Annotated in this window: 107 protein-coding genes, 6 pseudogenes and 1 riboswitch (1 of these 114 running past the window's edge); of the genes and pseudogenes, 45 read left to right on the forward strand and 68 right to left on the reverse strand. The window is 71.8% G+C overall.

Translation table 11 applies throughout. The annotated features are described in order from the left end of the window. Positions 1-470: pseudogene (locus AB0E62_RS24400) on the forward strand (2-oxoacid:ferredoxin oxidoreductase subunit beta); the annotation flags it as partial. 23 nt (positions 471-493) lie between these two features. Here the strand turns inward: AB0E62_RS24400 and AB0E62_RS24405 are convergent. Then, a complete protein-coding gene (locus tag AB0E62_RS24405) occupies positions 494-898 on the reverse strand; it encodes a helix-turn-helix domain-containing protein (RefSeq protein ID WP_362197558.1) in 405 nt (134 codons plus the stop codon). A 98-nt stretch (positions 899-996) separates the two neighbouring features. Here AB0E62_RS24405 and AB0E62_RS24410 point away from each other — a divergent pair, with 98 nt between their 5' ends. Both AB0E62_RS24410 and rarD read left to right on the forward strand, forming a co-directional pair. Continuing rightward, positions 997-1,851 carry an SDR family oxidoreductase gene (locus AB0E62_RS24410; RefSeq protein WP_362197561.1) on the forward strand — a complete coding sequence of 285 codons (855 nt, stop codon included), beginning with the start codon at positions 997-999 and terminating at the stop codon, positions 1,849-1,851. A gap of 141 nt (positions 1,852-1,992) precedes the next feature. Next, positions 1,993-2,949: an EamA family transporter RarD gene (rarD, locus tag AB0E62_RS24415; protein ID WP_362197564.1), complete on the forward strand. Its 957-nt coding sequence runs from the start codon at positions 1,993-1,995 to the stop codon at positions 2,947-2,949. Between the two features lie 166 nt (positions 2,950-3,115). On the opposite strand, the gene AB0E62_RS24420 is transcribed toward rarD, so the two are convergent. Continuing rightward, positions 3,116-4,171, reverse strand: coding sequence for a hypothetical protein (locus AB0E62_RS24420; RefSeq protein ID WP_362197567.1), 1,056 nt, complete (start codon positions 4,169-4,171; stop codon positions 3,116-3,118). Between the two features lie 211 nt (positions 4,172-4,382). On the opposite strand from AB0E62_RS24420, the gene AB0E62_RS24425 reads away from it, so the two are divergent. Then, positions 4,383-4,979, forward strand: coding sequence for an NAD(P)H-dependent oxidoreductase (locus AB0E62_RS24425; RefSeq protein ID WP_362197570.1), 597 nt, complete (start codon positions 4,383-4,385; stop codon positions 4,977-4,979). Between the two features lie 23 nt (positions 4,980-5,002). On the opposite strand, the gene AB0E62_RS24430 is transcribed toward AB0E62_RS24425, so the two are convergent. The 4 genes from AB0E62_RS24430 to AB0E62_RS24445 form a co-directional block, all read right to left on the reverse strand. Next, positions 5,003-5,890 (reverse strand): ABC transporter permease, encoded by an 888-nt coding sequence (locus AB0E62_RS24430; protein ID WP_362197573.1) that lies wholly within the window; start codon positions 5,888-5,890, stop codon positions 5,003-5,005. Beyond that, positions 5,877-6,992 (reverse strand): ABC transporter ATP-binding protein, encoded by a 1,116-nt coding sequence (locus AB0E62_RS24435; protein WP_362197576.1) that lies wholly within the window; start codon positions 6,990-6,992, stop codon positions 5,877-5,879. Before AB0E62_RS24435 ends, AB0E62_RS24430 begins: the two co-directional genes overlap by 14 nt. Positions 6,993-7,024: 32 nt before the next feature. After that, positions 7,025-8,251, reverse strand: a complete 1,227-nt coding sequence (locus AB0E62_RS24440) for a DUF2092 domain-containing protein (protein WP_362197579.1) — start codon at positions 8,249-8,251, stop codon at positions 7,025-7,027. A gap of 314 nt (positions 8,252-8,565) precedes the next feature. Beyond that, entirely contained in the window at positions 8,566-9,576 is a 1,011-nt protein-coding gene (locus AB0E62_RS24445) for a polyprenyl synthetase family protein (RefSeq protein ID WP_362197582.1), read from the reverse strand. A 528-nt stretch (positions 9,577-10,104) separates the two neighbouring features. Next, a riboswitch (cyclic di-AMP (ydaO/yuaA leader) is annotated at positions 10,105-10,281 on the forward strand. Positions 10,282-10,283: 2 nt separating this feature from the next. Between AB0E62_RS24445 and AB0E62_RS24450 the strand changes: the two genes are divergently transcribed. Further along, positions 10,284-10,772 carry a transglycosylase SLT domain-containing protein gene (locus AB0E62_RS24450; protein WP_362197585.1) on the forward strand — a complete coding sequence of 163 codons (489 nt, stop codon included), beginning with the start codon at positions 10,284-10,286 and terminating at the stop codon, positions 10,770-10,772. Between the two features lie 66 nt (positions 10,773-10,838). Here AB0E62_RS24450 and AB0E62_RS24455 read toward each other — a convergent pair whose 3' ends face one another. Then, positions 10,839-11,651, reverse strand: coding sequence for an HAD family hydrolase (locus AB0E62_RS24455; protein WP_362197588.1), 813 nt, complete (start codon positions 11,649-11,651; stop codon positions 10,839-10,841). Between the two features lie 262 nt (positions 11,652-11,913). Between AB0E62_RS24455 and fahA the strand changes: the two genes are divergently transcribed. Further along, positions 11,914-13,131, forward strand: coding sequence for a fumarylacetoacetase (gene fahA / locus AB0E62_RS24460; RefSeq protein ID WP_362197591.1), 1,218 nt, complete (start codon positions 11,914-11,916; stop codon positions 13,129-13,131). 372 nt (positions 13,132-13,503) lie between these two features. Then, a complete protein-coding gene (locus tag AB0E62_RS24465; protein ID WP_362197594.1) occupies positions 13,504-14,442 on the forward strand; it encodes a M56 family metallopeptidase in 939 nt (312 codons plus the stop codon). A 31-nt stretch (positions 14,443-14,473) separates the two neighbouring features. Here AB0E62_RS24465 and recQ read toward each other — a convergent pair whose 3' ends face one another. Continuing rightward, positions 14,474-16,465 (reverse strand): DNA helicase RecQ, encoded by a 1,992-nt coding sequence (gene recQ / locus AB0E62_RS24470; protein ID WP_362197597.1) that lies wholly within the window; start codon positions 16,463-16,465, stop codon positions 14,474-14,476. Between the two features lie 220 nt (positions 16,466-16,685). Here recQ and AB0E62_RS24475 point away from each other — a divergent pair. Then, positions 16,686-17,179 (forward strand): annotated as a pseudogene (locus AB0E62_RS24475) (Uma2 family endonuclease). Between the two features lie 77 nt (positions 17,180-17,256). Here AB0E62_RS24475 and nuoN read toward each other — a convergent pair. Genes nuoN through AB0E62_RS24545 form a run of 14 tightly spaced genes read right to left on the reverse strand, consistent with a single transcriptional unit; the run spans position 17,257 to position 33,277 of the window. Further along, positions 17,257-18,906, reverse strand: a complete 1,650-nt coding sequence (gene nuoN, locus AB0E62_RS24480; protein ID WP_362197600.1) for an NADH-quinone oxidoreductase subunit NuoN — start codon at positions 18,904-18,906, stop codon at positions 17,257-17,259. Beyond that, entirely contained in the window at positions 18,903-20,474 is a 1,572-nt protein-coding gene (locus tag AB0E62_RS24485; protein ID WP_362197603.1) for an NADH-quinone oxidoreductase subunit M, read from the reverse strand. The genes nuoN and AB0E62_RS24485 overlap by 4 nt, the downstream gene beginning before the upstream one ends. A gap of 5 nt (positions 20,475-20,479) precedes the next feature. Next, a complete protein-coding gene (gene nuoL / locus AB0E62_RS24490) occupies positions 20,480-22,444 on the reverse strand; it encodes an NADH-quinone oxidoreductase subunit L (RefSeq protein WP_362197606.1) in 1,965 nt (654 codons plus the stop codon). Positions 22,445-22,459: 15 nt separating this feature from the next. After that, on the reverse strand, positions 22,460-22,759 hold the full coding sequence (gene nuoK / locus AB0E62_RS24495) for an NADH-quinone oxidoreductase subunit NuoK (protein ID WP_362197609.1): 300 nt from the start codon (positions 22,757-22,759) through the stop codon (positions 22,460-22,462). Continuing rightward, the gene (locus AB0E62_RS24500; protein WP_362197612.1) at positions 22,756-23,601 is read right to left on the reverse strand and encodes an NADH-quinone oxidoreductase subunit J; all 846 of its coding nucleotides are present in this window, start codon (positions 23,599-23,601) and stop codon (positions 22,756-22,758) included. The genes nuoK and AB0E62_RS24500 overlap by 4 nt, the downstream gene beginning before the upstream one ends. Next, positions 23,598-24,248 carry an NADH-quinone oxidoreductase subunit NuoI gene (gene nuoI / locus AB0E62_RS24505; RefSeq protein ID WP_362197615.1) on the reverse strand — a complete coding sequence of 217 codons (651 nt, stop codon included), beginning with the start codon at positions 24,246-24,248 and terminating at the stop codon, positions 23,598-23,600. Before nuoI ends, AB0E62_RS24500 begins: the two co-directional genes overlap by 4 nt. Continuing rightward, entirely contained in the window at positions 24,241-25,605 is a 1,365-nt protein-coding gene (gene nuoH / locus AB0E62_RS24510; RefSeq protein ID WP_362197618.1) for an NADH-quinone oxidoreductase subunit NuoH, read from the reverse strand. The genes nuoI and nuoH overlap by 8 nt, the downstream gene beginning before the upstream one ends. After that, positions 25,602-28,106 (reverse strand): NADH-quinone oxidoreductase subunit G, encoded by a 2,505-nt coding sequence (locus AB0E62_RS24515; protein WP_362197621.1) that lies wholly within the window; start codon positions 28,104-28,106, stop codon positions 25,602-25,604. Before AB0E62_RS24515 ends, nuoH begins: the two co-directional genes overlap by 4 nt. Further along, positions 28,103-29,452 (reverse strand): NADH-quinone oxidoreductase subunit NuoF, encoded by a 1,350-nt coding sequence (gene nuoF / locus AB0E62_RS24520; RefSeq protein WP_362197624.1) that lies wholly within the window; start codon positions 29,450-29,452, stop codon positions 28,103-28,105. Before nuoF ends, AB0E62_RS24515 begins: the two co-directional genes overlap by 4 nt. Next, entirely contained in the window at positions 29,449-30,231 is a 783-nt protein-coding gene (gene nuoE, locus AB0E62_RS24525; protein ID WP_362197627.1) for an NADH-quinone oxidoreductase subunit NuoE, read from the reverse strand. The genes nuoF and nuoE overlap by 4 nt, the downstream gene beginning before the upstream one ends. Then, a complete protein-coding gene (locus AB0E62_RS24530) occupies positions 30,228-31,553 on the reverse strand; it encodes an NADH-quinone oxidoreductase subunit D (protein ID WP_362197630.1) in 1,326 nt (441 codons plus the stop codon). The genes nuoE and AB0E62_RS24530 overlap by 4 nt, the downstream gene beginning before the upstream one ends. Next, positions 31,550-32,353, reverse strand: a complete 804-nt coding sequence (locus AB0E62_RS24535) for an NADH-quinone oxidoreductase subunit C (protein WP_362197633.1) — start codon at positions 32,351-32,353, stop codon at positions 31,550-31,552. Before AB0E62_RS24535 ends, AB0E62_RS24530 begins: the two co-directional genes overlap by 4 nt. After that, positions 32,350-32,904: an NADH-quinone oxidoreductase subunit B gene (locus AB0E62_RS24540; protein WP_007383964.1), complete on the reverse strand. Its 555-nt coding sequence runs from the start codon at positions 32,902-32,904 to the stop codon at positions 32,350-32,352. The genes AB0E62_RS24535 and AB0E62_RS24540 overlap by 4 nt, the downstream gene beginning before the upstream one ends. A gap of 13 nt (positions 32,905-32,917) precedes the next feature. Continuing rightward, the gene (locus tag AB0E62_RS24545; protein WP_003992243.1) at positions 32,918-33,277 is read right to left on the reverse strand and encodes an NADH-quinone oxidoreductase subunit A; all 360 of its coding nucleotides are present in this window, start codon (positions 33,275-33,277) and stop codon (positions 32,918-32,920) included. 743 nt (positions 33,278-34,020) lie between these two features. Between AB0E62_RS24545 and AB0E62_RS24550 the strand changes: the two genes are divergently transcribed. Both AB0E62_RS24550 and def read left to right on the forward strand, forming a co-directional pair. Then, on the forward strand, positions 34,021-34,908 hold the full coding sequence (locus AB0E62_RS24550) for a C40 family peptidase (protein ID WP_362197636.1): 888 nt from the start codon (positions 34,021-34,023) through the stop codon (positions 34,906-34,908). A 128-nt stretch (positions 34,909-35,036) separates the two neighbouring features. Continuing rightward, on the forward strand, positions 35,037-35,660 hold the full coding sequence (gene def, locus AB0E62_RS24555; RefSeq protein ID WP_362197639.1) for a peptide deformylase: 624 nt from the start codon (positions 35,037-35,039) through the stop codon (positions 35,658-35,660). Between the two features lie 109 nt (positions 35,661-35,769). Here the strand turns inward: def and AB0E62_RS24560 are convergent, their stop codons facing one another. Beyond that, on the reverse strand, positions 35,770-37,062 hold the full coding sequence (locus AB0E62_RS24560; protein ID WP_362197642.1) for a geranylgeranyl reductase family protein: 1,293 nt from the start codon (positions 37,060-37,062) through the stop codon (positions 35,770-35,772). Positions 37,063-37,290: 228 nt separating this feature from the next. Here AB0E62_RS24560 and AB0E62_RS24565 point away from each other — a divergent pair, with 228 nt between their 5' ends. Then, positions 37,291-37,608, forward strand: coding sequence for a PASTA domain-containing protein (locus AB0E62_RS24565; RefSeq protein ID WP_362197645.1), 318 nt, complete (start codon positions 37,291-37,293; stop codon positions 37,606-37,608). Here the strand turns inward: AB0E62_RS24565 and AB0E62_RS24570 are convergent. The 5 genes from AB0E62_RS24570 to AB0E62_RS24590 all read right to left on the reverse strand — a co-directional run bounded on the left by AB0E62_RS24570 (position 37,595) and on the right by AB0E62_RS24590 (position 41,916). After that, the gene (locus tag AB0E62_RS24570; protein WP_362197648.1) at positions 37,595-38,308 is read right to left on the reverse strand and encodes a demethylmenaquinone methyltransferase; all 714 of its coding nucleotides are present in this window, start codon (positions 38,306-38,308) and stop codon (positions 37,595-37,597) included. The genes AB0E62_RS24565 and AB0E62_RS24570 overlap by 14 nt on opposite strands. Before the next feature lie 59 nt (positions 38,309-38,367). Beyond that, positions 38,368-38,967, reverse strand: a complete 600-nt coding sequence (locus tag AB0E62_RS24575; RefSeq protein ID WP_362197651.1) for a hypothetical protein — start codon at positions 38,965-38,967, stop codon at positions 38,368-38,370. A gap of 13 nt (positions 38,968-38,980) precedes the next feature. Continuing rightward, on the reverse strand, positions 38,981-40,180 hold the full coding sequence (gene mqnC / locus AB0E62_RS24580; protein ID WP_362197654.1) for a cyclic dehypoxanthinyl futalosine synthase: 1,200 nt from the start codon (positions 40,178-40,180) through the stop codon (positions 38,981-38,983). Between the two features lie 81 nt (positions 40,181-40,261). Further along, positions 40,262-41,032, reverse strand: a complete 771-nt coding sequence (locus AB0E62_RS24585; protein WP_362197657.1) for an A24 family peptidase — start codon at positions 41,030-41,032, stop codon at positions 40,262-40,264. A 35-nt stretch (positions 41,033-41,067) separates the two neighbouring features. After that, entirely contained in the window at positions 41,068-41,916 is an 849-nt protein-coding gene (locus tag AB0E62_RS24590) for a menaquinone biosynthesis protein (protein WP_362197660.1), read from the reverse strand. Positions 41,917-42,201: 285 nt separating this feature from the next. Here AB0E62_RS24590 and AB0E62_RS24595 point away from each other — a divergent pair, with 285 nt between their 5' ends. After that, positions 42,202-42,405 carry a cold-shock protein gene (locus AB0E62_RS24595; protein ID WP_030778293.1) on the forward strand — a complete coding sequence of 68 codons (204 nt, stop codon included), beginning with the start codon at positions 42,202-42,204 and terminating at the stop codon, positions 42,403-42,405. 116 nt (positions 42,406-42,521) lie between these two features. Here the strand turns inward: AB0E62_RS24595 and AB0E62_RS24600 are convergent, their stop codons facing one another. Beyond that, the gene (locus AB0E62_RS24600) at positions 42,522-43,088 is read right to left on the reverse strand and encodes an XRE family transcriptional regulator (protein ID WP_362197664.1); all 567 of its coding nucleotides are present in this window, start codon (positions 43,086-43,088) and stop codon (positions 42,522-42,524) included. A gap of 67 nt (positions 43,089-43,155) precedes the next feature. On the opposite strand from AB0E62_RS24600, the gene AB0E62_RS24605 reads away from it, so the two are divergent. From AB0E62_RS24605 to AB0E62_RS24615, 3 genes are all read left to right on the forward strand, one after another. Further along, on the forward strand, positions 43,156-43,875 hold the full coding sequence (locus AB0E62_RS24605) for an AzlC family ABC transporter permease (RefSeq protein WP_362197667.1): 720 nt from the start codon (positions 43,156-43,158) through the stop codon (positions 43,873-43,875). Continuing rightward, complete coding sequence (locus tag AB0E62_RS24610) at positions 43,872-44,186, forward strand: AzlD domain-containing protein (protein WP_362197670.1); 315 nt, start codon at positions 43,872-43,874, stop codon at positions 44,184-44,186. The genes AB0E62_RS24605 and AB0E62_RS24610 overlap by 4 nt, the downstream gene beginning before the upstream one ends. Before the next feature lie 130 nt (positions 44,187-44,316). Further along, positions 44,317-44,946: a methyltransferase domain-containing protein gene (locus tag AB0E62_RS24615; RefSeq protein WP_362197673.1), complete on the forward strand. Its 630-nt coding sequence runs from the start codon at positions 44,317-44,319 to the stop codon at positions 44,944-44,946. Positions 44,947-45,008: 62 nt separating this feature from the next. Here the strand turns inward: AB0E62_RS24615 and AB0E62_RS24620 are convergent, their stop codons facing one another. The 4 genes from AB0E62_RS24620 to AB0E62_RS24635 all read right to left on the reverse strand — a co-directional run bounded on the left by AB0E62_RS24620 (position 45,009) and on the right by AB0E62_RS24635 (position 48,883). Further along, on the reverse strand, positions 45,009-45,890 hold the full coding sequence (locus AB0E62_RS24620) for a LysR family transcriptional regulator (RefSeq protein WP_362197676.1): 882 nt from the start codon (positions 45,888-45,890) through the stop codon (positions 45,009-45,011). Positions 45,891-46,061: 171 nt separating this feature from the next. Beyond that, a complete protein-coding gene (locus AB0E62_RS24625; RefSeq protein WP_362197679.1) occupies positions 46,062-46,409 on the reverse strand; it encodes a hypothetical protein in 348 nt (115 codons plus the stop codon). Then, positions 46,406-46,978, reverse strand: coding sequence for a DUF6232 family protein (locus AB0E62_RS24630; RefSeq protein WP_362197682.1), 573 nt, complete (start codon positions 46,976-46,978; stop codon positions 46,406-46,408). Before AB0E62_RS24630 ends, AB0E62_RS24625 begins: the two co-directional genes overlap by 4 nt. 39 nt (positions 46,979-47,017) lie before the next feature. Beyond that, positions 47,018-48,883, reverse strand: coding sequence for an AMP-dependent synthetase/ligase (locus AB0E62_RS24635; protein ID WP_362197903.1), 1,866 nt, complete (start codon positions 48,881-48,883; stop codon positions 47,018-47,020). A gap of 318 nt (positions 48,884-49,201) precedes the next feature. Here AB0E62_RS24635 and AB0E62_RS24640 point away from each other — a divergent pair. Both AB0E62_RS24640 and AB0E62_RS24645 read left to right on the forward strand, forming a co-directional pair. Continuing rightward, positions 49,202-49,675: pseudogene (locus tag AB0E62_RS24640) on the forward strand (hypothetical protein); the annotation flags it as partial. 663 nt (positions 49,676-50,338) lie between these two features. Beyond that, a pseudogene (locus tag AB0E62_RS24645) lies at positions 50,339-50,674 on the forward strand (MaoC/PaaZ C-terminal domain-containing protein); the annotation flags it as partial. On the opposite strand, the gene AB0E62_RS24650 reads toward AB0E62_RS24645, so the two are convergent. The 4 genes from AB0E62_RS24650 to AB0E62_RS24665 form a co-directional block, all read right to left on the reverse strand. Continuing rightward, positions 50,671-51,321, reverse strand: coding sequence for a TetR/AcrR family transcriptional regulator (locus AB0E62_RS24650; RefSeq protein ID WP_362197685.1), 651 nt, complete (start codon positions 51,319-51,321; stop codon positions 50,671-50,673). The pseudogene AB0E62_RS24645 and the gene AB0E62_RS24650 sit on opposite strands and share 4 nt — an antisense overlap. 80 nt (positions 51,322-51,401) lie before the next feature. Further along, positions 51,402-51,710: a DUF4229 domain-containing protein gene (locus AB0E62_RS24655; protein ID WP_362197906.1), complete on the reverse strand. Its 309-nt coding sequence runs from the start codon at positions 51,708-51,710 to the stop codon at positions 51,402-51,404. A gap of 111 nt (positions 51,711-51,821) precedes the next feature. Further along, positions 51,822-52,346: a GNAT family N-acetyltransferase gene (locus AB0E62_RS24660; protein ID WP_362197688.1), complete on the reverse strand. Its 525-nt coding sequence runs from the start codon at positions 52,344-52,346 to the stop codon at positions 51,822-51,824. 37 nt (positions 52,347-52,383) lie between these two features. After that, positions 52,384-53,040: a UdgX family uracil-DNA binding protein gene (locus AB0E62_RS24665; RefSeq protein ID WP_362197691.1), complete on the reverse strand. Its 657-nt coding sequence runs from the start codon at positions 53,038-53,040 to the stop codon at positions 52,384-52,386. A 308-nt stretch (positions 53,041-53,348) separates the two neighbouring features. Here AB0E62_RS24665 and AB0E62_RS24670 point away from each other — a divergent pair, with 308 nt between their 5' ends. Further along, positions 53,349-54,074: a dienelactone hydrolase family protein gene (locus AB0E62_RS24670; RefSeq protein WP_362197694.1), complete on the forward strand. Its 726-nt coding sequence runs from the start codon at positions 53,349-53,351 to the stop codon at positions 54,072-54,074. Between the two features lie 36 nt (positions 54,075-54,110). Here AB0E62_RS24670 and mqnE read toward each other — a convergent pair whose 3' ends face one another. From mqnE to AB0E62_RS24695, 5 genes are all read right to left on the reverse strand, one after another. Further along, entirely contained in the window at positions 54,111-55,274 is a 1,164-nt protein-coding gene (mqnE, locus tag AB0E62_RS24675; RefSeq protein WP_362197697.1) for an aminofutalosine synthase MqnE, read from the reverse strand. Between the two features lie 38 nt (positions 55,275-55,312). Then, positions 55,313-55,768 (reverse strand): Lrp/AsnC family transcriptional regulator, encoded by a 456-nt coding sequence (locus AB0E62_RS24680; protein WP_362197700.1) that lies wholly within the window; start codon positions 55,766-55,768, stop codon positions 55,313-55,315. A 56-nt stretch (positions 55,769-55,824) separates the two neighbouring features. Further along, entirely contained in the window at positions 55,825-56,490 is a 666-nt protein-coding gene (locus AB0E62_RS24685) for a UbiX family flavin prenyltransferase (RefSeq protein WP_362197703.1), read from the reverse strand. Positions 56,491-56,604: 114 nt separating this feature from the next. Further along, positions 56,605-57,507 carry a menaquinone biosynthesis prenyltransferase MqnP gene (gene mqnP / locus AB0E62_RS24690; RefSeq protein WP_362197706.1) on the reverse strand — a complete coding sequence of 301 codons (903 nt, stop codon included), beginning with the start codon at positions 57,505-57,507 and terminating at the stop codon, positions 56,605-56,607. 79 nt (positions 57,508-57,586) lie between these two features. Next, positions 57,587-59,038, reverse strand: a complete 1,452-nt coding sequence (locus AB0E62_RS24695) for a menaquinone biosynthesis decarboxylase (protein ID WP_362197709.1) — start codon at positions 59,036-59,038, stop codon at positions 57,587-57,589. 310 nt (positions 59,039-59,348) lie between these two features. Between AB0E62_RS24695 and AB0E62_RS24700 the strand changes: the two genes are divergently transcribed. Further along, positions 59,349-60,749 carry a condensation domain-containing protein gene (locus tag AB0E62_RS24700; protein ID WP_362197712.1) on the forward strand — a complete coding sequence of 467 codons (1,401 nt, stop codon included), beginning with the start codon at positions 59,349-59,351 and terminating at the stop codon, positions 60,747-60,749. A gap of 1 nt (position 60,750) precedes the next feature. Here the strand turns inward: AB0E62_RS24700 and AB0E62_RS24705 are convergent, their stop codons facing one another. The 8 genes from AB0E62_RS24705 to hemL form a co-directional block, all read right to left on the reverse strand. Beyond that, on the reverse strand, positions 60,751-61,179 hold the full coding sequence (locus AB0E62_RS24705; protein WP_362197715.1) for an SRPBCC domain-containing protein: 429 nt from the start codon (positions 61,177-61,179) through the stop codon (positions 60,751-60,753). Between the two features lie 58 nt (positions 61,180-61,237). Further along, on the reverse strand, positions 61,238-62,320 hold the full coding sequence (gene ccsB, locus AB0E62_RS24710) for a c-type cytochrome biogenesis protein CcsB (RefSeq protein WP_362197718.1): 1,083 nt from the start codon (positions 62,318-62,320) through the stop codon (positions 61,238-61,240). Beyond that, positions 62,317-64,029 carry a cytochrome c biogenesis protein ResB gene (locus tag AB0E62_RS24715; protein WP_362197721.1) on the reverse strand — a complete coding sequence of 571 codons (1,713 nt, stop codon included), beginning with the start codon at positions 64,027-64,029 and terminating at the stop codon, positions 62,317-62,319. The genes ccsB and AB0E62_RS24715 overlap by 4 nt, the downstream gene beginning before the upstream one ends. A 3-nt stretch (positions 64,030-64,032) precedes the next feature. After that, positions 64,033-64,809 carry a cytochrome c biogenesis protein CcdA gene (locus tag AB0E62_RS24720; protein ID WP_362197724.1) on the reverse strand — a complete coding sequence of 259 codons (777 nt, stop codon included), beginning with the start codon at positions 64,807-64,809 and terminating at the stop codon, positions 64,033-64,035. A gap of 1 nt (position 64,810) precedes the next feature. Further along, positions 64,811-65,401 carry a TlpA disulfide reductase family protein gene (locus tag AB0E62_RS24725; RefSeq protein ID WP_362197727.1) on the reverse strand — a complete coding sequence of 197 codons (591 nt, stop codon included), beginning with the start codon at positions 65,399-65,401 and terminating at the stop codon, positions 64,811-64,813. Between the two features lie 98 nt (positions 65,402-65,499). Next, positions 65,500-66,780 (reverse strand): hypothetical protein, encoded by a 1,281-nt coding sequence (locus AB0E62_RS24730; protein ID WP_362197730.1) that lies wholly within the window; start codon positions 66,778-66,780, stop codon positions 65,500-65,502. A gap of 163 nt (positions 66,781-66,943) precedes the next feature. Further along, positions 66,944-67,675: a histidine phosphatase family protein gene (locus AB0E62_RS24735; protein ID WP_362197733.1), complete on the reverse strand. Its 732-nt coding sequence runs from the start codon at positions 67,673-67,675 to the stop codon at positions 66,944-66,946. Further along, positions 67,672-68,991: a glutamate-1-semialdehyde 2,1-aminomutase gene (gene hemL / locus AB0E62_RS24740; protein ID WP_362197909.1), complete on the reverse strand. Its 1,320-nt coding sequence runs from the start codon at positions 68,989-68,991 to the stop codon at positions 67,672-67,674. The genes AB0E62_RS24735 and hemL overlap by 4 nt, the downstream gene beginning before the upstream one ends. Before the next feature lie 305 nt (positions 68,992-69,296). Between hemL and AB0E62_RS24745 the strand changes: the two genes are divergently transcribed. Continuing rightward, positions 69,297-69,917, forward strand: coding sequence for a hypothetical protein (locus AB0E62_RS24745; protein WP_362197736.1), 621 nt, complete (start codon positions 69,297-69,299; stop codon positions 69,915-69,917). A 27-nt stretch (positions 69,918-69,944) separates the two neighbouring features. Here the strand turns inward: AB0E62_RS24745 and AB0E62_RS24750 are convergent. Beyond that, positions 69,945-70,043, reverse strand: a pseudogene (locus AB0E62_RS24750) (integrase); the annotation flags it as partial. A 533-nt stretch (positions 70,044-70,576) separates the two neighbouring features. Here AB0E62_RS24750 and AB0E62_RS24755 point away from each other — a divergent pair. From AB0E62_RS24755 to AB0E62_RS24770, 4 genes are all read left to right on the forward strand, one after another. After that, positions 70,577-71,320: an NUDIX domain-containing protein gene (locus AB0E62_RS24755; RefSeq protein ID WP_362197739.1), complete on the forward strand. Its 744-nt coding sequence runs from the start codon at positions 70,577-70,579 to the stop codon at positions 71,318-71,320. Then, positions 71,321-72,481, forward strand: a complete 1,161-nt coding sequence (locus AB0E62_RS24760; RefSeq protein WP_362197742.1) for a 5'-methylthioadenosine/S-adenosylhomocysteine nucleosidase — start codon at positions 71,321-71,323, stop codon at positions 72,479-72,481. After that, positions 72,478-74,460 (forward strand): hypothetical protein, encoded by a 1,983-nt coding sequence (locus tag AB0E62_RS24765; RefSeq protein WP_362197745.1) that lies wholly within the window; start codon positions 72,478-72,480, stop codon positions 74,458-74,460. Before AB0E62_RS24760 ends, AB0E62_RS24765 begins: the two co-directional genes overlap by 4 nt. An 85-nt stretch (positions 74,461-74,545) precedes the next feature. After that, positions 74,546-75,085, forward strand: a complete 540-nt coding sequence (locus AB0E62_RS24770; protein WP_362197748.1) for a hypothetical protein — start codon at positions 74,546-74,548, stop codon at positions 75,083-75,085. 30 nt (positions 75,086-75,115) lie between these two features. Here AB0E62_RS24770 and AB0E62_RS24775 read toward each other — a convergent pair whose 3' ends face one another. The 3 genes and pseudogenes from AB0E62_RS24775 to AB0E62_RS24785 all read right to left on the reverse strand — a co-directional run. Continuing rightward, positions 75,116-75,718 (reverse strand): sugar O-acetyltransferase, encoded by a 603-nt coding sequence (locus AB0E62_RS24775; RefSeq protein ID WP_362197751.1) that lies wholly within the window; start codon positions 75,716-75,718, stop codon positions 75,116-75,118. A gap of 107 nt (positions 75,719-75,825) precedes the next feature. Further along, a complete protein-coding gene (locus tag AB0E62_RS24780; protein WP_362197912.1) occupies positions 75,826-76,476 on the reverse strand; it encodes an NAD(P)H-binding protein in 651 nt (216 codons plus the stop codon). A gap of 24 nt (positions 76,477-76,500) precedes the next feature. After that, positions 76,501-77,355 (reverse strand): annotated as a pseudogene (locus AB0E62_RS24785) (EamA family transporter); the annotation flags it as partial. A gap of 79 nt (positions 77,356-77,434) precedes the next feature. Between AB0E62_RS24785 and AB0E62_RS24790 the strand changes: the two are divergent. Beyond that, complete coding sequence (locus tag AB0E62_RS24790) at positions 77,435-78,325, forward strand: LysR family transcriptional regulator (RefSeq protein WP_362197915.1); 891 nt, start codon at positions 77,435-77,437, stop codon at positions 78,323-78,325. A 142-nt stretch (positions 78,326-78,467) separates the two neighbouring features. Here AB0E62_RS24790 and AB0E62_RS24795 read toward each other — a convergent pair whose 3' ends face one another. Next, positions 78,468-79,355: a helix-turn-helix transcriptional regulator gene (locus AB0E62_RS24795; RefSeq protein ID WP_362197754.1), complete on the reverse strand. Its 888-nt coding sequence runs from the start codon at positions 79,353-79,355 to the stop codon at positions 78,468-78,470. A 321-nt stretch (positions 79,356-79,676) separates the two neighbouring features. Between AB0E62_RS24795 and AB0E62_RS24800 the strand changes: the two genes are divergently transcribed. Then, entirely contained in the window at positions 79,677-81,095 is a 1,419-nt protein-coding gene (locus AB0E62_RS24800; protein ID WP_362197757.1) for an MFS transporter, read from the forward strand. Positions 81,096-81,289: 194 nt separating this feature from the next. On the opposite strand, the gene AB0E62_RS24805 is transcribed toward AB0E62_RS24800, so the two are convergent. Beyond that, positions 81,290-82,120 carry a M55 family metallopeptidase gene (locus AB0E62_RS24805; RefSeq protein ID WP_362197760.1) on the reverse strand — a complete coding sequence of 277 codons (831 nt, stop codon included), beginning with the start codon at positions 82,118-82,120 and terminating at the stop codon, positions 81,290-81,292. An 89-nt stretch (positions 82,121-82,209) separates the two neighbouring features. Between AB0E62_RS24805 and AB0E62_RS24810 the strand changes: the two genes are divergently transcribed. After that, positions 82,210-82,497 (forward strand): hypothetical protein, encoded by a 288-nt coding sequence (locus AB0E62_RS24810; RefSeq protein ID WP_362197763.1) that lies wholly within the window; start codon positions 82,210-82,212, stop codon positions 82,495-82,497. 3 nt (positions 82,498-82,500) lie between these two features. Here the strand turns inward: AB0E62_RS24810 and AB0E62_RS24815 are convergent, their stop codons facing one another. The 6 genes from AB0E62_RS24815 to AB0E62_RS24840 form a co-directional block, all read right to left on the reverse strand. After that, positions 82,501-83,238: a hypothetical protein gene (locus tag AB0E62_RS24815; RefSeq protein WP_362197766.1), complete on the reverse strand. Its 738-nt coding sequence runs from the start codon at positions 83,236-83,238 to the stop codon at positions 82,501-82,503. Positions 83,239-83,349: 111 nt separating this feature from the next. Beyond that, positions 83,350-84,783 (reverse strand): HAMP domain-containing sensor histidine kinase, encoded by a 1,434-nt coding sequence (locus tag AB0E62_RS24820; RefSeq protein WP_362197769.1) that lies wholly within the window; start codon positions 84,781-84,783, stop codon positions 83,350-83,352. Beyond that, positions 84,784-85,509 carry a response regulator transcription factor gene (locus AB0E62_RS24825; protein WP_362197918.1) on the reverse strand — a complete coding sequence of 242 codons (726 nt, stop codon included), beginning with the start codon at positions 85,507-85,509 and terminating at the stop codon, positions 84,784-84,786. A gap of 759 nt (positions 85,510-86,268) precedes the next feature. Next, a complete protein-coding gene (locus AB0E62_RS24830) occupies positions 86,269-86,844 on the reverse strand; it encodes a CE1759 family FMN reductase (RefSeq protein WP_362197772.1) in 576 nt (191 codons plus the stop codon). Continuing rightward, positions 86,841-87,929: an LLM class flavin-dependent oxidoreductase gene (locus AB0E62_RS24835; protein ID WP_362197775.1), complete on the reverse strand. Its 1,089-nt coding sequence runs from the start codon at positions 87,927-87,929 to the stop codon at positions 86,841-86,843. The genes AB0E62_RS24830 and AB0E62_RS24835 overlap by 4 nt, the downstream gene beginning before the upstream one ends. Positions 87,930-88,024: 95 nt before the next feature. Further along, complete coding sequence (locus AB0E62_RS24840; RefSeq protein ID WP_362197778.1) at positions 88,025-88,915, reverse strand: NADP-dependent oxidoreductase; 891 nt, start codon at positions 88,913-88,915, stop codon at positions 88,025-88,027. 134 nt (positions 88,916-89,049) lie between these two features. Between AB0E62_RS24840 and AB0E62_RS24845 the strand changes: the two genes are divergently transcribed. Next, positions 89,050-89,454, forward strand: a complete 405-nt coding sequence (locus AB0E62_RS24845) for a helix-turn-helix domain-containing protein (protein ID WP_362197781.1) — start codon at positions 89,050-89,052, stop codon at positions 89,452-89,454. Between the two features lie 54 nt (positions 89,455-89,508). Here AB0E62_RS24845 and AB0E62_RS24850 read toward each other — a convergent pair whose 3' ends face one another. Further along, positions 89,509-89,958, reverse strand: coding sequence for a hypothetical protein (locus AB0E62_RS24850; protein ID WP_362197921.1), 450 nt, complete (start codon positions 89,956-89,958; stop codon positions 89,509-89,511). Between the two features lie 129 nt (positions 89,959-90,087). Here AB0E62_RS24850 and AB0E62_RS24855 point away from each other — a divergent pair, with 129 nt between their 5' ends. From AB0E62_RS24855 to AB0E62_RS24870, 4 genes are read left to right on the forward strand one after another with little or no spacing between them, the layout of a single operon-like run. Then, on the forward strand, positions 90,088-90,426 hold the full coding sequence (locus AB0E62_RS24855) for a YnfA family protein (RefSeq protein WP_362197784.1): 339 nt from the start codon (positions 90,088-90,090) through the stop codon (positions 90,424-90,426). A gap of 51 nt (positions 90,427-90,477) precedes the next feature. After that, the gene (locus AB0E62_RS24860; protein WP_362197787.1) at positions 90,478-91,257 is read left to right on the forward strand and encodes an SDR family NAD(P)-dependent oxidoreductase; all 780 of its coding nucleotides are present in this window, start codon (positions 90,478-90,480) and stop codon (positions 91,255-91,257) included. Continuing rightward, entirely contained in the window at positions 91,254-91,424 is a 171-nt protein-coding gene (locus AB0E62_RS24865) for a hypothetical protein (RefSeq protein ID WP_362197790.1), read from the forward strand. The genes AB0E62_RS24860 and AB0E62_RS24865 overlap by 4 nt, the downstream gene beginning before the upstream one ends. A gap of 32 nt (positions 91,425-91,456) precedes the next feature. Next, positions 91,457-92,062: a TetR/AcrR family transcriptional regulator gene (locus AB0E62_RS24870; protein WP_362197793.1), complete on the forward strand. Its 606-nt coding sequence runs from the start codon at positions 91,457-91,459 to the stop codon at positions 92,060-92,062. On the opposite strand, the gene AB0E62_RS24875 is transcribed toward AB0E62_RS24870, so the two are convergent. Next, the gene (locus AB0E62_RS24875; RefSeq protein ID WP_362197796.1) at positions 92,052-93,245 is read right to left on the reverse strand and encodes an RtcB family protein; all 1,194 of its coding nucleotides are present in this window, start codon (positions 93,243-93,245) and stop codon (positions 92,052-92,054) included. The genes AB0E62_RS24870 and AB0E62_RS24875 overlap by 11 nt on opposite strands. A gap of 213 nt (positions 93,246-93,458) precedes the next feature. Here AB0E62_RS24875 and AB0E62_RS24880 point away from each other — a divergent pair, with 213 nt between their 5' ends. The 3 genes from AB0E62_RS24880 (at position 93,459) to AB0E62_RS24890 (ending at position 96,660) form a co-directional block, all read left to right on the forward strand. Further along, entirely contained in the window at positions 93,459-94,325 is an 867-nt protein-coding gene (locus AB0E62_RS24880) for a DUF3558 domain-containing protein (RefSeq protein WP_362197799.1), read from the forward strand. A 115-nt stretch (positions 94,326-94,440) separates the two neighbouring features. Beyond that, positions 94,441-95,313, forward strand: coding sequence for a DUF3558 family protein (locus AB0E62_RS24885; RefSeq protein ID WP_362197802.1), 873 nt, complete (start codon positions 94,441-94,443; stop codon positions 95,311-95,313). Positions 95,314-95,433: 120 nt separating this feature from the next. After that, positions 95,434-96,660 (forward strand): DUF2637 domain-containing protein, encoded by a 1,227-nt coding sequence (locus AB0E62_RS24890; protein WP_362197805.1) that lies wholly within the window; start codon positions 95,434-95,436, stop codon positions 96,658-96,660. Between the two features lie 148 nt (positions 96,661-96,808). On the opposite strand, the gene lysS is transcribed toward AB0E62_RS24890, so the two are convergent. After that, entirely contained in the window at positions 96,809-98,548 is a 1,740-nt protein-coding gene (lysS, locus tag AB0E62_RS24895) for a lysine--tRNA ligase (protein WP_362197808.1), read from the reverse strand. A 126-nt stretch (positions 98,549-98,674) separates the two neighbouring features. Here lysS and argS point away from each other — a divergent pair, with 126 nt between their 5' ends. From argS to AB0E62_RS24920, 5 genes are all read left to right on the forward strand, one after another. Further along, entirely contained in the window at positions 98,675-100,438 is a 1,764-nt protein-coding gene (gene argS / locus AB0E62_RS24900; protein WP_362197811.1) for an arginine--tRNA ligase, read from the forward strand. A gap of 73 nt (positions 100,439-100,511) precedes the next feature. Beyond that, positions 100,512-101,387 carry an SUKH-4 family immunity protein gene (locus AB0E62_RS24905; protein WP_362197814.1) on the forward strand — a complete coding sequence of 292 codons (876 nt, stop codon included), beginning with the start codon at positions 100,512-100,514 and terminating at the stop codon, positions 101,385-101,387. Further along, positions 101,384-103,054: a hypothetical protein gene (locus tag AB0E62_RS24910; RefSeq protein WP_362197817.1), complete on the forward strand. Its 1,671-nt coding sequence runs from the start codon at positions 101,384-101,386 to the stop codon at positions 103,052-103,054. The genes AB0E62_RS24905 and AB0E62_RS24910 overlap by 4 nt, the downstream gene beginning before the upstream one ends. A gap of 93 nt (positions 103,055-103,147) precedes the next feature. Continuing rightward, on the forward strand, positions 103,148-104,863 hold the full coding sequence (locus tag AB0E62_RS24915) for a nucleic acid/nucleotide deaminase domain-containing protein (protein ID WP_362197820.1): 1,716 nt from the start codon (positions 103,148-103,150) through the stop codon (positions 104,861-104,863). A gap of 2 nt (positions 104,864-104,865) precedes the next feature. After that, complete coding sequence (locus tag AB0E62_RS24920; RefSeq protein WP_362197823.1) at positions 104,866-105,450, forward strand: SUKH-4 family immunity protein; 585 nt, start codon at positions 104,866-104,868, stop codon at positions 105,448-105,450. Between the two features lie 4 nt (positions 105,451-105,454). Here the strand turns inward: AB0E62_RS24920 and AB0E62_RS24925 are convergent, their stop codons facing one another. Continuing rightward, positions 105,455-106,417, reverse strand: coding sequence for a YafY family protein (locus AB0E62_RS24925; RefSeq protein WP_362197826.1), 963 nt, complete (start codon positions 106,415-106,417; stop codon positions 105,455-105,457). A gap of 73 nt (positions 106,418-106,490) precedes the next feature. On the opposite strand from AB0E62_RS24925, the gene AB0E62_RS24930 reads away from it, so the two are divergent. Further along, the gene (locus AB0E62_RS24930) at positions 106,491-106,880 is read left to right on the forward strand and encodes a VOC family protein (RefSeq protein WP_362197829.1); all 390 of its coding nucleotides are present in this window, start codon (positions 106,491-106,493) and stop codon (positions 106,878-106,880) included. 12 nt (positions 106,881-106,892) lie between these two features. Here the strand turns inward: AB0E62_RS24930 and AB0E62_RS24935 are convergent, their stop codons facing one another. After that, complete coding sequence (locus tag AB0E62_RS24935) at positions 106,893-107,306, reverse strand: ATP-binding protein (protein ID WP_362197832.1); 414 nt, start codon at positions 107,304-107,306, stop codon at positions 106,893-106,895. A gap of 146 nt (positions 107,307-107,452) precedes the next feature. Here AB0E62_RS24935 and AB0E62_RS24940 point away from each other — a divergent pair, with 146 nt between their 5' ends. The 4 genes from AB0E62_RS24940 to AB0E62_RS24955 all read left to right on the forward strand — a co-directional run bounded on the left by AB0E62_RS24940 (position 107,453) and on the right by AB0E62_RS24955 (position 110,247). Further along, entirely contained in the window at positions 107,453-108,238 is a 786-nt protein-coding gene (locus AB0E62_RS24940) for a helix-turn-helix transcriptional regulator (protein ID WP_362197835.1), read from the forward strand. Continuing rightward, positions 108,235-108,477 (forward strand): DUF397 domain-containing protein, encoded by a 243-nt coding sequence (locus tag AB0E62_RS24945; RefSeq protein WP_030621047.1) that lies wholly within the window; start codon positions 108,235-108,237, stop codon positions 108,475-108,477. The genes AB0E62_RS24940 and AB0E62_RS24945 overlap by 4 nt, the downstream gene beginning before the upstream one ends. 21 nt (positions 108,478-108,498) lie before the next feature. Continuing rightward, positions 108,499-108,744, forward strand: a complete 246-nt coding sequence (locus AB0E62_RS24950; RefSeq protein WP_362197838.1) for a DUF397 domain-containing protein — start codon at positions 108,499-108,501, stop codon at positions 108,742-108,744. A gap of 678 nt (positions 108,745-109,422) precedes the next feature. Next, on the forward strand, positions 109,423-110,247 hold the full coding sequence (locus AB0E62_RS24955; RefSeq protein ID WP_362197841.1) for a DUF4253 domain-containing protein: 825 nt from the start codon (positions 109,423-109,425) through the stop codon (positions 110,245-110,247). Position 110,248: 1 nt separating this feature from the next. On the opposite strand, the gene AB0E62_RS24960 is transcribed toward AB0E62_RS24955, so the two are convergent. After that, positions 110,249-110,582: the 3' portion of a helix-turn-helix domain-containing protein gene (locus AB0E62_RS24960; protein WP_362197844.1), read on the reverse strand. The gene runs 1,055 nt beyond the window's last position; only the last 334 of its 1,389 coding nucleotides appear in the window; the start codon falls outside the window, past its right edge — the gene reads right to left on this strand; its stop codon occupies positions 110,249-110,251.

Genomic DNA, 110,582 nt, shown 5'->3' on the forward strand with positions numbered 1-110,582 from the left:
TGCGCCAGGCCGCGGCCCACCCCGGCACGGCCCTCGTCGAGATCTACCAGAACTGCAACATCTTCAACGACGGCGCCTTCGACGCCCTCAAGGACAAGCAGCGGGCCGAGGAGGCGCTGATCCGGCTGGAGCACGGGCAGCAGATCCGCTTCGGTGCCGACGGCGCCCGCGGCGTCGTGCGCGACCGGGCCACCGGCGACCTGAGCGTGGTGACGGTGACCCCGGAGAACGAGGCGGACATCCTGGTCCACGACGCCCATGCCGCGTCCCCGACCACCGCCTTCGCCCTGTCCCGGCTGGCCGACCCGGACACCCTGCACCACACCCCCGTCGGCGTGTTCCGCTCGGTCGAACGGCCGGTCTACGACACCCTGATGGCCGACCAGCTCGACACCGCCGTGGAACAGCGCGGGAAGGGCGACCTCGCCGCGCTGCTGGCCGGCGGGGACACCTGGACCGTCGTCGGCTGACCTCTGCCGGCCTTCCGGCCGGCTCAGGAGGCCCGGGACCGCGCGTCCCGGGCCTCGTCGTATGCCCGGCGGGCCGCCTCGACCCGGTCCATGCGGTCGCGCGTCCAGCCGGCGAGGGCGCGCACCTGCTCCGCCGCCTCGCGACCGAGGCCGGTGAGCGAGTAGTCGACACGGGGCGGGATGACCGGCTTGGCGTCCCGGTGCACCAGGCCGTCCCGCTCCAGGGTCTGGAGGGTCTGGGCGAGCATCTTCTCGCTGACGGGCCGGCCGCCCGCGTCGCCGACCGCCCGGCGCAGCGCGCTGAACCGGTGCGGCCGCTCCAGCAGCTCGATCAGGACGAGGACGCCCCAGCGGCTGGTGACGTGCTCCAGGACGAGGCGGTGCGGGCACAGCGCCTCGGCATCCGCCCCGCTCTTGCTTACCGTCATGCCAGTACCTTACTTCAAAGTGGGTACTTTCCCATCCACAGCGCCTGACTTACGGTGAGTGTCATCAGGACATCGTTCCCCCCAGGAGGCGCAGAACCATGAGCATCGTCGTCACCGGAGCCACCGGACACCTCGGCCGTCATGTCGTGGAGCAGTTGCTGGAGAAGGTCCCGGCGGAGGGGATCACCGCCGTCGTCCGGGACGCGGCGAAGGCCGCCGGTCTGGCCGCCCGGGGCGTGCGGCTGGCCGTCGCCGACTACAACGCCCCCGAGACCCTGGACGGCGTGTTCGCGGCCGGCGACAAGGTCCTGCTGATCTCCGGCAACGAGGTCCACAAGGACCGGGTGCGCCAGCACACGGCCGTCATCGACGCGGCGAAGGCGGCCGGCGTGGCGCTGTTCGCGTACACCAGCGCCCCCGGCACCCTGACGGCCGCGCTGGCGGACGACCACCGGGCGACCGAGCGGGTGCTGCTCGCCTCCGGCCTGCCCTACAGCCTGCTGCGCAACGGCTGGTACCACGAGAACTACACCGAGCACCTGGCCCCGGTGCTGGAGCACGGCGCGGTCGTGCAGGCCGCCGGTGACGGCCGGGTCTCCTCGGCCGCCCGCGCCGACTACGCCGGCGCCGCGGTCGCGGTGCTGACCGGCGAGGGCCACGAGAACACCACGTACGAGCTGGGCGGCGACGAGGCGTGGAGCTTCGCCGAGTACGCGGCCGAACTGAGCCGGCAGACCGGCCGGGAGATCGCCTACCAGCAGGTCTCGGTGGAGGCCCTCACCGACATCCTGGTCGGCGCCGGGCTGCCGGCGCCGGTGGCCGGGATCCTCGCCGCCGTGGACGCCTCGATCGCCGAGGGCGAGCTGGTCGTCTCCTCCGGCGACCTGTCCCGGCTGATCGGCCGTCCCACCACCCCGCTGGCCCAGGCCGTCACGGCCGCGCTGAAGGGCTGACCCGGCCGGAGGCCCGGCTCATCCGCCCCACCCTCCCCTGTCATGACCGTATGACGAAACGAACATGACATCGGAGGGCGTCCGGCGCTACCTTCGTCCTCGCGCGTCCGCACCGGGCGCGCGAGCGCGAGGGAGGTGCCGGTGGCCGGGAAAACCGAGGGTGAGCACCGCATAGGCCTGCTGAACGGTTTCGCCGCCTACGGGATGTGGGGCCTGGTGCCCCTCTTCTGGCCCCTGCTGAAACCGGCCGGGGCCATGGAGATCCTGGCCCACCGCATGGTGTGGTCCCTGGTGGTGGTCGCCGTCGCGCTGCTCCTCGTGCGCCGCTGGGCCTGGGCCGGGGAGCTGCTGCGGCAGCCCCGGCGGCTGGGCCTGGTCGCCGTGGCCGCCGCCGTGATCACCGTCAACTGGGGCGTGTACATCTGGGCGGTCAACGCGGGCCATGTCGTGGAAGCCTCGCTCGGCTACTTCATCAACCCGCTGGTCACCATCGCGATGGGCGTGCTGATCCTCAAGGAACGGCTGCGGCCCGTGCAGTGGGCCGCGGTCGCGGTCGGCCTCGCCGCCGTCGTCGTCCTCACCGTCGGCTACGGCCGTCCACCGTGGATCTCCCTCTGCCTCGCCTTCTCCTTCGCCACCTACGGCCTGGTGAAGAAGAAGGTCGACCTCGGCGGGGTGGAGTCGCTGGCCGCCGAGACCGCGATCCAGTTCCTGCCCGCGCTGGGCTACCTGGTCTGGCTGGCCGCGCACGGCGACGCCACGTTCGCGACCGAGGGCGCCGGGCACTCCGCCCTGCTCGCCTCCACCGGCCTCGTCACCGCCCTGCCGCTGGTCTGCTTCGGCGCGGCGGCGATCCGGGTGCCCCTGTCCACGCTGGGCCTGCTCCAGTACCTGGCCCCGGTCTTCCAGTTCCTGCTCGGCATCCTCTACTTCCACGAGGCCATGCCGGCCGAGCGGTGGGCCGGGTTCGCGCTGGTCTGGCTGGCGCTGGTGCTGCTCACGGGCGACGCGCTGCGCTTCTCCCGACGCCCGCGCCGGCTGCCAGAACCGACGCCCCGCACCACCGAGTCCCCCACGGCGACGCCCGCCGACGCCTGAGCGGACCGAGCCGCGCCGGACGGCCATCCGCGCCCTACGGGTCGTACGGCACCCGTACGCCCCCTACGGCGCCCGTACAACCCCTACGGCGCCCTTGTGACCCGTACGACCCTGACGTCGGCATCCGCTGTACGTGCGGACGGCGGCGGGTGCACAGGCGGCGCGGTCAGGAGCGGGCCGCCTTGGCCGCGCGGTCGCTGAGCCGGACCATGCGGTTGCGGGCGGCCTCCAGCGGGCGGGGATCGTCCGCCGCGGGACCCGGTTCGGCGCAGAGGTCCGTCCACAGGTCGATGAGGTCGCGGCCCAGCCGCAGGCCCTCCTCGGGATCGCGCACCGCACGCCAGGCGGTCGCCGCGCTCTGGACGTTGCCGTAGGCGGCCTCGCCGTCGCGGTTCTGGTGGCGCAGCCGGGCCAGCTCCAGCGACAGCCGGCAGGCGCGCACCGGGTCGTCGGCCAGGTAGGCGATGTAGGCGGACAGTTCGCGCACGTGCAGCACCTCGGCGTGGCGCGGGCCGAACACGGCGGAGGCCTCGGCGAGCGTCCGTTCGGCCAGCTCCGCCGCCGCGTCGACACGGCCCGCCCGCACGGCCTCGTTGATCCGGCTCATCGGCTCGGCGAGCAGCTCCGCGCCCTCGGCGGTCTCGGTCAGCGGCCCGTCCCCGAGCACCTCCTCGGCGACCGCGTCGAACCCACGGGCCGGGGTCTGCGCGGGGGCGGGCTCGTCGAAGGGCAGGCCCAGACCCGGAGCCGGGACCGCGCCCGAGGCCCTACCCGCGCCCGAGTGCGAGGGCGTATCCGGGGCCGGCGGCGTTGACGAGGTGCCCGGCACGGTCTCCGCGACGCCCGGACCCGGGGTCCCCGGCACGGTCGGACGGACCGTTCCACCCGCCGGAGAGACCGTTCCACCGGGCGGCCGTACCGTTTCTCCGGTCAGCCGGACCGGTTCGCCGGTCACCCGGCTGGAGCCGTCGGCCGAGACCTCCAGGGGGACGACACAGCCCGCGAGGTCGTCGTGGACGGTGGCGTGCACGGGCGCGCCGACGCTGATGGCCAGGCTCTGCAGGCGGTTCAGGACGGCCTGCTGGATCCCCTCGCCCGGCGCCGCGACGACCGGCACCCCGTCCACCGAGGCGCTCTCCTCGCCGTACACCCGGACGGGCACCGCCGCCGGATACCCCACGGTCCGCGGCGCCCGCTTCTTCTCGAAGCTGAGTCCAGCCATCGGTGTCCCTCCACTCCCCCGGCGTCGCGATCCGGTCCCGCACATCCTGACCACCAGTGTGTCGGTTCCCCACGGCCGCCGGGTCACCGCGACGTCACAGCCTCGCACCAGCCGCCCCTGGCGCGAAAAGCCCCTGGCACTATTTAGATGCGTATGCATAAAATGCATACGCCTTGTTCATTGGTACGACCTGACGCACATGGGGGACCTCATGAGCCGCCGCTTTCTCTTCGTCCTGGGCAGTGCCCGCGCCGAGGGCAACACCGAGCTGCTGGCCCGCCGGGCCGCCGAACAGCTCCCCGCCGACGTCGAACAGCACTGGATCGACCTCACCGAGCAGCCGCTGCCCGACTTCGAGGACCTGCGGCACGACAGCGACCACGTGCGGCCGGCGTCGGACACCCCGGCCGGACTGCTGCTGGACGCCACGCTCGCGGCCACGGACATCGTGATCGCCTCGCCGGTGTACTGGTACTCGGTCTCCGCCCAGACCAAGCGCTACCTGGACCACTGGGCCGGCTGGCTGCGCACCCCGGGCCTCGACTTCAAGGCGAGGCTGGCCGGCCGCACCCTCTGGGGCATCGCCGCGCTCGCGGACGAGGAGCCGTCCGTGGCCGATCCGTACGCGGGCACCCTGCGCAACTCGGCCGCGTACATGGGGATGCGGTTCGGCGGGGTGCTGCTGGGCAACGGCAGCAAGCCCGGCGACGTACTGAACGACACCGGCGCCCTCGCGCGCGCCAAGACCTTCTTCGCCCAGGAGGCGCCCCTCGCGCGCTACCCGCACGAGACCTCCGGCGCCGCCTGAGTCCCGCATGCCGGCCTCCGGCCTCAGGCGCTGATGTCCTTCGCCGTGAACCGTGCCCAGGCCGCCGAGCCGAACACGGTCGCGTACAGCGCCTGGAGGCCGAGGTTGCGCAGCACGTCGTCCCAGTACACGGGGTCGCGCATCAGATCGGCGAACGACAGCCAGTAGTGCGGGAAGAGGTACGGCTGCACCGCGTGCAACTGGGGTATCTGGTCCACGATCTGCACGGTGATGAGGAGGCCGACCGTGGTCGCCATCGCCGCGATACCGCTGTTGGTGAGGGTCGACACGAACAGGCCGAGGGCCGCCACTCCCACCAGGGAGGCCGCGACGACCAGGGCGATCAGCAGCGCGCGGGCCAGCCCCTCGCCGAGGCCGATCCGGGTGCCGGAGATCGTCGTCAGCTCGCCGAGCGGGAACAGCAGCGCGCCGACGGCCAGTGCCGAGACCGCGACGACCAGGGTGGCCAGCAGGCAGAAGGCCAGCACGGTCGCGTACTTCGTGAACAGCAGCCGGGTGCGGCCGGCCGGGGCCACCAGCAGGTAGCGCAGGGTGCCCGCGCCCGCCTCCCCGGCGATCGCGTCACCGGCCACGACGCCGACCGCCATCGGCAGGAAGAACGGCAGGGTCGCGGCCAGCGCGGTGAACACGAGGAACAGGCCGTTGTTGGTGATCTGCGCGATGAAGGCCGGGCCCTCGCCGCTCCCGCCGCCCGCCTGCCCGCCGCCCCGCGTCTCGATCCGCACCGCGAGCCCGACCAGCACCGGCACCGCGGCCAGCACCCCGAGCAGGGCCAGGGTGCGCCACCGCCGGACGGTGGTGACCAGCTCGCTGCGCAGCAGCCCGAGGGCCCACAGCGGGTTGGGCCGGCGGACGGTGACGGCCGCGGCCGGACGGTCAGCCGGCGACATCGAAGCCCTCCCCGGTCAGCGCCACGAACGCGTCCTCCAGCGAGGCGCGTTCGACGGTCAGGCCGCGGACCCGGACACCCGCGGTGACCAGGGCCGCGGTCACCTCGGCGAGATCCCGGCCGGGCGGCTCGCCGGTGACCCGGTCGCCGTCGGCGGTCACGTCCCCGACTCCCAGTTCCTTCAGCACCCGGGCCGCCTCGGCCGGGTCCGGGGTGGTCACGACCAGCCGGCCGCGCGCCCCGGCCGCCAGATCGGCCACCGCGCCCTGGATGACGAGCCGGCCCCGCGCCATGACCGCCGCGTGGGTGCACACCTGCTCGATCTCGTCCAGCAGGTGGGAGGAGAGGAAAACGGTCGTACCGTCGGCGGCCAGTTCCCTGACCAGGGCGCGGATCTCGCGCATCCCCTGCGGGTCGAGACCGTTGGTGGGCTCGTCCAGCACCAGCAGCCGGCGCGGCTGGAGCAGCGCGGCGGCCAGACCCAGGCGCTGCTTCATGCCGAGCGAGTACGCCTTCGCCTTCTTGCCGGCGGCGGCCGTCAGGCCGACCCGGTCCAGCGCGGCGGCCACGCGCGCGTGCCGGGTGCGCGGGTCGGCGGTGGGGTCGGCGGAGTCGTAGCGCACCAGGTTGTCCCGGCCGGACAGGAAGCCGTACAGAGCGGGGCCCTCGATGAGGGCCCCGACCTGCGGAAGGACCGTACGGGCCGCCCGGGGCATGGGGCGGCCGAGCAGCCGGACCGAGCCCGCGGTCGGCTCGATCAGGCCCATCAGCATGCGGATGGTGGTGGTCTTGCCGGAGCCGTTCGGGCCGAGGAAGCCGAAGACGCTGCCCGCCGGGACGGTCAGGTCGAGACCGTCCACGGCGAGCTGCCCGCCGCGGTACCGCTTGGTGAGCCCGCGCGTGTCGATCACGCTCGCCGGATCGCCGTCCGGCACGCCACCGCCGCGCCCGTCCGCCGGGGTGCCCCGCTCCGGCGCAGGCGCCGGGGACCCGTCCCACGGCTCACCCGCGGGTGCGCGGTCCGGCTCGGGCACGGCCACGCGCTCCGGAGCGTGCGCGGGCGTGCGCGGCGCGGCACGGTCCGCGGCGGGCGGCTCGTCCATCGGCTTCCCCTCGTCTCGTCGGCCCCGTGGGGTCACTTCCCCGCGTCGGCCGCCTTCACCAGCGTCTCCTTCGTCACCAGGCCGGCGTACACCTTGCCGTCGTCGGTGATCAGGGCGTTGACCAGGCGGGTGGAGAAGACGGTGCCCTTGCCGAACTTCCCGGAGACCGGGTCGCCGAGCGAGCCGAGGAAGCCGCCGAGGTCACCTTCCCCGGAAGCGGACGGCAGGCCGCCCTTGACGCCGGTGTCGGCGGTGGCGACGGACGTCCAGCCCTCGCCGAGGACATCCAGCTCCCCGCCGCGCAGGCCCCCGGCGAGGTCATCGCCGTGCTTCGGGGCCGGTCGCCCGGTCGCCGTGTCCTTCTCCTCGGTGACCTTCGCGCCCTTCGGCGGGACGAAGTCGAAGGTGGAGGCGGCCGGTCGGCCGAACGAGACCTGGGTGAAGCCCGCGTCGACCACGGCCGCCCCGCCGCTCCTCGGCGTCAGCGTGAACTTCAGCGGCAGCCAGGTCTTCGCGTCCACGGCGATGCTGATCGCGCCGACCGTGGTACCGGACTGCCGGGGCCGGATCAGCAGCTTGTAGGCGTCGCGGCCGGCGACCTGCGCGGTGCCGTCGACGGTGACGGACGTGGTGTCGTCCACCGCCTTCAGCGCCTCGTCGGCGAAGTCCCCGGGCGTGGCCGGCGGCCCGTCCCGGCGCTCCTTGCCGGAGTCGGCCGCGGTGGAGTGGTAGACCTCGTTGCTCTTGCTGTCGTAGCCCCAGACGTCCTTGCCGTCGTGGATGAGGCTGTACTCTGCGCCGCGCTCCAGCAGCGACACCTTCTGCCGGTCCGGGCCGTCGGCGGCGACCCGCAGGGTGTGCGTCCCGGACACCAGCTCGGTGAGCCGGGACCGGGGGTCGGCGGAGGAGCCGTCGCCCTTGCCGGAGCCGCCCTGTCCCGCGCCGGAGAGCAGGCCGTCCTCCAGGCCGCCGAGGTCGGGCAGGCCGAGGTCGGTGGAGATCTTCACGGTGCCGGACAGCTGCTGCACGTCCGACCTGGCCATCTTCTCGATGAGCTGCTGTGCGGTGATCTTCGGCAGGTCGGGGTCGCCGGAGTCGGCGAGCGCCGGGACGAGCCCGATCGTGGCCGCCGCCACCCCCACCACCGCGACGGGAACGGCATACCGGGCGGCCTTGCGCGGGCGGGAGCGCGCGGCCCCGTCCCGCGCGGCGTCCTGGTGCCCGGCGCCCACTGCGTCGTCGGATTCGTACGGTGCCATGTGTGCCTTACCTCCGTCGTCGGCGGCGGCTGCTCTCACGCTGGTCAACCCTGAGCCGCCATTCTCACCCGAATCGGTGAGGAGTGGTGATTTCTGCGGCTTCCATGGGACCAAATCGGCGGCGCGGAAGCGTCACCCCTCGGAGGCAACTGCGTCTACGCCTGCGGTATGACACCCGACGGCCATGTCCTCCTCCGACCCGTAGGGGTCGCAGAGCAGGGCGCAGGGGACGCTGCGTCCATCCGGGGGACGCGGGGGGACGCCGGGGTCCGGCGGGACGGGCGGGAAGCGGCCGGCGCGCGGGCCGGGCCGGGTCAGCCGGCGCGGTGGACCACCGCGTCGCACAGCTCCACCAGCACGGCCTTGGCGTCGCACTCCGGCAGCGGGGCCAGCGCGGCCCGTGCCTCCTGCGCGTACCGCACCGTGTCCCGGCGGGCCTGCTCCAGCGCGGGGTGGGCGCGCAGCGCGGCCAGCGCCCGGGCGTGCCGGTCGTCGTCGCCGAGGTCGGAGTCCAGCAGCTCGCACAGCGCGATGTCCTCGGCCAGGCCGAGCCGGGCGGCCCGTTCGCGCAGCCGGAGCACCGGCAGCGTCGGGATGCCCTCGCGCAGGTCGGTGCCCGGGGTCTTGCCGGACTCGTGGGAGTCGGAGGCGATGTCCAGGACGTCGTCCGCCAGCTGGAAGGCGACCCCGAGCCGTTCGCCGTACTGGGTGAGCACGTCCACGACCCGCTCGCCGGCGCCGGACATCATCGCGCCGAACCGGCAGGCCACCGCCACCAGGGAGCCGGTCTTGCCGGCCAGGACGTCCAGGTAGTGCTCGACCGGGTCACGGCCGTCCGAGGGACCCGCGGTCTCCAGGATCTGCCCGGTGACCAGCCGTTCGAACGCCAGGGCCTGCACCCGCACCGCCTCCGGGCCGAGGTCGGCGAGGATCTGGGAGGCACGGGCGAAGAGGAAGTCACCGGTGAGGACCGCGACGGAGTTGCCCCAGCGGGTGTTCGCGCTGTCCACCCCGCGCCGCACGGCCGCCTCGTCCATGACGTCGTCGTGGTACAGCGTCGCCAGGTGGGTCAGCTCCACGACCACGGCCGACGGCACGACCCCCGGCGCGTACGGGTCGCCGAACTGGGCGGCGAGCATCACGAGCAGTGGCCGGAATCGTTTCCCGCCGGCCCGCACGAGGTGCTGCGCGGCCTCGGTGATGAACGGGACCTCGCTCTTGGTGGCATCGAGCAAGCCTTCCTCGACAGCCGCCAATCCGGCCTGGACATCGGCTTCCAGAGCCTGGTCCCGCACGCTCAGCCCGAACGGCCCGACGACGGTCACGAGGGGTCTCCTGTCTGCTGGTGTCTGCTGGCGATTACACGGTTTGTCGATAGGTCGCTGCCATCACTCAAGTCAGCGTATCCGGTCCTGTTTCGATCACCGATAGCGCCCACCGGTCCAGCCCGGGTGGTATCGGACCATGACCGGCATCGTTTTGATCACACGGTAATAAGGGACATATATTGACTTAAAGGTAATCTGGATACCGTGTCGCGACCTCTCCACACCTTCCTCACTTCACTTCGCCCCCTTCGGCCGCTACACCCCCCATGTCTGGTTTGAAGTATTTTGCTATTTCGTGAATTGGGTCACGTGTCAGGCCGTACCGCGCCACCAACCCCTCCCCCCGCCACCCCTTGCCCCGTCGGCGAGTTGAGGATGCGCCACCGTAAAGGATCAAGCACCCCATACGATGCCGATCAAGGTCAAACAGCGCATTGCATGAATCCGGTACTTGTTCCCGACATGTGCTCTCGCATACGTTCCGGGCCGTCGGGCGGACGCCGAATCCTGCCGCCGCCCGCGTAACCCATTCACGAACCCATTCGTACGGCAGGAGCGGGGGACCCAGGTAAGTCGCCGCGCCGGACGGCATCCGCCGCGCCGGAACGGCTCGGGGTGAAGCCGTGCCTCCTTCCGGGCACGGCCGGGCACCTCCCCGCCCGAACCCGACAGCTCACCTCGCAGGCGCCGGAGAGGATCTTTCGATGTCTGCTGCCGCTCAGCACCGCCGTACCGGGAACACCCGCCTCATCCGCACCCTCGCCGCCGCCTGCACCGGCGCCGCCGCCCTCGCCCTGCCGATCGTCGGCGCGTCCGGCGCCTTCGCCGCCACCACCGCGGCCCCGGCCGTGGGCACCACCCCCGCCGGCTACCCGGACAACCTCGACGGCTGGATCCGCGAGTCGCTCGCGATCATGGCCGAGAAGAAGATCCCGGGCACCTACAACGGCATCTACCGCAACGTCGTCCGCGAGTCCTCCGGCAACCCCGCGGCCATCAACCTCTGGGACTCCAACGCGGCCAAGGGCATCCCGTCCAAGGGCCTGCTCCAGGTCATCGACCCGACCTTCAACGCGTACCACGTCGCCGGGACGTCCTTCGACATCTACGACCCGGTCGCGAACATCACCGCCGCCTGCAACTACGCGGCGGCCCGCTACGGCTCGATCGACAACGTGTTCGGCGCCTACTGACGCACCCGCCGCCCGCCGCGGTCCGTCCGCCCGCCCGGTCGCCCCGCCGCCGGGCCCCCGCCGCGGTCAGGCGGCCGGGAAGAGTCTTTCGAGGACGACGGCGACGCCGTCGTCCTCGTTCGACACCGTCACCTCGTCGGCCACCGCCTTCAGCTCCGGATGCGCGCCGGCCATGGCGACCCCGCGCGCCGCCCAGCGGAACATCGGGATGTCGTTGGGCATGTCACCGAAGGCGAGGGCCCGTTCGGCACCGGTCCCCAGCCGCTCGGCGGCCAGCGCCAGCCCGGTCGCCTTCGTCACCCCGCTCGGCTGGAGCTCCACGGTGCCCGGCCCCGACATGGTGACGTTCGCCAGCGAGCCCACCGCCGCGCGCGCCACGGCCGCCAGCTCGTCGTCGGACAGCTCGGCGTGCCGCAGCAGCACCTTGCTGATCGGCCGGGCCCACAGTTCGGCGCGCCGGGCGACCCGCACCGCGGGCAGCGTCGGGTGCGGCATCCGGTAGCCGGGCTCGATGAGCGTCAGCCCGTCCTCGCCGTCCTGGTCGACCGCCGCGTACACCTGCCCCACCTCCGCCTCGACCTTGCCGAGCGCGGTCTCCGCCAGCTCCCGGTCCAGCCGCACCGACCACAGCAGCCGGCCGGCCCCGGCGTCGTAGACCTGCGCGCCCTGCCCGCACACCGCCAGACCGGTGCAGCCGAGGCGCGTGAGCAGGGGCCGTACCCGCGGCGCCGGGCGGCCGGTGACCACCAGATGCCGGGCCCCGGCCCGCGCCACCCGCGCGAGCGCGGCGCGCGACCGGTCGGAGACGGTGTCGTCGCCGCGCAGCAGCGTTCCGTCCAGGTCAGTGGCGATGAGGGCATATGCCGGGGTGGGTGCCATGCCCAGAGAATACGGACCCCGGGCCCCGCCGACCCCTCCCTCGTGGCCCGCACCCGCCGTACCGCGCGCCCCCAAGTGCCGCCCGGGGACGACTTCCTGACACACGCGCGCCGGACCGCCGTGGGCCCGCGCGAGCACCCTTTCGGGCAAGCACCAAGGCACCGGGACCACTGCCCATGACACGCGTGTCGGCCGTAACGTGTGGCCCGACCACATGGAACGCTTCGCCATGCATGGCACGGATGAGAGTGAGGCAGCACCCATGCCCCCCTTCGACGTCCCCGAGGGCGACCCCTTCGGCCCGCACAACCTCCCCTATGGCGTGTTCTCGCCCACCGGCAGCACGGAGCGGAGGATCGGCGTCCGGCTCGGGAACCACGTCCTCGACGCGGGCGCCGCGGCGGCGGCGGCCGGCTCGCCCCACCAGGCGCTGCTCGCCGCCCCCACCCTCAACCCGCTGCTGGCCGCCGGCCGCGCCACCTGGTCCCGGGTACGGCGCGACGTCACGTCCTGGGTCACCGACCCGGCGCACCGCCCGACGGTCGAGCCCCTGTTCCGTCCCCTGTCCGAGGTGACCCTGCACCTGCCCTTCGAGGTCGCGGACTACGTCGACTTCTACGCCTCGGAACACCACGCCCGCAACGTCGGCCGGATCTTCCGCCCGGACGCCGAGGACAGCCTCACCCCCAACTGGAAGCACCTGCCGATCGGTTACCACGGCCGCGCCGGCACGGTCGTCGTCTCCGGCACGGACGTCGTACGGCCGTCCGGGCAGCGCAAGGGCCCGGCCGACCCGGCGCCCGTCTTCGGCCCGTCGGTCCGCCTCGACATCGAGGCCGAGGTCGGCTTCGTCGTGGGCGTGCCCTCGCGGCAGGGCCGTCCGGTGGCGCTCGGCGACTTCCGCGAGCACGTCTTCGGGCTGTGCCTGCTCAACGACTGGTCCGCGCGGGACGTCCAGGCCTGGGAGTACGTCCCGCTCGGCCCGTTCCTCGGCAAGTCCTTCGCGACCTCGGTGTCGGCGTGGATCACCCCGCTGGAGGCGCTGGAGCACGCGCGCGTGGCACCGCCGGAGCGCACCCACCCGCTGCTGCCCTACCTGGACGACACGGACCCCGGCGTGGAACCCGGCGGCTACGACCTCCGCATCTCCGTCGCCGTCAACGGCCATGTGGTCTCCGAACCGCCGTTCTCCACCATGTACTGGACCGCCGCCCAGCAGCTCGCCCACCTGACGGTGAACGGCGCCTCGCTGCGCACCGGTGACCTGTACGGCTCGGGCACGGTGAGCGGACCGGCCGAGAACCAGCGCGGGTCGCTGCTGGAGCTGACCTGGAACGGCCGCGACCCGCTCGAACTGCCGGACGGCAAGCGGGCGTTCCTGGAGGACGGGGACGTGGTGACCCTGTCGGCCTGGGCACCCGGCCCGGACGGCCTGCGGGTGGGGCTCGGCGAGGTCACCGGCCGGGTCGTGGCGGACTGAACCACGGCACGACGGGCGGCTCGCGGCGTTCCGTGACCGGGCCCCCAAGGGTCCGGGCGGTTCCGTGACCGGGCCCCCAAGGGTCCGGGCGGTTCCGTGACCGGGCCCGCAAGGGTCCGGGCGGTTCCGTGACCGGGTCCGCCCCCTCCTGCCGGGCGAGCCGGGTCCCTCCCTCCGGCCCCGCCGAACTCCCCTCACCCACCTGGACTTTCGCAGCCCTGTCCGGTCGGATCGTCACCGACACCTGACTCGCACCGTCCTTCTTCGCCATACTGACAGGAACACGCATCCGCACCCCGCGCGGCCGTGTGATGCGTGCCCCGCACCACCCCGCACCCGCACACCTCTCCGACCAGGAACCGGAGCCCCGGCATGACCGTCTGCCTGCTCCTGCTGAGCGTCGTCGCCCTGACGGCCGCCGTACCGGCACCGCGCGCGCTGACCCGGGCGTCCTGGCCCGAGCGGGAACCCGTGGTCGCCCTGTGGGTGTGGCAGTGCCTGGTCGCCACCGTCCTGCTGTGCTGCCTGACCGCACTGGTCCTGGGCGCGGCGGCCGTCTTCCACACCGTCCGCGACCGCGTGTTCGCCCCGGCGCCGCCCGCCGTCACCGCCGCCTACGACCTGTCCGCCACCCCGGTGTGGGCCACCGCGCTCACGCTGCTGCTGGCCTGCGGGGCCGCCTGGACGACGGCGATGCTCGGCCGGGAACTGGTCGAGGCCCGCCGCAGCCGGGGTCACGCCCGGGCGCAGCTCCGCGAACGCGCCCCCGAACTGCCGCCCGGCCTGCGGGCACCCCGCGGGCCGATGCTGGTGCTGGAGGACGAGTACCCGGACGCCTGGTGGATGCCGGGGCATCCACCGCAGCTTGTCGTCACCACGGGGGCGCTGCACCGCCTCACCGACCTCCAGCTGGACGCCGTCCTCACCCACGAGCGCGGCCACGCCCGCGCCCACCACGACTGGCTGCTGCACCTGTCCACCGCGCTCGCCACGGGCTTCCCGCGGGTCCCGCTCTTCGCCCACTTCTGCGACCAGACGCACCGCCTGGTCGAGCTGGCCGCCGACGACACGGCCTCCCGGCGCTGCGGGCACCTCACCACGGCCCTCGCCCTGATCGAGCTGAACCAGCACCGGGGCGTGCTCTCCTGCGCCTCCAGCCGCCGGCTGCTGGGCGAGCGCGTGGACCGGCTGCTGGAGCCGCCGCCGCGGCTGCTGCGCCGGCACCGGGCGCTGACCACGACGGTGGCCGCGCTCGTACCGCTGCTGCCGCTGCTGATCACCTTCGCCCCCGGGCTGACGGCGCTGTCCTGAGGCTCCCGGCGGGCGGGCCGTACCGGCTCGGCTACGTCCAGTCCGGCTCGGGCTCCGGCTCCGGCTCGTCGGACCACCCGGGCCAGTCCGGGTCCGGTGCGTCGGTGGCGGCGGCCGGTGCGGCGCCGTCCAGGGAGGCCAGCACCTTGAGCACGCCTTCGCCGTACGTCGCCAGCTTCTTCTCGCCGACGCCGTTCACCGTGCCCAGCTCCCGCACCGAGCCGGGACGGCGGGTCACGATCTCCCGGAGGGTGGCGTCGTGGAAGATGACGTACGCCGGGACGCCCTGTTCCCGGGCCTGCTCGGCACGCCAGGCCCGCAGGGCCTCGAAGGCGGGGAGCAGCGCGTCGGGCAGCTCGGCCGCGACGGCCTTGGCCTTGGCGCCGCCGGAGGCACCCGAACCCCCGGCGGACCGGGACCGGGCGGCGGCCGGCTTCTTGGGCTCCTTGCGCAGCGGCACCTCCCGCTCCCTGCGCAGCACCGCGCCGCTCGCCTCGGTGAGCACCAGAGTGCCGTACTCCCCCTCGACCGCGAGGAGTCCCTGGGCCAGCAGCTGCCGGATGACGCCCCGCCACTCGCCCTCGGTGAGGTCCTGGCCGATGCCGAAGACGGACAGCTGGTCGTGGTCGAACTGGATCACCTTGCCGGTGCGCTTGCCGAGCAGGATGTCCACGATCTGCACCGCGCCGAACTTCTGCCCGCGCTCCCGCTGCAACCGCACCACCGTGGACAGCGCCTTCTGCGCGGCGACCGTGCCGTCCCAGGTCTCCGGCGGGGTGAGACAGGTGTCGCAGTTGCCGCACGCCTCGGCGTCGGCGTCCTGGCCGAAGTAGGCGAGCAGCTGGCCGCGGCGGCACCGGGCGGTCTCGCACAGCGCGAGCATGGCGTCGAGGTGGGCGGCGGCCCGGCGGCGGAACGCCTCGTCGCCCTCGCCGGACTGGATCAGCTTGCGCTGCTGTATGACGTCGTTCAGGCCGTACGCCATCCACGCCGTGGACGGCAGGCCGTCGCGGCCCGCCCGGCCGGTCTCCTGGTAGTAGCCCTCGATCGACTTGGGCAGGTCCAGGTGGGCGACGAAGCGCACGTCGGGCTTGTCGATGCCCATGCCGAAGGCGATGGTCGCGACCACGACCAGGCCGTCCTCGCGCAGGAACCGGGACTGGTGCGCCGCGCGGGTGGCCGCGTCCAGGCCCGCGTGATACGGCACCGCCTGGATGCCGTTGGCGGTGAGGAACTCCGCCGTGCGCTCGACCGAGTTCCGCGAGAGGCAGTAGACGATGCCGGCGTCGCCCGGGTGCTCCTCCCGCAGGAAGGCGAGGAGCTGCTTCTTGGGATCGGCCTTGGGCACGATCCGGTACTGGATGTTGGGGCGGTCGAAGCTGGCGACGAAGTGCCGGGCCGTCGGCAGGTTCAGCCGCTGGGTGATCTCCTCGTGCGTGGCGCGGGTCGCCGTGGCGGTGAGGGCGATCCGCGGGACGTCCGGCCAGCGCTCGCCGAGCAGGGACAGGGCGAGATAGTCGGGGCGGAAGTCGTGGCCCCACTGGGCGACGCAGTGCGCCTCGTCGATCGCGAAGACGGAGATCTTGCCGCGGGAGAGGAGGTCCAGCGTGGCGTCCAGACGCAGCCGCTCCGGTGCCAGATACAGCAGGTCCAGTTCGCCCGCCAGGAACTCGGCCTCGACCGTGCGCCGCTCGTCGAAGTCCTGCGTGGAGTTCATGAAGCCGGCCCGGACGCCGAGGGCGCGCAGGGCGTCGACCTGGTCCTGCATCAGCGCGATCAGCGGGGAGACCACCACGCCCGTACCCGGTCTGACCAGGGCGGGGATCTGGTAGCACAGCGACTTTCCGCCGCCGGTCGGCATGAGCACGACGGCGTCGCCGCCCGCCACCACATGCTCGATGATCGCCTGCTGTTCGCCCCGGAAGGCGTCGTATCCGAAGACCCGGTGCAGCGTGGCCAACGCCTCGCTGTCGGCCGCGCCCGGCGCCTCGGTCACCTGTGCCATCTCGCTGATACCGCCCATCACGCCCCTCGTCCTGTCCCCCGTCGGTCCCCCGTGTGCCGTCCCTCGACCGCTCCCTCAACGATAGGGGTCCACACCGACAGCCCCGGAGTTATCCACAGGTCGACCGATGTATCTCACGTCAAGCACGCGAGTGTCGTTCACACGTTCGCGGAGCACCTGCCCGTTTCCCGCCGATAGTCTGAATGCACCGGCGAGACTCCGTCCCATGGGAGCACTGATGAGCGTCGCACCGAAGGCGTCCGCGTCCAGCTGGCCGATCCCGCCGAAGGGCGGCTGGAGCGCCGACGACCTGGACCGCCTCCCGAATCTTCCTCCGCATACGGAATTGATCGACGGGAGCCTGGTCTTCGTGAGTCCGCAGACCGCCTTTCACGAGCGAGTTGTCGACTTCTTCAAGTGGCAGCTGCAGTGTCTGGCACCATCCGGTCTGGAGGTGTTCCGCGAGTTCACCATCGACATCGATCGGCAGAACCGGCCTGAGCCGGATGTCATCGTGCTGCGAGCTTGAAGTACGCCCGGGCAGGGATTCCCCACTACTGGAGGGTTGAGGGCGAAAAGGGTCGCGCCGCCGTGCATGTCTTCGAGCTGGAGCCTGCCACCGGCGCATACACCAGCGTGGGGATCTTCCGCGAGGAGATGAAGGTGGATGTCCCGTTCCCGATCGCCCTGGACCTCACCATGATCAAGGCGCGGCCCGCGAAGGATCGATAACAGGCCGCAAACGACGACACCGCTGCCCGGCACCCCGCCGAAGGGGATGCCGGGCAGCGGCATGTGTGACGTGGACGTCAGCGCACGAACACCCCCGCCTGGCCGGCCAGGTCCAGGAAGTACTGGGGCGCGATGCCGAGGACCAGGGTCGTGGCCACGCCCATGCCGATGGCCAGCATGGTCAGGGGGGACGGGACGGCCACGGTCGGGCCCTCCGGTTTCGGCTCGCTGAAGAACATCAGGACGATCACCCGGATGTAGAAGAACGCGGCGATCGCCGAGGAGATCACACCCACGATGACCAGGGGGACCGCGCCGCCGTCCGCCGCCGCCTTGAACACGGCGAACTTCCCCGAGAAACCGGAGGTCAGCGGGATGCCGGCGAAGGCCAGCAGGAACACCGCGAACACGGCCGCGACCAGCGGCGAGCGCCGGCCCAGGCCCGCCCACTTGGACAGGTGGGTCGCCTCGCCGCCCGCGTCCCGCACCAGTGTGACCACGGCGAACGCGCCGATCGTCACGAAGGAGTAGCCCGCCAGGTAGAAGAGGACCGACGACACGCCGTCCTTCGACGTGGCGATGACACCCGCGAGGATGAATCCCGCGTGCGCGATGGACGAGTACGCCAGCAGGCGCTTGATGTCGGTCTGGGTGATGGCGACGACCGCGCCGCCCAGCATGGTGATGATCGCCACCGCCCACATGACCGGCCGCCAGTCCCAGCGCAGCCCGGGCAGGACGACGTAGAGCAGACGCAGCAGCGCGCCGAACGCGGCCACCTTCGTCGCCGCCGCCATGAACCCGGTCACGGGGGTGGGGGCGCCCTGGTAGACGTCCGGCGTCCACATGTGGAACGGCACCGCGCCCACCTTGAACAGCAGGCCCATGACGAGCAGGGCGCCGCCGATCAGCAGCAGCGCGTCGTTGCCCATGGTGCCGGCGAGCGCCGGGTCGACGTCGGTGACGGTGCCGTCGACGACCTGGGCGATGCGGGCGTACGACACCGAGCCCGCGTAGCCGTACAGCAGCGCGATGCCGAACAGGGTGAACGCCGAGGCGAACGCGCCCAGCAGGAAGTACTTGACCGCGGCCTCCTGCGACATCAGCCGCTTGCGCCGGGCCAGCGCGCACAGCAGGTACAGCGGCAGGGAGAGGACCTCCAGGGCGACGAACAGGGTCAGCAGGTCATTGGCCGCCGGGAAGACCAGCATGCCGCCGATCGCGAAGAGGAGGAGCGGGAAGACCTCCGTGGTGGCGAAGCCCGCCTTCACCGCGGCCTTCTCGCTGTCGCTGCCGGGCACGGACGCGGCCTGCGCGGCGAAGGAGTCGACCCGGTTGCCGTGCGCCGCCGGGTCCAGGCGCCGTTCGGCGAAGGTGAACAGGCCGACCAGGCCTGCCAGCAGGATGGTGCCCTGGAGGAAGAGGGCCGGACCGTCGACCGCGATCGCGCCCATGGCCGCGATGTGCGCCTTCGTGGTGCCGAATCCGTCGGCCGCGAGCGCGACGACCGCCGCGAACGCGGCGCACAGGGCGACGACGGACACGAACACCTGCGCGTAGTAGCGGGACCTGCGGGGCACGAACGCCTCGATCAGCACCCCGACCAGCGCCGCGCCGATGACGATCAGCGTCGGCGACAATTGTCCGTACTCGATCTTCGGCGCGTCGATCTTCGAGATCGGTTCGGCCGCGTTTGTCCACAGGCTGTGGACGGCTGTTGCGCTCACTTGGCCGCCTCCACCTCGGGCTGGGGGTCCTTCTTGTGTACGTCGGACAGGGTCTGTTTGACGGCCGGGTCGATGATGTTCGTCACCGGCTTCGGGTAGACGCCCAGGAAGATCAGCAGCACGATCAGCGGGGCCACGACCAGCACCTCACGCACGCGCAGGTCGGGCATCGCCGAGACCTCCGGCTTCACCGGGCCCGTCATCGTCCGCTGGTAGAGCACCAGGGTGTACAGGGCGGCGAGGACGATGCCGAAGGTGGCGATGATCCCGATCACCGGGTACCTCGCGAACGTGCCGACCAGCACCAGGAACTCGCTCACGAACGGGGCGAGGCCGGGCAGCGACAGCGTGGCGAGGCCGCCGATCAGGAAGGTGCCGGCGAGTACCGGGGCGACCTTCTGCACGCCTCCGTAGTCGGCGATGAGCCGCGAGCCGCGCCGGGAGATGAGGAAGCCGGCGACGAGCATCAGCGCGGCGGTGGAGATGCCGTGGTTGACCATGTAGAGCGTGGCGCCGGACTGGCCCTGGCTGGTCATCGCGAAGACGCCCATGATGATGAAGCCGAAGTGCGAGATCGACGCGTACGCCACCAGGCGCTTGATGTCCCGCTGGCCGACGGCGAGCAGCGCGCCGTAGACGATGCTGATCAGGGCCAGGACGAGGACGACCGGCGTCGCCCACTTGCTGGCCTCCGGGAACAGCTGGAGGCAGAAGCGGAGCATCGCGAACGTGCCCACCTTGTCGACCACCGCCGTGATGAGGACGGCCACGGGTGCCGTGGCCTCCTGCATGGCGTTGGGCAGCCAGGTGTGCAGCGGCCACAGCGGCGCCTTCACCGCGAAGGCGAAGAAGAAGCCGAGGAACAGCCAGCGTTCGGTGTTCGTCGCCATGTCCAGCGTGCCGTTGGCGCGGGCGTCGGCGATCTCCGTCAGGGAGAAGTTCCCGGCGACCACGTAGAGGCCGATCACCGCGGCCAGCATGATCAGGCCGCCGGCCAGGTTGTAGAGGAGGAACTTGACCGCCGCGTACGACCGCTGGGTGGCGGCCGTCTCCTCGCCGTGCGCGTGCGCCCGGTCCCCGAAGCCGCCGATGAGGAAGTACATCGGGATGAGCATGGCCTCGAAGAAGATGTAGAAGAGGAAGACGTCGGTGGCCTCGAAGGAGATGACCACCATCGCCTCCACCGCCAGGATCAGCGCGAAGAAGCCCTGGGTGGGCCGCCAGCGGCGGCTGCCGGTCTCCAGCGGGTCGGCGTCGTGCCAGCCGGCGAGGATGATGAACGGGATCAGCAGGGCGGTCAGCGCGATCAGCGCCACCGCGATGCCGTCGACGCCCAGTTCGTACCGGACCCCGAAGTCCTTGATCCAGGCATGGTTCTCGGCGAGCTGGTAGCGCTCTCCGTCCGGGTCGAAGCGGACCAGGACGGTGACGGCCAGGGCGAGGGTGGCGAGCGAGACGAGCAACGCCAGCCACTTGGCGGCGGTGCGCTGGGCGGCCGGTACGGCGGCCGTGGCGACCGCCCCGAGGGCCGGGAGCGCCGCCGTCGCTGTCAGCAGAGGAAAGGACATCGGTATCAGACCGCCCTCATCAGCAGGGTCGCGGCGACCAGGAGGGCCGCGCCGCCGAACATCGAGACCGCGTAGGAGCGGGCGAAGCCGTTCTGGAGCCGGCGCAGCCGTCCGGACAAGCCGCCGAAGCCGGCCGCCGTGCCGTTGACGACGCCGTCCACCAGGGAGTGGTCGAGGTACACCAGGGAGCGCGTCAGGTGCTCGCCGCCGCGCACCAGGACCACGTGGTTGAAGTCGTCCTGGAGCAGGTCGCGGCGGGCCGCGCGGGTGAGCAGCGAACCGCGCGGCGCGACCGCCGGGACGGGCCTGCGGCCGTACTGCGCCCAGGCGAGGGCGACCCCGACGACCAGGCACACCATGGTGGCCCCGGTGATCACCCCGGCGCTGAGCGGGGAGTCGCCGTGGTCGTGCCCGGTGACCGGCTCCAGCCAGTTCAGGAAGCGGTCGCCGATGCTGAAGAAGGCACCGCCGAAGACCGAGCCGACGGCGAGGACGATCATCGGGACCGTCATGACCTTCGGGGACTCGTGCGGGTGCGGCACGGCGTGCTCGCCCCCGGTCCCGGCGGCGGGCTCCACGCTGGGCTCGGCCGGTGACGGGGCCGGGGCGTCGCGCCACCGCTCCTCCCCGAAGAACGTCATCAGCATCACGCGCGTCATGTAGAAGGCGGTGATGGCCGCGCCCAACAGGGCCGCGCCGCCGAGGATCCAGCCCTCGGTGCCGCCCTTGGCGAACGCCGCCTCGATGATCTTGTCCTTGGAGAAGAAGCCGGACAGGCCCGGGAAGCCGATGATGGCGAGGTAGCCGAGGCCGAAGGTGATGAAAGTGACCGGCATGTACTTCCGCAGGCCGCCGTAGCGGCGCATGTCGACCTCGTCGTTCATGCCGTGCATCACCGAACCGGCGCCGAGGAACAGCCCGGCCTTGAAGAAGCCGTGCGTCACCAGGTGCATGATCGCGAAGACGTAGCCGACGGGGCCGAGGCCCGCCGCCAGGACCATGTAGCCGATCTGCGACATGGTCGAGCCGGCCAGCGCCTTCTTGATGTCGTCCTTGGCGCAACCGACGATCGCACCGAACAGCAGCGTGACCGCGCCGACGACGGTGACGGCCAGCTGGGCGTCGGGCGCCGCGTTGAAGATCGCGCCGGAGCGGACGATGAGATAGACGCCCGCGGTCACCATGGTCGCCGCGTGGATGAGGGCGGAGACCGGGGTCGGACCCTCCATGGCGTCCCCGAGCCAGGACTGGAGCGGCACCTGGGCGGACTTGCCGCAGGCGGCGAGCAGCAGCATCAGGCCGATCGCGGTGAGCCTGCCCTCGGACGTGTCGCCGACGAGCCCCGGCTCGCCGTGCGTGCCGAGGACCGGGCCGAAGGCGAAGCTGCCGAAGGTGGTGAACATCAGCATGATCGCGATCGACAGGCCCATGTCGCCGACCCGGTTGACCAGGAACGCCTTCTTCGCGGCCGTGGCGGCGCTGGGCTTGTGCTGCCAGAAGCCGATCAGCAGGTACGAGGCGAGGCCGACGCCCTCCCAGCCGACGTACAGCAGCAGGTAGTTGTCGGCGAGGACGAGCAGCAGCATCGCCGCGAGGAACAGGTTCAGGTAGCCGAAGAAGCGGCGGCGCCGCTCGTCGTGCGCCATGTACCCGACCGAGTACAGGTGGATCAGCGAGCCGACGCCCGTGATGAGCAGGACGAACGTCATCGACAGCTGGTCCAGCCGGAATGTGACGTCCGCCTGGAAACCGGCCACCGGGATCCAGCTGAACAGGTGCTGGGTCAGGGTGCGGTGTTCGGCGCCCTTGCCGAGCAGGCCGGCGAAGAGGACGAGTCCGAGGGCGAAGGAGACGAACGACAGCAGGACGCCGAGCCAGTGGCCGCCGCGGTCCAGGCGCCGGCCGCCGGCCAGGAGGACGGCCGCTCCGAGCAGGGGCGCCGCGATGAGCGGCGCGATCAGGTTCTCCACGATTCTTCCGACCCCTTACAGCTTCATCAGGCTGGCGTCGTCGACCGAGGCCGAGTGGCGGGTACGGAACAGCGACACGATGATCGCGAGGCCCACCACGACCTCCGCGGCGGCGACGACCATCGTGAAGAAGGCGATGATCTGGCCGTCGAGGTTGCCGTGCATCCGGGAGAAGGCGACGAACGCGAGGTTGCAGGCGTTCAGCATCAGCTCGACGCACATGAAGACCACGATGGCGTTGCGCCGGACGAGGACGCCGGTCGCGCCGATCGTGAACAGCAGGGCGGCGAGGTAGAGGTAGTTGACCGGGTTCACTTCGACGCCTCCTCGGACCGCTTGAACGTCTCCGGCTCGACCGCCCGGCGCTCCAGGCGTTCCTGCGCGCGCTGTTCCAGCGCCCGCAGGTCATTGAGCGCCTCCGTGGACACGTCCCGGATCTGGCCGCGGGCGCGCAGCGTCTTGCTGACGGTCAGCTCGGAGGGGGTGCCGTCGGGCAGCAGGCCCGCGATGTCGACCGCGTTGTGCCGGGCGTAGACACCGGGGGCGGGCAGCGGCGGGATGTACGTGCCCTCGCGGATGCGCTGTTCGGACAGCTCGCGCTGGGTCCTGGCGCGCTCCGTGCGCTCCCGGTGGGTGAGCACCATGGCGCCGACGGCGGCCGTGATGAGCAGCGCGCCGGTGATCTCGAAGGCGAAGACGTACTTGGTGAAGATGAGGGACGCGAGGCCCTCGACGTTGCCGTTGGCGTTGGCCCGGCCGGTGCCGTTGAACTCCTTCAGGGAGGCGTTGCCGATGCCGGCGAGCAGCAGGACGCCGAAGCCGGTCCCGCACAGCAGGGCCAGCCAGCGCTGGCCCTTGATGGTCTCCTTCAGGGAGTCCGCGGCCGTGACACCGACGAGCATCACCACGAACAGGAACAGCATCATGATCGCGCCCGTGTAGACGACGATCTGCACGATGCCGAGGAAATAGGCGCCGTTGGCGAGGTAGAACACCGCCAGGACGATCATCGTGCCGGCCAGGCAGAGCGCGCTGTGCACGGCCTTCTTCATGAAGACGGTGCACAGGGCGCCGATCACGGCGACGGTGCCGAGGACCCAGAACTGGAAGGCCTCACCGGTGGAGGTGGTGTAGGCGGCGAGCTGCTGCGCGCTCATCGGCCGGTCACCTCCTGCGCGGCCGGCTCGTCCTCGCCGAAGGTGGCGGCGGCCTCCTGCGGGGCCTCCCCCTTGGAGACGGCGGTCTGCCGGACGGTGCCGGGCGCGGCGTGGGTGACCTGGCCGCGGTAGTAGTCCTGCTCGTCGGTCCCCGGGAAGATGGCGTGCGGGGTGTCGACCATGCCCTCTTCGAGGCCGGCGAGCAACTGCTCCTTGGTGTAGATGAGGTTGGCGCGGCTGGAGTCGGCCAGTTCGAACTCGTTGGTCATCGTGAGCGCGCGCGTGGGGCACGCCTCGATGCACAGGCCGCACAGGATGCAGCGGGCGTAGTTGATCTGGTAGACGCGGCCGTAGCGCTCCCCCGGCGAGTAGCGCTCCTCGTCGGTGTTGTCGGCGCCCTCCACATAGATGGCGTCGGCGGGGCAGGCCCAGGCGCACAGCTCGCAGCCGACGCACTTCTCCAGGCCGTCCGGATGGCGGTTGAGCTGGTGCCGTCCGTGGAACCGCGGAGCCGTGGTCTTCTTCTGCTCCGGGTACTGCTCGGTCAGCCGCTTCTTGAACATGGCCTTGAAGGTCACGCCGAAGCCGGCCACCGGGTTCTGGAAGCCGGGCTTGATCTGCCCGGACTCCTGAGGCTCCTCAGCCATCGGACGCCTCCTTTCCATCCGTAGTTCCGTCACTGACAGTGTCCGGCCCACCACTGACAATCAGCTCCCGCTCCCGGCGCGGGCGGCGCCTGGGCACCGGCGGCAACTGCTGTCCGGGCAGCGGCGGCACGGGGAAGCCGCCCGCCATGGGGTCGAAGGCCGGCTGCTCGGCGGCGGGCCGCCCGGCCGTCCCGCCCTTCTCGCGGAACATGTCGGCGACGAAGGAGACGAGCAGCAGGGCGAGAACACCCCCGCCGACGTAGAGTGCGATGTCGGCGAAGTCGTAGTTCTCGTTGCGCAGCGCGCGGACGGTCGCGACGAGCATCAGCCAGGTCACCGAGACGGGGATCAGGACCTTCCAGCCGAGCTTCATCAGCTGGTCGTAGCGCACGCGCGGGAGGGTGCCGCGCAGCCAGATGAAGAAGAACAGCAGCAGCTGGACCTTGACGACGAACCAGAGCAGCGGCCACCAGCCGTGGTTGGCGCCCTCCCAGAAGGTGCTGATCGGCCAGGGTGCGCGCCAGCCACCGAGGAAGAGGGTGGCGGAGACGGCCGAGACCGTCACCATGTTGACGTACTCGGCGAGCATGAACATCGCGAACTTGATCGACGAGTACTCGGTGTTGAAGCCGCCGACCAGGTCGCCCTCGGACTCCGGCATGTCGAAGGGGGCGCGGTTGGTCTCGCCGACCATCGTGACGATGTACAGGATGAAGGAGACCGGCAGCAGCAGGATGTACCAGCGGTCGCCCTGCGCCTCCACGATCCTGGACGTCGACATCGAGCCCGAGTAGAGGAACACGGAGGCGAACGCGGCGCCCATGGCGATCTCGTAGGAGATCATCTGCGCGCACGAGCGCAGGCCGCCCAGCAGCGGATAGGTGGACCCGGAGCTCCAGCCCGCCAGCACGATGCCGTAGATGCCGACGGAGGCGACCGCGAGGATGTAGAGCATCGCGATCGGCAGGTCCGTGAGCTGCATCGTGGTGCGGTGGCCGAAGACCGAGATCTCGTTGCCGGCCGGGCCGAAGGGGATCACCGCGATCGCCATGAAGGCGGGGATGGCCGCGACGATCGGCGCGAGGACGTAGACCACCTTGTCCGCGCGTTTGACGACGAGGTCCTCCTTGAGCATCAGCTTGATGCCGTCGGCGAGCGACTGGAGCATGCCCCAGGGGCCGTGCCGGTTGGGGCCGATGCGCAACTGCATCCAGGCGACGACCTTGCGCTCCCAGACGATGGAGAACAGTACGGTCACCATGAGGAAGGCGAAGCAGAAGACGGCCTTGACGAGGACCAGCCACCAGGGGTCGCGGCCGAACATCGAGAGGTCTTCCGCGGCGAGGTACGCGCTCATGCCTCCACCTCCTGGGGGGCCGTCTCGGCGGGGACCGCCGGGCCGATGCGGACGAGGGAGCCGGGCCGCGCCCCGGTGTCGGAGGCGACGCCGCCGCCGGTGGAGTTCAGCGGGAGCCAGACCACCCGGTCCGGCATCTCGGTGATCCGGAGCGGCAGTTCCACCGTGCCGGCGGGTCCGGTGACGGCCAGGGTGCCGCCGTCCCCGACGCCCGCCTCGGCGGCCGTGGCCGCGGACAGGCGGGCGTGCGCGGCGTGCCGGGTCCCGGCGAGCGCCTCGTCGCCCTCCTGGAGGACGCCCTGGTCGAGCAGGAGCCGGTGCCCGGCCAGGACGGCCTCGCCGGCCGCCGGGCGGGGCAGGGCGCCCGCGGACTCCATGGGGGCCAGGGCGCGCGGGCCGTCCCAGAGGCCGAGCCGGTCGATCTCCGCGCGCGTGGTGCGCAGGTCCGGCAGGCCCAGGTGGGTGTCCATGGCGTCGGCGAGCATGTGCAGCACGCGGGTGTCGGCCGGGGCGAGCCGGCGGGTCATCTGGTCGGGCTTGAGCGCGGCTTCGAAGGAGCGCACCCGGCCTTCCCAGTTGAGGAACGAGCCGGCCTTCTCGGCGACCGCGGCGACCGGCAGGACGACGTCGGCGTGCGCGGTGACCTCGCTGGGCCGCAGCTCCAGCGACACGAGGAAGCCCACGTTCTCCAGCGCCTCACGCGCGCGAGCCGGGTCGGGCAGGTCGGCGACCTCCACCCCGGCGACCAGCAGCGCGGAAAGTTCGCCGGTCGCGGCGGCCTCGACGATCTGGTGGGTGTCGCGGCCGTAGCCCGCGGGGAGTTCGGCGAGCCCCCAGACCGCGGCGACCTCCTCCCGCGCCCGCGGATCGGTCGCGGGACGGCCGCCCGGCAGCAGCGACGGCAGCGCGCCCGCCTCCACGGCGCCGCGCTCACCGGCCCGGCGGGGGATCCACACCAGCTCGGCGCCGGTCGCGGTGGCGGCGCGCACGGCGGCGGTCAGGCCGCCCGCGACCCCGGCCAGCCGCTCCCCCACGACGATGACGGCACCGTCGGCGCGCAGGGCCTCGGCGGCCCGGGTGCCGGGCTCCTCCAGGCCGACACCGCTCGCGAGGGCGTCCAGCCACTCGGTCTCGGTGCCGGGAGCGGCCGGCAGCAGCGTGCCGCCGGTCTTCTCCAGGCCCCGGGTGGCGTGCGTGGCCAGCGCGAACACCTGCTGCCTGTGCTTGCGCCAGGCCTTGCGCAGCCGCAGGAAGACGCCGGGGGCCTCCTCCTCCGACTCGAAGCCGACCAGCAGCACTGCGGGCGCCTTCTCCAGGGAGGTGTACGTGACGCCCGTACCGTCCAGGTCACGGCCGTGGCCGGCGACCCGGGCGGCGAGGAAGTCGGCCTCCTCGCCGCTGTGCACGCGCGCGCGGAAGTCGATGTCGTTGGTGTCGAGCGCCACCCGCGCGAACTTGCTGTACGCGTAGGCGTCCTCGACGGTCAGCCGGCCGCCGAGCAGGACACCGGCCCGGGAGCGGGCGGAGAGAAGGCCCTCGGCCGCCGCCTGGAGCGCCTCGGGCCAGGAGGCGGGCGCCAGCACGCCGTCGGCGCCCCGCACCAGCGGGGTCTCGAGGCGGTCGCGCTGCTGCGCGTAGCGGAACGCGAAGCGTCCCTTGTCGCAGATCCACTCCTCGTTGACCTCGGGGTCGTTGGCGGCGAGCCGCCGCATGACCTTGCCGCGCCGGTGGTCGGTGCGGGTGGCGCAGCCGCCGGAGCAGTGCTCGCACACCGACGGCGAGGAGACGAGGTCGAAGGGGCGGGAGCGGAAGCGGTACGCGGCCGAGGTGAGCGCGCCGACCGGGCAGATCTGGATGGTGTTGCCGGAGAAGTACGACTCGAAGGGGTCGCCCTCGCCGGTGCCGACCTGCTGGAGCGCGCCCCGCTCGATCAGCTCGATCATGGGGTCGCCCGCGATCTGGTGGGAGAAGCGGGTGCAGCGGGCGCACAGCACGCACCGCTCGCGGTCGAGCAGCACCTGGGCGGAGATCGCGACGGGCTTCTCGTAGGTCCGCTTGCGGCCCTCGAAGCGGGACTCGGCGTTGCCGTGCGAGACGGCCTGGTTCTGGAGCGGGCACTCGCCGCCCTTGTCGCAGACCGGGCAGTCCAGCGGGTGGTTGATGAGCAGCAGCTCCATCACGCCGTGCTGGGCCTTCTCGGCGACCGGGGAGGTGAGGTGGGTCTTGACGACCATGCCGTCCGTGCAGGTGATCGTGCAGGACGCCATCGGCTTGCGCTGGCCCTCGACCTCGACGATGCACTGGCGGCAGGCGCCGGCCGGGTCCAGGAGGGGGTGGTCGCAGAACCGGGGGATCTCGATGCCGAGCTGTTCGGCGGCCCGGATGACCAGGGTGCCCTTGGGCACGCTGATCTCGATGCCGTCGATGGTCAGCGTGACGAGGTCCTCCGGCGGGAGGGCCGCCTCGCCCCCGCCGGCGGGGGCGCTCGTGGTCACGGTCATGCGTTCACCTCCGGGCGGTCCGCCCAGGCCGTGGACTTGGCCGGGTCGAAGGGGCAGCCCCGGCCCGTGATGTGCTGTTCGTACTCCTCGCGGAAGTACTTCAGCGAGGAGAAGATCGGGGACGCGGCGCCGTCTCCGAGGGCGCAGAAGGACTTGCCGTTGATGTTGTCGGCGATGTCGGCGAGCTTGTCGAGGTCGCCCATGGCGCCCTTGCCGGCCTCGATGTCCCGCAGCAGCTGCACCAGCCAGTACGTCCCCTCGCGGCAGGGGGTGCACTTGCCGCAGGACTCGTGGGCGTAGAACTCGGTCCAGCGGGTGACGGCCCGCACCACGCAGGTCGTCTCGTCGAAGCACTGGAGGGCCTTGGTGCCGAGCATGGAGCCGGCGGCGCCCACGCCCTCGTAGTCGAGCGGGACGTCGAGGTGTTCGTCGGTGAACATCGGCGTGGAGGAACCGCCCGGGGTCCAGAACTTCAGCCGGTGGCCGGGCCGCATGCCGCCGCTCATGTCGAGGAGCTGGCGCAGGGTGATGCCGAGCGGGGCCTCGTACTGTCCGGGGCTGGCGACGTGGCCGCTGAGCGAGTAGAGCGTGAAGCCCGGGGACTTCTCGCTGCCCATCGACCTGAACCATTCCTTGCCGTTTTTCAGGATCGCGGGAACCGAGGCGATCGACTCGACGTTGTTCACGACAGTGGGACAGGCGTACAGGCCTTCCACGGCCGGGAAGGGGGGACGCAGCCGCGGTTGACCACGGCGGCCTTCGAGCGAGTCGAGCAGCGCGGTCTCCTCACCGCAGATGTACGCGCCGGCGCCGGCGTGCACGGTGAGCGTGACGTCGAGCCCGCTGCCCAGGATGTTCTCGCCGAGGTAGCCCGCCGCGCAGGCCTCGCGCACGGCCTCGTGCAACCGTCGCAGTACGGGGACGACCTCGCCCCGCAGATAGATGAAGGCGTGCGACGACCTGATGGCGTAGCACGCGATCACGATGCCCTCGATGAGGCTGTGCGGGTTCGCGAAGAGGAGCGGGATGTCCTTGCACGTCCCGGGCTCCGACTCGTCGGCGTTGACAACGAGATAGTGCGGCTTTCCGTCTCCCTGGGGAATGAACTGCCACTTCATCCCGGTGGGGAACCCCGCGCCGCCGCGGCCGCGCAGCCCGGATTCCTTGACGTAGGCGATCAGGTCGTCCGGTGACATGGCGAGGGCCTTGCGGAGCCCCTCGTACCCTTCGTGCCTCCGGTAGACGTCCAGAGACCAGGACCGGTCCTCGTCCCAGAAGGCCGACAGCACGGGTGCGAGCAGCTTCTCGGGGCTCGGGTCCTTGACCTCGGATACCACGGTCATCACTCCCCCTCCTCTTCGGCCAGGCCCGCCGACGGGGCGTCCGGGGACTCCTGGACCCGCGGGTGGACCACGCGCGCGGGCGCGGCCTCGCCCTTGGCCAGGCGCAGGCCCACGAGCGACGCGGGTCCCGCGCTGCCGCCCTCCTCGACGGCCCCGGGCCGCTCGTCGGGGAAGCCGGCCAGGATCCGCGCGGTCTCCTTGAAGGTGCACAGACGCGCCCCGCGCGTGGGCTGCACGGGGCGCCCGGCGCGCAGGTCGTCGACCAGGCGCGTGGCGCTCGCCGGGGTCTGGTTGTCGAAGAACTCCCAGTTGACCATCACCACCGGCGCGTAGTCGCAGGCCGCGTTGCACTCGATGTGCTCCAGGGTGACCTTGCCGTCGTCGGTGGTCCCGCCGTTGCCGACGCCCAGGTGCTCCTGGAGGGTCTCGAAGATGGCGTCGCCGCCCATCACCGCGCACAGCGTGTTGGTGCACACGCCGACCTGGTAGTCACCGGAGGGCCGGCGCCGGTACATGGTGTAGAAGGTGGCGACCGCGGTGACCTCGGCCGTGGTCAGGCCCAGCATGTCCGCGCAGAACCGCATCCCGGTGCGGGTGACGTGGCCCTCCTCCGACTGCACGAGGTGCAGCAGCGGCAGCAGGGCGGAGCGGGAGTCGGGGTAGCGCGCGATCACTTCGCGGGCGTCCGCCTCCAGCCGGGCCCGGACGTCGTCCGGGTAGGCCGGTGCGGGCAGTTCGGGCATGCCCAGGCTGATGCCCCGCTCCGAAGAAGAGGTGGTCACCGGTCGACGCCTCCCATCACGGGGTCGATGGAGGCCACGGCGACGATGACGTCGGCGACCTGGCCGCCCTCGCACATCGCCGCCATGGCCTGAAGGTTGGTGAAGGACGGGTCGCGGAAGTGGACCCGGTAGGGGCGGGTGCCGCCGTCGGAGACGGCGTGCACCCCGAGTTCGCCCTTGGGCGACTCGACGGCCGCGTACGCCTGTCCCGGCGGGACCCGGAAGCCCTCGGTGACCAGCTTGAAGTGGTGGATCAGGGCCTCCATGGAGGTGCCCATGATCTTCTTGATGTGGTCGAGGGAGTTGCCGAGGCCGTCCGGTCCCAGGGCGAGCTGGGCGGGCCAGGCGATCTTCTTGTCGGCGACCATGACCGGTCCGGGCTGGAGCCGGTCCAGGCACTGCTCGATGATCCTGAGCGACTGGCGCATCTCCTCCAGGCGGATGAGGAAGCGGCCGTAGGCGTCGCAGGAGTCGGCGGTCGGGACGTCGAAGTCGTAGTTCTCGTAGCCGCAGTACGGCTGGGTCTTGCGCAAGTCGTGCGGGAGGCCGGTGGAGCGCAGGATCGGCCCGGTGGCGCCGAGGGCCATGCAGCCGGCCAGGTCCAGATAGCCGACGTCCTGCATGCGGGCCTTGAAGATCGGGTTCCCGGTGGCGAGCTTGTCGTACTCCGGGAGGTTCTTCTTCATCTTCTTCACGAACTCGCGGATCTGGTCCACCGCGCCGGGCGGCAGGTCCTGGGCGAGTCCGCCGGGCCGGATGTACGCGTGGTTCATGCGCAGGCCCGTGATGAGTTCGTAGAGGTCGAGAATCATTTCACGATCACGGAATCCGTAGATCATGATCGTGGTGGCGCCGAGCTCCATGCCGCCGGTGGCGATGCACACCAGGTGGGAGGAGAGCCGGTTCAGCTCCATCAGGAGCACCCGGATGATCGTGGCGCGCTCGGTGACCTGGTCCTCGATGCCGAGGAGTTTCTCGACGGCGAGACAGTAGGCGGTCTCGTTGAAGAAGGACGTCAGGTAGTCCATGCGCGTGACGAAGGTGGTGCCCTGCGTCCACGTGCGGTACTCGAGGTTCTTCTCGATGCCGGTGTGGAGGTAGCCGATGCCGCAGCGGGCCTCGGTGACCGTCTCGCCCTCGATCTCCAGGATGAGGCGGAGCACTCCGTGGGTGGACGGGTGCTGGGGACCCATGTTGACGACGATGCGCTCGTCGTCGGCGCGGGCCGCGGACTGGACGACCTCGTCCCAGTCGCCACCGGTGACCGTGTAGACGGTGCCCTCGGTGGTTTCCCGGGCTGCTGCTGACTGGGTGCTGCTCACGAGTACGACCTCCGCTGGTCCGGAGCCGGGATCTGGGCGCCCTTGTACTCGACGGGGATGCCGCCGAGGGGGTAGTCCTTGCGCTGCGGGTGGCCCTGCCAGTCGTCCGGCATCATGATCCGCGTCAGGGCCGGGTGGCCGTCGAAGACGATCCCGAAGAAGTCGTACGTCTCGCGCTCGTGCCAGTCGTTGGTCGGGTAGACGGAGACCAGGGACGGGATGCGCGGGTCGCTGTCGGGGGCGCTGACTTCGAGGCGGATCAGCCGGTTGTGGGTGATCGAGCGCAGGTGGTAGACGGCGTGCAGTTCGCGGCCCTTGTCGTTCGGGTAGTGGACGCCGCTGACGCCGGTGCACAGCTCGAAGCGCAAGGCCGGGTCGTCGCGCAGGACGCGGGCGACACGGACCAGATGCTCGCGTTCGATGTGGAAGGTCAGCTCGTCCCGGTCGACGACCGTCTTCTCGATGGCGTTCTCGGGCAGGAGCCCCTGTTCCTCCAGCGCGCCCTCGAGTTCGTCGGCGACCTCGTCGAACCAGCCGCCGTAGGGCCGGGTCGCCGGTCCCGGGAGGCGGACCGAGCGGACCAGGCCGCCGTAGCCGGAGGTGTCGCCGCCGTTGTCGGCGCCGAACATGCCGCGCTGGACGCGGATCTCCTCGCCGCCCTGGCCGCGCATCCCGGGGAGGTTGGCCGCGGCGAGGTCCTTCTCCGGGTTCGTCCCGTTGGCGGATCCGCTCGCGGAACCGTTGGCGGATCCGTTCGCCGGCCCGTTCGCCCCGTGGGTGCCGTTCTTCGCGTCGCTCACCGCAGCAGCCCCTTCATCTCGATCGTGGGCAGGGCCTTCAGCGCCGCTTCCTCCGCCTCCCGGGCCGCTTCCTCCGCGTTCACGCCGAGCTTGGAAGACTGGATCTTCTGGTGGAGCTTGAGGATCGCGTCCATGAGCATCTCGGGCCGGGGCGGGCAGCCGGGGAGATAGATGTCGACCGGGACGATGTGGTCGACGCCCTGGACGATCGCGTAGTTGTTGAACATGCCGCCCGAGGAGGCGCAGACGCCCATGGAGATCACCCACTTGGGGTTCGGCATCTGGTCGTAGACCTGCCGCAGGACGGGCGCCATCTTCTGGCTGACCCGGCCGGCGACGATCATCAGGTCGGCCTGGCGCGGTGAGCCGCGGAAGACCTCCATGCCGAAGCGGGCGAGGTCGTAGCGGCCGGCGCCGGTGGTCATCATCTCGATGGCACAGCAGGCCAGGCCGAAGGTGGCCGGGAAGACGGACGCCTTGCGCACCCAGCCCGCGGCCTGCTCGACGGTGGTGAGCAGGAAGCCGCTCGGCAGCTTTTCTTCGAGTCCCATGTCTAAAGGCCCCTCAGTCCCATTCCAGGCCGCCGCGCCGCCATACGTACGCGTACGCGACGAAGACGGTGAGCACGAAGAGCAGCATCTCCACGAGCCCGAAGATCCCCAGGGCGTCGAAGGTGACGGCCCAGGGGTAGAGGAAGACGATCTCGATGTCGAAGACGATGAAGAGCATCGCCGTCAGGTAGTACTTGATGGGGAAGCGCCCGCCGCCGGCCGGCGTGGGGGTCGGCTCGATGCCGCACTCGTAGGCTTCGAGTTTGGCGCGGTTGTACCGCTTCGGACCGATCAGCGTGGCCATGACCACGGAGAAGATCGCAAAGCCTGCCCCGAGGGCTCCCAGTACGAGGATGGGCGCATACGCGTTCACCGCTCCTCGCTCCTCTCAGTCGGCACTGACTGCTGGCGGAACACTGGGCTCACATCCGCCCCACCGGTCCCACGAACCCCGCTCGTCCCGGGCGAAGATCGAGAACATGTGAAGCAGGTCACAAGCCCGACTGCCTCGCATCTTATGCCTGTCACTCTGTGATCTGCGACACGGGGTATTGCACAAGCTTTGTGATCTCCACCACCTGACGAAGGATCATGAAGTCGGATGATGGGTGATCTTCACACCGGAAGCGTTCAGTTGATCACCAGAAGTGACATTCCCACTTGTCAGCGCAGGCCGGAAGGGTCGCCTCAATATCAAGAAGGTTCGCCTGCATGCAAATTGGTGTCGGACGCATGCATCTGATAGAGGAGCGCGTTCACACCCCGAGAGGGAGACCGCGGCGGGTGTGAACGCGCATCCCGGCGCGTGCGCGCGTTCACGAAGTCCGCACGCGCCGGACGCCGGAGTTCCGGCGCCCGTTCCGTGACGTCCGTCACATCCATGAGAGGGCGATGAGAACCGGGCTTGGCCAACGACCTCAACCAGTGGTAAGCGCGGGGCAATTCGGACGTAATGATCAAAGACCGTGATCAAGGGCTTGATCACGACGGCCCGCAATGTCCGTTACGGCGTCAATAAAGGGCGACACGCCCGGGTTTCCAGGTATCGATTGAGCAACTGTGGCGGACGACACGTTTCTTGAAGATATGAAGGAGCCCCTGGTACCGGTTGTTCCCATGTCCCACACCGCTCACATACGCAGCCACCGGAAGCCCCGCCGCAGCGCGTCGACCCTCGCCGTGCGGGCCGGAGTTGCCGGTGGCGTCCTCAGCACCCTGGCAGTCGCCGGGGCGTCCGGGTCGGCGAACGCTGCCGAGCCGGTGACGCAGACCCTCGAACTGCCCACCCTGACGGCCGACCTGGCCGCTCAGGCGGCCCAGTCCGCGGACGCGACCGAGCAGGCCGCCGCGAACTACCAGCTGCAGGCGGAGCGTGACGCGGCTGCCGCCAAGGCCGCGAAGCAGGCGAAGGCGGACCTCGCCGAGGCCAAGAAGAAGGCGGCCGAGGCCAAGAAGAAGGCCCAGGAGGAGGCCCGCAAGGAGGCCGCGGCCCGCGCGTCGCGCGCCGCGGAGCGGACCGTGCTCACCGCCTCGGCGGACACCGGCACCACCACCCTCGGCGACAACGGCAGCGGCAGCGGCAGCGGCAGCAGCACGGACGCGGGTACCGGCACCGGCACCAGCACCGACACCGGCACGTCCACGGCCACCGGTTCGGCCGCGACGATCGTCAACTTCGTCAAGTCCCAGGTCGGCAAGGCGTACGTCCCCGGCGCCACCGGCCCGTCCGCCTACGACTGCTCCGGCCTGGTGCAGACGGCCTTCAGGCAGATCAACGTCAGCCTGCCGCGCGTGTCGCAGGACCAGTCGACCGCCGGCACCCAGGTCTCGCTGAGCAACCTCCAGCCGGGCGACATCCTGTACTGGGGCAGCGCGGGCAGCGCGTACCACGTGGCGGTGTACGTCGGCGGCGGCATGTTCGTCGGCGCGCAGAACTCCTCCACCGGCGTGGTGGAGCGCCCGCTGTCCTACGACCCGCCCACCGGCGCCGTACGGGTGCTCTGAGCGCGCTCGGCACCCCTCGCACGCACAACAGGGCCGCTGCCCCCGGGCAGCGGCCCTCGCGCGTTCCCTGACATGCTCTGCTCGGGCCGCCGGCCGGTGGTCCGCGTCCGAGTGAAGGAGTCCACGCGATGCCACGCGTGTTCGTACAGGGAAGTCCTGCCGACTACTACCCGCGCTACGCCCCCGAGGCCGGGCGTGGCGTGGTGCGGCGCATCACCGAGGCCGGTGAGGAGGTGCTGCACAAGCCGTGCCGGGACGTCACGGAGTTCGGGCCCGACCTCGCCGCGCTCATCGACGACATGTTCCGCACGATGTACGTCGCCGAGGGCGCGGGGCTGGCGGCGAATCAGGTCGGCGTCGGTCTGCGGCTGTTCGTGTACGACTGCCCCGACGACGACGGAGTCCGGCATGTCGGACACATCGTCAACCCGGTGCTCGAAACGCCCACCGGTGAGCGACGGCTGCTGGACGAGAACGAGGGCTGCCTGTCGGTGCCCGGCGCCGTGATCGCCGTGCCGCGGCCGGACCGTGCCGTGGTGCGCGGGCAGGACAAGGACGGCCGGCCGGTCGTCATCGAGGGCACGGGGTACTTCGCCCGCTGCCTCGCCCACGAGACCGACCACACCGACGGCCGGCTCTACCTGGACCGGCTGTCCAGGCGGGAGCGGAAGGACGCGCTGCGGCAGATGACGGAGCGCCGGGACGAGGTGTACGCCCGCCGGTCCGCCCGGGAGACCGCCTTCGAGGCGTAACCCCTCGGGTCCGCGTCGGCGCCGGCCGCCCCCTCGGCGGATCCGGCGCCGCACGGCCCCGCGGCGCCCCGGCAGCGCTTCCGGAGGACGGGACCCGCCCGCCGCGGGGTCAGGCCTTCGGGGCCACCTTGGTCAGGCCGTTGATGATGCGGTCCATCGCGTCGCCGCCCGTGGGGTCGGTGAGGTTGGCGAGGAGCTTGAGGGTGAACTTCATCAGCATCGGGTGGGTCAGACCGCGCTGGGCGGCGATCTGCATGACCTTCGGGTTGCCGATGAGCTTCACGAAGGCGCGGCCCAGGGTGTAGTAGCCGCCGTAGGTGTCCTTGAGGACGCGCGGGTAGCGCTGGAGGGCGGTCTCGCGCTGGGCGGGCGTGGCGCGCGCGTGGGCCTGCACGATGACGTCGGCGGCGATCTGGCCGGACTCCATGGCGTAGGCGATGCCCTCGCCGTTGAAGGGGTTCACCAGGCCGCCGGCGTCGCCGACGAGCAGCAGTCCGCGCGTGTAGTGCGGCTGGCGGTTGAAGGCCATGGGGAGGGCGGCACCGCGGATCGGGCCGGTCATGTTCTCGGGGGTGTAGCCCCAGTCCTCCGGCATGGAGGCGCACCACGCCTTGAGGATCTCCCGCCAGTCCAGCTCCTTGAAGGCGGCGGAGGTGTTCAGCACGCCGAGGCCCACGTTCGAGGTGCCGTCGCCCATGCCGAAGATCCAGCCGTAGCCGGGCAGCAGCCGGTCCTGGGGGCCGCGGCGGTCCCACAGTTCCAGCCAGGACTCCAGGTAGTCGTCGTCGTGGCGGGGGCTCTCGAAGTAGGTCCGGACCGCGACGCCCATCGGGCGGTCCTCGCGGCGGTGCAGCCCCATGGCGAGGGACAGCCGGGTGGAGTTGCCGTCGGCCGCGACGACGAGCGGCGCGTGGAAGGCCACCTCGCGCTTGTCCTCGCCGAGCCGGGCGGTGACGCCGGTGATGCGGCCGGTGCGGTCGTCCACGATCGGGCCGCTCACGTTGCACCGCTCGTACAGCCGCGCCCCCGCCTTCTGGGCGGCCCGGGCGAGCTGCTCGTCGAAGTCGTCGCGCTTGCGGACCAGACCGTAGTCCGGGAAGGAGGCGAGGTCCGGCCAGTCGAGCTGGAGGCGGACGCCGCCGCCGATGATGCGCAGCCCCTTGTTGCGCAGCCAGCCGGCCTCCTCGGAGATGTCGATCCCCATGGCGACGAGCTGCTTGACCGCGCGCGGGGTCAGTCCGTCGCCGCACACCTTCTCGCGCGGGAACTCGGTCTTCTCCAGGAGCAGCACGTCGAGTCCGGCCTTGGCGAGGTGGTACGCGGTCGTGGAGCCGGCCGGCCCCGCGCCCACGACGATCACGTCGGCGGTGTTCTCGGAGAGCGGCTCGGTCACGACGGTCACGGCGGGATCTCCCCAAGGTCGAAAGGTGTGTGCCGGCCGGCACGGGACACAGGCAGTCTATTCAGCCCAGTTGACCGTCCGGCCGAAGGGCCGCCCTCAGCGGTAGTCACTCTACGTGTCCGTCTGTTACGGAACGGCACCGGAGCCTTCCGGGCGGGACGGGCCGGAGTTACCCTGCCAGTACCGCTGGGGGTGACATCTGTGCACATACCACCCAAGACACCCGAAGTGCGCGTTCCCCGTCTGGTCGGTCTGATGGCCGTGGACGCGCACGAGACGGCCCGGGCGCGGGGCCTGTCCCTGAGCGCGCCGGACCGCCCGGACCTCCGCCCCGCCGCCGTGGAGTACGTCGTACGCCAGCATCCGCGGCCCGGGACCGAGGTGCCGCGGGACTCGGTGGTGTACGTGTGGTTCGACTTCCCGGAGGGCGAGGGCGGCGGAGGCGTACGGGAGCCGCGCGTGCCGGGGCCGCCGCGCGGGGGGATGCGGCGGGAACTGGACCCGCCGCACGATCCCTGCGAGGTGGCCGGGATCAGCTCTCCGTGAGGCCCGGGTCCTCCTTGAAGCCCCGGTGCAGGGCGACCACGCCCCCGGTCAGGTCGCGCCAGGCGACCTTCGACCAGCCCGCCTTGCGCAGCCGCTCGGCGAGGCCGGGCTGGTCGGGCCAGGCCCGGATGGACTCGGCCAGGTAGACGTACGCGTCCGGGTTCGAGGAGACCGCGCGGGCGACCGACGGCAGCGCGCGCATCAGGTACTCGGTGTAGACGGTCCGGAACGGCGTCCAGGTCGGGTGGGAGAACTCGCAGATCACCACGCGTCCGCCGGGCCGGGTGACGCGGTACATCTCGCGCAGCGCCGCGTCCGTGTCCTGGACGTTGCGCAGGCCGAAGGAGATCGTCACCGCGTCGAAGGTGTCGTCCTTGAAGGGCAGCCGCGTCGCGTCGCCCGCGGTGAACGGCAGCCAGGTGTGCTTCTTCTTGCCGACCTGGAGCATGCCCAGCGAGAAGTCGCAGGGGACCACGTACGCGCCGGTCCGGGTGAAGGGGAGGGAGGAGGTGGCCGTGCCGGCGGCGAGGTCCAGGACCTTCTGCGCGGGGCGGGCGTCGACGGCCTTCGCCACCTCCTTGCGCCAGCGGCGGTCCTGGCCGAGCGACAGCACGTCGTTCGTCAGGTCGTACCGTTCCGCCACGTCGTCGAACATCGTGGCGACTTCGTGCGGCTGCTTGTTCAGGGAAGCGCGGGTCACCCGCCCATTGTTGCAGCCGGGCCGCACGGCCGGGGCGGCGGCTTGCTGCGTGTGGGTGGCTAGCGGCGGCGGAAGACGAGGCGGCCGGACAGTACCGTCGCCACGCACGTCGCCACGCCTCCCGCGCGCAGTTCCGCGGGGTCGGTGACGTCGAAGACGGCGAAGTGGGCGGCGGAGCCCGGCCGGCGGGGCGGGGCCGTCCGGGGCTCGTGGGCGAAGGGGTCCAGGGACGGGGTGCCGTCGGCGGGGGCCGTGCGGGGTACGACGGCGATGCCGGTGCGGCGCACCGCGTCCTGGACCGCGCGGACGCGCAGCGGCTCGCAGGCCACGGCGACCGTGCCGTACGCCAGCATGCGCTGCACACCGCGCCGGGCGCTCGCGCCCCGGCGGGCGTCGTCCAGGGCGAGCGCGGCGAGCGCGGCCCCGGTCAGCGGCTCGGTGCCGAGGGTGCCGGCCTCGCGCGGGTCCGGGTGGTACGCCCCTTCCAGCAGCTCGTTGCCGTGGGGGTTGACGAACCCGGGCGTGAGGATGCCCGGCCAGGCGCGCACCCGCGCGTGCGGGTGCGCGGCGGCGAGGTCCTCCAGGGGCCCCACGGCCTCGATCCGTTCGCCCTGGACGAGGTAGGCGTGTCCCTGGGAGTCCGCGTGGAGCGTCAGCACGGCGGCCCGGTCCCTAGTTCGGCGCGAGCAGCTTCAGCTCGGGGTGGGCGGTGCCGCCCTCGATGGCCGTGGAGGAGATGTGGGAGGCCACGCGGTCGTCCACGGGGTCGTTCGCCGGGTCGTCGTGCACGACGAGGTGCTCGTACGTGGTCGAGCGCTGTGCCGGGACGCGGTCCGCCTTGCGGATCAGGTCGATGATCTCCAGGCGGTTGGAGCGGTGCTTCGCGCCGGCCGAGGAGACGACGTTCTCCTCCAGCATGATCGAGCCGAGGTCGTCCGCGCCGTAGTGCAGGGAGAGCTGGCCGATCTCCTTGCCGGTGGTGAGCCACGAGCCCTGGATGTGCTGGACGTTGTCGAGGAAGACGCGGGCGATCGCGATCATCCGCAGGTACTCGAACAGGGTCGCCTGGGTGCGGCCCTTCAGGTGGTTGTTCTCGGGCTGGTAGGTGTACGGGATGAAGGCGCGGAAGCCGCCCGTGCGGTCCTGTACGTCCCGGATCATCCGCAGGTGCTCGATGCGCTCGGCGTTGGTCTCGCCGGTGCCCATGAGCATGGTGGAGGTGGACTCCACGCCCAGCCGGTGCGCGGTCTCCATGATCTCCAGCCAGCGCTCGCCGCTCTCCTTCAGCGGGGCGATGGCCTTGCGCGGCCGCTCCGGCAGCAGCTCCGCGCCGGCGCCCGCGAAGGAGTCCAGGCCCGCCTCGTGGATCCGGGTGATGGCCTCCTCGACGGAGACGCCGCTGATCCGGGCCATGTGCTCGACCTCGGACGCGCCGAGGGAGTGGATCACGAGCTGCGGGAAGGCCTCCTTGATGGCCCGGAAGTGCTTCTCGTAGTACTCGACGCCGTAGTCCGGGTGGTGGCCGCCCTGGAACATGATCTGGGTGCCGCCGAGTTCGACGGTCTCCGCGCAGCGGCGCAGGATGTCGTCGAGGTCGCGGGTCCAGCCCTTCCCGGTGTCCTTGGGGGCCGCGTAGAAGGCGCAGAACTTGCACGCCGTGACACACACGTTCGTGTAGTTGATGTTCCGCTCGATGATGTACGTGGCGATGTGCTCGGTGCCCGCGTACTTGCGGCGGCGCACGGCGTCGGCGGCGGAGCCGAGGGCGTGCAGGGGGGCGTCACGGTAGAGGGCGAGCGCTTCCTCGGGGGTGATGCGTCCGCCCGCCGCGGCGCGGTCGAGGACGGACTGGAGGTCGGCCTTCTCGGTCACCGGCGTCCCTTTCGCAAGGTTTCGTAAGGGGTTGTGGACGGACGGACGCCAGCCTACGCCAGGCGGTTCGGGCGGCCGACGTCAGGCCGCGAAGGCCCCGGTCAGGAGGCCGGCGAGGGTGCCGGCGAGCAGGAACGGGCCGAAGGGCACGCCCGTCTTGCGGTCCGCGCGCCGGGCGAGGACGAGGGCGCCGCCGTAGAGGGCGCCGAGCAGGAACGCGGCGAAGGTGCCGAGCAGCACGGCGGACCAGCCGTACCAGCCGAGTACGGCGCCCGTCCCGGCGGCCAATTTCACGTCGCCGAAGCCCATGCCGTCCGGGTTGAGGAGGTGCAGCACCAGGTGACCGGCGGCGAGGGCCCCGGCGGCGCAGAGGGCGGTGGGCCAGTGGCCGGTGTGCTCGGGGAGCAGGGCGGCGAGGCCCAGCAGGGCGAGGGCGGCGGCGGCGAACGGAAGGGTCAGCGGGTCGGGCAGCCGGCGCACCCGCAGGTCCACGGCGGCGAGCAGGACGCCGGCGGGCGCGAGCAGCAGCCAGACCCCCACCTCGGGCCGGGCGCCGGTGGCGGCGGCCAGGGCGGCGCAGACGAGCGCCGTGACGAGGGTGAGGACGGCGGCGGAGGGGGTGCCCCGGGGGGACCCCTCGCGGGCCCCCGTCCGTGCCCCCCTGCGGCACTCCCCGCACCCGTCGCCCCCCAGCCACCCCCGGACCGGATGGGCCCCGGCCGGGCAGCGGTCGCGCCACGGCTCGCCGTGGGGGGCGGAGAAGCGGTACGCGGCCCGGGGCAGCAGCGCGCCCGTCAGCGCGCCCCACACGCCGGCCGCGAGCACCAGTGCCTCCGTGGTCGGTCCTCCCACGCGCCGTCCCCCTTCTCCCGGTGCCCCGCGGACGGTTACCGCTGGAGCAGCTCCACCCGTACGTCGGCCGGGAACCCGGTCGTCGGCCCCACCCGGCGGGCGAACTCGGCGACCGCCTCCAGCTGGGGGGCGCCGAAGCTGAAGTCGAGGGTGGTGAAGTACCGCTCCAGGGTGGCCTCGTCGAACGCCTCCCATCGGGCGGCCTGTTCGGCGACCTTGGTGACCTCCTCCAGGGAGAGGTTGCGGGAGGCGAGGAACGCCTCGTGGACGCGCCGCGTGATGTCCGGCTCGCGCGCGGCGTAGTCCCGGCGGGCGGCCCAGACCGCGAAGACGAACGGCAGCCCGGTCCACTCCTTCCAGAGCGCGCCGAGGTCGTGCACCTGGAGGCCGTAGCGGGGCCCGTCCACGAGGTTGGCGCGCAGGGCCGCGTCGCCGATGAGGACGGCGGCCTCGGCCTCCCGCATCATCAGGCCGAGGTCGGGCGGGCAGGTGTAGTAGTCGGGCCGGACGCCGTACCGCTCGGCGAGCAGGAGCTGGGCGAGCCGGACCGAGGTGCGGGAGGTCGAGCCGAGGGCGACCCGGGCGCCGTCCAGCCGGTCCAGCGGCAGCTGGGAGACGATCACGCAGGACATCACCGGCCCGTCGCAGCCGACGGCGATGTCCGGGAAGGCGACGAGGTCGTCGGCGTTGCGGAGGAACTCGACGAGGGTGACGGGCCCGATGTCCAGTTCGCCGCGCACCAGCCGCTCGCTGAGCTTCTCCGGGGTGTCCTTGGTCAGCTCGAAGTCGAGAAGCGTGCCGGTTCTCGCGAGCCCCCAGTACAGGGGCAGGCAGTTCAGGAACTGGATGTGGCCGACACGCGGCCGGGGGCGAGAATTGTCCACATCGCGAGACTAGCCCCCGCCCCGTACGGCACCTGGACCACCCCGACCCCGAACGGCCCAGCGGACGTTCAAACATTCGGGTGAAGTGATCTTTACCTCTATTGCTTTCCGGTGCCTCCGTGCTAGGCTCGCCGCAAGTTGCAGTTTGGTTTCCCTTGCAGTACAGAGCCTGCGGAGCATGTGACCGCGGGCTCTCGTCGTTTTCAGAAGTATGCAGTGTTGCGGCACCGTTTCACACTTGCAGGTTCTGGAGCAGGGCAACCCTTTTGAGCCCAAGGAGGGCTTATGGCTACCGGAACCGTTAAGTGGTTCAACGCCGAAAAGGGCTTTGGCTTCATCGCCCAGGAGGGCGGCGGCCCCGACGTCTTCGTTCACTACTCCGCGATCAACGCCACCGGCTTCCGCTCCCTCGAGGAGAACCAGGCGGTGACCTTCGACGTCACGCAGGGCCCGAAGGGCCCGCAGGCGGAGAACGTCACCCCCGCCTGATTCCTGCCTGATCGCAGAACCTGAGAGCAGTACCCAAGGAGCCCCACGCCATCCGGCGACGGGGCTCCTGCCTTTTCCCGTTCATTTCCCGTTCACGAACGCGGGTCCACGGCGTCTCACCTGTGCTGGACGAGGAGCACGAACTTCGCCCCGGCCGCGAGCGCCTCGTACGCGTGGGGCACATCCGCCCGGTAGGACATGTAGTCCCCCGGCCCCAGTTCCACGGCCTCCCCGCGCGGCCCCGCTTTCACCGTGCCCTCGGTCACCACGAGGTGTTCCTCGGTACCCGGAATATGGGATTCCGATTCCCGTACGGCGCCCGGTTCCAGCCAGACGAAATACAGGTCCCGGCGGGCGCCCGGCGGGCAGGCGGAGAGCAGCGAGGCCAGGTGGCCGGGTCCCTCGGAGCGGACCGCGGGCCCCTGGCCGGCCCGGACCACCCGCACCGGCCGCACGGGCGGCTCGACCAGCGCGCTGAGGGGCACGCCGAGCGCCACCGCGAGCGCCCAGACGGTCTCCAGGCTCGGGTTCCCGCTCGCCGCCTCCAACTGGGACAGGGTCGATTTGGCGACCCCCGCCCGCCTGGCCACTTCGGACAGGGACAGCCCGGCGCGGCCGCGCTCCCGCTTCAGGGCGGCGGCGATCCATTCCAGGGGGAGTCGGGCGGGGGTGAACTCGGACATGTCGTTCGCTCCATCACACGATCGTGTGCCTTGACGGACTATGTGCTCAGCGTTCATCGTAGAAAACATGCGTTCGGCACAACGAACGGGCCCCGCCGGGCCCACCGACAGCGCCGACGACCGTGCCCTCGTCCGGGACAGCGCGTGCGTCTGGCTGGCCAGCGGCATCGTGGGCCTGTCCTTCGGCGCCGTGGCCGTCGGCGGCGGGCTGCCGCTGTGGATGCCGGTGCTGATGTCCCTGGTGGTGTACGCGGGAGCGGCCCAGTTCAGCGCGCTGGGCGTGCTGTTCGCCGGGGGCGGCCCGGCCGCCGCCGTGGCCGCCGGGCTGGCGCTCAACACCCGGAACGCCGCGTTCAGTCTGGCCGTGGCCGAGATCATCGGTTCCGGCCGGTGGGTGAGCCGGTTCCTCGGCGCCCATCTGGTCACGGACGAGACGGTCGCCTTCGCCCTCGCCCAGCCGGACCCGGCCCGGCGGCGCCGGGCGTTCTGGTTCGTCGGGCTCGGCCTGTTCGCGGTGTGGAACCTCGGGGTCCTGGCCGGCGCCCTCGCGGGCGGCGCGCTCGGCGACACCCGGCGCTACGGCCTCGACACCGCCTTCCCCGCCGTCCTCACCGCCCTGGTGCTGCCCGCCCTGCGCGCGGACCCGGCGGTACGGCGGTGCGCCCTGCTCGGCGCCGGGTTCGCCCTGGCGGCCGCGCCCGCCGTCCCGGCCGGGGTCCCGCTGCTGCTCGCGCTGGCCGGCCTGTTCGCGCACCGGCGCCCCGCGGTCTCCGGGGCCGCCGTATGAACGAGGTCGTCACCGTGACCCTCGCCCTGGCCGTCGGCACCTACGCCTTCCGGCTGGTCGGCCCGGCCCTGCACGGCCGGGTCACCGTGCCGCCCCGGGTGCAGGAGCTGGCGTCGGCGGGCGCGGTGGTGCTGCTGGTCGCCCTGCTGGCCACGGGCACGCTGACCGAGTCCGGGGGCTTCGCGGGCTGGGCCCGCCCGGCCGGGGTCCTGGTCGCCGCCGCGCTGGCCTGGCGCCGGGCCCCGTTCGCCACGGTGGTGCTGGCCGCCGCCGCGACGACGGCGCTGCTGCGGCTGACGGGGACCCGTTAGACCGCGTCCCGCCAGACGGTCAGGTCGCCCTCCAGGAAGGCGGAGTCGGGCGTCCCCGGACAGCGTCCGACTGCGCTTCGTGACGTCCTTCAGGCGGGGGTCCGGGTACGGCCCGCTAGGGTCCCTGCCCATGAGCGACACCCGGGCCTTCTACGACGCCATCGCCGAGGACTACGCCGTCCACTTCCGCGACCAGCTCGCGCACCGGCCCCTGGAGCGGGCCCTCCTCGCCGCGTACGCCGAACAGGTCGGGTCCACGGGCCCGGTCGCCGACCTCGGCTGCGGTCCCGGCGAGATCACGGCACACCTCGACGGGCTCGGTCTGTCCGTGTCCGGCCTCGATCTGTCCGAGTCGATGATCGCGGTCGCCCGCCGCAGGTACCCCGGGCTGCGGTTCGAGCAGGGCTCGATGCGGGAGCTGCCCCTGGCCGGCGGTTCGCTGGGCGGGGTGGTCTCCTGGTACTCCAGCATCCACACGCCCGTGGACGAACTCCCGCACCTGTTCGCCGAGTTCCACCGGGTCCTGGCCCCCGGCGGCCGGCTCCTCCTCGCCTTCCAGACCGGCGACGAACCCCTCCGCCTCGACCGGCCCTGGGGCCACCCCGTCTCCCTGGACTTCCACCGGCGCCGCCCCGAGCGGATGGCCGGGCTGCTGAGGGGCGCCGGTTTCGCCGTGCACTCCAGCACGGTGCGGGAGCGGGCGGAGGAGCACGGGGAGTCGGCCCCGCAGGCGTTCCTCCTCGCCCGGAAGGACGGCTGACCGGGGCGAGGGGGCGCTCGGAGCGGGGGACGCCGGCCGGACGGTGCGGGCCGGGCCGTCGCTCAGCGCACGGACGCGACCGTGTCCGCGAAGGCGCGGGCCGGCGGGCTGAGCGCGTCCCAGCGGCGTACGGCCCAGCCGACGGGGAGGGGGCGCAGGCCGGGCAGCGGAATCAGCCGGAGCGGGCCGTCGCCGGGGACGGGCAGGCCTGGGACGGCGGGGACGACCGCCCTGCCGACGCCCAGCTCGGCGAGGAGCAGGGCGGTGTCCCAGTCGGCGACGCTCGGCTCGTGGGCGAGCCGCACCCCCCGTTCCGCGCAGGCCGCTTCCAGGTGGGCGGCGGAGGCGGAGTTGGGCGGGAGCCTGATGAGCCGGGTGTCGGCCAGTTCGGCGGGGTCGAGGTGGGGGCGGCCGGACAGGGGGTCGTCCGAGCGGACGGCGAGGAGCCAGGGCAGCTCCACGACGGTGCGCTGTTCGATGCCCCGGACCGGCGGGCCGATGGTGATCCAGGCGAGGTCCAGGCTGCCGTCGGCGAGGGCGTCGAAGCTGCCCCGGCCCGAACTGACCGTGCGGAACTCCAGGTTGACCCTGGGGTGGCTGCGGCGGAAGGCCACGACCGCCCCGGACATGAAGTGCCGTACGGTCGTCGCGCCGGTGGCGACCCGGACGTGGCCGCTGTGGCCGTCGAGGAGGTCGCGGAGCTGTCGCACGGCCAGGTCGAGGCCGTTGATGCCCTCGGCCGCCGCCGTCTCCAGTATCCGGCCGGCCCGGGTCGGCACGACCCCGCGCGGCCGGCGTTCCAGCAGGGCGACGCCGGTCTCCCGCTCCAGCCGCTTCACGTGCTGGCTGACGGCGGACTGGGTGCGGCCGAGGTCCCGGGCGACCGAACTGAGGCTGCCCGCGCGGCACACGGCCACGAACACACGGAGGTCGTCCAGAGTCATGGGACCCAAGGTAATGCTTGGGTCTCGGAAGAAAACCCCAGGATTGACTGAGAGTTGGCGGCGTACGAGGATCGTGTCCGGGCCGCGACCGACCCAGGCGGCAACCCTGCTCCCCGCCCCGCCGAGTCCGGACGACGCGGGAGGCGCGGGGAGCGGGTGCCGACCGAGCGGTCAGCCCTGGCCCAGCAGCGCGAGCAGGCGCCCCACCGCGTTCGCGACGGGTTCGCCGACCGCGCCGACGGCCGCGGCGATCTGGGCGACGTGCGCGAGGAGCAGGCCGCGCTCGCGCAGGGCGGCACGGTCGGGGGTCAGCGCGGGCAGGGCCTCCGCCACGGTCCGGTCCTGCTCCGGGGTGAGATGGCGGCGCAGCTCCGCGAGGCCGCGGGTCAGTTCCGCGACGGCGGCGCGCAGTTCGGGATCTCCGGCCGCGGCGCCGACCGTGCCGTAGTTGAAGCCGACGTTGCCCTGGCCGCCGTTGACGTTGGCCACCGGACCGTAGTAGTTCGTCGTGTCGCTCACAGCTTGAACCCCGTGTTCCCCTGGCCGCCGTTGAGGTTGGCGACCGGCCCGTAGTTGTTGGTGTTGTACTGGTGCACGACCGCGGTGAACTCGGCCTCCGGGTTGTCGATCGCGTAGGCGATCCGGTCGGCGATCTGCCGTAGTTCGTCCATGTTCGGCAGGGTGACGGTCACCGTCGAGCCGCTGGCCACCTGGACGACCAGCACCGGCTTCGCGGGCTCGAACAGCGGCTTGAAGGCGACGAACAGCACCGCGATGATCAGGACGACGATGAGCGCGGGGTTGCCGTTCTCCCCGGTGCTCGCCTCACCGCCGCTCATCACGTTGATCACGACGTAGAGGACGACGGCACCGAGCAGCCCTTTCAGGGCGCGGAGGAGGGCGGCACCCCAGTCGGTCCTGAGCCTGAAGGCCTCCACCATGGTGATGTTGTGCAGCGGGAAGGCCACCGTGCCGATCCACAGGATCCGGCGGCTGACCCGCAGGACGAGGGACCGTCCCGACGCCGAGGGCTGCTGCGGCGGAAAGGGTGGTGGCGGTGGCGCGCCCGCGCCGTTCGTGTCGTTCACGCACTCCCCCGAGATGTCGACGTTCCCGCAGGGTACGGGCTATTCCCGGCGCTCGTATAGGCTTTCCGCCTGCGCCGCGAAGTCCTCCAGGATGCGGTCCCGGCGGAGTTTCATCGACGGGGTGAGGTGGCCCGCCGCCTCCGTGAAGTCCGTCGGCAGGACGGCGAAGCGGCGGATGGACTCGGGGCGGGAGACCAGCTTGTTCGCCTCGTCCACCGCGCGCTGGAGGACCTCCCTCAACTCCTCGTCGTCGGTCAGCAGTTCCGGCGGGACGGGGTGCTTGCCGAGCATCTGGCGCCAGTGGGTGATGCCGTCGGGGTCGAGGGTGATGAGCGCGCCGACGTACGGGCGGCCGTCGCCCACCAGGAGCACCTGGGAGATCAGCGGGTGCTGGCGCAGCCAGTTCTCCAGCGGGGCCGGGGCCACCGACTTGCCGCCCGCCGTGATCAGCAGTTCCTTCTTGCGGCCGGTGATGGTCAGGTACCCCTCGTCGTCCAGTGCGCCGAGGTCGCCGGTCGGCAGCCAGCCGTCGCGGGTCGCGGGGACCACCCCGCCCGCCTGGGCGTCCCAGTAGCCGCGCAGCACATGGTCGCCGGCGACGAGGATCTCGCCGTCCGCCGCGATCCGCACCCGGGTGCCGGGCAGCGGCCAGCCCACCGTGCCCAGCCGGGGCTGGAGCGGCGGGGTGACCGTGGACGCGCCGGTGGTCTCCGTGAGGCCGTAGCCCTCGAAGATCTCGATGCCCGCGCCCGCGTAGAACGCGGCGAGGCGCCGGCCGAGCGGGGAGCCGCCGCAGATCGCGTACCGGACGCGGCCTCCCATGGCGTTGCGGATACGGCGGTAGACCAGCGGGTCGTAGAAGGCGCGCTGGGTCTTCAGGGCGCGGCTCGGGCCGGCGCCGGTGCCGGTCTGGCGGGCCTCCAGCGCCTCGCCGTAGCGCCGGGCCACGGCCGCCGCCCGGTCGAACACCGCCGTCCGGCCGCCCGCCTCCGCGCTGGCCCGCGCGGAGTTGTAGACCTTCTCCAGCATGTAGGGGATGGTCAGCAGCGCGGTGGGCCGGAAGGCGGCCAGGTCCGGCAGGAGGTCGTCCGGGGCCAGGCTGGGCGCGTGGCCGAGGCGGACCCGGGCGCGGACGCAGGCGATGGCCACCATCCGGCCGAAGACATGGGACATGGGCAGGAAGAGCAGCACCGACGGATCGTGGTCCCGTGCCTTGAACACCGGGTGGAGGAGTTCGATGGCGTTGTCCACCTCGGCGAAGAAGTTGCCGTGCGACAGCGCGCAGCCCTTGGGGCGGCCGGTGGTCCCGGAGGTGTAGATCAGCGTGGCGAGCGTGTCGGGGCCGAGCATGCCCCGGCGTACGCCCACCTCCCCGTCCGGCACCGCCGCGCCCGCGTCGGCGAGCCGGGCCACGTGGTCCTTCTCCATCACCCACACATGGCGCACGTCGGGCAGGCGCGGGATCTCGGGGCCGATGGCGGCGGCCTGGGCGGCCGTCTCCGTGATCAGGGCGACCGCGCCGGAGTCGTGCAGGATCCAGCGGGTCTGGAAGACGGAGGAGGTCGGGTACACCGGGACGGTGACCAGTCCGGCCGCCCACGCGGCGAAGTCCAGCAGGGTCCACTCGTAGGTCGTACGGGCCATGATCGCGATGCGGTCGCCGGGCATCAGCCCCTCGGCGATCAGCCCCTTCGCCACCGCCTGCACCTCGGCGGCGAACCGCGCGGCCGTCAGGTCCGTCCAGCGGCCGCCGGGCAGCCTGCGGCCGATCACGACCGTGCCGGGGGCCGCCTCCGCGTTCTCGTACGGCAGGTCGGCGAGGGAGCCGTGGGTGACCGGGGGCGCGAACGGCGGTACCGACGCCTCCCGTACCGCGCCGTCCAGCCGCCGTACGTCGGGCCGCACGAGGACCGGCCGGCCGTCGTAGTCGACGGCCGGGACGGGGGCGCCGGGGGCGCCGGAGGAGACGGGGGCGTTCGGGTACGGCGTGGACACGGGCAACTCCTCTGGCGTGCGTGCACCGGCGACGGGCCCCGGCGGACAAGGGGTTACCGCTGGTCAGGCAGGGTGATCGTACGGCTCCGCTGTGAGAGGGTTGTGCGGGTTCCGGGCGGGTCCGGCGCCGGGGATGTGCAGCCTCGGGGGGTGTCGGCCCGTCCGCCTTACCTCCGGTAACGTTACTCCGCAGTACGCCATTCGGAGAGACCGCTGGGGCGTGACCCGATGCACACCGTGACCCTCGCCGCGCCGCCCGCGCTCGGCCCGCTGCTGGCCCTGGGCGCCCTGCGCTCCCCCTTCAGACGCCCGGCCCCGGACGCGGCCGTCCCTCCGACCCGGCTGGTTCTGCCCGGCGTACGCGTCGACCTCGCGCGGCTGGCCGCCTACGAGCGGATCTGCGGCTTCCCCACCGGCGAGCCCGCCCTGCCCCTCACCTACCCGCACGTCCTCGGCTTCCCGCTGGCCATGCGGCTGATGAGCGGCCGGGACTTCCCGCTGCCGCTGCTCGGACTGGTCCACACGTCCGTCGAGATCGAGCGGAGCGCCGCGCTGCCGGCCGACGGGACGTACGAACTCTCCGTGTGGGTGGAGGGGCTGACGGCGCGGCGGCGGGGAACCGAGGCGGTGGTGGTGACGGCCGTGCGGTCGGGGGGCGAGGTGGTGTGGTCGTCCCGCAGCGGCTACCTGACCCGTACCCGGGCCCCCGAGACCCGCGAGCGGGCCGCGACGGGGGCCGGTCGGCCGGACGCGGACGCGGGTCGGCCGGACGCGGACGCGGGAGCCGGTGCGGCGAATGCGGGCGCGGGAGCGGGGGCCGGGGCGAGGGCCGGGACGGCGGAGACCGGCTGGCTCGGGGCCGGCGCGGCGGAGAACGGCTGGCCCGGAGCCGGGGCGACAGGAACCGACTGGCCCCAGACCGGGGCGACAGGAGCCGGGGCGACAGGAACCGGCTGGCCCGGAGCCGGCACGGCGGAGAACGGCTGGCCCGGAGCCGGCACGGCGGAGAACGGCTGGCCCGGAGCCGGGGCGACAGGAACCGACTGGCCCCAGACCGGGGCGACAGGAGCCGGGGCGACAGGAACCGACTGGCCCCAGACCGGGGCGACAGGAGCCGGGGCGACAGGAACCGGCTGGCCCGGAGCCGACGCGGCGGAGCACGGCTGGCCCGGAGCCGGGGCGACAGGAGCCGGCTGGCCCGGAGCCGACGCGGCGGAGCACGGTTGGCCCGGAGCCGGCGCGGCGGAGCACGGCTGGCCCGGAACCGGGGCGACAGGAGCCGGCTGGCCCGGGGCCGGGGCGACAGGAGCTGGTGGAGGGGTGGTCGCGGTTCCGGGTGCCGGGGAGGGGTTTTCCTCGCTCCCCCCGCTTCCCCCCGTCGCCGAGTGGCGGCTGGGCGCGGACGTGGGGCGGCGGTACGGTGCCGTGTCCGGGGACCGCAACCCCATCCACCTGTACCCGCTCACCGCCCGCCTCTTCGGGTTCCCCCGGCCCGTCGCCCACGGCATGTGGACCCTCGCCCGCTGCCTCGCCGCGCACGGCGGCCCGGCCGCCACCGTCGTACGGGCCCGGTTCCGGGCGCCGGTACCGCTGCCGGGGACGGTGACGTACGGAGCGGACGGCGGGGGCCGGTTCGAACTGCGCGGCGCGGACGGGCGGTTGTGCGTGGCGGGCTCGGTGACGGCCCGCCGGCCGCGCTAGGCCCGCTCCGGCGGCGGAGCCCAGACCCGGCCCCCCATGAGGTTGCCCAGGCCCGACCAGGCGAAGTTCATCAGGGTGGTCGCGGCCTGCTGGGCCGTCACCTCCGGCGTGGTGTTGGCCCACGCGGCGAGCGCCTCCGCCGCGCCGACCAGCGCCTCGGCGAGTCCGGCCACCTCGCGCTCCGGCAGACCGGGATCCCGGTGCGCCTCCCGCGCCGCCACCGCCACCAGCCGGGTCACGAACGCGACGATCTCCGCGCGCATCGCCGCCGCCTCGGACACGAACGGCTCACCGTTCCTGCGGGCCTGGAGATACAGCACCGACCAGCCGTCCGGATGCTCGGCGGTGTGCGCGAAGAACGCCCGCAGGCCGTTCCACAACTGCCGCTCGGCGGGCAGGTCCGGGCGGACTCCCGCGCGCACGGCCGCCGTGAGCGCGGCGGCCTCCCGGCGGATGCAGGCGGTGAAGAGGTCTTCCTTCGAGTTCAGGTACAGATAGACCAACGGCTTGGACACGCCCGCGAGTTCGGCGATCTCGTCCATCGACGCGGCCATGTACCCGCGCTGCCCGAAGATCCGTACGGCGGCGTCGAGCATCTGCCGCTCGCGCACCGCCCTCGGCATCCGCTTGGTCTTCACGGCACCCATGGGGCAAGACTAGTTCGGCCGGGTGCCGTACCCGGCCGAGCACCTGTCCGCCGGGAGCGGTCCGGCGGAGCGGGTACGCGCTAGCTGGACGCGGTGGCCCCGTCCTGCGCCCGCGCGACGTCGTCGGCGAGGTCCTCCTGGGTGCGGTTGGCCTCCAGGTTGGCCTTCATCCGGTCGACCTTGTGCACGATCTGCACCGAGGCCCGGTCCCGCTCCCCGCGCAGCACCACCCAGCTGATGGGGGCCGACAGGACCAGGGAGAGCAGCAGCACCCACAGGAGGTTGGAGTCACCGAAGCCGCGCGGGAAGATGCCCGAGTAGACGGCTCCCCAGACGATCACGAGGCAGCCCGCGAAGATACCGAGGCGCATCAGCGTGTAGCGGAGCATCTCAATCCACTCGTCCGTTTCCAAATAGGGTCATCGTCCAGTGAAGCACGGCCCGGGGCCGATCATGCAAGGGGGTGGCGCGAGGGGGGCGTGCGGGCGCCGGGCGGGAGGTCAGCGCAGTGGCAGCAGCATGATGATCTCGTCGCGGTCGTCGCCGGGCGCGACGCGGATGGCGTCCGGGACCCGGCCGACCTCCTTGTACCCGCAGGAGGCGTAGAACCGCTCCAGACCGTGGCCGCCCCGGCAGGTCAGCCGGATCGCCTCGATGCCCCCGAGGCCGCGGGCCGCCTCCTCGGCGGCGGCCAGCAGGTCGCGGCCGTGGCCCCGGCCCTGGTGGCGGGGGTGGACCATCACCGTGTACAGCCACAGCCAGTGGGGCATCAGCCGGTGGGCGTTGCGGGCGAGGAACGCGGTCGCCGCCACCCGGCCGGCCTCGTCGTGGCCGACGAGCAGCCGGGTGCGGCCCTCGGCCATCTGCGTGAAGTGGCGCACCAGCTCGGGCCGTATCCCGTCACGGGTCACCGGGGGGACGAAGCCGACGGAGCCGCCCGCGTTCGAGACGTCCGTCCACAGGTCGAGGATGCCGTCGCGGAGGGCCGGGGTGACGGCGGGGTCCAGAGTGAAGGTAAGAGGCACATGGGGAGTGTATCTATTACCTTCCGTCGGCCTCGGGTCACCCGAGGGCTCGGGCCGCCACCTCCAGATCGGCCACCAGGCCCTGGTACGCGGCCCTGCGGTCGTCGTCCCGGGCGCGCAGCACCGACGACGGGTGCACGGTCGGCACGAGACGCTCGGGGCGGCCGTGGATCTCCCGCTCCAGCACCGTCCCGCGGACCTCTCCGACCCGGAACGCCGGGCCCAGCAGGGCCTTGCCGGCCGTGGCGCCGAGGACCACGATCAGCTCCGGGTCCACCAGTGCCAGCTCCGCCGCGAGCCAGGGGCCGCAGGCCGTCATCTCCCGCAGGTTCGGTGCCTTGTGGATGCGGCGCTTGCGGGGATCGGCCCGGGTGAACTTGAAGTGCTTCACCGCGTTAGTCACGTAGGCCCCGGCGGGGTCGAGACCGGCCTCTTCGAGCGCCCGGCCGAGCAGTTTGCCCGCGGGGCCCACGAAGGGCTTCCCCTGGCGGTCCTCCTGATCGCCGGGCTGCTCCCCTACGAGCATCAGCCGGGCGTCGGTGCGGCCGGCACCGAAGACGGTCTGGGAGGCGGGACCGTGGAGGGGGCAGCCGCGACAGCCCGCGGCGGCTCGGCGGAGGGCGGCGAGATCGGCACCCTCCGGGACGAAGGGAGCCGCGTCGTACTGGTCCTCGGGTGCCTTCGCTGCCGGCATGCCGGGCGAGTACCCCTCGTTCCGGCGGAGAAGCGAGGAGGTGTTCAGACCGTCACCGGCCGCGGGCGCGCCCCGGCCGGCCGCGCAGTTCCCCGCGCCCCCTTCGGGTGGGGTCGGGAAGGGAACGGCCGGCCCGGCCTCGCCCCGTCGAAGCAGTGCCCTGCCCACTCCCGAAGGCCGGCTCGACCAGGGACGACAAGCTGAGCCGAACCGCTGACGGGACGGTCCGGAACGCGCCAGTGGCCCGCCTTCTGCCGGTGGCAGAACAGCGGTCCGGCCGGGCTCGACGATCACTACAGTCCATGCTCATGACGACGGTTACCACGCGCACGATCGAATACGCGGCCGACGGTCTGAGGATGACCGGGCATCTCGCGCTCCCGGCCGGTGCCGGCCGCCGGCCCGCGGTCCTGGTCGGGCCCGAGGGGATGGGGCTCAGCGACGTCGAGCGCCGCCGGGCCGACGCGCTCGCCGAACTGGGATACGTGGCGCTGGCCTTCGACCTCCACGGCGGGCGCTATCTGGGCGACCCCGAGGAGATGCTGGCCCGTTGCCTGCCGCTGCTCGCCGACCCCGACCGGATGCGAGGCATCGGCCACGCGGCACTCGACGTGCTCCGCGCCGAACCGCGGACCGACCCGGACCGGATCGCCGCCGTCGGCTACGGCACCGGGGGCGCCATCGCGCTGGAACTCGGGCGCGACGGCGTCGGCCTGCGCGCGATCGGGACCGTCAACGGACTGATCACGGGCCGACCGGGCGAGGCGGCGCGCATTCGCTGCCCGGTGTGGGCCGGGGTCGGGTCGGAGGACCCGATCATGCCGCCCTCCCAACGGGAGGCGTTCACCGCCGAGATGCAGGCCGCCGGCGTCGACTGGCGCCTCGTGGTCTACGGCGGCGCCCTGCACGCCTTCCATCACCCACCGGTCGACCACACCGTGCTTCCCGGGGTCGGCTTCCACCCTCGGCACGCGCAGCGGGCCTGGCGGGACGTCGTCGGCCTGCTCGCCGAGTGCCTGCCCCTGACGGAGTGACCTGGCCGGACCCTCGCTCTCAGGCCGGCCAGGCGGTCAGACCCGCATCGGCTGGGGCTCGTCGCGGCGGGACGGGTCCGGGCCCTCGTACTCCCGGATGATCTCGTAGCGGGTGTTGCGTTCCACGGGGCGGAAGCCGGCGTCGCGGATCAGCTCCAGGAGGTCCTCCCGGGTCAGCTTGTTCGGCGTGCCGTAGTTGTCCGCGTCGTGGGTGATCTTGTACTCGACGACCGAGCCGTCCATGTCGTCCGCGCCGTGCTGCAGGGCCAGCTGGGCGGTCTGCACACCGTGCATCACCCAGAAGACCTTCACGTGCGGGACGTTGTCGAAGAGCAGCCGGGAGACCGCGAACGTCTTCAGTGCCTCCGCACCGGTCGCCATCCTGGTGCGCGCCTGGAGCGTGTTGCGCACCTTGCCGTCCTTCATGTCCACGAAGTCGTGCTGGTAGCGCAGCGGGATGAAGACCTGGAAGCCGTTCGTCTCGTCCTGGAGCTCCCGCAGCCGCAGGACGTGGTCGACGCGGTGCCTGGGCTCCTCGATGTGGCCGTACAGCATGGTGCACGGGGTCTTCAGACCCTTCTCGTGCGCCAGCCGGTGGATCCGGGACCAGTCCTCCCAGTGGGTGCGGTGGTCCACGATGTGCTGACGGACCTCCCAGTCGAAGATCTCCGCGCCGCCGCCGGTCAGCGACTCCAGGCCCGCGTCGATCAGCTCGTCCAGGATCTCCGAGGCGGACATCCCGCTGATCGTCTCGAAGTGGTGGATCTCGGTCGCGGTGAACGCCTTCAGCGAGACGTTCGGCAGCGCCTTCTTCAGCTCCCGCAGCGAGCGCGGGTAGTAGCGCCACGGCAGGTTCGGGTGCAGACCGTTGACGATGTGCAGCTCGGTGAGGTTCTCCGACTCCATCGCCTTGGCGAGCTTGACGGCCTCCTCGATGCGCATCGTGTACGCGTCCTTCTCGCCCGGCTTGCGCTGGAACGAGCAGTAGGCGCAGGACGCGGTGCACACGTTCGTCATGTTGAGATGACGGTTGACGTTGAAGTGGACCACGTCGCCGTTCTTGCGGGTCCGCACCTCGTGCGCGAGGCCGCCGAGCCAGGCCAGGTCGTCCGACGCGTACAGCGCGATGCCGTCCTCGCGGGTCAGCCGCTCACCGGAGCGGACCTTCTCCTCCAGCTCGCGCTTGAGCCCGACGTCCATGGCAACACCTTTCTACGACAGCCCGACCAACGGTATCCCTAGACCTCTTCGGGCAGTTCCCCGACCCGGTTCTCCCACTTCGTGGACAGCACGATCGTGGTACGGGTCCGGGAGACGCCCTTGGTGCCGCTGAGCCGGCGGATGGTCCGCTCCAGGCCGTCGACGTCCGACGCCCGGACCTTGAGCATGTACGAGTCGTCGCCCGCGATGAACCAGCAGTCCTCGATCTCCGGCAGGTCCCGCAGCCGCTGGGCGACGTCCTCGTGGTCGGCCGCGTCGGAGAGGGAGATGCCGATCAGGGCGGTGACGCCGAGACCGAGGGAGGCCGCGTCCACCGTGGCGCGGTAGCCGGTGATGACACCCGCCGCCTCCAGCCGGTTGATGCGGTCGGTGACGCTGGGGCCCGACAGGCCGACCAGGCGCCCCAGCTCCGCGTACGAGGCCCGGCCGTTCTCCCTCAGGGCCTGGATGAGCTGCCTGTCCACCGCGTCCATGCGATCGAAGCCTTCCGGTGAAAGTTCCTGAAGTGATGAGAGGTACGTACGTACTGCTAATCGCCCCGCGGGCCGTCCGCCGGGCCGCCGCCGCCCAGTTCTCCCCGCCAGCGCCGGTACAGGTCATGGGCGACACCCGCCGCGTCCAGCACCCGGCCGGCCACGAAGTCCACCAGGTCCTGGATGTGGGTGGCGCCCGCGTAGAAGGCGGGCGAGGCCGGGACGACCGTGGCACCGGCGTCGTCCAGGGTGACGAGGTGGCGCAGCGTCTGGCCGTTCAGCGGGGCCTCCCGTACGGACACCACCAGCGGGCGGCGCTCCTTGAGCGTGACGCTCGCCGCGCGCTGGAGGAGGTCCTTCGACAGGCCGAGCGCCACACCGGCCACACAGGCGGTGGAGGCGGGCACGACGATCATTCCGCGGGCCGGATACGAGCCGGAGGACGGGCCGGCCGCGAGGTCGCCCGCGCTCCAGTGGCGGACTCCGCTGACGTCCACGTCGAAGGTGCCGGGCTTGCCGTCCGCGCCGCGGGCCAGCCACTCCCCGAGGTCGTCCTGCCAGTGGGCGTCGCGGAAGGGCAGCCCCGTCTCGTCCAGCAGCGTCAGCCGCGAGGCCCGGCTCACCACCAGGTCCACCGCTTCCCCGGCCGCCAGCAGCGCCCGCAGCACGGCCGCGGCGTACGGCGTCCCGGAAGCTCCGGACACCCCCACGATCCAAGGCACGCGCTGCGATTCTCCTGCGTTCACACCTTGAGCGTACCGGCGCGCGCACAGGGGCTCAGGACCGGTGGGGCCTCCGGCCACCCGGCCGAAGGGCCCGCGCGGGGCGGGAACGGGCTAGACGGTGAGCCCGCGCACCAGGAGGTCCAGCAGGGCGCACACGAAAAGCGCGATGCCGATGAAACCGTTGACACTGAAGAACGCCCTGTTCAGGCGGGTCAGGTCATGCGGACGGACGATGGTGTGCTCGTAGCCGAAGGCCGCCGCGACGATCACCAGGCCCAGCCAGAAGAACGCGCCCGCGCCGGTGGCGAGGGCGTACCAGACGAACAGGGCCGTGGTGACGGTGTGGCAGGCGCGGGCGCCCCAGATCGCCGCCGGGATGCCGAAGCGGGCCGGAACCGACTTCACGCCGATCTCGCGGTCCGTCTCCACGTCCTGGCAGGCGTAGATCAGGTCGAACCCGCCGATCCAGATGCCGACGGCCAGGCCGAGGATCACCGCGTTCCCCGACCACTCCCCGCTGATCGCCAGCCAGCCGCCGACCGGACCCATGGCCTGGGCGAAACCCAGGATGGCCTGCGGGAAGTTGGTGAACCGCTTGCCGTAGGGGTAGACCACCATCGGCACCACCGCCACCGGCGCGAGGGCCAGGCACAGCGGGTTGAGCAGGGCCGCCGCGCCCAGGAAGACCACGAGGGCGATCAGCGCGCCCGTCCAGGCGTGCCGGACCGACATCGCGCCCGTCACCAGTTCCCGGTGCGCCGTGCGCGGGTTGCGGGCGTCGATCTCGCGGTCGATGATCCGGTTGACCGCCATCGCGAACGTGCGCAGGCCCACCATGCAGACGGTGACCAGGAGCAGCCGGCCCCAGTGGATGTTCTCGTCCCACTCGTACATCGCCGTGAGCGAGGCGATGTAGGCGAAGGGGAGCGCGAAGACCGAGTGCTCGATCATCACCAGGCGCAGGAACGCCTTGGTCCGGCCCGGCTGGGCGATGGCGGCGGAGGCTGACGTCACAGTCCGTACTCCGGATCATCCCCGCGGCGGCGGGGAGACCCCGTCTCCGCGCTGCCCCGCACCATCATGTCGGTGCCTTTCACAGTCCGTACTCCTTCCAGCGCCGGGTCACTCGTTCGGCCGTATCCGGGTCCGACAGGACCATCTCCGGCCACCCGCCGTCGCGGGTGTAGCCCTCCTCCGGCCACTTCCGCGTGGCGTCGATGCCCGCCTTGCCGCCCCAGAACTGCTGGTAGGAGGCGTGGTCGAGGTGGTCGACGGGGCCTTCGACGACCGTGAGGTCACGGGCGTAGTCGGTGTTGCCGAGGGCCCGCCAGGCGACCTCGTGCAGGTCGTGGACGTCGCAGTCGGCGTCCACGACCACGATCAGCTTGGTGAGGGACATCATGTGCGCCCCCCAGACGGCGTGCATCACCTTCTGCGCGTGCTTGGGGTACTTCTTGTCGATCGAGACGATCGCGCAGTTGTGGAAGCCGCCGGCCTCGGGCAGGTGGTAGTCCACGATGTCCGGAATGATGATCTTCAGCAGGGGCAGGAAGAAACGTTCCGTGGCACGGCCGAGGGGGCCGTCCTCCGTCGGGGGGCGGCCGACGACGATCGACTGGAGCAGCGGGCGCCGGCGCATCGTCACGCAGTCGATCTTCAGGGCGGGGAACGGCTCCTGCGGGGTGTAGAAGCCGGTGTGGTCGCCGAAGGGACCCTCGGGCAGCATCTCGCCGGGCTCCAGCCAGCCCTCCAGGACCACCTCGGCGTGGGCCGGCACCTGGAGCGGGACCGTCTTGCAGTCGGTCATCTCGATCCGCTTGCCCGCGAGGAAGCCGGCGAAGAGGTACTCGTCGATGTCGCCGGGCAGGGGGGCCGTGGAGGCGTAGGTCACGGCGGGCGGGCAGCCGAAGGCGATGGCCACCGGGAGACGCTCGCCCCGGCGCGCGGCCACCTGGTAGTGGTTGCGGCTGTCCTTGTGGATCTGCCAGTGCATGCCGATCGTGCGCTTGTCGTGGCGCTGGAGGCGGTACAGGCCCAGGTTGCGGACGCCGCTTGCGGGGTCCTTGGTGTGGGTCAGGCCGAGGTTGAAGAAGGAGCCGCCGTCCTCGGGCCAGGTGAACAGCGCCGGGAGCCGGTCCAGGTCGACGTCGTCACCGTGCAGGACGACCTCCTGCACGGGCGCCTCCTTGACCTTGCGCGGCGGGACGTGGGCCATCGCGCCCAGCTTCCCGAAGGCCTCGCGCACGCCGACGAAGCCGTGCGGCAGCTCGGGCCGCAGCAGGCCGCCGATCTTGTCGGAGATCTCGTCGTACGACTTCAGGCCCAGCGCCTTCAGCAGGCGGCGGTCGGTGCCGTACACGTTCATGGCGAGGGGCAGGTCCGAGCCGCGCACGTTCTCGAAGAGCAGCGCCGGGCCGCCGGACTTCTGCACCCGGTCGACGATCTCCCCGACCTCCAGATACGGGTCGACCTCGGCCTTGATGCGCTTGAGGTCGCCCTCGCGCTCCAGCGCCCGGAGCAGGGAGCGAAGATCGTCGTAAGCCATGTGCCCCAGTATCGCCGACGGACCGCTTTGTCCCGGTGCCCACCCCCCTGATCCGGCACGGGCGGGCTCGGCGGAAGACGGCGACCGGGTACTGAGGGACGACCTCCCGGGCGCCGGGGTCCCGCTTCGAGGTGGGCGGTGGGACCGCCGTCGGCCCGGGCCCGGGGGTCACCGACCGTTAATCACTTCCGCGTTCGGCCCGACACCCGTTCCGTTGAAATGGGCCAAACGGGCATGTCCCGGGCACGCCCCACGGCATTGCCTTGGAGGGGGCCCGCATCCAGGGGGCCCCTTCTTCGATGGGAGACGCGTGCGAATCACTGACATCCAGCGCTGCGAGGTACGGCCGGGACGGCTCGTCGAGTGGACGCTGAGCCCGGCCACCGTCGCGGCGGCGACGGCACTCCCCGAGGACTCCCGGCCGCCCGCCTACATCCAGGAGTCGCACATCAGGACGGCCCGGTCGCTGCGGGAGGACGGGCTGTTCGTGCCGACCTGGGTCGGCACCGCCTTCGACCTGCCCGGCCCGGTCGACCTGGACGCGCTGGAGCGGGCCCTGCACGCCTGGACCGTACGGCACGAGACGCTGCGCAGCGGCTTCCGCTGGGCCGGTGACGAACTGCGCCGGTTCACCCTGGACGCGGCCGACGTGTCCCTGCACCGGACGGAGGCGGGCCACTTCCCCGACGCCGGCCGGCTCGTCCGGCACCTCCAGGACCGCTTCGACACGGTCGCGGACGCGCTGCGCTGGCCGAATCTCGTCTACGCGGCGGTGGTCCGGGACGACGGCGCGAGCGTGTACCTGGCCTTCGACCACAGCAATGTCGACGCCTACTCGGTGCAGCGGATGCCCGCCGAGATCCACGAGCTGTACACGGGGGCCGCGGCCGGGTCCGGCGCGGGGCCGACGGCCGCCAGTTACGTCGACTTCTGCGAGATCGAGCGGTCGCACGCCGACGGCGTCGACGGCCGGCACGCGATCGTGGAGCGCTGGCGTGAGTTCATCCGCCGCTGCGACGGCAGGCTGCCGGGTTTCCCGGTCGACCTCGGCCTGGTGCCGGGCGATCCGCTGCCCCGCCAGCGGATGCTGGCCGAGCCGCTGGCCGACGCGGACACGGCCGCCGCGTTCGAGGAGTACTGCCGGCCCTACGGCGGCAGCATGACCGGGCTGCTGGCCGCGACCGGGCTGATCGTGCACGAACTCGGCGGACAGCAGGTGTACCGGACCGTGGTGCCCTTCCACACCCGGGTCACGTCCCGCTGGAGCGAGTCGGTGGGCTGGTACGTGGGCGCCGCCCCCATCGAGGTGCCCGTGGGCCGCACCCGCGGCTTCCCGGAGGCCCTGCGGGCGGTACGGGCGGAGCTGCGGGCCAACCGGTCGCTGGCCCGGATGCCGCTGGCCCGGGTGCTGCGCCTGCTCGGCGCGGACTTCCGGCCGGCCTCCCCCGACCTGTACTCGATCGTGTCCTACGTCGACACCCGCGGCCTGCCGGGCGCGGGGCGGTGGGCCGAACGGAAGGCGTACGGGCTGCTGCGGGTGTCGTACGGCGACCAGGTGTGCGTGTGGGTCAACCGGCTGCCCGAGGGGCTGTGGCTGGCGAGCCGGTACCCGGACACGGACATCGCCGCGAAGAACATGCGGCTGTACGTGGAACGGCTGCGGGACCGGATCGCCTCGGTGGCCGACGGCAGCCTGTCCGCGGTGTCCTAGCTCACCGGGGACCCACGCCGGGGCGGGACCGGTCCCGCCCCAGGAGTTCGATCAGCCGTTCCAGTCGATCCCGCCAGCGCTGTTCCGACTCCTCCTCGCCCTGGAACTCGTGCGTGAGGCGGAGCGCGCTGCCCGCCTCCCCGTCCCGCTCCAGGTGGAACCGGATCCGGCTCCCGTCCCCGACGGTGTACTCCGCGACCCGGTCCACGTCCCAGGCGGTGACCTGGCCGCTGCCCAGCCCGGCCAGGGCGACCGCGCCGCCGAGCCGGGGTTCGAGCACCTCGGCGGGGGTCCACCAGGCGGCCAGTCCCCCGGGCGTGGACAGGGCCGGCCAGACCTCCTCCATGCGCCGCGGGAGCCGCACGACGAAGTGCAGGATGTGCGTGTTCCCGTGGGTCTGACTGGAACCCTGTGCGATGGAACCGCTCATGACTCCAGCCTGCCCCCGGCCCCGGGTCCACGCACGCCTGAGGGGAGGGGCTTCCGGCTCACACGCCCGCGTAGGAGTGCTTGCCGGTGACGAAGATGTTGACGCCGTAGTAGTTGAACAGCCAGCAGCCGAACGCGATCAGCGCCAGGTAGGCGGCCTTGCGGCCCTTCCAGCCGGCCGTGGCCCGCGCGTGCAGGTAGCAGGCGTAGGCGATCCAAGTGATGAAGGACCAGGTCTCCTTCGGGTCCCAGTTCCAGTACCGGCCCCAGGCGTCGCCCGCCCAGATCGCGCCCGCGATGATCGTGAACGTCCACAGCGGGAAGACCGCCGCGTTGATCCGGTAGGCGAACTTGTCCAGGGACGCGGAGGCGGGCAGCCGCTCCAGGACCGAGCGGGCGAAGGCACCCGGCGTGCCACCGTTCTGCAGCTTGTTCTCGTACGAGTCCTTGAAGAGGTACAGGATCGTGGCGACCGCGCCGACGTAGAACACCGCGCCGCAGAAGATCGCGGTGGAGACGTGGATGTACAGCCAGTACGAGTGCAGGGCCGGCACCAGCTGGTCGCTGGCCGTGTACAGCACGGTGACCGCGAGACCCAGGTCGAGCAGGACCGTGGTGGTGAGGAACAGCCCGAGCCAGCGCACGTTCTTCTTCAGCGCCAGCAGCGCCAGGTACACGCCGACGGCCACCGTGGAGAAGGTGATGTTGAACTCGTACATGTTGCCCCACGGCGCCCGCTCCACGGAGGCCGCGCGGGCGACGACGCCGCCCAGCTCCACGAGGAAGGCGAGCACGGTGAGGGAGATGGCGATCCGGCCGTACAGGTCGCCCTGCTCGTCGCCGCCGTGCGCGCCGGGCCCGTCCGGCACGTCCCGCGAGCCGGAGGTGGAGCGGACGACGACCTTGGGCCGCTCCAGCACCGCGGTGCCGCCGCCCTTGCGGACGGTGACGGCGGGGCCGCCGGCCGTCCGCGCGCTGTCGGCGGTGAGCGCGGCGGCCGTCCGGGCGACCTTGCTGCGGCTGCCGAACAGCCACTCGGCGATGTAGGCGAAGAAGGCCAGGGTGTAGACGGCCATCGACGAGTAGATCAGCGTGTTGCTGACGCTCGCGAGATGTTCGTTGGTCGCGGCGGCGAGAGTCACTTCTCAGCCCCTTCGGCAGGTACGACGTGGCGGTCGGATGTGGGTGCGGAGTGGTCGTCGTCGGGTTCCGGTGCGCCCGGCGCCCGCTCGTAGAGGTCACCGGCGATCAGGCCCAGCTCCTCGGGCACCTTCGCCGACTCGCTGCGGCCGAGCCCGGCCATCTCGACCACCGTGACGCCGTCGTCGCCGCGCACCGCCCGCACCCACACGCGGCGGCGCTGGATGAACAGGGACCCGGCCAGACCGAGGATCGCGGCGAGGGCGCCGCCGAGCGCCCAGCCGCCGCCCGGCTCCTGCACGATCTCGAAGCCGGCCCACTCCTTGACGTCCTTCTCGAAGGTCACGGTACCGGCGCCGTTCGGCAGCTTCATGGACTCGCCGGGCTTGAGGTTGACCCTCAGCTGCGCGCCCTTGGCGTCCTTGAAGTCCTTCATGTGGGTCTTGTCGAGCTGGTACACGCTCTGCGGCAGGCCCGAGTCGACGCCCAGGTCGCCGTGGTACGGCTCCAGGTTCAGCACCGGGTTCAGCAGCGCGGGGAAGGCCGAGGCGATCTCCATGCCGGCCCCGCCGTAGGTCGGCAGGAAGAAGGCCTTGATGCCGAGCTGCTCCTTCTTGCCCTTGGCGTCGCGGTAGCCGTCCATGACCTTGACGACGCCCTGGGACGTGACGTTGCCGTCGAGCGGCAGCAGCGGCACGGCGTCGCGGTAGACCACCTTGCCCTTGCCGTCCCGGACGGTGATCACGGGCGCGTAGCCGTGGCTGACCAGGTAGACCTTGGAGCCGTCGATCTCCAGCGGCTCGTTGACCTTGACGGTGGTCCCGGTCTCCTTGCCGTAGGCGCCCTTGCTGTAGCGGATCCTGGCCTGGAAGGTGCGGGGAGTGCCCTTGTTGGGGCCGGTCAGCTCGTAGGTCCCCTTGAAGTCCTCCAGGTCGAAGCTGAACGGGACCAGGTCGTCGGGCTCGAAGAGGCTGCCGGACTTGAAGTCGTCGTACATCGGCAGCGCGTTGGAGAAGCCGTCGCCCTCCACCATCAGCTTGGTGCCGTCCGACTTGAACAGCTGGCCGGAGGCGAAGGCGATCAGCAGCACGATCAGGGCGATGTGGAAGACCAGGTTGCCCAGCTCGCGCAGATAGCCCTTCTCGGCGGCGACGGCGTCACCGACGGCGTGGGCGCGGAAGCGGCGCCTCTTCAGCAGGGCGAGGGCGGCCTCGCGGACCTTCTCGGGATCCTCGGCGGTGGTCCAGGCGGTGTAGGCGGGCAGCCGGTCCAGCCGCTTGGGGGCGCCGGGCGGCCGGCCGCGCAGCTGGCCGACGAACTGCCAGGTGCGGGGGATGATGCAGCCGATGAGGGAGACGAACAGCAGGATGTAGATCGCGGAGAACCACACCGAGCTGTAGACGTGGAACAGGCCGAGCTTGTCGTAGACCGGCGCCAGCGTCCTGTGCGCGGCGCGGAAGTCCTCGACCTTGGTGGCGTCCGCGCCGGTCTGCGGGATCAGCGAGCCGGGGATCGCGCCCAGCGAGAGCAGCAGGAGCAGCAGCAGCGCGACCCGCATGGAGGTCAGCTGCCGCCAGAACCAGCGGGCCCAGCCGATGACACCGAGGCCCGGCAGGCTCACCGCCTCCTCCTGCGGGGCGGTGGACAGCCGGGAGCCGGCCGCGCCCAGCTCCTCCCGGTCCCGGCCGGTGTCGGTGTCGGTCTTGCTCATCGGTCAGATCCCCACATTGAAGCCGTTGGTCCAGGTCTGCATCTGCTGCACCAGTCCGGCCCAGGCACCGGTCAGCAGCAGCACACCGGTCACGATCATCATCGAGCCGCCGATGCGCGTCACCCAGACATAGTGGCGCTTGACCCAGGCGAAGGCACCGAGCGCCTTGCGGAAGGCGATCGCGGTGACGACGAACGGGACGCCGAGGCCGAGGCAGTAGACGACCATCAGCAGGGAGCCCCGGGCCGCGCTCGACTCGTTCAGTGAGAGGAAGTTCACCGAGGACAGCGTCGGGCCCATGCAGGGCGTCCAGCCGACGCCGAAGAGGGCGCCGAGGACCGGCGCCCCGGCCAGTCCGCCCGCCGGCCGCTTGTGGAAGCGGAACTCGCGCAGGGCGAACCAGGGCGTCAGGCCCATGAAGAACACGCCCATGACGATCATGAGCGCGCCGAGCACCTTGGACAGGGTGCTCTGGTAGCTGATCAGGTTGGCGCCGAAGTAGCCGAACAGGGCCCCGCTGGAGACGAACACGGCACTGAAGCCGAGCACGAACAGGGAGGCGCCGGCCACCATCCGGCCCCGTCTGGCCTCGGCCAGGTCGGTGCCCGCGACGCCGGTCACATAGGAGAGGTAGCCGGGGACCAGCGGCAGCACGCAGGGCGAGAAGAACGACACGAGACCGGCGAACAGGGCGATCGGCAGGGCGACCAGCAGGGCGCCGTGCAGGACCGTCTGGTTCCGGCCGCCGGCCTCCGCGGCCAGCGTCAGCAGTGCGCTCACGTCACTTCTCCGCGAGGACCGGCTTGATCATCTCCACCAGGCCGGTGTCGTCGAGCGCCTCCAGGGCCCGCGCGGCGACCTTGCCGTGCCGGTCGATGACGAGCGTGGAGGGGACGATCTGCGGGTTGAGCGTGCCCTTCTCGAAGCGCAGCATCAGCTTGCCCGTGGGGTCGTACAGGCTCGGGTACTCGACGCCGTGCTCCTTCTCGAAGTTCACGGCCGGGGTGGTGCTGGTGTCGCGGGTGTTGATGCCGACGAACTGCACGCCCTTGTCCGCGTACTCCTCGGAGACCTTGGCGAAGTACTTGGCCTCGTTGCGGCACGGCCCGCACCACGAGCCCCAGACGTTGATGACGACGACCTTGCCCTTGTAGTCGGCGACGTCCAGGGTCTTGCCGTCGATGGTCTTGCCGGACAGGTCCGGAGCCGTGGCGCGCTTGCCGGCCGCGACGGTGTCGATGCCGTTGTTGCCGGTGACGAAGTGGGTGTCGCCACCGCCACCGGAGATACCGCCCTTGCCACACGCGGACAGGGCCAGGGCCGCTGCGGCGGCCGCGGCGGTGAGCAGGACGGCGCGGCTACGGGTACTCATGTGAAAAGTTTCGCATGACCGTTCCGGGGATTTCGCGCACCCCCCTGCCGGGCGGAAAACCGCATTTCAGGGCGTATTTACACGGGGCATTCCGGACATCAGGCCGCGTCGGAGGCGGCTCCCCCGCTCTTGCGCAGGAACTCCTTCCAGCCGCCGGCGGGCCGCTGCCCGACCCCGAGCGTGCGCAGCCTGGCGAGCACCTCGGGCTTCTGCACGTCGATCCAGTCCACGAACTGCCGGAAGGAGACCAGCCGGACGTCGGCCCCTTTCTCCTTCTCGCGCGCGATGTGCCTGAAGGCCTCCTCGACGGCGTCCATGTAGATGCCGCCGTTCCACTGTTCGAAGTGGTTGCCGATGAAGAACGGCGCCCGGTTCGTCTCGTATGCCCGCTTGAATCCCTGGATGTACGCCTGCGCGGACTGCTTGCGCCAGCCCGGGTAGTTGTACGCGGGGGCCTTGGTCGAGTTGACCGACTGGTTGGCGAGCATGTTGTAGTCCATGGACAGGACCTCGAACGAATGTCCGGGGAAAGGTATCTGCTGAAGGGGCAGGTCCCACAGTCCCTGGCGCTTGACCGGCCAGACCTGGCGGCCGCCCGGCGAGGAGGCGTCGTAGCGCCAGCCCAGCTCCTTGGCGGTGGGCAGCAGGTTGTCCTGGCCGAGCAGGCAGGGCGTGCGGCCGCCGACCAGTTCCTTGTCGTAGTCGAACGGCAGCGACGGCAGACCGGTCCAGCCGGTGTTGGTCCGCCACTCCTTCACGAACGCCTTGGCCTGCCGGATCTCGCTGCCCCACTGCTGCGGGGTCCAGTGCGCTACCGTGCCGCCGCCCGCGCAGAAGTGCCCGTTGAAGTGGGTGCCGATCTCGTGCCCCTCCAGCCAGGCCCGGCGCACATTGGTGAGCGTGGCCTTGATGTGCTCGTCCGTGAGGTAGCCGATGTCGGAGGCGCCGCGCGGGTTGTTCGGGGGCTCGTACAGCCGCTTCTTCGACTCGGGCAGCAGATACAGCCCCGACAGGAAGAAGGTCATGGACGCGCCGTGCTCCTTGGCGAGGTCCAGGAAGCGCGGGAAGAGGCCGTTGCCGACCTCGCCGGCGCCGTCCCAGGAGAAGACCACGAACTGCGGCGGGGTCTGCCCCGGCTCCAGCGGCTCCGGCTTGGCCGGCTGGTGCGGCTGGCGACCGGTGAAGGAGGTCGAGCCGTCGCCGATGGGCCGCGCCGGACGCGCCTCCCCCCTGCTCCCCTGGGTCCGGGAACCGCCCGGATGCCCAGCGTCGTCCGACGACGTGGAGCCGCCGCACCCGGCGAGCGACACGGCGGCGGCCGCGCCCGCGCCGAGGCCGAGTACTCCCCGCCGGGAAAGGGTGCGGGAGGTGGTGCGCATGGAAAACCCCGATCGTCACTGCCTGCTGGTCACCCAGTCAGAGGGCAGGAAGATCGGGGAGGTTCCGATATTACTTACGCTTTTCGCTACAACGTTCGCATCAGTGCGCTAAGCCACACCAAACGGACGCTCAGTGACCGCGTGCGGGGGCCGGCCGGCCTTCTCAGGCCCCGAAGGCCTTCCCCTGGGCCGTCCCCTTGCCCTTCTGGGGCTTGGCGCCGGCCCGCAGATGGACCGGGACGAGATCGATGGCGGGCTCGCTGTAGCCCACGGACACGATCCTGTCGCCGTGGTAGGTGAACGACGTCAGGGAGGCCAGCGTGCACTGCCGCTTGCGCGGGTCGTGCCACAGCCGCCGCCGCTCGACGTACGACCGCACGATCCAGATCGGCAGCTGGTGGCTGACCAGCACCGCCTCGTGGCCGCGCGCCCGGTCCCGGGCCGCGTTCAGCGCGCCCATCATGCGCACGACCTGGTCGATGTACGGCTCGCCCCAGGACGGCCGGAACGGGTTGACCAGGTGCTTCCAGTTCTCCGGCCGCTGGAGCGCGCCGTCGCCGACGCCGAAGGTCTTGCCCTGGAAGACGTTCTCGGCCTCGATCAGCCGCTCGTCACTGGCCAGGTCCAGCCCGTGCGCCTTGGCGATCGGGGTGGCGGTCTCCTGCGCCCGCTCCAGCGGAGAGGCGCAGACGTACGTCACGTCCCGGGACGCGAGGTGCTCGGCGACCCGCTCGGCCATCTTCCGGCCCAGCTCGGACAGGTGGTAGCCGGGCAGCCGGCCGTACAGGATCCCGTCCGGGTTCTCGACCTCGCCGTGCCGCATCAGGTGGACGACGGTGATGTCCTTGGCGCCGTTCCCGGCGGTGTCCGCGCTGTTCGTCTCGGGGGAGCTCATTCCGCCGTGGCCTCCGCAGCCGCCCGGGCCGCCGCCGGGAGGGCGTCGGCGATCTTCTGCACGGCCCGCTCGTCGTGGGCCGTGGACACGAACCAGGACTCGAAGGACGACGGCGGCAGATAGACGCCGTTCGCCAGCATCGAGTGGAAGAACGCGGTGTAACGGAACGACTCCTGCCGCTTGGCGTCCTCGTAGTCCCGTACCCGCCGGTCCGTGAAGAACACCGAGAACATGTTGGAGGCGGTCTGCACCCGGTGCGCGACGCCCTCCTTGGCCAGCGCCTCGCTCACCAGCGTCCGGATCCGCTCGGAGACGGCGTCGACCGTGCCGTACGCGGCGTCGTCCAGCAGCCGCAGCTGGGCGAGGCCGGCGGCGGTGGCGACCGGGTTACCGGAGAGGGTGCCGGCCTGGTACACCGGACCGGCGGGCGCGAGGTGCGCCATGACATCGGCCCGCCCGCCGAACGCGGCGGCCGGGAACCCGCCGCCCATGACCTTGCCGAAGGTCATCAGGTCGGGCCTGACGCCCTCCACGCCGTACCAGCCGGCGCGGCTGGTGCGGAAGCCGGTCATCACCTCGTCGGAGATGAACAGGGCGCCGTTCTTGCCGCAGGCGTCCTTCAGGCCCTGGTTGAACCCCGGATCCGGCGGCACCACGCCCATGTTGCCCGGCGAGGCCTCCGTGATCACACAGGCGATCTCGCCCGGGTACCGGTGGAAGGCCTCCTGGACCGCCTCCAGGTCGTTGTACGGCAGCACGATCGTGTCACCGGCCTGGGCGCCGGTCACACCGGGCGTGTCGGGCAGCGCGAACGTGGCCACGCCACTGCCGGCGGCGGCGAGCAGCGAGTCGACGTGCCCGTGGTAGCACCCGGCGAACTTGATCACCTTCGAGCGCCGGGTGAACCCGCGGGCGAGCCGGATGGCCGACATGGTGGCCTCGGTACCGCTGCTGACCAGCCGCACCTGCTCCACGGGCGCGACCCGGGCGACGATCTCCTCGGCCAGCTCCACCTCGCCCTGACCGGGCGTGCCGAAGGACGTACCGCGGGCGACGGCCTCCTGTACGGCGGCGATGACCTCGGGGTGCGCGTGCCCCAGGATCATCGGCCCCCAGGAGCAGACCAGGTCGACGTACTCGCGCCCGTCGGCGTCGGTGAGGTAGGGCCCACGGCCCGACACCATGAAGCGGGGCGTACCGCCGACGGCGCGGAAGGCGCGCACCGGGGAGTTCACTCCGCCCGGCGTCACGGCGGAGGCGCGATCGAAGAGCGCCTGCGAGACGGGCGCGTCGTAGGGATAGGGCGTTTCGCTCAAGGCACTCATGACGTGCGGCTTCTCCGGCTTCTCGGCTCCGGTTGCGGGGTGACCTCCTCAGGGTAGGCCGCGCCCCGGCAAGGCCGCCCGCGCCCTCGGGAGCGAAGCGCCGCCGTCCCTCGTCTGCGAGACTGAGAGCTGATACACACGGCTCATACGCACGTAAGGATCAGGGCCGGGAATCTTCCGCGCGGTTCGCCGTTCCACCGTACGTTTCGGCGGGCGACCGCGGGGGAGGTCACTGACACGATGATCGGGTTGCGCGGCGGGGGCCACGCGTCCTAGAAAAGCAGTCGGGTGGAGATATGCATCGCGGTGGCGGACTGGGCGAGGGGACTGATGACCTGGGTCCTCGACGTGCCCGGCGGGGAAGGCACCGGCGCGACGCGGAGGAAACGACCGAGACACGTCGGACACAGGGTGGACCGGGTGAGCCCGAGCGGTACGACCGGCAGCCTCTGCGGGCGGGGAGCAGGAATGGTGGCCGGGTGGGGGTGACGTACAAGTACTTCGGCGCGCCGGACGGAGCGACCGCGGCCCGCGTCCCGATCTCGATGCGCCCCGAGGAGCTCGGCGGCGACGAGCTGGGTATGAACGGCATGTTCACGAAGATCAAGCCGGAGACGATGGCCGCGATGGTCCTGACCGGCATCCAGGGCGTGCCCCTGCACAAGGTGCCGCCCCTCGAACTGGTCGTCCTGCACCCCGACTACGCCGTCGTCAAACTCCCCACGACGGTCGTCGACCCCCTCCGCGGCATCGGCGAGGAGACGGTCGGCGCGGCGGCCTTCATCTGGTCCACGGTCCCGGACCGCGGCGGCCCCCGCGACGCGTTCAACGTGTACCAGCTGCTGCACGAGTGGCAGGACTTCTCGGTACGGCTGCATGAGGCGGGGCATCAGCCTTATTGCTTGGTGTGGCCGTGAGCTGGGTTTCGGTGGGTTCGGGCGGGGCTCTCGGGTCCCGCTCTCGCTGGACGGCAGCAGGTGCGTGTACGTCCGGAGCATGAAGCCCGGCCCCGAGTGGCCGAGGTACCCGGAGAGCGCCTTGAGCCCGGGAAACGGCGTTGAGCCGTGAGACCTACTCATTGCCTGGTGCGGCCGTGCGCTGAGGGTTCCTGATGACGGGCGGGGTCCCCGGACCCCGCCCTCGCCGTGCCGCGGTCAGCCGGCGATCCGCGAACCGCACAGACATGCCCAGGTCCGCTGGCTCCCCGCGGAGATCGTGGAGCACTGGCGCAAGAGGCGCCCTCGTCTGCCGGCCCCAGGCACCGCGCACGCCGGTCCAGCACCACTGAACCAGGTGGGTCCGCCTCGCTTCGCCAGGGCGGCGCAGCAGTTCCGCGCGCTCCGGCCGGAGGTAAATGATCAGCGGGTGGTCGCCCGTCCGGCGGACGCCCTGACACTAGGCGTCAGGCTGCCGCCACGCCCCAGCCCACAGCCCACAGCCCATGGCGACGCCGCTACCCGCCCGGCTGCCGAGCGGACGGCAGCTCGACCTCTGCGAACGGCTTCGCCACAGAACGACAGCGGCCCCCTGCCCCGCTTCTTGTCAAAATGACAGAAAGCGAAGTACCGTGACGGCTATGCAAGATGACGCATGGTCACCTACACCCGTGCTGCTGACGGTTGATCTCGTGATCCTGACGCTGCGTGAGGGGCGCTTGTGCGTCCTGCTCGTGGAGCGAGGCGAAGCCCCCTTCCAGGGCATGCTCGCCCTGCCCGGCGGTTTCCTGAATCACGCCGGTGAGGAGATCCTCGACGCCGCCCACCGCGAGTTGCGCGAGGAAACCGATCTGACTGCCGGCTGGGTGCACCTTGAACAACTGGCCACTTACGGGGGCGCCGGACGTGATCCACGGGGGCGGGTCGTTTCCGTGGCGCACTTGGCGATCGCGCCGGGGCTACCCGAACCGGTCGCGGGGACGGATGCCGCGGATGCGGCGTGGGTTCCTGCGGAAGCCGTTCTGTCCGGCGAGGTGGAACTGGCTTTCGATCACCACAGGATCGTGGCGGACGGAATCGAGCGTGCGCGCACCAAGCTCGAATCCACCGCGCTGGCCACGGCTTTCTGCGCAGAACTCTTCACCATAGCCGAGTTGCAGCAGGTGTACGAGGCGGTTTGGGGCGCCGAACTCGACACCCGTAATTTCTACCGGAAAGTCCAGGCCGTTGAGGGATTCATCATCCCCGCCGGCTCGGGCCGCAGGAGCACGGGAGGACGGCCCGCTCGGCTCTACCGGGCCGGACCGAAGAAGGTGCTGATCCCGCCGCTGACCCGCCCTGTGCCGTCCACAACGGACGAAAGCACGGGAGAGGAAGGAGAATAGATGCCGAAAGACCTGGTGGTGATTCTCACCGCCCTCAATCTCGAATACCAGGCCGTGCGCCGGAAACTGTCTGGTGCACAAGTGCACCGGCACAAGCGTGGGACGCTGTTCGAGGTGGGGACCGTGCGGGACACTTCATGCCGCGTCGCGCTCGGTCTGACGAACAAAGGGAATCATTCCGCCGCGGTGATCGCCGAGCGCGCGGTCCAGGAGTTCTCGCCGGTGGCCGTGCTGTTCGTCGGAGTCGCCGGTGCGCTGTGGGACACCGCCCGGCTGGGCGATGTGGTGATGGCGACCCACGTGTACGCCTACCACGGCGGCACCAGCGAGGACGACGGGCTCAAGAGCCGCCCCCGGGTGTGGGAGACGGCGCACGGTATCAGCCAGCTTGGCTCGCATCTGGCCCGCGTGAACGACTGGGCCGATGACACGGCCGGACGCGCGCCGCAGGTGCGCTTCGGCGCGATCGCCGCCGGCGAGATCGTACAGAACTCGACGATCTCCGCCGAGGCACGGTGGATCCGGCAGCACTACAACGACGCGCTCGCCATCGAGATGGAGGCCGCCGGTGTGGCGCAGGCCGGCCATCTCAACGGGGCTCCCGTGGCCATCATCCGGGGCATCAGCGACCGAGCCGACGGCACGAAGACCAGCGCGAAGGACCGTAACTGGCAACCACGAGCCGCAGCGAACGCGGCGGCATTCGCCACACGGCTGGCCGTCGAGCTGATGAGGGAACAGGAGAGGACCGCGATGTCCGGGGAAGACAGGGCCCGTTCGGAAGACAGGCTCGAGGATCACGTCCGCAACACCGCCTACAACAGCACCGTCGGCATCATGGCCGGCTCGGTCAGGGGAAGCAGCGTCCACTTGGACGCGGCCCCGAAGGTGACCGATGCGACGACCGACCTGGCCACCGAACTCGACGCTTTCCAGGGAATGCTGAGCCGTCACCACACGGAGGGCGCCCTCGACGGCGACACCTACCGGGAGGCACTGGTCGAGCTGGGCCTCGCCCGCCACGCGGCCCGGGAGAACGCTCCCGAGTCGGCCAAGAGGGCGACCATCGCGCTCAAGAGGTTACGCGGTCTGATCGCGGACTCCCCCGAGCTGGTGGCCAGGCTGGCACCTCTGGTCGTCGCGGCGGGTGGCCTGTCATGAACGACGACAGCGGTGTCACGCACAACTCGGCATACGACTCCACCATCGGAATCCAAGCCGGGGTCGTGCACAACCCCCACATCTCCATCGGCCATCAGGACGCGACACCCGAGGAGAAGTACAAGCTCGGCGTGCGGTTCCTCGAGGACGGCATCCCCAGCCGTGCACGCGACCTGATCAGGCAGGCGATCGCCCAGAAGTACGACAACGCGGAGGTCCGTTTCCACTGGGTGCTGGCGATGCTCAGTACGCGCGCCTATCACGACCTCAGCACCGAAGAACGCCAGCAGGTGCAGCGCGCCTCCGAGGCCGTACGCGCCTGTGCCGAGGGTGAGTGGAAGAACGCTCTTCGTGTCGCTTTCGACGTGCTGGCGATGCGCGGCACCCCGGACGGCGAGACGGAACGCGTGCTGGAGCGGCTGCGAGCCTTGTCTCCCGGCCTGCGTGACAAGATCGTCCACCATTTCGACCTGGTGCTCACCGGGGGGCTGAAGGACGGCCTGTGGGCCGAGCGCCGCATGTGGGCCGAGACCGAGCGACTGGACCACCAACGGAAGCAACGGGTCTGGGCCTATTTCGAACCCGACCCCATCGGACCGCGGGCCCTGCCGCCCCGTCCGAGCACCGCTGCCGCCGCCCGGGCGGCTCTCCCCGTCCGAGCCGGCCTGTTCGCCGTCGTCACGGCGGGCCTCGCGGTGCTGGCCCTGGTCGCGGATCCGGCTTCGGCAGCCGTCGAGTTGCTGGTGGCGCTCGCCATGGGCCTGACCGCGGCTCACTTCGGTCGCCGGTGGTGGTACCAGGAACATCACCTGAAGATCAAGAGCCGTTGGCTCCAGATCCCGAACCTGCGCGATCCCGCCTCCAGCGGGGACGGGTTCACCAACCGCGTCCGCCAGTCGTTCGACCACTACTTCAGCGTCCGCGTGCCGTACGGACTCATCCCGCAGGAATGGCTGGGTCACACCACCCACATCCGCGACAGTCTCGCCGCCGAGGTCGCGGTCCTCTACCGCGAAAGCCGGATCAGCGTGGACCGCGTCGACTGGCTGATCCGCCATCTCGCCGAGGACGCCCGGGACCGGTACAGCAAAGGCACTCTGTTCGATCAGCGCCGCCTGAACCAGACGTCCGCGGGGGCCAAGGCGTTGTGCGTGGTCGCCCTCGTCGTCCTCGGTTTCATGTCGCTGGGCCTGCTCGGAACAGTGGCCTCGGGCGGCGGCGGATCGCAGCTGATGCTGGCCGTCCTGGCTCTGGCCGGCGCGGTCTGGTCCGGACGCGCGGCCGCGTCCTCGTGGCTGGAGGCCGGCGGCGAGGAGCGCCGTCTGGCCGAGGAGACCCGGGAATACCAGGAGCAGCTCGCCACGCGGCAGGCGGCGTACCAGAAATGGAAGTCGTACCTGGACGCGACGCGGCCCAGTGAGCTGGAAATGGAGACCTGGCTCGCCTGCGACAAGACTCTGTTCATCGACGAAGCGCTCCGCCACTACCAGCTCACCTGGCGCGATCTGATCACCCACACCATCCTGCTGACCCCGGCGCGCCCCTACAGGCGAGGACGCGTGAAGGGTGGCCCCTGGCGGTACTCGCGCTACACCTTCCGGCTGTTCCTGGTCACACAGGACGGCGTACGCGAAGTCGCCGCGGAATTCGATTTCACCAACGCGCGGCGCGGGAACCGGCAGCGGAGCAATTACCGGTTCGACGCGTTGTCCTCCGTGCAGGTCACGGAACGCACCGAGACCGGTTACGACCTGGAGCTCTATCTCACCAACGGGCCGGCCAGGAACATCCGCGTCAAGGACGCCGACGCCGATCAGCTCGTGCCGGGCGAGAATGCCCAGGAACTCACCGACATCCACCTCGATGCGGCTGGTTTCGTCCACACCTTCCGCCTCCTGGAAGGAATCGCGGCGGATGGAAAGGGGTGGATCGACCGGAACAACCCCAAGAACCTGCCCTTCTTCCACGCTGTCGGCTGACCTTCCCGGGCCTCCGGAGCGGGCGGGGTCCGGTGCGCCGGTTCTCCGCCCCGCTCCTCACTCCAGTCGGAATCCGAGATCAGGAATGGCCGTGACCGCCATGGAAGACGTCACCGAGGGCAGACTGCTGCTGGCCGAGTACGACCGCATCAAGGAAGAGCAGAAGACCCGGATAGGTTTCCGTGACAACCTGCTCTACTTCACGCTCGCCGCGGTCACTGCGGTGCTGACGATCACCGTCCAGAGCAGTCAGGCGCAACTGCTGCTCGCCGTCCCCGCGGTCTGCCTGGTCCTGGGCTGGACGTACCTGGTCAATGACGAGAAGATCTCGGCGGTCGGCTGCTACATCCGCGACCGGCTGGGACCACGGCTGGCCGAGCTCAGCGGCGCTCACGGCTCGGTGTTCGGCTGGGAGACCTACCACCGCGACGATGCGACCCGAACGACACGCAAGCGACTGCAGCTCGCCGTGGACCTCTTCACGTACGTGGCCGTGCCGGTGATCTGCGTGACGGCTTTCTGGTGCTCCTCCACCGTCCAGCCCTTCCTACTGGTCATCTCCCTCGCCCAGATACCCGCCCTGGCCGTTCTGGGCTGGCAGTTCCTGCGCTACGCGGAGCGGTAGAGCCGTCTCGCCTTCGTCCCTCGTCCCGGGCTACTCCCCGGCCGTACGCGTCCTGAGGTCCTCCTCCGTGATCGCGCGGAGCGGGCGGCACGGGGTGCCGACGGCCACCGTCATCGGGGGGATGTCGCGGCTGACGACGCTGCCGGCGCCGATGACCGAGCCGTAGCCGATGCGGACGCCGGGGAGGACGACCGCGTTGCTGCCGATCCAGACCTTGTCCTCGATGACGATCGGCTCGGAGAAGCGGCCGAAGTCGGCGCGGCGGTCGGGATGCACCGGGTGGCCCGTCGTCGTCAGCGTCACGCTGGGCGCGATCATCACGCCGTCGCCTATGCGGATGTCCACGTCGTCGACGAACGTGAGGTTCACGTTCCCGAAGAAGTCGTCGCCGATGTGCACGTTGCTGCCGAACCCGGCGTGGAACGGCGGCAGCAGCACCGTGCGTTCGCCGACCGACCCGAAGATCTCGACGAGGAGCGCGCGGCGCCGTTCCGTCTCGGCCGGCGGGGTGTGGTTGTACGCGAAGATCTGCTCGGTACGCCGCCGGGGGGCCTGGAAGGCGGCCTCCGACTCGGTGTAGACCAGCCCCTTGGCGATCCGGGCCAGGACTTCTTCCTCGTGCGCACGCGTCACGGCGGGACGCTCCCTTCGCCGACTCTCGGGCACCGGCCCGGCGCGCCCGCGGCCGGCCGCGCGCCCCCGAGCCTACGTCCCCCGCGCGGCCGGCGTGATCATTTCCGTCAGGCCTGTACGACCGTGAAGTGCCGTTCTCCGCCCGGCTGTTCCAGTTCGTCCACGGCCGCCGCAGCCAGGTCCTCCGCACTGATCCAGGAGCGGCCGTCGGGCGCGGTGAGCAGGGTGTCCGTGCCGCGGCGGTAGCGGCCGGTGCGGAGGCCGGGTTCGAGGAGGGCCGGGGGGCTGAGGTAGCTCCAGCCGGGGTGGGCGTGGGCGCGGCAGGCGCGCAGCTGGGCCACTCCGGCCGCGGCGACCGGGCGTAGCTCCTCGGGCACGTAGGCCGGGTTGTCGGCCAGCAGGAGGCCGGGGGTGCCGGGGGTGCGCAGGGCACCGGCGCCGCCGACGACCAGGACGCGGATGCCGAGGCCGGCGGTGGTGTCCAGGACCGTCCGGACCGTGCCGACCAGGAAGTCCTCGTCCGGCGGGTACGTCCGCAGGGTCAGTACCACCGCGTGCGCGCCGGAGTCGGTGAGCGTCCGGCGTACGGCGTCCGGGTCGGCCGCGTCCAGCGGGACCGGGGTCACGGACGGGTGCTCGCCCACCGGCTTGCGGGCGAGGGCCAGGACCCGGTGGCCGCGGGCGGCGGCCTCGGCGGTGATCCGGCTGCCGACCATTCCGGTGGCGCCGAGGACCGCGATCGTCATGACTGGGCTCATCGGGAGTGTGCTCCTTCTGCGGTGGGGCGGGTTCAGTTGGGCGGCGAGCAGTGCCGTCAGGGCCAGGGCGAAGCCGAACGCCTGGAGCGGGCTCAGGGACTCTCCCCGCGTCGTGCCGATGACCGTGGCGACCAGGGGGGACAGCAGGACCAGGGGCGCGGTGACGCCGACCGGGAGGGTGGCTATGCCGCGGAACCACAGCGTGTACGCGATCAGGCCGCCCATGCTGCCCAGCCACAGGTAGCCGCCGGCCGCGCCGGCGTCGATCCGCTGCGGCACGCCTTCGACGGCCAGGGTCAGCGGGAGCAGGAGCAGCCCGCCGACCGTGAGCTGCCAGCCGGCCAGGGTCAGCGGCCCGGCTCCCGCCGGACGGCCCCAGCGCTTGGTCAGGACGACCCCGCCCGCCATGGTCGCCGTGTGGCCGAGGCCGGCGAGCAGGCCCACGGCGTCCAGCCGGGCGGCGGGGCCGAGGACCACGAGTCCGACGCCGGCCACGCCGAGCACGCCCCAGGCCAGCCGCCAGGGCGTCGGCCGGTCGCGCAGGACGAGGGCGGCCAGCCCGGCGACCAGCAGCGGCTGGGCGGCGCCGAGGGTGGCGGCGACGCCGCCGGGGAGCCGTTCGGCCGCCACGAACAGCAGGGGCATGCCGCCGATGTTGAGGAGGCCGAGGACGGCGGCCTTCCACCACCAGTCGCCGCGCGGCAGCACCCGGGTGAGCGCCAGGCCGGCCAGCCCGGCGGGCAGGGCGCGCATGAGGCCGGCGGACAACGGGTGCCCGGGCGGCAGGAGTTCGGTGGTGACGATGTAGGTGGTGCCCCAGGAGGCGGGGGCGAGGGCGGTCAGCAGGACGGTGGCCGGCCGGTGGGCGGACGAGGACATGTGAGGAGTCTCGGCCGGTGGCCCGTCATGCGTCCAAGCCATGGTTGCCATCGCAGCCATGCACGGAAACCATGGTCGGGTGGACCTCCAGCAGATGCGGTACGCCGTCGCCGTCGCCGAGACCCGTAACTTCACCCGTGCCGCCGAGCGGTGTTTCGTGACGCAGTCCTCGCTCAGCCACCGGATCGCCGGCCTGGAGCGGGAGCTGGGGGTGCGGCTGTTCGCCCGCTCCAGTCGCCGGGTCGAACCCACGGGCGCGGGCGAGGCGTTCGTCGCCCGGGCGCGCGAGGCGCTGGCCGCCGCCGACCGCGCGGTGGCCGACGCCGCCGCCGCGACCGGCGTGGTGCGCGGCCGGCTCGCCGTCGGGGTGATCGTGACCACCGCCGCCGTGGACGTCCCGGAGGTCCTGCAGCGCTATCGCGCCCGGCACCCGGAGGTCCGGGTGCTGCTGCGCTCCGGGCGCAGCGACGAACTGGCGGCGGCGATCCGCCGCGGCGAGCTGGATATCGCCTTCCTCGGACTGCCGGAGGGCGAGCGGCCCACGGGGGTGGAGAGCCTGGTGCTGGACCAGGACGAGCATGTGCTGGTCGTGGCGGCCGGGCACCGGCTGGCCGGGGCGGAGCGGGTCACGCTGCGGGACATCGCCGGGGAGACGTTCGTGGACTTCGTCGCCGGGACGCCCGCCCGGGCCCAGTCGGACCAGGCGTTCGCCGCGGCGGGCCTGGCCCGCGAGGTCGCCTACGAGGCCGGGGTGGTGGAGCTGATCACCGGGCTGATCGCGCGCGGGCTCGGCGTCGCGCTGCTGCCCTCGGCGTTCGTCCGGCCGCTGGCCGCCGCCGATCCCTCGCTGGCGCTGGTCCCGGTGGCCGACGGGCCGCACCGCGTGGAGTACCTGGCCTGGAGCCGCTTCCCGCCGAGCCCGGCGACCCGCGCCATGCTCGACGTCCTCGGGGCGGGGCCCCGGCCCTGACGGTTCGGCCCGGGTCCGGCTCGGGGGCGGCCCGGATCCGGCTCGGGGGCGGCCCGGGCGGTTCCGCGCCCGGTTCACGGACCGGTCCCCCGCCGGTGCCCGACGGCTCCGCGCCCGCTACGCGGAACGGTCTCCCGCCGGGTCAGCGCGCGTCCAGCGCGGGCAGGTCCTCCCGCGCGGCCGGTGCCGCCGTGGCGGCCAGCAGGCGCAGGGCCGCGTCGGACGGGGAGCCGGGCTCGGCGGTGTAGGTGATCAGGCGCTGTCCCGCGGTGCCCGGCAGGCACAGGTTCTCGAAGCCCAGCTCCAGGGTGCCGACCGCCGGATGGCGCAGGGACTTGGTGCCGGAGACACAGGTGCGTACCGGATGCCGGGCCCACAGGGCGGTGAACTCCTCGCTCTGGATGGACAGCCGGCCGATCAGCTGGGCCAGCGCGCGGTCGTCGGGATGCCGGCCGGCGACCAGGCGCAGGGAGGCGACCGCGAGGTGGGCCTCCTCCTTCCCGTCGGCGTACCTCGCCCGGTACTCCTCGTCCAGGAACAGCATCCGGACCAGGTTGGGCCGGCCGCCGGGGGTCTCCGGGGCCTCCCACGGCAGGTGGGGGGCGAGCAGGGCGTGCCCGAGCCGGTTCCAGGCCAGGACATCGCCCCGCCGGTCCAGCAGGAGCGCGGGCACCTCCGTCATGGCGGCGAGCAGCCGGCGGGCCGAGGGGGACGCGTGCTCGGCGCGGGGCGCGGCCGGACGGCGCGGGGCTGCGGGGCGGGCCAGGTCCTTGAGGTGGGCGGTCTCGTCCTCGGTGAGCCGCAGGGTACGGGCGAGGGCGTCCAGCACGGAGTCGGAGACACCGGCCGCGCGGCCCTGTTCCAGGCGGGTGTAGTGGGTGATGCTGACGCCCGCGAGCAGGGCCAGTTCCTCGCGGCGCAGCCCGGCGACCCGGCGGCGGGCCGGCGCGGTCGCGATCCCGACGTCCTCCGGCCGCAGCGCGGCCCGGCGTGACTTCAGGAACTCTCCCAGCTCGGACGACGCGTCCATGGCTGCCTCCGGGGTGTGCGGCATGCGCCTGCTGCGGATACGGCGGTCGTCGCCCATCCTGCCCGCCCGGCGGCGCGAACGGGATGCCCGAGGGTGGTCACGCCATGACCACCCTCGCGGCGACCGGTCCCACGGCGGTGCTGGCTGGGCCGGCCGCGGCGGACGAGTCTTCTGCACGGCGACTCCGATGCGAGCCCGACGAGTTCGCCGTACGCCCTGCGACCCGTCTCCGCCGTACAGGCCGTACGCCTTGCGACCGTCTCCGCCGTACAGGCCGTACACCCTGCGACCCGTCTCCGCCGTACAGAAGGGACCCCCGTCATGTCCGTCACCGTGACACGGCCGGCCGATGCCGCGCCCGCCGTGCTGACCCCGCGGCTGCGCCTGGTGCTGGTGCTGCTGCTCGCGGCCCAGTTCATGCTGGCCGTGGACTTCTCCATCCTGAACGTGGCCCTGCCGGTGATCGGCGCGGGCCTCGGCTTCTCCCTCGACCGTCTCCAGTGGATCGGCACGGCGTTCGCCCTGTGCGCGGCCGGGTTCACCCTGCTGTTCGGGCGGGTCGCCGATCTCTTCGGCCGGCGCCGGCTGTTCCTCGGCGGACTCGTCGTCCTCGGCGCGGCCTCGCTGGCCGGCGGGCTCGCGCAGAGCCCGGAGGTGCTGCTCGCGGCCCGGGTGTTCCAGGGGCTGGCCACCGCGGCGGTCACCCCGGCCGGGCTGTCCCTGCTGACCACGTCCTTCCCGGAGGGCCCGCTGCGGGAGAAGGCGCTCGGGCTCAACGGGGCGCTGATGTCGGCCGGTTTCACCACGGGCGCGATCCTCGGCGGCCTGCTGACCGACCTGCTGTCCTGGCGCTGGGCCTTCTTCATCAACGTACCCGTGGCCCTCGCCGTGCTCCTCGTCGCGCCCGCCGTCATCGCCGAGTCCCGGCCCGCCGAGCGTCCGAAGCTGGACGTACCCGGTGCCGTCACGGTCACCCTCGGTCTGCTGGCGGTCATCCTCGGGCTGACCCAGGCCGGTGAGCACGGCTGGGGCGCGCCGGCCACGCTGCTGCCGCTCGCGGCCGGGGCGGTGCTGCTCGGGGCGTTCGCGGCCGTGGAACGCCGGATGTCCGCGCCGCTGGTGCCACCCCGGGTGCTGGGCCGGCGGTCGGTGGCGTGGGGCAACCTCGCCGGACTGGTCGCGTTCCTCACCGAGACGTCCCTGGTGTTCCTGCTGACCCTCTACCTCCAGGAGGTGCTGGGCTTCTCCCCGCTGGCGGCCGGGCTGTCGTTCGGCGTGCTGGGCGCGGGGACCGTCGTGGGCGGCACGCTCGCCCCGCGGCTGATCGGCCGGTCCGGCGCGACCCGGACGCTGCTGGTCGGCGGCCTGGTTCAGGCGGTGTTCACGGCGGCCCTGCTCGGGCTCGGCACCGGACCGTCCTCGCTGTGGCTGCTGCTGGGCGCGACCTTCGCGGGCGGGGTGGGCAACATGCTGGTGATCGTCGGGTTCATGGTGACCGCCACGTCCGGTCTCGCCGACGACGAACAGGGGCTGGCCACGGGGCTCGCGACGATGACCCAGCAGATCGGCATCACCATGGGCACGCCGGTGATGAGCGCCGTCGCCACCGCCGCCATGACCGGTACGGGGACCCTGGCAGTCCTGGGCGGGCTGAAGACCGCGATCGCGCTGAACGCGGCCCTCGCCCTCGCCGGCACCCTCGGCAGCGTCCTCTTCCTGCGCAAGGCCCGCGGCCGGTGACGGGCGGCCCTGCCCCTTCGGCGGGCCTACCCCTTCGGCGGGCCTGCCCCTTCGGCGGCCCTGCCCCTTCGGCGGGCCTGCCCCTTCGGCGGACCCGCCGAGGCCCGCCACCCGCGCCGCCCGTGCCACGCCCGGCCCCCCGGCCGCGTGCGGCAGGGCGGCGTCGTTCCCCGGCACGCCGGCCGGATGCGCCCTCAGCAGTACGGCGGCTGGTTGGTGAGCGAGGACGCGACCCGCATCCACACCCCGAACTGCCGGTACAGCGCGGGCAGCGGGCCGGTCGCCCGTACCGTCCGGGAGTCCTCGGCCGTCACTCCGGGGATGCCGAGCAGGGTCGCGGCGACCGAGGCGGACTGCCAGCGGACGGCGAGGGTGGCCTCGGCCGCGCCCGGGACGGGGCGGCGCGGGGCCTGGGTCAGCGCGGCGGCCACCGTCGTCTCGATCGCCGCGCGCGCCTGCGCCTGCGGACGCAGCTCGGCCGCGAACCGGTCGCGGGCGTACTTCACCGGGACGGTGACGACCGAGGCGTCCCACTCCGTCATCTCCGCGCACGCCGCGTCGTCCCCCGTGAGGGCCACGACGGGCACCCCGAGGGCCGCCGCCGTGGCGTGGGCGAGGCCGATCTCGCCGACCGGGCGGCCGTCCAGCCACATGTCCTCGATCTCGTGCCCCATGAAGCTGTGGCTGAGCACGCCCGGCACACCGGCCCGGGAGTGGTAGCCGACGCACAGCACGGCGTCGTGGTCCCCGGTCAGCCCCTCCAGCATGCCGAGCTGCTTGGGTCTGCCGCGCACCAGGCGGGCCGCCGGGTGCAGGGCCTCGGGGAGGAGGTTGCGCATCGGGCCGTGGGCGTCGTTGACCAGGATGTCGGTGGCCCCGGCGGACAGCGCGCCCCGTACGGCGGCGTTCACGTCCTCGGCCATCTCGGCCCGGCCCCGCTCGTAGTCCCGCCCGCCCGGCTGGACGTCGTCCGCGTCGACGAGCCCGGTGACGCCTTCCATGTCCACGCTCACGTAGATCCGCACGGCGCCGACCCTACCGGCCCTCCGTATTGTAGGTTCCCAACCGCCTACGACTACCGGGCCGTTCACACGGCCGTCCGACCGGGGGACGCATGCAGGACACGACCGATACGGAGCCCGGCACGGAGGTCTGCGCGCACAGTCTCGCGCCGACGGTGGCCGTGCTGGTCGTGAGCCTGGTCATCGCCGCCGTCGGCGTGTACGAGCTGTGCGGCTTCGGGCTGCACAGCCTGGACCGGCGCCCGCACCTGTTCAGCGACGGCCTGGCGACCGGCGGGGTGATCGCCGCCGCGGTGGCCGCCGGGGCCGCGGTGGGCAATCTGGCCTGGCTGCTGACGGCGGCCCGGCGGCGCGACGCGGAGGCGGCCGACGGCGCCTGACGCTCACCGGCCCCCCGGCCCGAGCACGGGCGGTGTCACGGCCTGGGCGGCGGTGTCCGGGTCGTACGTGCCGCTGTCGTACGTGCCGCTGTCGTACGTGCCGCTGTCGCTGTGCGTCCAGGCGGGGTCGTAGGCGCAGGGCACGCCCGCGCCGCCCGTGAAGTACCCCCGCTCCGGATCCCAGGTGAAGGTCATCCACTCGGCCCGGTGGTCCCGCTGGACGTACAGCGTCCAGTCCTTGCCCCTGCCGCCCTCGGTGTACGACGTGACCTTCCAGCCCTCGTCCGCCAGCCGCCGGTGCAGCCGGCGCAGGCCGGGGACGGCCGTGCCCGCGGAGACGTGGTCCAGCGCCCACTCGTGGTACAGCCGGTAGGCGCCGTCGACCGTCCTGTCCTCCATGCCGAGCAGTCCGCCGTCGCGGCAGTACTCCGCGCCGAACACGTTCCGCGCGCCGGTGCCGGTCCCGTCGGTGCCCGGCGGCAGGACGCGGGTGAAGCGCATGACGTCGTAGGCCTCCTGGGAGTACCCGAATGCGCGGTCCGCCCGGTCCCCGGGCGCGACCCGGGGCAGGTCCGTCCCGCCCCCGGCGTTCCGGGCGAGCACGACGACCAGGGCGAGGACGAGGACGAGGACCAGCCCGCCACAGCCCAGGCAGCCGACGACCGGCCCCCGCGCGGTGCCGGTGCCGGTATCGCCGCTGGTCAGGTCGCCGGTTCCGGCCGGTGTGATCATGTCGGGCATACGGCGACGCTACGACGGCCCGGCCGGCCGGGGATGGGTACGGCTACCCGGTCGGGGCAGGTACCCGTACTCAGCCACCGCGCCCGGCCGACGCCCTCGCGGGCACCCCCCTCAGCCGCCGTCCCTGCCGTCCCCCACCGGGCCGCCGCCCACCGTGAAGCCGATGACCGAGCCGCCGCCCTCGCGCCGGTAGGCGAACGGCGCCCCGCCGTGGGCCAGGGCGACCTCGCGCACGATGGACAGGCCGAGGCCCGATCCGGGCAGGGAGCGGGCGTCGGCGGCACGGTAGAAGCGGTCGAAGATGCGCACCAGGTCGCCGTCGGCGATCCCGGGCCCCCGGTCCAGCACCTCCACCCGGACCGTGCCCGGCCGGGCCGGGCCGGTGACGCTCACCTCGATCGGCGCGGTGCCGCCCCGGTCGAACTTGGCCGCGTTCTCGACCAGGTTGGAGACGGCCCGCTGGAGCATCCCGGGCCGCCCGTGCGCCGTAGTCTCACCGCTCGCCCGCAGCACGACGTCCCGCCCGGTACGGCGCCGGGCCAGCCCGACGACGTCCTCGGCGAGGTCGGCGACGTCCACCCGCTGGGGCGGCTCGGCGTCGGACTGCCCGGCGGCGAGGTCGACCAGCTCATTGACCAGGTCTGTCAGCTCCCGGGCCTCCTGGGAGAGGTCGGCGACCAGTTCCTCCCGGCTGTCCGGAGGCAGCTCGTCGATGCGCCGCAGCAGCGAGATGTTGGTGCGCAGGGAGGTGAGCGGGGTACGCAGCTCGTGCCCGGCGTCCTGGACCAGCCGGCGCTGGTCCTCCTCCGACTGCGCGAGCCGTCCCAGCATCCGGTCGAAGGCGCGGCCCAGCCGGCCGACCTCGTCCAGCCCGGTCACCGGCACCTGGATGCCCAGCCGCCGGGTGCGGGCCACGTCCTCGGCGGCGGAGGTCAGCACCACCAGGCGGCGGGTGATGCGCCGGGCCAGCCACCAGCCGAACAGCCCGGCCGCCACCACGACCGCCGCCATCAGGATCAGCGTCCGCTGCTGCAGGGCCCGCAGCAGGTCCTCGGTGTCGCTGAACTCCTGCGCGACCTGCACCGCGCCCCGCCCGTCGCCGAGCGAGACCGTGGCGATGCGGAACAGGTCCTCGTCGACCCGTACGTCCCTGTGCTCGACGACCTCCCCGGCCGGCCGGGCCACGGCCACCGCACGGTCCCGGGGGGTGACCGGCAGCACCGGACTGCCGTCGTCCACGATCTGCCCCCACGCGCCGAGCACCTGGACGTCGGTGCGGGCGGGGCGGACCAGATCGTGCCCGGGGCGGGAGGAGGAGAAGTCCTCGGGGCCCATCGACTGCTGCCGGACCTCGTCCCGGACGTCCTGCACGACCTGCGTGAACACCGACTGCTGGTCCACGCGGACGAGCCGGGCGGCGGAGTTGTACGACAGGATGCCGACGAGGACCGTGACGGCGGCGGTGACGGCGGCGAACGAGACCGCGAAGGTGGTGCGCAGGGAGACCAGCCGGGGCCGGGGCCGCTCCGGCAGCCGCCGGCCCATCTAGTCCTCCCGCAGCACGTAGCCCACGCCCCGCACGGTGTGGATCAGCTGCGGGGCGCCGGGCTCGTCCAGCTTGCGGCGCAGATAGCCGACGTAGACGGCGAGGTTCTTGGAGCCGGGGCCGAAGTCGTAACCCCAGATCCGGTCGTAGATCGTGGAGTGGTCGAGGACGATGCCCGCGTTGCGGACCAGCAGCTCCAGCAGCTCGAACTCGGTGCGGGTCAGCTCCAGCTCGCGCCGGCCCCGCCAGGCCCGGCGGGCCTGGAGGTCCATGCGCAGGCCGGCGGCCTCCAGTTGCCGGCCGGAGACCTGCGGCGCCTCCCGCACCGGGGTCTCCGGGGGGCCGGCGGCGACCGGGGCGGCCGGTGCGGGGCTGGTGCGGCGCAGCAGGGCGCGCAGCCGCGCGAAGACCTCCTCGACGTCGAACGGCTTGACCACGTAGTCGTCGGCGCCGGCGTCCAGGCCCGCGATGCGGTCGGCGGTCTCCACGAGGGCGGTGAGCATCAGGATCGGGGTGCGGTCGCCCTCGGCGCGCAGTACGCGGCACACCTGGAGGCCGTCGATGCCGGGCATCATCACGTCGAGCACGAGCACGTCCGGCGGGTTCGTGTGGGCCTGCGCCAGCGCCTCCACACCGTCGGCGACCGCCCTGACCTCGTATCCCTCCAGCGTGAGGGCACGTTCCAGGGCATGGCGGATGGCACGGTCGTCTTCGGCGAGCAGCACAGTCTGGGGCACGCCCCCAGTCTGCCAAGGCCTCCGGCGGCGGGGCCGGGCACGATGCCCCCCGACCACCCTTTTTACCGCCCTCTCACCGAGCCCACGGCCCGCACGCCGACACCGAGCCCACGGCCCGCACACCGGGGCCGCCGCCCGCACGCCGAGGCCGCCCGCACACGGAAGCCACCGGCCACACACCGAGGCCGACACCCGCACACCGAGCCCACGGCCCGCACACCGAGGCCGCCGCCCGCACGCCGAGGCCGCCGCCCGCACACGGAAGCCACCGGCCACACACCGAGGCCGGCGGCTGCACACCGATCCACCGGGCCCTCGCCGAGGCCCACGGCCCTTCCCGGAGGCCGGGCGGCGCCCCTCCCCGGGTCCGGGCGGGCCTGACCGTGACCGGGATGCTCGTGCGGCCCTCACCGTGAACCGTGACCGGGATGCTCGTGCGGCCCTCATCGTGAACCGTGCCCGGGGAGCCCGGGCGGCCCTCCCGGCCGACCGCCGCCCCCGGCGCCCACCTCGACCGGCCGCCACCCAGGCCGCTCGCCACCCGCCGGAACCATCAGTCACCGGGCCCGGCCGGCACCACCCGGCCCCGGCCACCAGTCACCCGACCCAACCAGCACCACCCAACCCCCGCCACCAATCACCCGACCCCGGCCACCGACCCCGGTAGGCCGTCTCCCAGCCGGCCGTCTCCCAGCCGGCCGGTGTCCCGCCTCCCGCCGGTCCCCCTCACCCCCCTCCCCCCTCACTTCACTGCCCCAGCGCCGCCAGCCGGTCGGCGAACGGCACCATGTCGGGCTCCTCCGGCCGGGCCGCCGTCACCGGCATCAGCGCGGCCAGTTCCCCCGCCGCCCGCTCGATCCGCTCGGCCAGCCCCTGCGCGCCCCAGTCCTCCGAGGCGGCGTACACCCCGGTGGGGACGACGACGGCCCGCAGGTGGGCGAACAGCGGCCGCAGGGCGTGCTCCAGCACCAGCGAGTGCCGGGCCGAGCCACCGGTCGCCGCGATCAGCACCGGCTTGCCCGCCAGCGCGTCCCGGTCCAGCGTGTCGAAGAACGACTTGAACAGCCCGCTGTACGACGCGCTGAACACCGGCGTGACCACGATCAGCCCGTCGGCCCCCGCCACCGCGTCCTGCGCGGCGGCGAGGTCCTTGCCCGGGAACCCGTTGGTGGAGGCGTGCGCGATCTCGACGGCGAGGTCGCGCACCTCGACCACCCGGACGTCCACCGGTGCCTGCCGGCGGACGGCGGCGGCCAGCCGGTCGGCCAGCAGCCGGGTGGAGGACGGGACGCTCAGTCCCGCCGACACGACGACGAGCTTCATACGAGGGCCTCCTTCCGCGCGGCGGCGGTCAGCGACTGGTGGGTGGGCGCGTCCGGCACGTCCGCCGGGCGCCCCTTGGCGAACTCCTCGCGCAGCACGGGCACGACCTCCTCGCCGAGCAGGTCGAGCTGCTCGAGCACGGTCTTCAGCGGCAGCCCCGCGTGGTCCATCAGGAACAGCTGGCGCTGGTAGTCGCCGGCGTACTCGCGGAAGGCGAGCGTCTTCTCGATGACCTGCTGCGGGGAGCCCACGGTCAGCGGGGTCTGCTCGGTGAAGTCCTCCAGCGAGGGCCCGTGGCCGTAGACCGGGGCGTTGTCGAAGTACGGGCGGAACTCCCGTACCGCGTCCTGCGAGTTCTTCCGCATGAACACCTGGCCGCCCAGGCCGACGATCGCCTGTTCCGGGGTGCCGTGGCCGTAGTGGGCGTACCGCTTCCGGTACAGCTCGACCATCCGCTTGGTGTGGTCGGCGGGCCAGAAGATGTTGTTGTGGAAGAAGCCGTCGCCGTAGTACGCGGCCTGCTCGGCGATCTCCGGGGAGCGGATGGAGCCGTGCCAGACGAACGGCGGGACCCCGTCCAGCGGGCGCGGCGTGGACGTGAAGCCCTGCAGCGCGGTGCGGAACTTGCCCTCCCAGTCGACGACGTCCTCCCGCCACAGCCGGCGCAGCAGGGCGTAGTTCTCGATGGCGAGGTTGATGCCCTCGCGGATGTCCTGGCCGAACCAGGGGTAGACCGGCCCGGTGTTGCCCCGGCCCATCATCAGGTCCACCCGGCCGTCGGCCAGGTGCTGGAGCATCGCGTAGTCCTCCGCGATCTTCACCGGGTCGTTGGTGGTGATCAGGGTGGTGGAGGTGGACAGGATCAGCTTCTCGGTCCGGGCGGCTATGTAGCCGAGCAGCGTGGTCGGGGACGACGGCACGAACGGCGGGTTGTGGTGCTCACCGGTGGCGAAGACGTCCAGCCCGACCTCCTCCGCCTTCCGCGCGATGGCGACCATCGCCTTGATCCGCTCGCCCTCGGTCGGGGTGCGTCCGGTGGTCGGGTCGGTGGTCACGTCCCCGACGCTGAAGATCCCGAACTGCATGACCGCCTCCATTTGGTTGACCGTTCAACTATACCCCCGCAACGGTACCCCGGGCCCGGGTATTCCTCCCGCCGGCGAGCGGATGCCCCGCCCCCCTACGGCACCAGCACCAACCGCCCCCGCAGCCCGCCCCCGGCCAGCCGCGCGTGCGCCTTCGCCGCGTCCTCCAGGGCGAAGGACTCCGCCACCCGCAGGGTCAGCACCCCCTCGTCCACCAGCCGGACCAGCTCCGCCAGCCGCGCCCCGTCGGCCCGCACCCACACGTTCTCCGTCCGCACGCCGCGCTCCGCCCGGGGCAGCACCCCGTCCCGGACCGCGACGAACGCGCCCCCGTCCCGCACCGACTCCAGCGCCGGCGCCCCGAGCACGGCCGCGTCCAGCACCGCGTCGACGCTCCGCGGCTCCACCGCGCCGGCCGTGAAGCGTGCCGCGCCCAGCGCGCGCACCGCCTCCTCGTCGCCCTCGCGGGCGTGCCCGACGACCTCGATCCCGCGGTGCGCCGCCAGCTGCACCGCGAACCCGCCGACCGCCCCCGCCGCACCGGTCACCAGCAGCGAGGCCCCCGGCGCCAGGTCCAGCAGGTCCAGGGCCTGCACCGCGGTCAGCCCGTTCAGCGGCAGGGTCGCGGCATGCACCGCGTCCACCGAGGCGGGCGCCGCGGCCACCGCGTCCGCGGCCACCACGACGTACTCGGCGTGCGCGCCCAGCGGCTCGGCCAGCCCGGGCACCAGCGCCACCACCGGATCACCGGCCCGCCAGGCGGTGGGCTCGCCCACCGCGTCCACCGTGCCGGCCACGTCCCAGCCCAGGCCGAGCGTCTTGCCGGCCCCGCCGAACACCCCGGCGCGCACCCCCGCGTCCACCGGGTTCACCGCCGCCGCGGCCACCTTGATCCGTACCTGCCGCGTCCCCGGCTCCGGCACCGCGACCTCCGCGATCCGTACGGCCTCGGGCCCGCCGAACTCCCTCACCACCGCAGCACGCATGACAACTCTCCTCGAACGTAGGGCACTTGGCGGTCCTCGCGGAATCACCGCGACCGCACGGCCCACCGTAGGAGAGCTACTATCCACGGGTAAGCAGTTACCTGAGAGTGCGTAGCCATCCCCGGGGAGAGCCCATGGCGACCATGACCGCCGCCCAGCGCCGCGAACAGGCCCGCGCCGACTACGACGCCTTCCTGCGCGGCTGCCCCACCAACCAGCTCCTCGGCCGGCTCAGCGACAAGTGGGTCAGCCTCGTCGTCTCCGCCCTGTCCACCGGCCCGCTGCGCTACAGCGACCTCAGTCGCAAGATCGCCGGCGTCAGCCCCAAGATGCTCACCCAGACCCTGCGCGCGCTGGAGCGCGACGGCATCCTCAGCCGCACGGTCACCCCGTCCGTGCCGGTCCGGGTCGACTACGCGCTCACCCCGCTCGGCGCGAGCCTCGCCGGACTGCTCACCGCCGTGAAGGACTGGGCGGAGACCCACTTCGACGAGGTCCGCGCGGCCCGCGAACGCTATGACGCGGAGAACCCCGCCTAGGTCCGGCCCGTCCGGCGCCCCGCCCCTCAGAAGGCTGGGAAGGCTCGGAAAGGCTCAGAAGGCGTACTCGTCCCCCGTGGCCAGCACCAGGACCTGTGTGCGGTCGCCGGCGCGGTCCTGGTCCGGGACGTCGGACGACCAGGCCGTCTCGACCTCCAGGGTCAGCTCCGACGGCCGCTCCCGCAGCCGTACCGGCACCCGCAGCCGCTCCCCCGCCGTGTCCGCGGCCAGCGGACCGGTGGCGCACAGCACCGTCCGCTCGTCCTCGCGGACGCAGCGGGCGGGCAGCTCCTGCCGCTCGGCCAGCGGCACCGACCAGCGCAGCCGGACCGTGGCGTCCGCGACCTCGGCGGACCCCCCGTTCCGCGGGGTCAGCAGCACCTCCGTCCGGTCCTCCGCCAGCACCGCCGTGCCGTGGAACGCCACGGCGGCCGGAGCGGCCATCGCGGTCCCCGGCACCAGCAGGGCACCGGCACACACCCCGCCCACCACCCACGCCCGCATCCGCACGCCCCTCACCACTTTCCGCTCGCGGCTCCACTGCCGTACGGATGTATGCCACGCGCACCGCCCGCCAGGCGCCGTCCAACAGGTGACACGCACCGGCCCGGCACCGCGTGCGAAGCTGCCCGCATGCCGATCCTCCGTTCCGCCGCCCTGTTCGCCGTCGCCGCGCTGTTCGAGATCGGCGGCGCCTGGCTGGTCTGGCAGGGCGTGCGGGAACACCGGGGTGTGCTGTGGATCACCGGGGGCGTGCTCGCGCTCGGCGCGTACGGCTTCGTCGCCACCTTCCAGCCCGACGCCCACTTCGGCCGCATCCTCGCCGCGTACGGCGGGATCTTCGTGGCGGGCTCCCTCCTGTGGGGCGCGGTCGCGGACGGCTACCGGCCCGACCGCTGGGACATCGCCGGCGCGCTGGTCTGCCTGGCCGGGATGGCGATCATCATGTGGGCACCCCGGAACGGCGGCTGAGGCCTCACTTACGCTGGACGGAATCGCACCGACGCAGCCACAGGAGCCGCCATGGCCACCGCCGCCCCGTCCGCCGCCTCCCGCATCGCCGTCGTCACCGGCGCGAGCAGTGGCATCGGCGCCGCCACAGCCCGGCAGCTCGCCGCGGCCGGTTACCGCGTCGTCCTCACCGCCCGCCGCAAGGACCGCATCGAGGCCCTCGCCGAGGAACTGACCGGGGCCGGGCACTCGGCGGTGGCCTACCAGCTCGACGTGACCGACCGCGCGGCCGTGGACGAGTTCGCCTCCGCGTTCAAGACGGTCGGCGTCCTGGTCAACAACGCGGGCGGCGCCCTCGGCGCGGACCCGGTGGCCACCGGCGACCCCGCGGACTGGCGCTCGATGTACGAGACGAACGTGCTCGGCACGCTGAACGTCACCCAGGCGCTGCTGCCGAAGCTGGAGGCGAGCGGTGACGGCGTGGTCGTGGTCGTCTCCTCCACCGCCGGCCACGGTACGTACGAGGGCGGCGCCGGCTATGTCGCCGCCAAGCACGGCGCCCACGTGCTCGCCGAGACGCTCCGCCTGGAGATCGTCGGCCGGCCGGTCCGGGTGATCGAGATCGCGCCCGGCATGGTCCGCACGGAGGAGTTCGCGCTGACCCGCTTCGGCGGCGACGCGGACAAGGCGGCCAAGGTGTACGAGGGCGTCGCCGAGCCCCTCTCCGCCGACGACGTGGCCGACACGATCACCTGGGCGGTGACCCGCCCCAGCCACGTCAACATCGACCTGCTGGTGGTGCGCCCGCGCGCCCAGGCGTCCAACACCAAGGTGCACCGGGAACAGGGATGACCGCCGGCCCGCCTCCGGCGGACACCTCGCCGGAGGCCCTGGAGAAGCGCCGCCTGGCCCAGGAGACGAAGGACGAACGCCAGGTCTGGTACTTCCTGGCCTACTTCCTCTTCGGCATCCACTTCGTCGCGTTCGTCATGATCTACGCGGTACGGCACGCGCGGTAGGACACGGGACACCGCTGCCTATAGTCGGTCGGATGACGAACTCAGTTGACCGGCGGACGCAGGCGGCCCAGAAGCGCCGACGGCTCGCGGCGGCGGCGGCCCGCGTCCTGCACGAGCAGGGCGTCGAGCGCACCACCCTCGCCGACATCGCCCGCGAGGCCGGCGTGCCGGTCGGGAACGTCTACTACTACTTCAAGACCAAGGACGAGCTGGTCCTGGCCGCGCTGGGCGAGCACCGCGACCGGCTGGACGAGCTCACCGCCGGGCTGGACCGGCTGCCGTCCCCCCACGACCGGCTGAGGGCGCTGGTCGAGACCTGGATCGCGGAGCGCGAGACGGCCGCCCGGCTCGGCTCCCCCACCGGCACCCTGGCCGCCGAACTCGGCAAGCGCGCGGACGGCGCGCCGGCCGCCGAGTCCGGCGCGGTGATCCGCCGCCTCCTGGACTGGACCGCCGCCCAGTTCCGCGCCTGGGGCGTCCCGGACCCCGACGACCACGCCCTCACCCTGGTCTCCGCCTGCCAGGGCATGTCGCTGCTGGCCCACGCCCTGCGCGACCCGGAGGTCATGACCCGCGAGGGCACCCGCCTGCTGCGCCGGCTGGACGCGCTTGGGGCCGGTCCCGGCGTCAGCCCTTGACGCAGACGACCTGCTTCAGTTTGGCCACCACCCGCACCAGGTCCTGCTGCTGACCGATGACCTGGTCGATCGACTTGTAGGCGCCCGGGATCTCGTCCACCACGCCGGAGTCCTTGCGGCACTCCACGCCCCGGGTCTGGTCCTCCAGGTCCTTGGTGGAGAAGCGCCGCTTGGCCGCGTTCCGGCTCATCCGGCGGCCGGCGCCGTGCGAGGCCGAGTTGAAGGCCAGCTCGTTGCCGAGGCCGCGCACGATGTACGAGCCCGTGCCCATCGAGCCGGGGATGATGCCGTACTCGCCGGAGCCGGCCCGGATCGCGCCCTTGCGGGTGACGAGCAGGTCCATATCGTCGTACCGCTCCTCCGCCACGTAGTTGTGGTGGCAGGAGATCTCCTGCTCGAAGACCGGCTTGGCCTTCTTGAACTCCTTGCGGACCACGTCCTTCAGGAGCGCCATCATCAGCATGCGGTTGTACTTGGCGTACTCCTGCGCCCAGAACAGGTCGTTGCGGTAGGCCGCCATCTGCGGGGTGTCCGCGACGAAGACGGCGAGGTCGCGGTCGACCAGGCCCTGGTTGTGCGGGAGCTTCTGGGCCACGCCGATGTGGTGCTCGGCGAGTTCCTTGCCGATGTTGCGGGAGCCGGAGTGGAGCATGAGCCACACGGAACCGGACTCATCGACACACACCTCGATGAAGTGGTTTCCCCCGCCCAGGGTCCCCATCTGCGCGACGGCCCGTTCCCGCCGGAACCTCACGGCATCGGCGACCCCGTCGAACCGCTCCCAGAAGTCCTCCCAGCCGGCCGTGGCCAGTCCGTGGAAGCCCCGGGGCTCCACCGGGTCGTCGTGCATCCCCCGCCCCACCGGAATCGCCTGCTCGATCCGCGACCGCAGCCGGGACAGGTCGCCGGGCAGGTCGTTCGCGGTCAGGGAGGTCTTCACCGCCGACATCCCGCAGCCGATGTCCACGCCCACCGCCGCCGGGCACACCGCGTCCCGCATCGCGATGACCGAGCCGACCGTCGCTCCCTTGCCGTAGTGGACGTCCGGCATCACGGCCAGGCCCTCGATCCACGGCAGGGTGGCCACGTTCTGGAGCTGGCGCAGGGCCACGTCCTCGACCGTCGCCGGGTCCGTCCACATCCGGATCGGCACCTTCGCACCCGGTATCTCCACGTACGACATGTCTTCCTCTTTCCCCCGGTAAATGGCAATAAAAGGCTTGAAAGCGGCGAAACGCAAAAGGGGCGGCAAGGTCGGCGAAAAGGGCAGGGGGCCGACGTCCGCGGCAGTGCGTGCGATACACATTGTCTGCAGGGGGCGCCCCGCCGCGGCAAGCGAATAACCGGCGGGGACACTGGAGCAGCGAGCGCACACACCGTCGAGAGGAGCCCGACCGTGCAGCGGAAGGCGTACGTGACCGGTACCGCCGCCCTTCTCGTGGCGCTGCTGGCCGGCTGCACGAGCGGCCCCGGGGACGACGGCGCGACGGACGACGCCAACCCGGGCGACGCCGGCCCGGTCACCGCCCCCGCGCAGCCCGGCAGGTACCGCACGCTCCCCGAGCCCTGCGGCGCGGTCGGCCACGACGCCCTGGACACGCTGCTGCCCGGCATCCAGCGGATCACCGACCCCATCCAGCGCGACCGCGCCTACCAGGGCGACGCCGCGCTGACCTTCGACACCGACCGCAAGGTGGGCTGCCGCTGGAAGGTCGAGTCGGCGGACGTCACCGACCGGCTCTCCGTCGACTTCGAGCGCGTGGTGTCGTACGACAACGCGGTCAGCGACGACGACCAGGCGCAGCGGCTGTTCCAGGAGAAGCAGGCCGCCGCCGACCTGCCCGCGCCGAGCGGCGTCACCACACCGCCGGCGACCCCCACCCCGACGGCGTCCGCGAAGGGCTCCCCGAGCGGCGGCGCGTCCCCGTCCGCGAAGCACCCGGCCGCCAAGTCCTCGGCGTCCACCGCCGCTTCGGGTTCCGCCTCGTCCTCGCCGTCCGGCTCCGCCGAAGCCTCCGCCGAGCTGCAGCCCCGCACCCTCACCGACCTCGGCGACGAGGCGTACGTGGACGACCAGCTGAGCACCTCCGGTTCGACCGCCGAACAGCGCACGGTGACTGTGGTGTTCCGCACGTCCAACGTCGTCGTCACCCTCCAGTACGAGGAGCAGCCGACGGCCATCGGAACGGTCCCGGACAGCAAGGAAATGCAGGACAGGGCCCGTGAGCTGGCCGCGCGGCTGGACGACGCGCTGGGCGGCTGACCGCCCGGCCGGCCCCGCCCCCGGGCGCGCGGACGGACACCGCACCGCTCCCGTACCGCGTACCGTGGCCCCGCAGGAACCCGCACGAACACCGAGCGTCATGAGTGAAGGAACCATGCAGCGAGCAGCCCAGCGAGACGACCGTGCCCAGCGACACCAGCGAGCCAGGCGCCTGCGCCGCGCGCTGGTCTGCGCGGCAGCCGTGCCCGCGGTCCTGATCAGCGCCGGCTGCTCCTCGGACTCCGGCGACTCCAAGCCGAAGGCCGGCGAGACCACCCGGCAGGCGGACCCCGGCAGCGGCAAGCCGTCGGCGAGCGCGTCGCCGACCGTGCGGCCCGCCGCGTACGGGAAGCTGCCCGACCCGTGTGCCGTGCTGTCGAAGGACACCCTGGCCGACCTGGTCCCCGCGGGCGTGAAGTCCGCCAAGAAGGGCGCCACGGACGAGCCGTCGTCGCGTGCCTCCTGCTCCTGGAACAGCCTGGACAACAACGGCGTCAAGGGCTCCCAGTTCCGCTGGCTGAACATCTCCCTGCTGCGCTTCGACTCGGACGTCACCCGGGGCGCCGCCGACCAGCAGGCGCACGACTACTACGCGCGGCAGGTGAAGGACGCCCAGTCGGTGGACGGCGCGAAGGACACCAAGATGGTGCCGCTGTCCGGGACCGGCGCGGAGGCGGCGACGGTGCGCTACGACCTGAAGAAGAAGGAGGGCCTCTTCAAGCAGCAGACGGTCGTCGCCCGGGTGGAGAACGTCGTGGTCACCCTGGACTACAACGGCGCCGGTCTCGCGGGCGAGAAGACCCCGGACGCCGACGACCTGACGAAGGACGCGCAGAAGGCGCTGAAGGAAGTCGTGGCGTCGGTGTCGAAGGCCAACGGCGCCTCCGGGGAGCCGAGTTCACCGGCATCGGACCCCGCGTCCGGCTCCCCCTCCAAGTCCGCCTCCTCCAGCGCCTCCCCGTCGGAGACGGCCGCCGAGAAGGCCTGACCGCACGGCCGTAGCGGGTGACCGGCACCACGTGCGTCGTACACGTGTGCCACTCTGTTGCGCGCAACAACACGCAACCGGAGGGGAGTACGAGTGGCCGCGTCACCGCAGCTGACTCGGATGCACCGCGTTCTCATCGGGGTGGTCGTGGCCGGCGCCTTGATCATCGCCGGTATCGGCTTCGCCGGTTCCTACGCGGCCGTCCGTGAGCTGGCCGTCAAGAAGGGGTTCGGGAACTTCTCCTACGTGTTCCCGGTGGGCATCGACGCGGGCATCTGTGTCCTCCTCGCCCTCGACCTGCTGCTGACCTGGATCCGCATCCCCTTCCCGCTGCTGCGCCAGACGGCGTGGCTGCTGACGGCGGCGACGATCGCGTTCAACGGCGCCGCCGCCTGGCCGGACCCGCTGGGCGTGGGCATGCACGCGGTGATCCCGGTGCTGTTCGTGGTGTCGGTCGAGGCGGCCCGGCACGCGGTGGGCCGGATCGCCGACATCACGGCCGACAAGCACATGGAGGGCGTCCGCCTCACCCGCTGGCTGCTCTCCCCGGTGCCGACGTTCCTGCTGTGGCGCCGCATGAAGCTGTGGGAACTGCGCTCGTACGACCAGGTCATCAAGCTGGAGCAGGAACGTCTCGTCTACCAGGCCCGGCTGCGCTCCCGCTTCGGCCGCGCCTGGCGCCGCAAGGCCCCGGTGGAGTCCCTGATGCCGCTGCGCCTGGCCCGCTACGGCGTCCCGCTCGCCGAGACTGCCCCGGCGGGCCTGGCCGCGGCGGGCATCGACCCGGCCCTGCTCCCGCCGGCCCCGCAGCCCCAGGCCGCCCTCGCTCCCGCCGCGGCCGACCGCCCGGCCGCGGCGGCCCCGGACCGGCCGGACCCCGCCGCCGCCCGGCGGCCCGCCGAGGCGCCCCCGGCCGACGAGGAGAGCCCCTGGTTCCAGGCCCCGCGCGAGGTCGAGTACCACGGCAACTACGACCCCACCTACGACCCGATGCTCCAGGAACCCCAGTACGCCCCCGAGGAGCAGTACGAGGACTGGTACGAGGAACAGACCCCCGAGGACTTCCAGCAGCCCTCCCCGGAGGAGACGGGCAGCTTCGCGATCCCGGCGAGCCGGACCCACCCCCGCGAACCCGGCGCGGGCGGCGGCACCCCGGAGCCGACGGAGGAGGACTACTACCAGGTCTTCCGCAAGCTGAGCGGCGACGTCCCCGCCGCCCTGCCCCAGTACACCGAGGCGGTCGGGGCGACGTACGGCATCGCGCTCGCCCCGCGCGACGCGGAGCGCATGGTCAACCGCTTCACCGACCGCCTCAACGCGGAACGGAAAGAGGAACACATCGCCTGACGGCCGCACCCGGGCGGCCTTCCCGCGCCGTCACAAAGGCCCGGTCGGCACGGCACCGACGGCGAGCGGCGCGCCCAGGACGACACACGCGGCAGCGGCAGGAGAACGGGGCCCTCTTCAGGAGAAGAGGGCCCCGTTTCCGTACGGCTCACTCCCCGAGCAGGGTCCGTACCCGCTCCTGCCCCACGGCCAGCAGCAGGGTGGGCAGGCGGGGGCCGGTGTCGCGGCCGACGAGCAGGTGGTACAGGAGAGCGAAGAACGTGCGCTGGGCCGTCTTGATCTCCGGCGGCAGCTCCTTCGGCGTGGCGTCGGCGGAGAAGCCCGCCTGCACCTTCGGCACGCCGTACACGAGGTGGGTCAGCCCGTCGAGCGACCAGTGCTCGGCCAGCCCGTCCAGCAGCAGCCGCACCGACTGCCGGGACGCCTCGTCCAGGGACTTCAGCAGCTCGGCGTCGGGCTCCTCGCGCACGATGGTCCGCTGGTCGGCGGGCACGTACGTGTTGATCCACGCCTCGGCCCGGTCGTACCGCGGGCGCGCCTCGTCCAGCGAGGCCAGCGGCTGCTCCGGGTCCAGCTCGGACAGGATCCGCAGCGCCTGGTCCTCGTGACCGGCGGTGATGTCGGCGACGGACGCCAGCGTGCGGTACGGCAGCGGGCGGGGCGTCTTCGGCAGCTCACCGGCGGCGGTACCGACGGCACGGGTGTAGGCGGCGACGTCGGCCGGCAGCGCGGAGCCGTCGGCGACCTTCGCGGCCAGCTTGTCCCACTCGTCGTAGAGCCGCTGGATCTCCTGGTCGAAGGCGATCTTGAAGGACTGGTTGGGCCTGCGGCGGGCGTACAGCCAGCGCAGCAGCTGCGGCTCCATGATCTTCAGCGCGTCCGACGGGGTGGGCACGCCACCGCGCGAGGAGGACATCTTGGCCATGCCGGAGATGCCGACGAACGCGTACATGGGCCCGATGGGCTGCTCGCCGCCGAAGATCGGCACGATCTGCCCGCCGACCTGGAAGCTGGAGCCGGGCGAGGAGTGGTCCACACCGCTGGGCTCGAAGATCACGCCCTCGTACGCCCAGCGCATCGGCCAGTCGACCTTCCACACCAGCTTGCCGCGGTCGAACTCGCTGAGCCGGACGGTCTCGGCGAAGCCGCAGGCGGTGCAGGTGTACGACAGCGCGGTGCTGTCGTCGTCGTAGGAGGTGACCGTCGTCAGGTCCTTGCCGCAGCCGCCGCAGTACGGCTTGTACGGGAAGTACCCGGCGGAACCGGAGCTGCCGTCGTCCTCGGACGCGGCGCCGGAGCCCTCCTCGGCCTCCAGCTCGGCCTCGTCCACCGCCTTCTGCTGCTGCTTCTTCGGCGCCTTCTTCGTCCGGTACTGGGCGAGGATCGCGTCGATGTCGTGCCGGTGCCTCATGGCGTGCAGGATCTGCTCGCGGTAGACACCGGAGGTGTACTGCGCGGTCTGGCTGATCCCGTCGAACTCCACGCCGAGCTGGCCCAGCGCCTCGACCATGGCGGCCTTGAAGTGCTCGGCCCAGTTCGGGTACGACGACCCCTCCGGCGCCGGGACCGAGGTCAGCGGCTTGCCGATGTGCTGCGCCCAGCTCTCGTCCACACCGGGGACACCGGCCGGGACCTTGCGGTACCGGTCGTAGTCGTCCCAGGAGATCAGGTGCCGGACCGCACGGCCGCGGCGGCGGATCTCGTCGGCGACCAGGTGCGGGGTCATGACCTCGCGGAGGTTGCCGAGGTGGATCGGGCCGGAGGGGGAGAGTCCGGACGCGACGACGACCGGTTTGCCCGGGGCCCGGCGCTCCGACTCCTCGATGACCTCATCCGCGAAACGGGAGACCCAGTCGGTGGTCTCGGTGCTCTGAGCCACGATCGGCACGTCCTTCTTTCTGAACGGGGTGAGCCTCCATTCTCACAGACCGCCCGTCGACCGGGAAAACGGCTTTACCCCCCATGGGATACTGGGTGGGACTATCCATCCACGAGGAGAACGGCACCCACACCCATGGCCTCGGTCACGTCCCTCAGCGACAACGTCCAGCAGCACCTCGCGTCCGCCCTCGCGGCCACCCTGCCCGAGGCCGCCGGCGCGGACCCGCTGCTGCGACGAAGCGACCGGGCCGACTTCCAGGCCAACGGCATCCTGGCCCTGGCCAAGAAGGCGAAGGCGAACCCCCGGGAGCTGGCGGCCCAGGTCGTCGGCCGGGTGGTGACGGGTGACGTGATCCAGGACATCGAGGTCTCCGGCCCCGGCTTCCTGAACATCACGCTCGCGGACAGGGCGATCACCGAGAACCTGGCCGCGCGGTACGCGGACGAGACGGGCCGCCTCGGCGTGCCCACCGCCGCCGACCCGGGCACCACGGTGATCGACTACGCCCAGCCGAACGTGGCGAAGGAGATGCACGTCGGCCACCTCCGCTCGGCGGTGATCGGCGACTCGGTCGTCCAGCTGCTGGAGTTCACCGGCGAGAACGTGATCCGCCGCCACCACATCGGCGACTGGGGCACCCAGTTCGGCATGCTCATCCAGTACCTGGACGAGCACCCGCACGAGCTGGACCACAAGGCCGGACAGGTGACGGGCGAGGAGGCGATGTCGAACCTCGACCGCCTCTACAAGGCCGCGCGGAAGCTGTTCGACTCCGACGAGGAGTTCAAGACCCGCGCCCGCCGCCGGGTGGTGGACCTCCAGGCCGGCGACCCGCACACGCTCGCCATGTGGCAGAAGTTCGTGGACGAGTCGAAGATCTACTTCTTCTCCGTCTTCGAGAAGCTGGACATGGAGATCCGGGACGCGGACATCGTCGGCGAGTCCGGCTACAACGACATGCTCGCGGAGACCTGCCGCCTGCTGGAGGAGTCGGGCGTCGCGGTCCGCTCCGAGGGCGCGCTCTGCGTCTTCTTCGACGACATCAAGGGCCCGGACGGCAACCCGGTCCCGCTGATCGTCCAGAAGTCGGACGGCGGCTACGGCTACGCGGCGACCGACCTGTCCGCGATCCGCGACCGCGTCTTCAACCTCAAGGCGAACACCCTGCTGTACGTGGTGGACGCCCGGCAGGCCCTGCACTTCAGGATGGTCTTCGAGACCGCCCGCCGGGCCGGCTGGCTGGGCGACGACGTCACGGCGGTCCAGCTCGCCTTCGGCACGGTCCTCGGCAAGGACGGCAAGCCGTTCAAGACCCGTGCGGGCGAGACGATCCGCCTGGTCGACCTGCTGGACGAGGCGATCGAGCGGGCCTCGGCCGTGGTCCGGGAGAAGGCCCAGGACCTGTCCGAGGAGGAGATCGCCGAGCGGGGCACCCAGGTGGGCATCGGCGCGGTGAAGTACGCCGACCTGTCCACGTCGGCGAACCGGGACTACAAGTTCGACCTGGACCAGATGGTCTCGCTGAACGGCGACACGTCCGTCTACCTCCAGTACGCCTACGCCCGTATCCAGTCCATCCTCCGCAAGGCCGGCGAGGTCCGCCCGGCGGCCCACCCCGAGCTGACCCTGGCGGACGCCGAGCGCGCCCTCGGCCTGCACGTGGACTCCTTCGCGGAGACGGTCCGGGAGGCCGCTTCGGAGTACGCTCCCCACAAGCTGGCGGCGTACCTCTACCAGCTGGCCTCGCTGTTCACGACGTTCTACGACAAGTGCCCGGTGCTGCGCGCCGAGACGCCGGAGCAGGTGGAGAACCGCCTCTTCCTCTCCGACCTCACCGCCCGCACCCTCCACCAGGGCATGACCCTCCTGGGCATCCGCACCCCCGAGAAGCTCTGACGCACACCCCTTAAGGTCTGTGGAGACCATCCGGTCCACCGGGTTCCGTCTCCACAGACCTCGAGGAAGCCAGATGCCCGAACGCGCCTTCGATCCGTCCGCGGCCCACTTCGGTGAGAACGGCATGCGCCGGTTCACGGTGCCCGGCTCCTACGGCATACGCCTGCCCGACCAGGCCCGAGAGGCACTGACCGGCACCGGTGTCCCCGTGCACGTGGCGCCGTACTTCACCGCGGCGGCGGACACCGACGCGCCCACCCTGGGCATGCTGGCCGGGCACCGGGGGGTGCCGGCACCCGCAGGCCGGGAGAACTGGGTCCGGATCGGCACCGACCCGCTGGCCCACCTGTGTGTACGCCCGGACGGCGCGGTGCAGGCCGTGTTCCTGGGGCTCGCCGAGGACGACCTGTTCGTCAGCTCCGACGTCACGGCGTTCAACGCCTCGCTGACCGCGCTGGACCGGCGGCTGCCGGTGATCGCCGCCTCGACGAGCCTGCCGGTGGCCGCCGCCGCGTTCCGGGAGCTGAACGCCGAACTCCGCACCATCGACGCCGCCGCCTTCGAGGAACGCGAGAGCTGGTGGCCGAGGGTGCTGGACGACGTACGGCACACCTTGAACTTCCCGTTCTCCTCCGCCTTCGAGTACGTCGACGCAGCGGGCTCCGAGCACATCGTCACCGACGCCACAGGCCCTGGGCGAGCGCACCCGGAGGAACTGGTCTGGCAGCGGCTGCGGGCCGAGGGGGTGGCCCCGGAGCAGGTGCGCCGGGTGTACTGCGAGCTGGAGCCGTGCATGATGCCCGGTCACTACTGTGCCGTATGGCTGCAATCCCTCTTCCCGCACGCGGAGTTCACGCACAGCTTCGACTACGGCGCCACCGCCGAGTCGCGGGAGGAGGGACTGAAGGAGCTGATCACGTACACCGCGCAGCGGGCGGCCGAGCGATGACCGGGCCGGCGTGGTCCCGTCCGGAGGCCGGCCGGGAGCCGGCCGCCGCCGCGCTGCTGGCCTGGCTGGCCGACGCCGGGGCACCGCGTCTGTGTGTCGTCACCGGAAGCGCGGGCTGCGGTAAGTCGAGCCTGCTGGCGTGGCTGATCGGCCACGGGACACGGGACGGGGAACGGCCGGAACGCCGGGTGCACGGCTTCGTGCCGCTCGCCGGCCAGACGGCGCAGACCACCGCGTGGACGCTGGCCCAGCAGTTGTCGGTGGCCGCCCGCACCCCGGGTGAACTGCTGACCGCCCTGTCCGCCGACGAACGCCGGACGGTGCTCGTCCTACCGGAGCTGCACGCGGCGCAGACGCCCGCCGCGATCACCGAACTCGCGGTCCGGTTGGCGAAGTTGCCTCATCTGCGGGTGCTGGTGGAGGTACGCGGCGGCAGTGTGGAGGCCGCAGCCCTGACGAAGCCTCCCTCGGCGGTGATGAACCTCGACGAGGCTCAGTGGACGGATCCGGACCGGCACGCGGAGTGGGCCACCAGACGGAGCGCCGTCGAACCGGTGCATCAACCGGAGCCCGAGGCGGTCGACTTGAACGACCCGGCTGCGGTCTGCGCTGCGGACCCCTGGCAGGTCTCCGTCCGCTACGAGCGCTCCGGGGACGACCACGGCGGGCTGCGCACGGCCTGGCTACGGGCCGGGATGTCCCTGACCCGTGAGCAGAGCCCGGCCGAGCGGGCCGTGGTCCTGCTGGCGGCGCTGGGCGACGACGCCGACCCCCGGCTGCCGGACAGGCTGGCCGCCCTGGTCGACGGCGCCGCCTGGCGGGTCGTCTGGCGCAGGGTGCGCGGGGACGTCCGGCCGCCGTGGCCCGGGCCGGCCCGCGCGTTGTCGTCCGGTCACGGACACCTGGCCGGCACGGTCCTGGTCTCGGACCACCAGGGCACCGTCCGGCTGGTCCGAGAGGCGGACGCCGCGTCGGCCGGCCGACTGCCGGATCCGGTGGGCCAGGTGGCCGCGCTCGCCGTGACGGCCGAGGGAGACGCGCTCGTCCTGGACTCCCGGGGCGGGCTGCATGTCCGGCACGCTCCGGCCGCACCGCGGGCCATGGGCCTGTCGGCGCTGTTGGAGGACGGTCCCACACCACTGGAACAGCTGGTGGAAACGGTCCGGGCCAGGCTCGGAAACCGCTCCCGGACCCTGGCGGCCTGCGGTGACACGCTGAGCGTGGCGGACGACACGGGCCACGTACACGCCTTCGGTCCCTGGGGCGGGGGGACAGTCCGTCTGCACGAGGGCGCGGTCACCGCGCTGGCGGCTCTGGACCTCGCGGCCTCCGGGGAGAACGGGCCTGGCATCCCTCTGGTCTACAGCGGTGGTGCGGACGGCACGGTTCGCGCCTGGGGTCCCGGCGCCGAGCCGCTCGCCATCCCGGTCCGGGCGCGTGCGTGCCCCGTGACAGCGCTGGCCGCAGCGGTCACCGACACCGGTCCGGTGCTCGCCATCGGCTGGGCGGACGGGCTGGTGGAGCACCAATGCCTGGACGACGGGACGGTCCGTGCCCACCGTCCCGGCCTCGCCGTCCACGCGCTCGCCCTCACGGAATCGGGTGATCTGCTGGTCGGCACGGACGAGACGCTGGTGTGCCTGCGTCCTGTCACAGTCACGCCATAGAGGCCGAGAGCGCCCTTGCAGCCCACCAACCATCCCTGGTTACGCTCGCCTTACTCATACGATCATCAGGCGAATGAGGGGGCGTTACGGGGGATGGGCTACACGCTGCCCGGCTGGCTCGACGAGGTTCTGGACGTCATCGGCATCAACTTCCCGAACGTCGACGAGGACGACTACCGCGAGATGGCCGACGCCATGCGGGACTTCGCCGACAAGTTCGAGGGCCATGGAGCGGACGCGCACAAGTCGGTGGAGCGCCTTCTCGCTTCCTCCCAGGGCTGGGCCGTCGACGCGATGGAGAAGCACTGGTCGCAGGTCAAGGCCGGCCACCTGGACAAACTTCCCGAACTGGCCCGCCTGTTCGCGGACGCCTGTGACGTGGTCGCAGACATCGTCTTCGGGATGAAGCGGAAGGCGGAGGTCGAACTCGCCGCGATGGCGGGCTCGGTGGGCCTCTCGATCGGTCTGGCCTTCTTCACCGGCGGCCTGTCGGCCGTCCTGGGCGCGGCGGAGATCACGGCGATGCGGCAACTGGTGAAACGCATCATCGACGAGGCGGCCGACCAGATCGTGGACGAGCTGATAGCCCGCGTCACCGGGCCGGTCAACGCCAAACTGGAGGCGATGGTCGAGGACGCGGTCCTGGACCTGGCCGAGACCGCCTTCTCCCTCCCGCCGGCCCCCGGCACCGGCGGCCATGGCGGCATGCACCTGGCCTCGGCGGGCGGCGGCAGCGGCCTCGAACTCGCCTCGGCGGGCGGCGGCAGCGGCGCGGACCTCTTCATCGACCACGACGAGTTCGAGTTCGGCGCCGGTCAGCTGTCGGCGCACGGCAAGTCACTGCACCTGGTCAGTGCCGACCCACTCGGCCGCGCCAAGAACTCCTTCAACCGCACGAAGGGCCGCGACCCCTTCACCAAGGTCTTCGAGTCCATCCTCCACGGCGCGCTGAACGGCTGCGAAAAAACCCTCGGAAAACTGGGTAAACACCTCACCGAATCTCTCCCTACCCGCACGAAGGCGGTATCCCGCCTGCACAAGGAAAACGATATCCAAGTGGGGGAGCAGGCACGGCGGATCAGCACGGGCCGACAGGGGGGCGAGGATACCCCGATGCTTCTCCTCAACGCGGACGGAACCGTCGAACGTCTGCACGCCGACGGCAGAAAGCCGACCCGGATCAACGGCGTTGAAAAGGACCTTCCGGACCTGGTGGCGGACGACGGCAGAGTCTGGCGGTACCGGAAGACGGACCCGGACAAGAACCCCTTCCCGCTGTCTCCTTCGTCGGACAACCCGAAAGTCGCCTCGCGTCGACTGGGCCGGGGCGAAATCAGTGAGCTGGCGTACGCCACGCAGTTGGCGCGCTACTCGAAGAAGGACTACGGAGGCGGCAACTACGCCGCCGTGCATTACGTCGACTCCCACGGGAATTCGTTCATTCTCGTCGGTCACAGTAAAAACGTCCACTCCGAACGAACCATCGGGTATCCAGTCCTCAGAGACGGCAACCCACACGGAATCAGGGATCTGTACACCGAACGAGAACCATGCCAGGAGTCCAGCTCCTGGTGTGACCAATGGCTCGCCAGGTACTTCGGCGCCGACCAGGAGGTCACCCACTCGCACAGTTATGATCAGTCACCGGTCGACGGAAAACGCCCGAGCTCCTACAGCATCGACGGCGAGCATCGGGCTTACCGGAGAAATCTGGAAGACTGGCACAATAAGCATGGACTGAGTGCGGGAATGATGACCGAATCAGACGGCGCGGCCATGGAAGCCGCCAGGAAAAGCAGGCGGAGATGAGCATGCTCTTCGACATCGATTACGAGATGCTGGCCGAAACGGTCGGAGAGGACGAGGTCTCTCGCCTGTCTGAATCGACTGCGGCGCAGTACGGCTTCGCCGGCGAGACTCGCGACTTCCTTGTGCACACCGGCATTCCGAGCGCCGAGGACTTCGAGTTGTCGTTCGGTCTGCCCGCCGAGTTCGACGGAAGGTTCGTCTGGGACTGCGCGGAGGAGAGGGAGAACGGCTGGACCTTCCCCGATGGAGTGCGGAGGGTCGTGAAGATCGGGAATCTGCCGGTCAACGCGGTCGTGGTGGACCCGGACACCGGGATCGTGTACCAGTACACCGACGCCGTCCAAGAGGCGATCCAAATCCATGGCGACCTCTCCTCATTGGTGAAGACCATGGTGTCCTTCCTCGGATACATCTCGTCCTACAGCCGGGGCGAGCACGAGGACGAGGACGAGGAGTACGCCCGCCGGAAGCGCGAAGTCGACGCCTTGCTCGACGGGATCCGCCGGATCGATCCCCTTCCCTTCGCTCACGGCCACAGCGAATGGGTCGAACTCTTCGACAACCTCGAAGGCGGAGTCTTCACGTAGGCACTCAGGTCGGCGTGTTCGGGGAAACGCTTCTCAAAAGTTCGCGGGTCCGGTGGATCAGGGCTTCGCGGACCGCGTCGGGGGACAGGACCTGTAGGGGGGTGGCCAGGCCCAGCAGGTAACGGGCCAGGCCGTCCGCGTCCGGACCCCCTATCTCCACCACCGTCGCCTCGGGGCCGTCGGCGTGGTGGGTGCCGATGGTCGGGGGGATCAGGCGTTGGGCCTCGCTCAGGGGGAGGGGGAGGCGGATCCTCGCCGACAGCGGGTACGGGCCGTTCGCCGTGTTGTGGGACACCAACTGCGCCGCGTCCGGCGGATCGGTGATCTCAACCTGCTGCCCGGTGGGGTTCACATGCTCCACCCGGTCCGCCCGGAACGTCCGCCACCCCCGGACCACATCCCGCGCCACGAAGTACCAGCGCCTGCCCGTGTGCACCAGCCGGTACGGATCCACGTCCCGGACCGTGCTGCGGCCCTGCCCGTCGCAGTACGACAGCCGCACCCGCTCCCCCCGCCGACACGCCGCCGCCAGCTCCAGCAGCATCCCCGGCCGCAACCGCGCCTCCTCGGGCCACGGCAGCCGTACGAGCGCCTCGTCCCACTCCCCCAGCCGCCCGGCCACCCCCGCCGGCAGCACCTGCCGCAGCTTCAGCAGCGCCGACAGCGCGGCCTGGTCCCCGCCGAGCACTCCGCCGAACGCCACCTCCCGCAGCCCGACCGCCACGGCCAGCGCCTCCTCGTCGTCCAGGATCAGCGGCGGCACCCGCGAGCCGGCCCGCAGCCGGTACCCGCCCCACGGCCCGGCCTCGGAATCGACGCTGTACCCCAGCTCCCGCAGCTTCGCGACATCCCTCCGCACCGTGCGATCGGTCACGCCCATCCGCTCGGCCAGCTCGCCGCACGTCCACGAGGGCCGGGCGGCGAGCAACGACAGCAGACGCAGCAGACGGGCGGACGCGCTCAGCACGGGCGGAAGTTTTTCATACCGCCCGACCCAACCAGGACCGAAGTTGTCCGGGTCCCGTCCTACCGTCCTCCCCATGAGCACGGAAACCCCCTCCGCACCCGCCTTCCGCTACGTCGCCGTCACCTTCGACTGCGCCGATCCCGCCGAACTCGCCCGCTTCTACGGCGACATGTTCGGCCTCGCCGTCACCTACTCCACCGACGACTTCGTGTTCCTCGGCGGCGACAACGGCACGGCCGGCCTCGGCTTCACCCGCATCCCCGACTACCGCCGCCCCACCTGGCCCGACCCCGGCCAGGAGAAGCAGGCCCACATCGAGGTGGGCGTCGCCGATCTCGACACCGCCGAGGCCCACCTGATCGCCCAGGGCGCGGTCAAGCCGGACGCCCAGCCGCAGCCGGACCGGTGGCGGGTCCTGCTGGACCCCGCCGGACACCCGTTCTGCATCACGACCATGGTCTGACGCCGGGCCCGCTCACGGCACGGCGAACTCGCACCACACGATCTTCCCCGGCGTGCGCTCCCCCACCCCCCACTTGTCACTGAGCGCCGCCACCAACAGCAGGCCCCTGCCTCCCTCGCTCTCCGGCCCGCCCGGCTCGTCCGGGACGCGAGGGATGCCGGGGCCGCTGTCGTGTACCTCCACCCGGACCAGCTCGCCGTCGTACCGCAGGCGGAGCAGGAAGCCCCGGCCCCTCGGTACGCCGTGCAGCAGGGCGTTCGTGGCCAGCTCGCTCACGCAGAGCGACAGGTCGTGGGACCGGCCCCAGGAATCCAGCCCCCACCACTTCAGCGACCGCTCGGTGAGCTGCCTGGCCGCCGGGACCGAGCGGCGACTGCGGACGTAGAACTGGTCGCGGTGGCAGGGGAGTTCAATGTGCTCGTTCACGGGGCGAATGTGGCGCAGCGTAACTACTCTGGTTCAGTACGTGATCCCGTACAAGGGTTTTGTACGGGTTGCTGCGGGGTGGTCCACCGACCGGCGTGGGGAGTTCAGCAGGCATGACGCCTACACGGAGGAAGAACCAGTCGGCCATGAAGATGCTGGGCCGTCAACTGGCCGCGGCTCGTCGCGCGAAGGGGTTGAGTCAGCCTGGCCTGGCCGCGGCGCTCAACATCCACGAGGAGACGGTCGCCAGCATCGAGCAGGGGCGGCGGGTGCTGAAGCTGGACATGGCCGAGCTGTTCGACGAGTTCCTGGAGACCAAGGGGATGCTGGCGGCGGGGGTGGCCAACCTGCCGGAGGTGGATCAGTTTCCGCTGTGGGCGGAGGAGTACATCGAGCAGGAGAGGGAGGCCATCGCGCTGTCCTGGTACGACGCGCTGGTCGTGCCTGGCCTGCTTCAGACCGAGGGGTACGCCCGCGCCCTCCTCAGTGGACGTGTCCCCGCTTACGACGCCGACGAGCTTACGACGAAAGTCCAGGCGCGAGTCGAACGTCGCGAGATCCTGCACCGCAAGGAGCCGCCGACACTGAGCTTCGTCATCTGGGAACCCGTGTTGCTCTGGCCCACCGGGGGCCCCGAGGTCCACCGGGAACAGCTGCGCTTTCTGCGGGAGTGCTCGCAACTCCCCTGCCTCTCATTGCAGGTCCTGCCACTGAGCCGCACGCACCACGCCGGAGACGCCGGCCCATTCACTCTTCTGGAAACGCCCGACCATCAGCACTTGGCCTACGCCGAGTCGCAACAAGGCAGCCAGTGGGTCTCCAACCCAGATGAGGTGTCCATCCTCGCGCGCAGGTATGCGATGCTGCGGACACAGGCACACACCGTCGAGTACTCGCGATGCCTGCTCGACCGTCTGCTAGGAGATCAATGAGCACCGCACTTGAGTGGTTCAAGTCGAGCTACAGCAGCAGCGAAGGCGGCGCTTGCCTTGAAGCCGCCCTCTCATGGCACAAGTCGAGCTACAGCAGTAGCGAGGGCGGCCAGTGCCTCGAAGTGGCCGTTTCCCCCGGTGCGGTGCACGTCCGGGACTCGAAGCAAGCCCCCTCCCAGGACCGCACCCTACGCATCAGCCCGGGCACATGGGACAGCTTCACCGCTTCCCTCAAGTGACCACCGTCCGCTAGGAGAGCAATGAGCACCGAAGCCCTTCAGTGGTTCAAGTCGACCTACAGCGGCGACGAGGGCGGCCAGTGCCTCGAAGTCGCCCTCACATGGAGCAAGTCGAGCTACAGCGGCAGCGAGGGCGGCGAGTGCCTTGAAGTGGCCGTGTCTCCAGGCGCCGTGCACATCCGGGACTCCAAGGAAACCCCCTCCCAGGAGCGCACCCTCTGCATCAGCCCTGTCACGTGGGACGTGTTCACCTCTTCTCTCAAGTGACCGTTGGGCCGCTCGCTTCTTGGTCAGTGTCGTGCTTCCACGGGCCGCGTCAAGGGCGCTGCGCGTCGGCTTCGCCGATGGGCCTGCGGCCCACCCTTGACCCGGCCCGCTCCAGCACGAGGTAGAAGCGAGCGAGCGGCCCGAAAGGACAGTGGCCCAGCCCGGTACCGGGCCCCAAGGCGAGCCGACCATGCCCCGTCGGTGAGGGGCGCATCCGCGTCTCGCCAGCACGCCGGGCCGGTACAGCGGCCTGCGGGTGGGTGGTCCCGGCTCCCGCCCATCCCCCCTCCTTCTGCACCACCCATTCCAAAACAACCCTCCCCGCATCCCAGCGACACCCCCACCACCCACCGGGCCGCAAGCCGCTAAGCCCGCCCGGCGTGCAGGCGAGGCGCGAGCTCGCATCCCCGACCCACGATGCGAACGCAGCCCACCGCAGGGCCCGACCAGGTCCAGCCGGCCACTTTCTCCGGGCTGCCCGCTCGCTTCTCCTCCGTGCTGGAGTGAGGTGTGTCAAGGGTGGGCCGCAGGTCCATCGCCGAAGGCGACGCGGAACGCGCCCTTGACTCAGCTCACGGAAGTACGACACTCGCCGAGAAGCGGGCGGCCCCACGGCCACCATGACAACCCGGGCTCAGCTCAACGCCGTTGTCAGTGCCTGCCCCTACAGTCGGCGGCATGGCGACTCTTCCCAACCCGCTGCCCAGACTGGCCACCGATCCCAGTGGGCGTTCCCTGGGGCTTCAACTGCCGCCCGGCAGGCTGATAGACGTGACGGACGACGGGCCCTGGCACCAGCCCCTCCTGTGGCAGGCGGAGAAGCCCTCCTCCCCCGGCACCTGGAAGGCCCTGGGCGCGCCCGCGGCCCGTACGGGGCTGTTGCCGGTGCTCATGGATCTGGCCGGATGCCGGGCCGGGGCCGAGGACTGGGGGCTGCTGCCGGGCGACGCCTCGTATCCGGGGGACCACCCGGTCGAGGACGTGCTCTCCGAGTACTGGGAGGAGGAGACCGACGGGCATCTCAGCGAGGAGATCGAGCCCTTCGGCACCGAATGGCCGGGTCTCGCCTCCTCCGGCGTGCCGAACGCCGATCCCGACACCCGCGCCGCCACGGTCGCCGACGCCCTGCACCGGGATCCCGCGCGCTGGGCGGAGTGGATAGAGGAACCGCACCTGGCCCTCGTCCCGGCCCGCCGGTCCGCCGACATACCCGCCGCCATCGGCTGGACCGGCGCCCTGAACTACGACCACGACGTGGCCCGCGTGTGCGCCGTCCTGCGGTCCTGGGAGGACCGGTTCGGCATCCGGGTCGTGGCGCTCGGTCTGGACGCCCTCGTGGTGTCCGTCGCCGCCCCGCCCGGCACCCTCGCCGACGCCGAGGTCCTCGCCGCCGAGCACTACGCCCTGTGCCCGCACGCCGTCGTCCAGAGTGGTCCGGGGAGCGTGCGGGCGTACGCCGAGACGCTGCTCGGTGCCACCAGCTGGGCCTTCTGGTGGGACTGAGTCACTCGAACTCCGACGCCGGCTTCCACTTCTGACCGCCCAGCGGGAACGCGTACTCCGGCCGGCCGTTGTTGCCGCTGGTGCGGAACGGGTGGCCGGCGTCGTCGATCACCAGCGTGCCGTGGCGGTCGCCGCTGGACCACGTCAGCTCCAGGTACCAGCTGACGTCGTACGCCGACGCGTCCGCCATGACGTAGAAGACCTCCGGGTCCGACTGGCTCACCTTGAACGGGAAGTTGTCGCCCCCGGCCTCCGGCACGGGCGACGGGCGCATCGCGTCCAGGGCGACGGAGAAGGAATGCGTCGGCACGCCACCGCCGCAGCCCACACCCGGG

It is taken from the genome of Streptomyces sp. NPDC038707 (genome assembly GCF_040636485.1).
Taxonomy (GTDB): Bacteria; Actinomycetota; Actinomycetes; order Streptomycetales; family Streptomycetaceae; genus Streptomyces.

Excerpts from the sequence above, each read along its gene's own strand:
- AB0E62_RS24405 (WP_362197558.1), bottom strand. The coding sequence starts at position 898 with ATGACGGTAAGCAAGAGCGGGGCGGATGCCGAGGCGCTGTGCCCGCAC.
- AB0E62_RS24410 (WP_362197561.1), top strand. The coding sequence starts at position 997 with ATGAGCATCGTCGTCACCGGAGCCACCGGACACCTCGGCCGTCATGTC.
- AB0E62_RS24420 (WP_362197567.1), bottom strand. The coding sequence starts at position 4,171 with ATGGCTGGACTCAGCTTCGAGAAGAAGCGGGCGCCGCGGACCGTGGGG.
- AB0E62_RS24425 (WP_362197570.1), top strand. The coding sequence starts at position 4,383 with ATGAGCCGCCGCTTTCTCTTCGTCCTGGGCAGTGCCCGCGCCGAGGGC.
- AB0E62_RS24430 (WP_362197573.1), bottom strand. The coding sequence starts at position 5,890 with ATGTCGCCGGCTGACCGTCCGGCCGCGGCCGTCACCGTCCGCCGGCCC.
- AB0E62_RS24435 (WP_362197576.1), bottom strand. The coding sequence starts at position 6,992 with ATGGACGAGCCGCCCGCCGCGGACCGTGCCGCGCCGCGCACGCCCGCG.
- AB0E62_RS24440 (WP_362197579.1), bottom strand. The coding sequence starts at position 8,251 with ATGGCACCGTACGAATCCGACGACGCAGTGGGCGCCGGGCACCAGGAC.
- AB0E62_RS24450 (WP_362197585.1), top strand. The coding sequence starts at position 10,284 with ATGTCTGCTGCCGCTCAGCACCGCCGTACCGGGAACACCCGCCTCATC.
- AB0E62_RS24455 (WP_362197588.1), bottom strand. The coding sequence starts at position 11,651 with ATGGCACCCACCCCGGCATATGCCCTCATCGCCACTGACCTGGACGGA.
- fahA (WP_362197591.1), top strand. The coding sequence starts at position 11,914 with ATGCCCCCCTTCGACGTCCCCGAGGGCGACCCCTTCGGCCCGCACAAC.
- AB0E62_RS24465 (WP_362197594.1), top strand. The coding sequence starts at position 13,504 with ATGACCGTCTGCCTGCTCCTGCTGAGCGTCGTCGCCCTGACGGCCGCC.
- recQ (WP_362197597.1), bottom strand. The coding sequence starts at position 16,465 with ATGGGCGGTATCAGCGAGATGGCACAGGTGACCGAGGCGCCGGGCGCG.
- AB0E62_RS24485 (WP_362197603.1), bottom strand. The coding sequence starts at position 20,474 with ATGTCCTTTCCTCTGCTGACAGCGACGGCGGCGCTCCCGGCCCTCGGG.
- AB0E62_RS24500 (WP_362197612.1), bottom strand. The coding sequence starts at position 23,601 with ATGAGCGCGCAGCAGCTCGCCGCCTACACCACCTCCACCGGTGAGGCC.
- nuoI (WP_362197615.1), bottom strand. The coding sequence starts at position 24,248 with ATGGCTGAGGAGCCTCAGGAGTCCGGGCAGATCAAGCCCGGCTTCCAG.
- nuoH (WP_362197618.1), bottom strand. The coding sequence starts at position 25,605 with ATGAGCGCGTACCTCGCCGCGGAAGACCTCTCGATGTTCGGCCGCGAC.
- AB0E62_RS24515 (WP_362197621.1), bottom strand. The coding sequence starts at position 28,106 with ATGACCGTGACCACGAGCGCCCCCGCCGGCGGGGGCGAGGCGGCCCTC.
- AB0E62_RS24540 (WP_007383964.1), bottom strand. The coding sequence starts at position 32,904 with ATGGGACTCGAAGAAAAGCTGCCGAGCGGCTTCCTGCTCACCACCGTC.
- AB0E62_RS24550 (WP_362197636.1), top strand. The coding sequence starts at position 34,021 with ATGTCCCACACCGCTCACATACGCAGCCACCGGAAGCCCCGCCGCAGC.
- def (WP_362197639.1), top strand. The coding sequence starts at position 35,037 with ATGCCACGCGTGTTCGTACAGGGAAGTCCTGCCGACTACTACCCGCGC.
- AB0E62_RS24595 (WP_030778293.1), top strand. The coding sequence starts at position 42,202 with ATGGCTACCGGAACCGTTAAGTGGTTCAACGCCGAAAAGGGCTTTGGC.
- AB0E62_RS24600 (WP_362197664.1), bottom strand. The coding sequence starts at position 43,088 with ATGTCCGAGTTCACCCCCGCCCGACTCCCCCTGGAATGGATCGCCGCC.
- AB0E62_RS24605 (WP_362197667.1), top strand. The coding sequence starts at position 43,156 with ATGCGTTCGGCACAACGAACGGGCCCCGCCGGGCCCACCGACAGCGCC.
- AB0E62_RS24610 (WP_362197670.1), top strand. The coding sequence starts at position 43,872 with ATGAACGAGGTCGTCACCGTGACCCTCGCCCTGGCCGTCGGCACCTAC.
- AB0E62_RS24615 (WP_362197673.1), top strand. The coding sequence starts at position 44,317 with ATGAGCGACACCCGGGCCTTCTACGACGCCATCGCCGAGGACTACGCC.
- AB0E62_RS24620 (WP_362197676.1), bottom strand. The coding sequence starts at position 45,890 with ATGACTCTGGACGACCTCCGTGTGTTCGTGGCCGTGTGCCGCGCGGGC.
- AB0E62_RS24650 (WP_362197685.1), bottom strand. The coding sequence starts at position 51,321 with ATGGGTGCCGTGAAGACCAAGCGGATGCCGAGGGCGGTGCGCGAGCGG.
- AB0E62_RS24655 (WP_362197906.1), bottom strand. The coding sequence starts at position 51,710 with ATGCTCCGCTACACGCTGATGCGCCTCGGTATCTTCGCGGGCTGCCTC.
- AB0E62_RS24665 (WP_362197691.1), bottom strand. The coding sequence starts at position 53,040 with ATGCCGGCAGCGAAGGCACCCGAGGACCAGTACGACGCGGCTCCCTTC.
- AB0E62_RS24670 (WP_362197694.1), top strand. The coding sequence starts at position 53,349 with ATGACGACGGTTACCACGCGCACGATCGAATACGCGGCCGACGGTCTG.
- mqnE (WP_362197697.1), bottom strand. The coding sequence starts at position 55,274 with ATGGACGTCGGGCTCAAGCGCGAGCTGGAGGAGAAGGTCCGCTCCGGT.
- AB0E62_RS24680 (WP_362197700.1), bottom strand. The coding sequence starts at position 55,768 with ATGGACGCGGTGGACAGGCAGCTCATCCAGGCCCTGAGGGAGAACGGC.
- AB0E62_RS24695 (WP_362197709.1), bottom strand. The coding sequence starts at position 59,038 with ATGGCTTACGACGATCTTCGCTCCCTGCTCCGGGCGCTGGAGCGCGAG.
- AB0E62_RS24705 (WP_362197715.1), bottom strand. The coding sequence starts at position 61,179 with ATGAGCGGTTCCATCGCACAGGGTTCCAGTCAGACCCACGGGAACACG.
- AB0E62_RS24715 (WP_362197721.1), bottom strand. The coding sequence starts at position 64,029 with ATGAGCAAGACCGACACCGACACCGGCCGGGACCGGGAGGAGCTGGGC.
- AB0E62_RS24725 (WP_362197727.1), bottom strand. The coding sequence starts at position 65,401 with ATGAGTACCCGTAGCCGCGCCGTCCTGCTCACCGCCGCGGCCGCCGCA.
- AB0E62_RS24730 (WP_362197730.1), bottom strand. The coding sequence starts at position 66,780 with ATGCGCACCACCTCCCGCACCCTTTCCCGGCGGGGAGTACTCGGCCTC.
- AB0E62_RS24735 (WP_362197733.1), bottom strand. The coding sequence starts at position 67,675 with ATGAGCTCCCCCGAGACGAACAGCGCGGACACCGCCGGGAACGGCGCC.
- AB0E62_RS24745 (WP_362197736.1), top strand. The coding sequence starts at position 69,297 with ATGCATCGCGGTGGCGGACTGGGCGAGGGGACTGATGACCTGGGTCCT.
- AB0E62_RS24755 (WP_362197739.1), top strand. The coding sequence starts at position 70,577 with ATGCAAGATGACGCATGGTCACCTACACCCGTGCTGCTGACGGTTGAT.
- AB0E62_RS24760 (WP_362197742.1), top strand. The coding sequence starts at position 71,321 with ATGCCGAAAGACCTGGTGGTGATTCTCACCGCCCTCAATCTCGAATAC.
- AB0E62_RS24765 (WP_362197745.1), top strand. The coding sequence starts at position 72,478 with ATGAACGACGACAGCGGTGTCACGCACAACTCGGCATACGACTCCACC.
- AB0E62_RS24770 (WP_362197748.1), top strand. The coding sequence starts at position 74,546 with ATGGCCGTGACCGCCATGGAAGACGTCACCGAGGGCAGACTGCTGCTG.
- AB0E62_RS24780 (WP_362197912.1), bottom strand. The coding sequence starts at position 76,476 with ATGAGCCCAGTCATGACGATCGCGGTCCTCGGCGCCACCGGAATGGTC.
- AB0E62_RS24795 (WP_362197754.1), bottom strand. The coding sequence starts at position 79,355 with ATGGACGCGTCGTCCGAGCTGGGAGAGTTCCTGAAGTCACGCCGGGCC.
- AB0E62_RS24800 (WP_362197757.1), top strand. The coding sequence starts at position 79,677 with ATGTCCGTCACCGTGACACGGCCGGCCGATGCCGCGCCCGCCGTGCTG.
- AB0E62_RS24810 (WP_362197763.1), top strand. The coding sequence starts at position 82,210 with ATGCAGGACACGACCGATACGGAGCCCGGCACGGAGGTCTGCGCGCAC.
- AB0E62_RS24815 (WP_362197766.1), bottom strand. The coding sequence starts at position 83,238 with ATGCCCGACATGATCACACCGGCCGGAACCGGCGACCTGACCAGCGGC.
- AB0E62_RS24820 (WP_362197769.1), bottom strand. The coding sequence starts at position 84,783 with ATGGGCCGGCGGCTGCCGGAGCGGCCCCGGCCCCGGCTGGTCTCCCTG.
- AB0E62_RS24830 (WP_362197772.1), bottom strand. The coding sequence starts at position 86,844 with ATGAAGCTCGTCGTCGTGTCGGCGGGACTGAGCGTCCCGTCCTCCACC.
- AB0E62_RS24835 (WP_362197775.1), bottom strand. The coding sequence starts at position 87,929 with ATGCAGTTCGGGATCTTCAGCGTCGGGGACGTGACCACCGACCCGACC.
- AB0E62_RS24840 (WP_362197778.1), bottom strand. The coding sequence starts at position 88,915 with ATGCGTGCTGCGGTGGTGAGGGAGTTCGGCGGGCCCGAGGCCGTACGG.
- AB0E62_RS24845 (WP_362197781.1), top strand. The coding sequence starts at position 89,050 with ATGGCGACCATGACCGCCGCCCAGCGCCGCGAACAGGCCCGCGCCGAC.
- AB0E62_RS24850 (WP_362197921.1), bottom strand. The coding sequence starts at position 89,958 with ATGCGGGCGTGGGTGGTGGGCGGGGTGTGTGCCGGTGCCCTGCTGGTG.
- AB0E62_RS24855 (WP_362197784.1), top strand. The coding sequence starts at position 90,088 with ATGCCGATCCTCCGTTCCGCCGCCCTGTTCGCCGTCGCCGCGCTGTTC.
- AB0E62_RS24860 (WP_362197787.1), top strand. The coding sequence starts at position 90,478 with ATGGCCACCGCCGCCCCGTCCGCCGCCTCCCGCATCGCCGTCGTCACC.
- AB0E62_RS24865 (WP_362197790.1), top strand. The coding sequence starts at position 91,254 with ATGACCGCCGGCCCGCCTCCGGCGGACACCTCGCCGGAGGCCCTGGAG.
- AB0E62_RS24870 (WP_362197793.1), top strand. The coding sequence starts at position 91,457 with ATGACGAACTCAGTTGACCGGCGGACGCAGGCGGCCCAGAAGCGCCGA.
- AB0E62_RS24875 (WP_362197796.1), bottom strand. The coding sequence starts at position 93,245 with ATGTCGTACGTGGAGATACCGGGTGCGAAGGTGCCGATCCGGATGTGG.
- AB0E62_RS24885 (WP_362197802.1), top strand. The coding sequence starts at position 94,441 with ATGCAGCGAGCAGCCCAGCGAGACGACCGTGCCCAGCGACACCAGCGA.
- AB0E62_RS24890 (WP_362197805.1), top strand. The coding sequence starts at position 95,434 with ATGCACCGCGTTCTCATCGGGGTGGTCGTGGCCGGCGCCTTGATCATC.
- argS (WP_362197811.1), top strand. The coding sequence starts at position 98,675 with ATGGCCTCGGTCACGTCCCTCAGCGACAACGTCCAGCAGCACCTCGCG.
- AB0E62_RS24905 (WP_362197814.1), top strand. The coding sequence starts at position 100,512 with ATGCCCGAACGCGCCTTCGATCCGTCCGCGGCCCACTTCGGTGAGAAC.
- AB0E62_RS24910 (WP_362197817.1), top strand. The coding sequence starts at position 101,384 with ATGACCGGGCCGGCGTGGTCCCGTCCGGAGGCCGGCCGGGAGCCGGCC.
- AB0E62_RS24915 (WP_362197820.1), top strand. The coding sequence starts at position 103,148 with ATGGGCTACACGCTGCCCGGCTGGCTCGACGAGGTTCTGGACGTCATC.
- AB0E62_RS24920 (WP_362197823.1), top strand. The coding sequence starts at position 104,866 with ATGCTCTTCGACATCGATTACGAGATGCTGGCCGAAACGGTCGGAGAG.
- AB0E62_RS24930 (WP_362197829.1), top strand. The coding sequence starts at position 106,491 with ATGAGCACGGAAACCCCCTCCGCACCCGCCTTCCGCTACGTCGCCGTC.
- AB0E62_RS24940 (WP_362197835.1), top strand. The coding sequence starts at position 107,453 with ATGAAGATGCTGGGCCGTCAACTGGCCGCGGCTCGTCGCGCGAAGGGG.
- AB0E62_RS24945 (WP_030621047.1), top strand. The coding sequence starts at position 108,235 with ATGAGCACCGCACTTGAGTGGTTCAAGTCGAGCTACAGCAGCAGCGAA.
- AB0E62_RS24950 (WP_362197838.1), top strand. The coding sequence starts at position 108,499 with ATGAGCACCGAAGCCCTTCAGTGGTTCAAGTCGACCTACAGCGGCGAC.
- AB0E62_RS24955 (WP_362197841.1), top strand. The coding sequence starts at position 109,423 with ATGGCGACTCTTCCCAACCCGCTGCCCAGACTGGCCACCGATCCCAGT.